Genomic DNA, 112208 nt, shown 5'->3' on the forward strand with positions numbered 1-112208 from the left:
CAATCAAACTCGGAAATAGCTGGTTCTCCGCGAAATCTATTTAGGTAGAGCGTCGACCGAATACCCCAGGGGGTAGAGCACTGGATGGGCTAGGGGTCCTCACCGGATTACCAAACCTAACCAAACTCCGAATACCTGGGAGTAATAGTCGGCAGACACACGGCGGGTGCTAACGTCCGTCGTGAAAAGGGAAACAACCCTGACCTACAGCTAAGGTCCCCAAGTTATGGCTAAGTGGGAAAGGATGTGAGGATCCCAAAACAACCAGGATGTTGGCTTAGAAGCAGCCATCATTTAAAGAAAGCGTAACAGCTCACTGGTCTAAATAAGGGTCTTTGCGCCGAAAATGTAACGGGGCTAAAGCCATACACCGAAGCTTAGGGTTTGCAGCAATGCAAGCGGTAGCGGAGCGTTCTGTAAGCTGATGAAGCCATACCCGTGAGGGGTGGTGGAGGTATCAGAAGTGCGAATGCTGACATGAGTAACGTAAGGGGAGTGAGAGACTCCCCCGCCGAAAGTCCAAGGGTTCCTGCTTAAAGCTAATCTGAGCAGGGTTAGCCGGCCCCTAAGTCGAGGCAGAAATGCGTAGACGATGGGAACCACGTTAATATTCGTGGGCCTGGAGGAAGTGACGGATCATTGAGGTAGTCCAATCTTATCGGATTGAAAGGGCTGCTGCGTGGTTCCAGGAAATAGCTCCTCCTTATAGACCGTACCCGAAACCGACACTGGTGGACTGGTAGAGTATACCAAGGCGCTTGAGAGAACTATGCTGAAGGAACTCGGCAAATTGCACGCGTAACTTCGGAAGAAGCGTGACCCTTTCATGCGCAAGCATGGGAGGGTGGCACAGACCAGGGGGTAGCGACTGTTTATCAAAAACACAGGGCTCTGCGAAGTCGCAAGACGACGTATAGGGTCTGACGCCTGCCCGGTGCTGGAAGGTTAAGAGGAGGGGTGCAAGCTCTGAATCGAAGCCCCAGTAAACGGCGGCCGTAACTATAACGGTCCTAAGGTAGCGAAATTCCTTGTCGGGTAAGTTCCGACCTGCACGAATGGCGTAACGACTTCCCCGCTGTCTCCAGCATAGACTCAGTGAAATTGAATTCCCCGTGAAGATGCGGGGTTCCTGCGGTTAGACGGAAAGACCCCGTGCACCTTTACTATAGCTTTACATTGGCATTCGTAGTGGCATGTGTAGGATAGGTGGTAGGCTTTGAAACCTGGGCGCCAGCTCAGGTGGAGCCACCCTTGAAATACCACCCTTATCACTATGGATGTCTAACCGCGGCCCGTTATCCGGGTCCGGGACAATGTATGGTGGGTAGTTTGACTGGGGCGGTCGCCTCCTAAAGAGTAACGGAGGCGCGCGATGGTGGGCTCAGAACGGTCGGAAATCGTTCGCTGAGTGCAATGGCATAAGCCTGCCTGACTGCGAGACTGACAAGTCGAGCAGAGACGAAAGTCGGTCATAGTGATCCGGTGGTCCCGCGTGGAAGGGCCATCGCTCAACGGATAAAAGGTACGCCGGGGATAACAGGCTGATGACCCCCAAGAGTCCATATCGACGGGGTTGTTTGGCACCTCGATGTCGACTCATCGCATCCTGGGGCTGGAGCAGGTCCCAAGGGTATGGCTGTTCGCCATTTAAAGCGGTACGTGAGTTGGGTTCAGAACGTCGTGAGACAGTTCGGTCCCTATCTGCCGTGGGTGTAGGAATATTGAAAGGATCTGTCCCTAGTACGAGAGGACCGGGATGGACGGATCTCTGGTGGACCTGTTGTGGCGCCAGCCGCATAGCAGGGTAGCTATATCCGGACGGGATAACCGCTGAAGGCATCTAAGCGGGAAACCCACCTTAAAACGAGTATTCCCTGAGAACCGTGGAAGACGACCACGTTGATAGGCCGGGTGTGGAAGAGCGGCAACGCTTGAAGCTTACCGGTACTAATAGTTCGATCGGCTTGATCGTTCTCATTCCTAATGCCCATCGTGAACACGATGGATGGCACCGAAAGCAGCTTCTCGAGCAACGTGCGTTTTGCCGACCTGGTGGTTATGGCGGAGCGGCTGCACCCGATCCCATTCCGAACTCGGCCGTGAAACGCTCCAGCGCTGATGGTACTTCGTCTCAAGACGCGGGAGAGTAGGTCGCTGCCAGGTCTGCCAAGCGCACGTTGTTTAATCTTCTCCTTACGAACAGGCCCGCCAACGGGACTCCGGGCCGCGCAAGCGGCCCTTTCATTTGGCGGAAGCTTGAATTCGGTGAGCCAAGGCTTACCTTTAGGGTTGACGCGGGGTGGAGCAGCCCGGTAGCTCGTCAGGCTCATAACCTGAAGGTCACAGGTTCAAATCCTGTCCCCGCAACCAAAAACGAAAACGGCCCGCCTTGTGCGGGCCGTTTTCGTTTTGATACCACCCCTGCACAAAATGCATCGAACCCCGGTAGCCCTACGGCGCCGGGTTTTTGTTTTGGGGCGTGCTGCCAAACACCGGAGAGCACCGCGGGCGGGACGGAGTTTCACGTCCTCGCCGGCACCCGAATGTGCTGCATGGATACAGCTCTCTTCTCGTCGATCCATCCTGATTTTGCAGACGCACACGAGGCCGCCAACCGATGGACCTATCCTTTTGCGTGCTGCAAGGGCGATCCTGAGGATGGAGACCGCCAAAGAATTCCTTACGCTGCAGTGAAGACTCGACCGAACGGCTTCGTGGTAACTCTCTACCCCGGCGACCACCACCGGATCACCACGGAGGAAGACGTGAACTGCTTTTTCGCTCCTCCTGAAGGAGTTTGATTTCTAAAGCGGAAGGTCCGGAAGGGGTCGATAGTGTTGAAACCCCATCGGTTATCCGCCAATAACGGACAGAATCGAGTTCGCGCCAAAAGCTCAAGAGCCACGCGGCAACGAACTATTCCGGCGGCTTGATGCGGAAGATCGAGTTGCCGGAGATCCATAGCGAACCATCTCCATAACGGATACCGTCGCCTAGGTACACTCCGAATGGGCGCTTGAACTTGCCACTGAACGAGTTCGTATTCGGGTCAATGCGAATGACCGGGACGAGTATCGTTGATACCCAGACAAAGCCGCCTCCGGCTGCTATATCTCCGCCCTTTCCGGCGGCGTCAGCCTCGATGGTGGCGAGAAGCTCACCGGTTTTGCCATCGATCCGCTGGACGGTTCCGTCGCCCTGATTGAGGACCCAGATCGATCCTTCGCCGGACGTCAGGAACCGCGGCTCTGGGTTGAGAGCAGTTGTCGTAACGATCTGATTCGTTTTCGGATCGACACGGTACAATTCACTGTTCGCAGTTCCTGTAACCCAGACGGACCCGAAGTCTGCGACTACGCCGGAGCTGGCAGATGGCAGCGGTACCTTCGCGACCTCGTTCCCAGTCTGAGCATCATAGCGAGCCAGGATCTGGCCATTGCTACCGGTGACGGCCCATACGGCACCTTCACCGACTCCGATGCTACCTTCGCTGTCGAATAGGAGGGACGGTATTTGCAGGACGATTTTGTTTGCGTGCGGGTCTACCTTGTAGATTGTCTTGCTGCCGACATCCGGCACCCAGACGGCGCCCTCGCCGACGGAAATCCCGCGGTAACTGCCGACAGCCCCCTCAATGGGAATGTCGGCAACAGAGTTGTCGTCTGGATTGATCCGAACAAGCTTACGGCCACTCATCATCCAGAGAGAGTCAAAACCGAAGGCTAAGAAATCGCTGCCACGCTCTATTGTCGCTTCTATGAGCACCTCAGGGGTTTTTCGGGAGCTGCCGGAGTTGCCCAAGCCGAAGCTGCTATCGAAAAAGCGATTGCGTATGTTGCTGTTTGGATTCCCATTTGCCCCTCCATCAGGGGAATTCCACCTCGCCGTACTGGCTCTGGTCATTCCAAGTGGCGGCCAACCGCAAGCCCCCCTGGCATCACGGCTACGATGGTTGTGTTCAAGCGTCTTTCGCTTGGTGCGGCCGGCTAGCTAGATCATATACTTTGGACGGCAGCACCGGAAGCCGAAACGCTCCGAGGCCTTGCGGAGGGATCCGACAGCATCCAGCTCTCAGGCGCCAGGAGTTTCGAACTCTTTCGGTTTGGAAAGACGCTCCTTCTTGGAAATGAGCATACGTCGCACGCCCTTAGCCAGGCCACTCGGCGGCTGGTTCATAGTACACGTACCGACATCGCCGCTGCTGAAATGAGTGTAAGAAGTACGCGAGAGAGAAGCTCAGCATTTCTTGTCGGTATCTCTTCAGCCGCGCAGTTCCCGATGAGGATCATGGCGCCGATCGCTACCGTGCTTTCAGCCCGGCTTAACGGGCTTACCAAAGGCAGGCCCTCCTTGCTTCTTCTCGCCACCGCTCATCCCTTCCTTTTGAGAGCGAGCGGTGGCTCCAGACGAAGCAGGCGGTGAAGAATTCGGGAGACTTCCGAACGGCGGGAGGAGGGGACTTGTAAACTTCTTTAGGAATCAAGTGGTTACATGGTATAAGAAAACGTGCGTTGGCCACGAATCAGGCGCACAAACTCGCACAAATCTTCGCACAAATATTATGACTACCGATCTTTTGATTTAAATTTCAATTACTTAAGTAATTGGCTGTCCGACTCATAACCTGAAGGTCACGGGTTCAAATCCTGTCCCCGCAACCAAATACGAAAACGGCCCGCCTTGTGCGGGCCGTTTTCGTTTTGATATCGAACCCCGGTAGCCCTACGGCGCCGGGGTTTTTGTTTTGGGGCGTGCTGCCAAACACCGGAGCAGCGCGCGCGGGGACGGAATTCCACAATCTCGCCGACACCTGAATGTGCTGCATGGATGCGGCTCTAGCCGGCATCCCGGTTGGTCAAGGCGATGTGGCAGCAACCGGAACCGTGGCCCGGCGTCCAGGTGACGTTGTCGAAGCGCACTCCGGTGGCCTCGAACAGGCCACGGTCGAAGGCGCCGGCGATGCGGCAGAGCGTGGCGAGCTTCTCGTTGCCGACGCCGGCTTCGACCCAAGCGTCCTTCAGCGGACAGCGCCTGACCTTGAAGGCGATGCGGTCCGGACCGCGTTCGACGTCGGTCGGATAGATGCGGCCGCCATCCGGGCTGACGGCGAGGAACGCCTCGCCGATTGCCGGCGCGTCGTTCGGACCGAAATCGGCGAAGGCCGCCGCCGCAACCTCCTTGCCGCGCCGATCGATGGTGCGGATCATGATCGCCTCAGCCCTTTCCGCGCCAACTTCCGCGGTTAGCTCGTCGAGCAACAGACGATAGAGATCGGCGCGGTTGCGGAAGGCGGAATCGAGTTCGCGCGACAGTTTTTCGGCTCGGGCTTCGGCGTGGGTCATGATGCGTCCTGTTCGATCCTTGACAGTCTCGGCGCTGCCGCCACCAGCGCCTTGCCGACCGCGGATTGCGGCGCGTCGATGACGGTGCGGGCATCGCCGCTCTCGGCAATCCGCCCGGCGTCCAGAATGGCGATGCGGTGGGCGATGGCACGGACGACACCGAGATCGTGCGAAATGAACAGATAGGCGATGCGCTCCTCGCGTTGAAGGTCGAGCAGCAGCCGCAGGATCTGCGCGCGCACCGAAACGTCGAGCGCCGACACGGCCTCGTCGAGCACGACCAGCGACGGTTTCGTGGCGATGGCGCGGGCGATTGCAACGCGCTGGCGCTGACCGCCGGAGATTTCGTGAATGGCGCGGCCGGCGAGACCGGTGCTGAGGCCGACGCGTTCCAGCAGAGCTGCAATACGGCGCGGGCGCTCGGCACGAGAGGCGATATGATGAATGCGCAAGGGGTCGTCGAGCACACGCGCCACCGTGGCGCGCGGGTTCAAGGCGGCGAGCGGATCCTGAAACACCATCTGCAGACGAGCGCGCCGGTCGCGCAAGGCAGCGCCGTTCAGCGACAGGAGGTCGCTGCCTTCAAATTCGACCTGGCCAGCGTCGGCTTCGATGAGCCGCAGTATGAGCCGAGCTATCGTCGACTTGCCGCTGCCGGAAGGTCCGGCCAGCGCCAGCGTCTCGCCGGGTTCGATGTGGAAGGAAACGTCGTCGACCGCGGCGATGGTCTTGCCGCCGCGACCGTATCGTTTGGTCAGGCCGGAAACGGCCAGCAGAGGACTGGTCATGTTCGCTGCAGCAGCGGCTCGGCGTCTAGGCCGAGATTGGCGTCGAGCAGCGCCCTTGTGTATGCGTGACGCGGCGCACTGACGATTTGGGCGGTCGAACCGAGCTCGAGCAGCTCGCCGTGCCGGAACACCGCGATGCGCTCTGCAAGCTCGGCGGCCAGCGCGATGTCGTGGCTGACGAACAGCAGCGTCATGCCGTCCTCGGACACTAGTCGCCGGATCAACCCGACGATCTCGGCCTGCACGATGGTGTCCAGCGCGCTGGTCGCCTCGTCGGCGATCAGCAGTTTCGGCCCGGCCGCAATCGCGGCGGCGATCGCCACGCGCTGCTTCTGGCCGCCGGAGAGCTTATGTGGGTAGGCCCTCAGGGCGGCATCGGGATCGGGCAGACGGACGCGTTCGAGCAGGGTTTTCGCCCTGGCGTAGGATTGCGACCAGCCGAGGCCGAGATGCGTGTAGGCGACCTCAGCGATCTGCATGCCGATTGGCATCACCGGGTCGAGGCTGGCGGATGGATCCTGGAAGATGAAGCCGACGTCACGGCCGCCGATTGGAGCATGGTCGCGAAGACTTGCAGGTTGACGCAAGAGCCAATCGATGCGGCCTTCGATCCTGGCGGTGGCCGGCAGCAGCCCGGCAATGGCCAGCGCCAGCGTGCTCTTGCCCGAACCGCTTTCACCGATGATGGCAAAGCGCTCGCCGGCCGTGATGTCGAAGCCGACATTCTTCAGCGTCGCCACCTCGGCGCCGTCGCGGCGATAGGTCACCGTCAGATTGCGGATCGAAGCAAGCGCCGTCACGACAGGCTCCTCCTCATCGCCGTGGTCTCGACGACGCCTTCGCCGGCGAGATAGACGCCGAGCACGGTTAGCACGAGCGCTACGCCCGGAATGATCGACAGGAAGGGCGCGGTGCGCAGCACGGCGCGGCCTTCGGCGATCATGCCGCCCCAGGTAACGCGGTTGGGGTCGCCGAGGCCGAGAAAGGACAATGCCGCTTCGGTGAGAATCGCCGCGGCGACGATCACCGACGACAAAGCCAATACCGGCGGCAATGCGTTGGGCAGCACCTCGCGAAAGGCGATCTCCAGCGGATGCATGCCGATGACGCGGGCGCCGGCAACAAAATCGCGCTCGCGGATCGACAGCACTTCGGCCCGCGCCACGCGTGCCGGTCCGGTCCAGGCGCCCAGTGCGATCGCCGCGACGACGACGCCGAGCGACGGCCCGACGATGCTGACGAAAGCCAAAGCCAGCAGGAAGGCTGGGACGGTCTGGAAAGCGTCGGTGATGCGCATCAGCACCTCGTCGACAAGGCCGCCGGCAAAGCCGGCCACCGTGCCGATCACGGCGCCCACGGCAAGGGCGGCGGCGGCTGTTGCCAGCCCGACCGCCAGCGAGGTGCGGGCGCCGTGGAAAAGCTCGGCAAGTACGTCACGGCCGAGGCGGTCGGTGCCCAGTGGCAGCGACCAGTCCTGGAATGGCGGCAGCAATGCCGGCCCGGCAATCGCCTGCGGATCGCCGGGAAAGAGCAAGGGCGCGGCGAGCGCCACGGCGAACAGCGCCACCAGAATGACCGCCCCGGCGACTGCTTCCGGGGTCCGGAGAAAGCGGCGAAGCGGGCTCACGCGCCGGCCTCACTGGCCCCGACGCGCGGATCGAGGAAGGCGTAGGCGATGTCGACGAGAAGGTTGATGATGACGACCAGAACGGCGCTGACGAGAATGATGCCGAGCAGCAACGGCGTGTCGCGCGCGGCCACCGCTTCCTGCGCCAGCCGGCCAAGGCCTGGCACGGAAAAGACGCTTTCGATGACGACGCTGCCGCCCAGCATTTGCGCGGACTGCAGGCCGAGCATGGTGACCAGCGGCAACAGCGCGTTACGGGCGATGTGAGCGAGCACGATGCGGCGACGGGAAAGTCCCCTGGCGCGGGCGGCCAGCACAAAATCCTGTCGCCACACCTCGGCCATACCGGCGCGCATCATGCGCAGATAGAGCGCGAGATAAATGAAGCCGAGCGCCGAAACCGGCAGGACGAGGTGGCGGGCGATATCGGCGGCGCGATCGAGGCCGGTCCTGGCCGAGGCGATACTCTCGATGCCGCCGATCGGCAACCAGCGCAGGTCGACGGCAAAGACGACGATCAACACAAGCCCCAGCCAGAAACCCGGCACGGCATAGAGCGCCAGCGAACCTACGGACAGGAAGCGGTCGCGAAAGCTGCCGGGCCTGGCGCCGGCATAGATGCCGAGCACCGAGCCGAGACCGAAGGAGAGCGCGGTGGCGCTGCCCATCAACAGCAGCGTGTTGGGCAGGCGCTCGAGCATGATATCGCGGATCGGCCGCGAAAAGGTGACCGATTGGCCGAGATCGAGATGCAGCAGCGCCCAGAGGTAGTTGGCCAGTCGCGTCAGCTCGGATTGGTCGAGGCCCCAGCGATGGCGCAGCAGTTCGATCATGCCGGCGTCGCCGCCGGTCGACACGATATAGGCATCGACCGCGTCGCCGGGAGCGGCTTCGAGCAACAGGAAGGTGCCGATGACGACAATCAGCAGCACGAAGATGCTGCCGACGAGACGGCGGCGAAGGAGGATGAGAGCGCGGCTCATGGCGGCGCCGGGTGCTTGGCGATGCGCCGATCAAGAGAAATGCCGCGCCTGAGCACCTCCCTCTGTCCTGCCCTCTTTGCCACAACTTGGCATCTCCCCCTCAAGGGGGGAGATCGGTAGTCACTCGCCGTGGCGCCAATCGCAAACATCGTTGACGGAAGGGCCAGCGTCAAAGCAAACCAATCTCCCCCCTTGAGGGGGAGATGTCCGGCAGGACAGAGGGGGGTATCGTCGAGCACGGACATTACCAACTTCACCTATTGGCGAAGGTCAATCTCAATCTACCCGCAGCTTACCCCTCCAGCCAGGTGTCCGCCCAGTTCGATACCGCCCAGCGCGGGTTGTTGGCGATGTTCTTGACCGTGTCACGTGCGACGCTGATGAAGCTCCATTCGGCGACGTTGATCAGTGGCAGGTCGGCGGCGACTTTTCTTTGGAACTCCTTGTAGAGTTCGGTGCGGGCGGCGGTGTCGAGCGTCTCCGATGCCTTGGCGATCAGGGCGTCGAGATCGACGTTCTTGTAGCCACCCTGGTTGGAGAAGGGCACGCCGTCGGGAATGCCGCTCTGCACCAGGATGGTGGTCGAGATCGCCGGATCGCCGCGGAACACCGGCGGCCCGACCGCAAGGTCGAAGGCGTGGTCGGTGTAAACAGCCTTGATATGCGCGGCCGAGTCGTTGTTGACCAGCTGGGCGTCGATGCCGATGGCGGCGAGCGCCTGGCGCAGATAGTCGCCGAACTGCTTGGTCTCGTTGAAATAGGGCGCCGGCAGCAGTTTCAGCGAAAAGCGCTTGCCGTCATCGCCTCGGCTGTAGCCGGCCTCGTCAAGCAAGGCGTTGGCCTTGGCGACGTCGAAGGCGTAGGTCGGCACGTCGGCGGTGTAGAACTGCGGGTCGTTTTTCGGCACCGGGCCAGTGGCGGTCGCGGCATAGCCAAGGAATACCGTCTTGACGACGAAATCCTTGTCGATGGCGTGAGCGATCGCCTGGCGTACTTTCAGGTCGGCCAGCTCCTTGCGGCGATGATTGATCTCGACGACGAGCTGATAGGTCAGCCCTTCATAACCCTTGGTGATCACCTTGAGACCGGGCACTTTGGAGATGCGGTCGAGATCGGCCAGGGGCACGGCGGAGAAGGCGGCGAGCTGGATCTCTTCGGCTTCCAGGGCGCTGGCCGCCGACGTGCGGTCCGGCAGCACCTGATAGATGATCTCGTCGAGATAGGGCTCGTCCTTGCCCCAATAGTCGGTGTTCTTCTCCAGCCGGTAATATTCGCCGGGCTTGTATTCGGCAAATTTGAACGGTCCGGTGCCGACCGGGGCGTTGTTGGCCGGGTTGTCCTCGATCTTTCCGGTCTCGTAGATGTGCTTGGGCACCACGCTGCTCAGCGCCGGCAAGGCGTTGCGGATCAGCTGGAACGGGGTCGGCTTGGCGAATTTGAACACGGCGGTGACTTCGTCCGGCGTGTCGACTGCCTCCAGATCCTTGAACACGGTGCGGCCGAGATTCTGCAGCGGCTTCCAGACCTGCAGCGCCGAGAAGGCGACATCGGCTGAGGTGAAGGGCTTGCCGTCATGCCATTTGACGCCCTCGCGCAGTTTGAACGTCACCGACAGGCCGTCGGCGGCACCTTCCCAGCTGAGCGCCAGCCGTGGCTCGAGCCCGTCCTTGCCGCCGAAGGAGGCCTCGGCCAAGGTTTCCACGATCTTGCTCGAAATGAAGAAGACGCCGTTCGAGGCGACAATCGCCGGATTGAGATTGCGCGGCTCGGAATCAGCGGCGACAACCAGTCGTCCGCCCTTTCTCGGCGTCTGCGCCGAGCCGATCGTCGGCATGGCGGTAGAGGCCAGCAGCAATGCCGAACCGGCCAGCATCGTACGTCTGGAAATGGTGAACTCTGGCATGATCGAACTCCGTCCTCTCCGCGGACCCGGCCGGGTCCGCCGTACCCCTCGGACGCTCGTAAGCATCCTGCAAAGCTGATTATGGGCCTTGTCCGGGGTTTCGCCAGAGACGGAATTGGCGCATCCCCACGTGGCTTTGAAATTTCCGTCCGCTGGACCAGTTATACAGAAACGGTTCGATGCGCGGTTCTGGCAAGACCAGACTGGAGTAAAGTGCAGCAGGTGGAGCAGCTTTTGGGGCTGGTTCGCCCGTTCTGGCTGGACCAGATCGGGCAAAATGATGCAGATTTAAGCATAGCCGAGGATCAGAGCCGGAAAAGCCGGTGCCGGCGAGCGGCCGGCTAAGGGATTTCAGGGAGAGAGACATGAACATTGCCCCAGGCAAGAATGCCGTCGGCAGCGTGCCGTTCGACCAGGCCAGGGTGGACGGGCTGATGGAGGAAGCCGGCATCGACGTGCTGCTCGCCACCTCCAAGCACAACACGCAATATCTGCTTGGCGGCTACAAGTTCATCTTCTTCGCCGCCATGGATGCAATCGGCCACAGCCGTTATCTGCCTGTCGTCGTCTATGAGAAAGGCGGGCCGGAGCATGCCGCCTATATCGGCAACCGCATGGAGGGCGGCGAGCACCAGAACCATCCGTTCTGGACGCCGACACTGCATGCCGCCTGCTGGGGTACGCTCGATGCCGCCAATCTGGCGGTCGAGCATTTGCGAAAGATCGGCAAAGACAATGCCCGCATCGGCATCGAGCCCGCCTTCTTGCCGTCCGACGCCTATATGCTGATCCGCAAGGCGCTGCCGGATGCCAAGCTGATCGACGCGACTGATATGCTGGAGCGCATGCGGGCAATCAAAACCGAGGCGGAGCTGGAGAAGCTGCGCATCGCCTCCGAGCTGATCACCGATTCTATGCTGGCGACCATTGGCTGGGCACGCGAAGGCACGACGAAGAGCGAGATCATCGAACAGCTTAGGCGCGAGGAAACCAATCGCGGCGCGCATTTCGAATATTGCCTGCTGACGCTAGGCTCCAGTCACAACCGTGCCGCCTCGCCGCAGGCGTGGAAGAAGGGCGAGGTGATGTCGATCGACTCCGGCGGCAACTACCACGGCTATATCGGCGACCTCTGCCGCATGGGCGTGCTGGGTGAGCCTGACGCCGAACTCGAGGATCTACTAGCCGAGATCGAGACAGTGCAGCAGGCGGCCTTCTCCAAGGTCAAGGCGGGCACGCTGGGCGGTGACATGATTTCTCATGCCGAAGGCGTGCTGAAGAAATCCAAGGTTGCGGCCTACACTGATTTCTTCGCGCATGGCATGGGGCTGATCACGCATGAAGCGCCGTTCCTGATGACCAACCATCCGGTGACCTATGAAGGCACCTATGCCGCAAAGCCGCTGGAGAAAAACATGGTGCTTTCGGTTGAGACGACCATGCTCCACCCGACGCGCGGCTTCATCAAGCTGGAGGATACGGTGGCGGTGATCGATGCCGGTTACGTCATGTTCGGCGATCGGGGCAGGAGCTGGAACAGGGGCGGGGGTTAGGCGCTTCTATCTCACTTCCCGCCCGGCGGGATCAACCCGAAATCCGGCAACTCCCGCAAGGCCAGCTCCGGCCCGGCCGGCGAGTAAACGACGAAAAGCTGCATCGGCCCGTCGCCGGTATTGAGCGTCGAATGGAAGCGGCTTTCCGGCACATAGATGGTGCAGCCGGGGCCGACCTTCTCGACGACCGGGTTGCCCTTCTCGTCTTCAACCATCTGCTCGCCATTGCCTGAGATGACAAAGATGATCTCCTCGGCACCCGGATGGTTATGACGCGTATGGCCCTTGCCTGACGGCAGGTCGACGACACCACCGGAAAATCGCTTTGCGCCGTTCACTTCGGGAGCGACCGTCAGCGACAGCCTGCCCCAGTCGAAGCCGAAGGCGCTGACATCTTTTGGGTATACGAATACCTTGCTGTTGTCGGTCATCGTCCCACCCTTCTTTTTGCTGGTCTCTACGCAGCGCCGAACGTGACGGCCTTGAAATCCGCCGTCTGCCTGGCGATCGAGGCTTCCGCCGGCAGCCGCTCCATCGAACTGGCGCCATAGAACCCGTGCAGGCCCTTGCAGCGCTCCAGAATATATCTGGCGTCGTCCGGCATCGAGATCGGCCCGCCATGGCAAAGCAGGATTATATCCTCGCGCACTGAGCGTGCCGCTTTGGCGATGGCGTCGATCTCGCTGACACAGTCGTCCAGCGATTTAGCCGATGTCGCGCCGATCGAGCCGCCGGTGGTCACCCCCATATGGGCGACGACGATGTCGGCGCCGGCTTTTGTCATGGCGCGCGCCTCATCGGGGTTGAAGACATAGGGCGTGGTCAACAGGTCGAGTTTGTGCGCTTCGGCAATCATGTCGACCTCGAGCCCGAAGCCCATGCCGGTTTCTTCAAAACTCTGCCGCATCTGGCCGTCGAACAGTCCGATGGTCGGAAAGTTCTGCACGCCGGAAAAGCCCATCGTCTTCAACTCGGCCAAAAGCAGCGGCATGATGACGAAGGGATCGGTGCCGTTGACGCCGGCCAGCACCGGCGTCTTCTTCACTACCGGCAGCACTTCGTAGGCCATTTCCTTGACGATCTCGTTGGCGTTGCCATAGGCGAGCAGGCCGGCGGCCGAGCCGCGCCCGGCCATGCGGTAGCGGCCGGAATTGTAGATGATGATCAGGTCGATGCCGCCGGCTTCCTCTGCCTTGGCCGACAGGCCGGTGCCGGCACCGCCGCCGACGATCGGAACGCCGTCCGCGATCATCTTACGGAATTTCTCCAGGATTTTCTTGCGCGGTATGGCGGTCATGTCTTGGTGTCTCACTGTCTGGCGATGTCGAGGAAGGCCGTTGTGGCAGCCCAGGCGAATTCGGGGTCGTTGATGTGCAGCGGCAGGCGCAGCACGCTCCGCGTTTTGGCGGGTTTGATGGTACGCTCGATCGCCTCGAACAAAGCTGCATCGGCTTCAGGGTCGAAGAAGGCGCCGCCTTCGATGTCGAGCGCCGACACGCCTTTCTCCGGAATGAGGAAACGGACCGGACCCTGGCAGAGGCTCAGCCTTGTACCGATCCATTCGCCGATCGTTCTGCTTTCGTCGGCAGTGGTGCGCATCAGTGTGACGTTTGGATTGTGCTCATAGAACAGCCGGCCGCGATAGCGTTCCGGAATTGTCGGCGGCGCCCAGAAATTGACCATGTCGAGCGCGCCGACCGAGCCGACATAAGGCAGCCCGGTGCGGGCGATGGCACCAAATCGATCTTCGGTCGCCGGCAGCACGCCGCCAAACAGCAAGTCGCAGACTTCGGTCGTTGTGATGTCGATGACGCCGGACAACAGGCCGCTGTCGGCCAATTTTTCCATGGTGCGGCCGCCGGTTCCGGTGGCATGAAAGACCATGCAGTCATAGGTGGAACGAAGCTCATCGGCGATCGCGGTCACGCATGGCGTGGTGACGCCGAACATGGTCAGGCCGATCGAGGGTCTGCCGTCGGCCGGCGGCGCCGGCTTTGCCGCCATGCCTGATATCGCCTGGGCGGCATTGTGCAGCACGACACGCGAAAGCCGGTTGAGGCCGGCCATGTCGGTCACCGACGGCATCATGACGATGTCGGAGACGTCGACGTAAGGCGCGGTGTCGCCGGAGGCCAAGGTCGAAACCATGATCTTGGGCAGACCGAGCGGCAGCGTGCGCATGCCTGCAGTGATGATCGAGGTGCCGCCGCCGCCGCCGATGCCGATAATCCCGGCAATATCGCCGCGCGATTGAACAAACCGGGCAAAGGCGGTGGTCATCGCCGCCACCGCGGTGCCGCGATCGTCGATGCCGAGCACGGCACCGCGACCCTCGGGATGGTGGCTGGCGACCTCGCCTGCCGAAACATCGACCGGCACGGTCGCGCCGCGTGTTCCGATGTCGACGCGGACAATCGAAGCGCCGGTAGCCGCGACCGCATCGGACAGAAATGCGAGTTCCTCACCCTTGGTGTCGGCGGTGCCCACCACATAGATGCGCTTCATCGCGTTTCCCCGGTCTTGGGCGTGCTCGGCGCTGCCGCCCCTTTGCCCGGCCGTTCGACGGGCGAAGGGCCATTGCAATTTTTTGAGACGCGCGTATCGTATTGACATGGATGTCTCACGTCAACAAGCGACAGTGAACGACGACGCCGGCCAAGGGCCGAACCCGCGGGTAGAGCGCGGGGCCCGCGCGCGCACCAGGCGTCTCATGCTGGAGACGGCGACAAAGCTGATGCAGGCGGGCGCCACGCCCTCCGTCAGCGAGGTGGCGGAGGCAGCGGAAGTCTCCCGCGCCACCGCCTATCGGTATTTTCCGAGCCAGGCGGCGCTGGTGCAGGCGGTGGTCGATGAGGGGCTTGGGCCGATCCTTACCTGGAAATCGAGCTCTGCCGATCCCGAGCGCCGGGTCGCCGAGCTGTTCGAGACCGCCATGCCGCGCATCGAGGTCTTCGAAGCGACGTTCAAGGCGGCGCTCAAACTGTCGCTCGACCAGTGGGCGCAGCGACAGGCAGGCACGCTTGACGGCGAACCTGCCTTCACGCGCGGCCATCGCGTCGATCTTTTGAAAGATGCGATCGCGCCACTCAAAGGCCGGTTGCCGCCGCGCGAATTCAAGCGGCTCGCGCAGGCGCTGTCATTGATCTTCGGTGTTGAGATGCTGATCGTATTGAAGGATATATGGGGATTGGATAGCCGCAGTATGATGTCGGTTGCGCAATGGGCGGCCGGCGCTCTGGTGCGCGCGGCTATGACCGAATCGATGATTGAAGGAGATGGGATCGCGCCGACGTCGGCCGCTAGATAACGCCAATCTGGTTCGACCAGATTTTCAACCTGACTATTCATACTACTAGCGATGCAGCGGCCCAAGCAAGGCATTCATGTATCAAGGAGTAGGAAAATTCAGAGAAAACAGGCAGATATCGCAGAAACCAACTTGTCTGCGTGTCCGCCACCGTCCAAGAAAGGGCTTGACGTTCGTCTGAAATTGGTAATACCAGATCAGGGCAAATAAAGCGGATCAAAGGGTGAAGGCTAAGATCCGTTTCGGTCGAACGAGGAGGCTCAAAAACCGGAACGGTGCCGTCACGGGAGGACTACCAGGGCCGGCCTCGCCGCCGGCTCGCATGACGCGGTAGAATGCGCACAAGGGAGGAAATCATTATGCGCAAGACAATGACCAGCTTGCTTGCTGGTATCGGCCTAGTGCTCGCCTGCGGAACGTCCGTCTACGCGCAGGAAAAGGAACTTACAATCTTCTGGGCGGAATGGGATCCGGCCAATTACCTGCAGGAACTCGGCAACGAGTACGAGAAGGAAACCGGCGTCAAGATCACGGTGGAAACCACACCGTGGCCCGACTTCCAGACCAAGGCCTTCACCGAGTTCAACGCCCATGGCGACGCCTATGATATGGTCGTCGGCGACTCGCAATGGCTCGGTGCCGGCTCGACCGGTGGCCACTATGTCGACCTGACCGACTTCTTCAATAAGCACAAGGTCGGCGACGTGATGGCACCGGCGACGGTGAAGTACTACGCCGAATATCCGGGCGGCAGCAGCAAGTACTGGGCCATTCCACTTGAAGGCGACGCCGTCGGCTGGTCCTACCGCAAGGACTGGTTCGAGGATCCGAAGGAAAAGGAAGCCTTCAAGGCCAAGTATGGCTACGATCTCGACGTGCCGAAGGATTTCAAGGCGCTGCGCGACATCGCCGAGTTCTTCTACCGGCCGGACCAGAAAAAATACGGCATCGCCATCTACACCGACAATTCGTATGACGCGATGGCGATGGGCTTCGAAAACGCGCTGTTTTCCTTTGGCGGCGAGCTGGGTGATTATAAGACCTACAAGGTCGACGGCTTCATCAACTCCGACAAGGCGATCGCGGCGCTCGACGCCTACAAGGAACTCTACAAGTTCACGCCTCCGGGCTGGGCCAAGTCGTTCTTCGTCGAGGACAACCAGGCGATCACTGAAAACCTGGCCGCGATGAGCATGAACTACTTCGCGTTCTTCCCCTCGCTGATCAACGAGGCGTCGAACCCGAATGCCAAGAACACCGGTTTCTTCGCCAATCCTCCCGGCCCGAACGGCGACCAGTTCGCCGCACTCGGCGGTCAGGGCATCTCCATCGTTTCATACTCGCAGAAGCAGGAAGAGGCGACGAAGTTCCTGGAATGGTTCATCAAGGACGAGACCCAGAAGAAATGGGCAGCGCTTGGCGGCTACACCTGCAGTGCCGCCGTGCTCAAGTCGCCCGAATTCCAGAACGCCACGCCCTACAACAAGGCGTTCTACGAGACCATGTTCAAGGTCAAGGACTTCTGGGCGGTTCCGGAATATGCGGAACTGCTGCAGCAGCTCAACCAGCGCATCTATCCCTACATGATCGGCGGCGAAGGCACCGCCAAGGAGACGCTGGACGCACTGGCAGCCGACTGGAACGCGACCTTCAAGAAATACGGCCGCGGCCAATAAGTTTGAAGTTTCACGGAGGGGGCGTTCGTGCCTCCTCCGTTTCTTTTTCTGATTTTTGAACCGGGAGCAGGGTCTTGGCGACCACGATGATCACCACGCTGGACAGGTCTTCGCGGGCCGCCGCTCGCGGTCTAAGCGACATTTCGATCCGCAATCTCTTCATCATCCCGACGATCCTGTTTCTGATCGTCTTCAACATCTTCCCGCTGATCTATTCGCTGGGCTATTCGTTCACCGATTTCCGCGCCTCGACCAGCGCGGCGGCGAATTTCGTCGGGCTGCAAAACTATCGCGACCTGCTCAGCGATCCCTATGTCTGGTCCAACTTCGCCATCACCGCAAAATACGTCATCATCTCGGTCGCCGGCCAGCTGCTCGTCGGCTTCGGCGTGGCCATGCTGCTCAACCGCGACATTCCGCTCAAGGGCCTGCTGACGACGCTCCTGTTGTTGCCGATGATGCTGTCGATGGCCGTCGTCGGCCTGTTCTGGAAGCTGCTCTACGATCCGTCCTTCGGCATCATCAATTATGCGCTGGGCCTCGGCACCTTCGAATGGCTGTCGGATCCGAAAATGGCGCTCTATGCGGTCGCGCTGACCGACATCTGGATGTGGTCGCCCTTCGTCATGCTGTTGTCGCTGGCCGGCCTGTCGGCCGTGCCCAAGCATCTCTACGAGGCAGCCGCGATCGACAGGGCCGGGCCGTTCTACACCTTCTTCCGCATAACGCTGCCGCTGGTTGCGCCGATCCTGATGATCGCGGTCATCTTCCGCACCATGGAGGCGTTCAAGACCTTCGACCTCGCCTACATCCTGACCAGCCAGCCGACGGCCGAGCTGATCTCGATCCGGCTCTACAAGATGGCGTTCCAGGAATGGCAGACCGGGCGTTCCTGCGCGCTCGCCTACATCGTGCTGATCATGGTGCTGGCGATCACCAACATCTATGTCAAATACCTCAACAAGGTGAAGGAGCGCTGAGATGGCCGCAGTCCGCACTTCTTCCGAAATCAGCTTCAACCGGGTCGCTATCGTCGCTGTTCTGCTGGTGACGATCATCTTCCTGGCGCCGATCTACTGGATCGCCTCGACGGCGTTCAAGCCGCGCAACCTCGCCACCACCATTCCGCCGACGGTGGTTTTCCAGCCGGAGATATCGCCCTTCGTCAAGTTGTTCACCAAGCGTTCGCAGCTGCGCAGTCCGCCGTCGCCGGAGGAGTACGCGGCCGCGCCGTGGTGGGAGCGCGTCGTCTTCAATGGCGGCGAAAAGATCGTGCGCGACGGCAAGGGCCAGGTGCAGTGGTCGGGCTATCCGAGCCGTTTCATGAACTCGCTGATCGTTGCCATAACCTCGACCGTCCTGGCCGTCGGCATGGGCACCTTCACCGCCTATGGGTTCTCGCGCTTCAAGGTAAAAGGCGAGGCGGACCTACTGTTCTTCATCCTGTCGACACGCATGCTGCCGCCGGTGGTCGTCGCCATTCCGATGTTCCTGATGTACCGGGCGGTCGGCCTCAACGATTCCCATATCGGCCTGATCATCCTTTACACTGCCTTCAACCTGTCCTTCTCGGTGTGGCTGATGAAAGGCTTCATGGACGAGATCCCCAAGGAGTATGAGGAGGCGGCCCTCGTCGACGGCTATACGCGCATGGAGGCCTTCTTCAAGATCGTGCTGCCCGAGGCCGCCACCGGCATCGCCGCCACCGCCGTGTTCTGCTTTATCACGGCGTGGAACGAATATGCCTTCGCACTGATCATGACCAGCCGCCGTGCCCAGACAGCACCGCCCTTCATCCCCAGCCAGGTCGGTTCCGGCCTGCCGGACTGGACGGTGATTGCCGCCGGAACCTTCCTGTTCCTGCTGCCGGTGGCGATCTTCACCTTCCTGCTCCGCAACCATCTGCTGCGCGGCATGTCGTTTGGAGCGATCCGCAAATGAGCTTTCGTGCCATCAACCAGAAATATCTCGAACCAGGCTCTCAAGTGCTGATGGTGCTCGGTATCATCGCGCTCTGCCAGCCGTGGAACATGCTGCTGCACAGCTATGGCGTGACCATCATCCTGATCGGCCTGATCGGCTTCAACATCACCTCCAAGATCGCGCCGGAGGAGAAGGCCAGCACCGGGCAAGGGGCAAATCCGGGGGCACAGCATTGACCCAGATCGAGCTTCGCGGCGTCCAGAAATATTTCGGCGCCGTCCAGGTCATCAAGGACCTCAACCTGAAGATCGACGATAACGAGTTCATCGTGCTGCTCGGCCAGTCGGGCTGCGGCAAGACGACGACGCTCAGGGCGATTGCCGGGCTGGAGACGATCGACGGCGGCGACATCCTCATCGACGGCAAGCCGGTCCAGCACCTCAAGGCCGCCGACCGTGACATCGCCATGGTCTTCCAGTCGTTCTCGCTCTATCCGCATATGAGCGTCTATGAGAACATCGCCTTTCCGCTGAGAGCGACGCGCAAGAGCAAGGCCGAGATCGACAGCGAGGTGCGCTCGGTCGCCAAGACGCTGCAGATCAGCGATCTCCTCGCCAAGAAGCCGTCGGCGCTGTCGGGCGGCGACATGCAGCGCGTGGCGATCGGCCGAGCCTTGGTGCGGCGGCCGAAGGCGATGCTGATGGACGAGCCGATCGGGGCGCTCGATGCCAAGCTGCGCGAGGAGATGCGGGCCGAGATCAAGCGGCTGCACATCAAGCAGGGCTCGACCAGCATCTACGTTACCCACGACCAGATCGAGGCGATGAGCCTCGCCGACCGCATCGTCATCATGCATGAAGGTGTGCTGCAGCAGGTCGGCTCGCCGGACGAGGTCTATTCGCATCCAGCGAATCTTTTCGTCGCGCAGTTTGTCGGCAGCCCGGTGATGAACGTCGCCGACGCTTCGGTGACCGAGAAAGCCTCATCGGCCTCGGTCACGGTCGGCGATGCGGCCGCCGGTTTCGAATTCCCGCGCGCCTTGCTGTCGAAGCTCAACGGCCATGCCGGCAGCCAACTCGCGCTCGGCATCCGGCCGGAAGGCGTCCTCGTCCGCCGCGAAGCCGCCGAGGGATTCTTGCCGGTGGAGACGCAGATCGTCGAGCCGCTCGGGTCCTTCGACATCGTCGACCTCAAGGTCGGCTCCAAGATGCTGCGTGCGCGCACCAAGAGCGGCTTTATCGGCGGCCCCGGCGAAAGGGTCTTCGTCAGAATCGATCCCAGCCAGGCGCATTTCTTCGACACGGCGAGCGGCAAATCGCTGGGAGTGAGACTCTGATGGCCCACATCCAGCTCAAGAACATCTCGAAGAAGTTCGGCAACCACACCGCCTTGACCGGGCTTGATCTCGACATCGCCGATGGCGAGTTCTTCGTCCTGCTTGGCGAGACCGGCGCCGGCAAGACGACGACGCTGCGCATGATTGCCGGCCTGGAAAAACCGAGCGAAGGTCAGGTCTTCATCGACGGCGTCGATGTCGCAGACTGGGGTGCGGCCGAGCGCGACGTGGCGCTGGTGTTGCAGCAATATTCGCTTTATCCGCGCTATACGGTGCGCGAAAACCTCGAATTTCCGCTGAAGCCGAAGATCCGCCGGCTGCCCGATGCCGAGATCAAGGATCGTGTCGACCGCGCCGCCAGGACGCTGCGGATCGAGCATCTGCTCGACCGCAAGACCGACAGGCTTTCAGGCGGCGAGATGCAGCGCGTCTCGATCGGTCGCGCCATCGTGCGCAAGCCGCGGGTATTCCTGATGGACGAGCCGTTGTCGGCGCTCGACGCCAAGTTGCGCGAGGCGCTACGCACCGAATTGAAGAACCTGCAGATGCAGCTTGGCGCCACCTTCCTGTTCGTGACGCACGATCAGATCGAGGCGATGTCGATGGGGGACAAGGTCGGCGTGCTCAACCATGGCCGCATCGTCCAGACCGGCACGCCGTACGAGATCTACAACAATCCGCGCGACACCTACGTGGCGAGCTTCGTCGGCTCGCCGCCGATGAATCTCATCGACGGCAAGCTTGTCAACGGACGTGCGGTGATGGCGCCGCTCAATTTCGAATTGCCGTTTGCGGGGGGTGCCAAGACTCCGGGGGGTGCCAAGACGGGCGCGGCGACCGACGGTCGCCCGCTCGTCTTCGGTATTCGTCCCGAGGACGTCTATCTCGAGACCGGCGCGCCGGTCGAGGCGCGGGTCCATGACGTCGAGAACCATGGCGTCGAGAAGATCCTGACGCTGCGGGTCGGCGACGCCATGCTGCGCGCCACCGTGCCGGCCAGGACCGACGTCCAGATAGAGCAGCCGGTGCGCTTTGCCTGGAACCCGGACAAGGTGGTGCTGTTCGACAAGGGCAGCGGAATAAGCCTGCGTCACGCCAGCTAAATGCCCTGGGCCATCCGCATCCCCCGTACGGGGGATGCGGATGCTCCGATTTGTCGAGTAGGCTGATCCTTCGGTCCCAAAAAGGGATTTGCACGCCCAATTTGGAGACCCAAATACGGAGGGTTGGCTATGGGAAATCTGTTACGCAGTTTTGCGACGATCCTGCTTGTCGCCGGTATGGGATTGTCGGCCGCGCATCTGGGCGAGGCGCAGGCAGCCAAGAAAGTTGTCGCCGGCGCGCAGGTCGACGCCAAGAAGATCAAGGACCTCAGCGGCGCGGTCAATCTGTCCACCAGTGACTGCAAACTGTTGTTGAGCGGTACCGTCGTCGAAGTCTCGGATGGCAGGTGCGGGGCTTCCGGCAAATATTGCAAGAGTAGCGCCGGCTCGGCCTGCATCACCGAGCAATAACCCGGCCAATGTTTAGCCGGCCTGGCGGATCTCCGCCTGTTCCTCGGCCCGAAAATGGCTGGGCGGCGATCCGATGACCCGCTTGAAGGCGCGGCTGAAGGAGGCGTCGGATTCGTAGCCGAGGCGCGCCGCGACGACGGAAATCTTGAGCCGGTCACGGACCAGCCATTGCCTCGCCTGGTGCATCCGCACCTGCGTGACGTACTTTGCCGGTGTTTCGCCGACAATGGTCGCGAAGCGCTCGGCGAAACCTGATCGCGAGGCACCCATCATCTTCGCCAGAGCCTCCACCGTCCAGTCGCGGTTCGGTTCGAGATGGATTGCGGCCAGCACCCGGCCGATCTCGCGGTCCCTGACCGCCGCGATCCATCCGGAAGAGTCGCCGCAGCCGCGCTCGACCCATGAGCGGATGACGGTTGCGGCAAGCACATCGGCCAGCCGCGCCAGGATGCCGCCGGAGCCGACGCGTTCCATCGTCACCTCGCGGGCCATCGCCTCCAGCAAATGCGGGATACCTGGCTCATAGACCTCCAACTCATGTGCGCGCATCACGTCCGGCATCATGCCGAGCAAGGGGTGCAAGCCATCGAGATTGAAATACATGCTGCCGAAAAACAGCAAGGTGCCCGGACGGCAGCCGGGCACGCCGTCATTCGACATGCAATAGACATCCTTGCAGATTTCCTCGACCTCATAGCCGTGGATCGGCGCCGCCTCGATACCCGGCTCACTCGCCAGCGTGTGGGCTGAACCGCGTGGCAACAAGGCAGCGTCGCCCGCCTTGAGTTCCACCCATTCGCCGGACGGTTGCAGCAACCAGCAGCCTTTGCGGCCGATGAAATGAAACCGTGCCGCCGCCTGAGCCGGAAAATGGATGCCCCAAGGTTCCTTCATCTCGCAACGGCCGTAATCGACACCTTCGAGACGCAATCCGCGCAATATGTCCGTCAGCGGATCGCCGGTGAGGGGAATTTTGGACGAACTGTCAAACATAATGGTGTTTCTAGCATGGAAACTCCAGCTAGTCACTCCCTATGTTGCATTGCAGCTAGATGCTGCGCTGCAACAGACCGGAGATCCCTCATGACCGAACCCGCGACAGGCGTCATGGACGCCGTTCTCGACCCATCGGAAACCGGCGAACGGTCCGAACCGGCATGGGGGGCGGTGGTCTCCCTGGCGCTCGGAGTCTTCGGCCTGGTGACCGCGGAATTCCTGCCCGCCAGCCTGCTGACGCCGCTTGCGCAGGATCTCGGCATCACCGAAGGCGCCGCCGGGCAGGCGGTAACGGCCACCGCCGTCATTGGCGCGATCGCGGCGCCGACCATGGCCATTGTCACCAAGCGGCTGGACCGCAGGCTGGTCATGTGGGCGCTGACGGTGCTGCTTGTGCTGTCAAACCTGGTGGCCGCGTTTGCATCGTCGCTTCCCGTTCTTCTGATCGCCCGCATCATGCTCGGGATCAGTCTTGGCGGCTTCTGGTCGATGTCGGCAGCCATGGCGATGCGGCTCGTTCCGATGCGGCTGATGCCGCGTGCCATGTCGATCATCCTCACCGGCGTCTCGGTGGCGACGGTCTGTGCGGCTCCGGTCGGCGCCCATGTCGGCGACATCTGGGGATGGCGGACAGCGTTCATGATCGCTGCCGTGGTCGGCGCGCTGGCGCTGCTGGTGCAGGTGGCTACCATTCCGAAGCTGCCGCCGGCAGGTACGGCAGGTTTTCGCACGCTGCTGGAGGTGATGAAGCGGCCGATGATCAGGGTGGCACTGCTGGTGGTGTTGCTGGTCGCCTCGGGACACTTTGCCGGCTTCACTTATGTCCGCCCGTTTCTCGAGAAGGTGCCCACGCTGGACATCGAGACGATCTCGCTTGTGCTGCTCGCCTACGGCATTGGTGGCTTTTTCGGCAATTTCGCCGGCGGCTTTATCGCCGAACGCAGCCTCAAGGCAGCCGTCAGCCTGGCGCCTCTGCTGATCGCGTTTTCGGCGGTGTTGCTGCTGGTGGTCGGAGCCTCACCCGTGGTGGCTGCAATAGCAGTGGCCAGCTGGGGCTTTGCCTTCGGCGCGGTGCCGGTCGGGCTGCAGACCTGGCTGGTGCGGGCCGCCCCCGATCAGGCGGAAAGCGCCGGCGGGCTGATGGTTATGACATTTCAGGTCGCCATCGCGTTGGGCGCCGTCTTCGGCGGCCTGCTGGTCGACAATGCCGGCGTTGCCAGCGCCTTCGCCTATTGCGCGGCGGCGACGTTGCTTGCCGCCCTGGCGGCGTTCTTCCTTGGCCCGAAGCCGATCGACGATCCCAAGGCCTAAACTGAACGGCCGTCGAAGTCGAAGACCGGCACGGCGGCGACGTCCAACGCCTCGATGCAATGAATATTGATATAGGCACTTCGCCCGCTCCCTTCGCCGACATCCTCGGCGAAGGGGTGAATGCCGCAGCTGCGGCAGAAGCGGTGGGCGATGACATGGTTGCCGAAGCTGTAGCGGCCGAGATCATCGCCCCAGGCAAGTACCCGCATGCTCTCATGCGGCACTGCCCATAGCAGTGCACTCTTGCGCGAGCAGATCGAGCAATTGCACCGAACGGCTCCGGTCAACTCGCCTTCGACCTCGAACGCGACCTTGCCGCAGTGGCAGCTGCCTTGGTAGAGCATCGGGCCTTCCTCCTTCGGTTCGACAGGTGCAAATCCGACCGTGCCGGGCTATGTCTCCTGCGGCCAGCTAGTGGCTGCTACCTTAAGACGTTGCAAGTGGGCGGAGTCCGACACCGAAAAATGCAATCAGCCCGTGATCGCCTCGAAGCAATTCTTTCGCGTCTTGCCGCTCGCGTGGGCGATGAGAGCGTTTTCGTAAAGCTCTACCCGGAAGCCGCACGGGCGGCGGCGGACGCCGCCGATGCGCGGCGAAAAGCCGGCGTCACACTCGGGCTGCTCGATGGGGCGACCGTCTCGATCAAGGATCTGTTCGATGTCGCCGGCGAGCCGACCACGGCGGGCTCTCTGCTGCTCGCCACCGCAGCGCCGGCGCTGCGGGATGCCATTGTCGTGCGACGGCTGCGCCAGGCCGGTGCAGTCATCCTCGGCAAGACCAACATGACCGAGTTCGCCTTCACTGCGATCGGCGTCAACCCACATTACGGTACGCCCGGCAATGCAAGCGATGCCAGCCGTATCCCGGGCGGCTCGTCCTCAGGCGCCGCGGTTTCGGTCGGCGAAGGTACCAGCGAAATCTCCATCGGTTCCGATACCGGCGGTTCGGTACGCATTCCGGCATCGTTGAATGGCGTCGTCGGTTTCAAGCCGACGGCGCGGCGCGTGCCGCTCGCGGGTGCGTTTCCGCTGTCGGCCACGCTGGACTCGATCGGTCCGCTGGCCCGCACCGTCGCCGAATGTGCGGCGGCCGATGCAGTGATGTCGGGCGAAAACCTGGCGGCATTGTTGCCGCTGCCGCTGGACGGCCTGCGCATCGGTATTGCGCGCGGCGTGCTGTTCGATGATACGCAGGAAGAGGTCGCGACGACGTTCGACCGGTGTCTGCGCAAGATGGAGCTTAGCGGCGCACGGCTTGCGGAACTGTCGATCGACGACCTGCTTGCCGATCTGCGCGCGGCAACCAAGCGCGCGTCGATCGCGGCGATGGAAGGGGCGGAGATCCATGCCGACCGGCTGGCGACCGGAGTGGCGACGCCGGTCGACCCGCGGGTAAGCGGACCATTGTCGCGCGCCGCCGCCATTCCGGCCACGGTCTATATCAGGGCAATGCGCTGCCGCACGGCGCTGGCCGCCGCAATGGACGACCGACTGGCAGCGGTCGACGCGCTGGCCCTGCCGACCACGCCGGTGACGGCGCCGACGATCGTCTCGATGACCGACGACGAGGCTCTGTGGAACAGGACGGAAGGCCTTCTGCTGCGCAACACGCAGGTCGCCAACCAGTTCGATCTGTCAGCCATCTCGCTGCCGATGCCGGGAATGACGCGCCCGGCCGGGCTGATGCTGGTGGCGCGCAATGGCCATGACCACCACCTGCTGCGCATCGCAGCGGGCGTGGAGGCGCTGCTTGCAAATTGATCCGATAGCGCGTGTCAGCGCGACGAGCAGTGGCCGCGTTCGCTGTCCTTGGCGGCGCGTTCGATGCTGGTGGCAATCAGCCAAGGCAGGGTGTACCGCTTGCCGTTAAAGGTCCGGGTGCGGTTCTCGATCGATCCGACAACAACGACCTTGCCGGCATAGAGTTTGTCCGAAAGATCCAGCGCCTTGTCTCGCTGCGGTAGGCGATCGATGTCGATCGAAACACCTTTGATAAGCTTACCAGTAGCGAGGTCGAGTGCGCTGTTCGATGGACAGGGTGCCGCCACGCAGCGCAAGCCGTTGTCGCAGAACACGTAGCTGCCCTGTCCGTTGGCGAAGGCTTGCGCCGTCGCCACGCAGAAGCCGGCGGTCAGCAGGAATTTTGTGACGTGTGCCATGCCGGTACCGTCGCCGGCGAATTCGGGAAAATTAGGGCGCTCTCAGAAATCGGCAGGGAACCGCCGCCGGTAGTGCTCGACCACTTCGGGGTTGCGCAGATTGACCGGCAATCTGTTGGCCAGCACCAGCAAGGCTTCGCCAGCCGCGCCGACGCCCATGCGCATCATCGACTGTTCGGTGATCCCGGCCATGTGCGGGGTGACGATGACATTGTCGAAGCCGAAATAAGGATGGTTGGGCGGCAGCGGTTGTGTTGCAAAAACATCGAGCGCAGCGCCGCCGATGCGGCCCTTCTGCAAGGCCTCGATCAGCGCGTCGTCATCGATCACCGGCCCGCGCGAAACATTGATCAGCAGCGCATCCGGCTTCATCCGGTCAATGCGCTCGCGGCTGATGAGCCCCCGTGTTTCGGGCGTCAGCGGGCAGCACAGAACGATGATGTCGCTCTGCTCGATCAGCGCATCGATCGACAGGAAGCCGACCTTGTCCGGCGCCGGCCGCATGCTGCGCGTCGTCGCCACCACATTCAGATCGAACCCATGGGCCGCGATATGGCCAACCGCCTGGCCGATCGCGCCGAGGCCGACAATGCCGATCGTCTTGCCCGCTAGCTCACTGGCCACGACGGTGTGTTCGCGGCCGGCCAGCCAACCCTTCGCGCGCAAGTCGCGGTCCAACACACGAAAGCGCCTAAGCAGTGCCAGCGCCGCGAACATTACATATTCGGCGACGGATCGCGCGTTCACCCCCGGCACGTTCGCCACCAACACGCCGGCCGCATTGGCCGCTTCCATCGGTACCATGTCCAGCCCGGCGCCGTGGCGGATCGCGGCCCTGAGCTTCAACGCGCCTTCGAAAAGCGCCGCAGGCAAGGGAGCGCGAACGATGATGACATCGGCGTCCCTTGCCTCGGCGGCCAGCGTGTGCGCGTCGAGGGCGGAAGCAACGACGAGTTCGCCGGCCCCTGTCAGCATGGAAGAGGCACGGGGGTGCAGTCTGTGTGTCGACAGGATCTTGGGCATTTCAGGCCTTTTCGAGCGCTGGGCTTTCGGGTTCCGCCCCACGCCCCTCGATCAGCCCCTTCCAGTAGCTTTCCGCGCCTTGCAGGTGGGCGCTCATCAGCGCCTGGGCGAGATTGCCGTCGCGGCGCAGCAGCGCCTCGTAGATCTGGATATGCTCGGCATGGGAGCGCACGCTGCGTTCGGGATCGTTGAAATAGATCGGCAGGCGCAGCTCACCCATCATGTAGTAGACGCTGCAGATATTGTGGAAGACGCTGTTCTTGGTCGCCCGCACGATCTCGAGGTGGAACTCGCGGTCTTCCCGGGCAAGGCCTTCACCGGCGGCGATGCGATCCTCGGAGGCCTTCAGGATCTCGCGCAGCCGCTCGAAATTCTCCTCGGTGGCGCGTGAACAGGCAAGTTCGGCGGCCTTGATCTCGTGGATCTTGCGCAACTCGACCGTCTCGTAGATCTGGATGGGATCGAGCGGCAGGCCGGCGCGGGCGAACAGCGCCATCGCCTCGACGCTCGCCTGCTTCGTATCGATGTAGATGCCGGATTTCGCCCGTCGCTCGACGATGCGCATGGCCTCGAGAATGGCCAGCGCCTCGCGGATCTGGCCGCGGCTGACGCTGAAATGCTCTGCCAGTTCGCGCTCCGACGGCGTGCGGCCCGTCTCCTTGTCCGAATGGGAGAACAGATAGGCGGCGAGTTCCGCGAGAAGGTTCTTTTCTTTCATGTCAGCCGTGTTGCGCGTGCGCCTCCAGGAACCGCTCCGAAATGGTGAATCCCAGCCCGGGTCTATCAGGGATCGCTACCATACCGTCCTTTGCTTCGACAGTCTCTTCGATCAGATCGTGGATCATCGGATTGGCGCCGAGCGAATATTCGACGGTGAAGCTCGCCGGCGAAGCAGCGCAGACATGCAGCCCGGCAAAGAAGCAGGGCGCACCCGCCCAAAGGTGCGGCGCAAAGCGCAGATTAAAGGCGCTGGCGATGGTGCCGATCTTCATCGCCTCGCTGATTCCACCGCAAAAGGCCGGATCCGGCTGGAAGATATCGGCGGATTTGAGTACGGCGAGGTCGCGGAAGGCATAGCGCGTCGCCTCGCTTTCGCCGGTGGCGATCGGGATCGAGCCGCAGGCGCGCACCTCGGCCATGCCGGGCTTGTCGTCGGCGATCACCGGCTCCTCGAACCAGGCGAGATCGAGGTCGCCGGCGAGATGGATGAAGCGCTTGGCTTCGGCCACCGTGTAAGTGCCGTGCGCGTCGACCATCAGGTCGATATCGGGACCGAGCGCCTGTCTTGCGGCGCGAACGCGAGCGGCCGAGATATGTGGGGCGCCGTCCATGGCGCCGACGCGCATCTTCAGCGCCTTGAAGCCGCCGTTGGCGATGTAGGACTGCAGCTGGTCGCCGATGGCTTCCGCAGTGGCCCAGCCGCCGGAAGCATAGGCCGGCATGCGGTCCAGCTTGCGGCCGCCGAGCAGCCGCCAGACCGGAACGCCGAGCGACTTGCCAAGAATGTCCCACAATGCGATGTCGACGGCGCTGATGGCGGCGATGCTCATGCCCCGTCGTGCCAATTGCGGCATGGCATGGCCGGCGCGAGCGGCGCTGTCGTGGCGCGTGCCATTATAGAGCATCTCCCATATGACGCCGATGTCGGCCGGGTCGCGGCCAACCAGCTGCGGGCCGACCTCGTAGTTTAGCAAATGGACGAGAGCGCCGTAGCTGCCGGCGCTGCCGGCGGCATTCTTGCCTTCGCCCCAGCCGACCAGACCGTCGTCGGTTTCGATGCGCAGGATGGCGGCGTCGAATGTCGCCACCTGACCGAAGTCGCTGCGGTGTTGCTTCGCGGCTTCGATCGGTATGCGAACCCACCAGGCTTGGACCGTCTTGATGCGCATGTTCATCCTCGGCCCGGCCGCGGTGAGGCGGAAGGGCTTTTTCCAAACGGCTCAGCTACTTGATCAGCGGCAGCAGCGTTTCCGCATTGATGCGCATCTGGTCGGTGTAGAATTTTTCCGTAAGCACGCTGGAGCCGTGGTCCTGAATGAATTTCAACTGCTCCGGCGAGATGTCGACGGGGTTGCGTTCGACCATGTCGGGATAGGGGGCAGCCGGCGTGCGGTCGACGGGGGCGACGAATTCATTGGTCAGCGCGCCGTCATAGCCGATCTCCTTCAGCGTGCCGACGATCTTCGGCCAGTCGATCTGCCCGAGGCCGGCGGCGAAGCGGTTGTTGTCGGCGACATGGAAGTCGTATAGGCGCTTGCCGACCTGCCGGATGGCGTCATAGACGTTAAATTCTTCCATGTGGATGTGGTAGGCGTCGAGGCAGACGCCGCATTCGGGGCTGACCGCATCGGCCAGCGCCAGTGCCTGGGCGCCGCGGTTGAACAGATAGGTTTCAAAGCGGTTGAGCGGCTCGACCGCGATCTTGACGCCGACCTTCTTGGCGTGGGTGAAGCATTCCCGGGTGGCGTCGACCACCCATTTCCATTCCTCTTCCTCGGTGCCGTCCGGCACCACCTTGCCGACGGTGGCGGGAACCAGCGTGATGATCTCGCCATCAAGTTCGCTGACCATGGTCAGCACGTCCTTGACGTATTGCACGGAGCGCTCGCGCTGGCCCTGGTTCTTGGCGGCGAGATTGCGCTCGCCCAGCATCAGCGTCACCGCTCCCCAGCAGCGAATGCCGTGCTCCTTCAACAGCGCGCGCGTCTCCTTGGGCTTGTATTGTTCGGGTTCGCCGGAAATCTCGATCGACTCATAGCCGAATTTCTTGATGCGCTTGAGCGTCGTTTCCAGCGGCTCCGCCCGCATCCAATTGTGTGTCGAAAGATGCATGGTCTATCCTTCCCAGAATCGCCTGTACCAGTCGCCTGCGGCGCACTCTGCCGAAGCCTGCCGCATGATTCCTCCCCAAGGCGTCCCAGCATTTTTAGCAAACTGGTTCGACCAATTGGGCTTAATGGGAGGTCTACAGTAATTTCATCTGGACGGCAAGAAGTGCTGCCATCAAGCGTTGGCTCATGACTATGCTATTGATTATACTTAAACATGTGGCTTAACTCGGCATGGTTGCAGGGCTGCGGCAGCGCGTCAAACGGCTTGACCAGATTTCGGCATTTGGTAATACCAGAATAGCGGCGCCGAGCGCGCTGTGCAAAGAGACCAAAGAAGCTGGCCCTGTTTTCAATCGGCGCTATGCTTGGTCGTGAAACATAGGGAGATGCCGATGCCGACGACGATGAAGGGGCCTGGTCTGTTCCTGGCGCAGTTTGCGGGCGACGCCGCTCCGTTCAATTCGCTGGCCTCGATCACCGAATGGGCGGCTGGTCTGGGCTACAAGGGCGTGCAGATCCCGACATGGGACGCCCGACTGTTCGATCTCGAGAAGGCAGCCTCCTCCAAGGCCTATTGCGACGAGGTGAAGGGCGTCTGCGCCGATGCCGGCGTCGAGATCACCGAATTGTCGACGCATCTGCAGGGGCAGCTGGTGGCGGTGCATCCGGCCTACGATGCACAGTTCGACGGCTTCGCGCCGGCTGCGGTGCACAACAATCCAAAGGCCAGGCAGCAATGGGCGGTCGAACAGATGAAGTTCGCCGCCAAGGCGTCGAAGAATCTCGGGCTCAAGGCGTCGGTGTCGTTTTGCGGCGCCCTGGCCTTCCCATACCTCTACCCCTGGCCGCAGCGGCCGGCGGGATTGATCGAGGAAGCGTTTGCCGAACTCGGCAAACGCTGGAAGCCGATCCTCGACGTCTATGACGAGAACGGCGTCGATATCGGCTACGAAATCCATCCGGGCGAGGACGTGTTCGACGGCGCGACGTTCGAAATGTTCCTCGATGCGGTCGGCGGCCACAAGGGCTGCAACATCAACTACGACCCGTCGCACTTCCTGCTGCAGCAGCTCGATTATCTCGAATTCATCGACATCTACCACGAGCGGATCAAGGCGTTCCACGTCAAGGACGCCGAATTCAATCCGACCGGGCGGCAAGGCGTCTATTCCGGCTACCAGAGCTGGACCAACCGCGCCGGGCGTTTCCGCTCGCTCGGCGACGGGCAGGTGGATTTCGGCGGCATCTTCTCCAAGCTCACCCAATACAATTACGATTCATGGGCGGTGCTGGAATGGGAATGCTGCCTCAAGCACCCGGAGGATGGTGCGGCCGAAGGCGCTCCCTTCATCCAGCACCACATCATCAGGGTTACGGAAAAAGCGTTCGACGATTTCGCCGGCGGCACGACCGATAAAAAGGTGCTGCGCGGGATGATGGGGATCTAGCACAGATATCCCTCCCCCTCGAGGGGAGGGTGGCCCGGAGGGCCGGATGGGGTCGGTCCATGCCGAGCTTCATGCCCGGCGACCCCACCCCGACGCTACGCGTCGACCCTCCCCTCAAGGGGGAGGGGTATCTCAGATAACGAGGGAGAAAATCATGGTTGGTGCATCGAAGGCGGAAACGGGGGGCGGTCCGATCCGCTACGGCATGGTCGGCGGCGGACAAGGCGCCTTTATCGGCGCGGTGCACCGCATCGCAGCGCGCATGGATAACGAGTTCGTGCTGGTCGCCGGCGCCTTGTCGTCGGATCCGGAGCGCGCTAAGGCCTCGGCCGCCGAGCTTGGGCTCGATCCCGCACGCAGCTACGGCTCTTATGCCGAGATGGCCAAGGCGGAGGCCAAGCGGCCGGACGGCATCGAGGCGGTGGCCATCGTCACGCCGAACAATGTGCACGTGCCGGCTGCCAAGGCTTTTCTCGAGGCCGGCATCCACGTCATCTGCGACAAGCCGCTGGCGACGACGCTGGCCGAGGCAAAGAAGCTGGCGGCGCTGGTCGAAAAGACCGGCAAGGTGTTCGTGCTGACGCATAACTACACCGCCTATCCGATGGTGCGGCAGGCACGCGAGATGGTGGCCAAGGGACAGCTCGGCGATATCCGCATCGTGCAGTCGGAATATCCGCAGGACTGGCTGACCGAAGATCTGGCCGCCACCGGCCAGAAGCAGGCTGCGTGGCGCTCAGACCCCAAGCAGGCCGGTGCCGGCGGCGCGCTGGGCGACATTGGCACGCACGCCTACAACCTTGCCCGTTTCGTATCCGGGCTGGAGCTCGATTCGTTGTCGGCCGATCTCGATGCCTTCGTGCCGGGGAGGCTGCTCGACGACAACATCAATGTGCTGCTGCGCTTTAGGCCGGTCGGCGGGTCGCACCCCGCCAAGGGCATGATCTGGGCAAGCCAAGTGGCGCCCGGCCACGAGAACGGGCTGAAATTGCGCATCTACGGCTCGAAGGGCGGGCTCGAATGGGTGCAGGCCGACCCGAACTATCTCTGGTACACGCCGTTCGGCCAGCCGAAGCAGTTGATCACCCGAAACGGCGCCGGCGCGCTCCCCGTCGCCGGGCGCGTCAGCCGCGTTCCGCCAGGGCATCCGGAAGGCTATCTCGAAGGCTTTGCCAATATCTACCAGGAAGCCGCGCGGGCTATTCGTGCGGCGCGCCAGAAGGGCGGCAAGCCGGCCAAGGATGTCGTCTTCCCGACCGTGGAGGACGGCGTCGAGGGCATGGCCTTCATTGAGGCCTGCGTGAAGTCGTCGAAGAAGAATGGGGCGTGGACGAAACTTTAATCGCTGCGTCCGGTTAACGGGAAGCCCCCCTCACCCGGATTGCCAGCCGAATTGCAAGGGCAATTCGGGGCAATCCGACCTCTCCCCGAGGGGAGAGGAGATCGCCAGCGTTGGCGTCTGCTTCTTCTCCCCAGCGGGGAGAAGGTGGCCGCGAAGCGGCCGGATGAGGGGGCTTGTGGCGAAGTCGCCAGAGGAGCAAGCCCGGCCGTCAAAGGGAGGGGGCGTCGATGAAAATCGGCATGTGCATGTTGTTGTGGACGACCAGTGTCTCGAAAAAACACGAGCCGCTACTCAGGGACATCAAGGCGACCGGCTTCGACGGCGTCGAAATACCGGTCTTCTCCGGCACGCCGGACGACTACAGGAAACTCGGCGAGCTGCTCGACCGTATCGGGCTGCAACGCACCGCCGTCTCGGCGATGGGCGATCCGGCGATGAACCTGATCTCGCCGGATGCCTCGACGCGCAAGGCCGGCATCGACTACATGAAGTCGGCGATCGACTGCGCTCAGGCGCTTGGCGCGAACACGTTGAGCGGCCCGCTGCATTCGACACTCGGGGCCTTCTCCGGCAGCGGGCCGACGGCGGCCGAGAAAAAACGTTCGATCGCTTCGCAGCGCGCCATCGGTGACCATGCCGGCAACAAGGGTGTCACCATCGGGCTGGAGGCGCTCAACCGCTTCGAATGCTATCTGCTCAACACGATGGACGATTTGTCGGAGCATATCGACGCGATCGACCGGCCGCACATCAAGGCGATGTACGACACCTTCCATGCCAACATCGAAGAGGCCGACCCGATCGGCGCCTATTCGCGCAACCGCAAGAACGTCGTCCATATCCATATTTCGGAGAATGATCGCGGCGTGCCGGGCCGCGGCCACATCCCCTGGAAGGAGACTTTCTCAGCCATTCGCAACAGCGGCTATGACGATTGGCTGACAATCGAGGCGTTCGGCCGCTCGCTGAAGGATTTGGCCGCGGCCACCAAGGTGTGGCGCGACTTTTCCGAAAGCCCGGAAGCCGTCTACCGCGACGGCTACAAGCATATCAGGAATGGATGGAGGAAGGCGCCCTAACCGCACGCCTGCGCAACGCCCCCGTTAATCCTGGCCGGCCTGGATCCGGTTGTAGTCGTGGATCGTCCTGCTCAAGCGGCGGCGCAGGAAATTGGAAATGTTGTCGAAGATGAAAACGACGAGCAGGACCAAGAGCACCATGTAGAAGACATTGGCCCAGTTGGAATTGGTGCGCATCGCCTCCCAGAGCTTCAGGCCGATGCCACCGGCACCGACGGCGCCGATGATCGTCGCGCCCCTGGTGTTGGATTCCCACTGATAGAGTGTCTGGCTGATGAAGACCGGGATCACTTCCGGCAGCACGCCATAGCGCTGCACCAGCAAGCCGTTGGCGCCGGTCGACTGGATGCCCTCGCGTGGCTTGTCGTCGATGTTCTCGAGGCCTTCCGAATAGACTTTGCCGAGCGTGCCGATCTCGGTGAAGAAAATCGCGGCGCTGCCGGCAAGCGGACCCGGGCCGAAGGCGCGGGTGAAGAACAGCGCCCAGATCAGCATGTCGACCGAACGCATGAAATCGAAGAACCGCTTGAGCACCTGGCTAAGCAGGCCGCTCGGGGTGATGTTGCGTGCGGCGAAGAAGGCAAGCGGGAAGGCAACGATGCCGCCGAGCAAGGTGCCGAGAAACGCCATGACGATGGTCTGGAACAGCTTCGTCCAGACATCGCCATGCTGCCACTGGGCGTTGTTCCAGATGTTGTCGCCGGCCAGTGCCAGATTGGATGTGCCCGGCTTGAGCTGGGGTCCGGACATCAGCAACGAGACCACGTCGCCGGGTGACTTGCCGAAGAAGGGCGAGCGTGTGTCGAAGACGAAATTCGCCCAGCCAAGGAAGCGCTTGCGGACCTTGACGCGATCGACGGTCATACGGACCTCGCCGGCAAAGCCCATCCTGGCGACGATTTCGTCGTCATGCACGGTGATCCACTCCGGCACCGGGCCGGATATTACCGGTTTGCCGCTGGCCAACGACACCGGCACCGTCCGGCCAAAGGCGACAAGCGTCGCCTCGGCCTTGTCGAAGGTGACGGATTTGGCTCGGCCGTCGATCAGGATGGTGTAGGAGCCGTTGGCATTGGTGATGACCCAATCGGGATGCGGGTCTTCGCCAAGCGCCGAAAAACGCGGGTATCTGGGTGTGATCTGAGGCTGGTCGAGACGGAATTCCGGCTGCAGATCGTAGCTGATCCATTGCGTCAGGAAGAGCGGCAGGCGCTCCCAGTGCGATTCCCTCAGCACTTGCGGCAGGCTGAAGAACCACAAGGCGTAGAGGAGGTAGAGCAGGATGCCGGTGAACAGGACCAGCGGGCCGAAGCGTTTGTACAGGGGCCGCCGGAACACTTGGGGAAAGCGCTCCTCGATCGACTGCATCTCATCGGCGGTCATTGCGGCCATGGGCAGTCTTCTTGTTGATTTGCCATGATCTTTTCCAAAAACCGGAATCCACTTTTTGGGATCATGGTCAGGCGCCCATCATGAATGCCTGCTCACCGACGAGCTTGCGGCGTAGCCAGGCGGAAAACTGGTCGACGAGGAAGATCGTCGTGAACAGCAGCAGCACCAATGCCAGCGTCTTGGCGCCGAAACCGCGCGAGATGGAGAGCTTCAGTTCCTCGCCGATGCCGCCACCACCGACCGCGCCGATAATGGTCGAGATACGCACATTGATCTCGATCCTGAGCAGCGTGTAGGACATGAAATTGGGCAGCACTTGCGGCAGGCCGGCAAAGCGCACGCGCTCGAACCAGTTGGCGCCGACCGCGCGCAGGCCTTCTTCGGCGCGCATGTCGATGTTTTCATTGATCTCGTAGAAGAGCTTGCCGAGGGCGCCGATCGAATGCAGGCCGATGGCGATGATGGCCGCGACCGGGCCGGTCGAGAGGATGGCTGCGAACAGGCCGGCAATGACGATCTCCGGGAAGGCGCGAAGCAGTTCCATGAAGCGCTTGACGACGAGCCTGAGCACCGGACTGGGCGTCAAGTTGCGCGCGGCGATGAAGGAAAAGGGCACCGCAAAGACAAAGCCGATGAAAGTGGAAACCAGCGCCACGTTAAGCGTGGTGAGCATCAGCTCGAAATATTCGGGTAGATAAAAGCCGCCCCAGAGATAGACGCGACCAAGCGGGAAATTGAACTCCTGGCTGCCCTTGTCGTGCGGCGATGCGATGTCGAACAGCGCCCGCCAGACGTCGTTCCAGTCCTTGGGAACAAGCCAACTAAGGAAATCCAGTATGTGCGGTAGCCGATCGAAGAAATGCCCCGCATTGGCCTCGTCGGCGAACCACATGGCTGTGCACATGGCGACAAGCAGTAAGCCGATGCCGAGCGCCGTGTAGAACCGGCGCAAGGACGTCTGGCGTCGCCAGGCGTCTGCTGCCTGCCGGACCGCGTCTGAACGAATTGTAGCGGCGAAGGTCATACGGGGTCACGAGCGGACACGCAAAAAGGGCGGCGACCGCATCGGCCCGAAAGTCGAAGTTCGACTTTCGGAAAGCACGATGCGGCATCTAAGTGTTAGAGCGTACTTTGTGCGTCCAAGTGGACGCACGTCGCTCTAATGGACGCCGCCCTTTCCGCAATTGTCGTCAGCCGCCGATCGCGGCTTTGCGGGCTTCGACGATGACGCTGTAGAAGTCCGGCTTCACCGGAACGTAGCCGGTGAAATCGCCGCCTTCGATGGCCTCGAAGCAGGGCTTGTCCTTGGCCGGCAGGCTGGTGAAGAAGTTGGCGAGCTTGGCGGTCATATCGCCGCCGAGCGCGGTGCGCACGACCAGCGGGCCGTTCGGGATCAGGCCAGAACGCCAGACTTCGACGAAGTCGTTGGGGTCGACGGCGCCCTTGGCGACTTCCTTGTGGAAGGTGCCGGACGTGTAACCGTTCTTGAAGTCGCCGATGCCGGAAGAATCGTCAACCGCCACGTCGACCTTGCCGTCGCGGACGGCGAGAACGTTGTTCTCGTGACCGCCATTGAACTGCGTCGAGGCGAAGAAGGTTTCGTTCGAAGCGCCGGTGTCCTTCGGGATCTGGGTCAGCGGGATCAGATAGCCGGAGGTCGAATCCGGGTCGGCATAGCCGAGCTTCTTGCCCTTTGCCGACTTGATGTCGGTGATGCCGGACGACTTCAGCGCCAGGCCAATCGAATAATAACCGGTCGCGCCGTCGGTCTGCTGGGTGGTGAGGATCGGGGTGACGGCGTTCGGATCCTTGAGATAGACGCTGGCATAGCCTGACGCGCCAAGCTCGGCGAAATCGAGCGTGCCGCCGAGCAGGCCCTGGATGACGCCATCATAGTCGGCAGCCGGGAACAGCGAGACCTTTTCGAAACCGAATTCGGTCTTCAGATGATCGGCGAGGCACTGAAAGTTGCGCAGCCGGTCCGCTTCGTTCTCGCCGCCGAGAATGCCGACGCGGAATTCCTTGATATCCTGGGCGTGAGCAGCACTTGCTGCGATGGCGAGCAATGAAACCGCACCGAAAACCATCTTCCTGAACATTATCTCTCTCCTGTTGGTCCCGGCCTCGCGCCGGTAGCGTTCGAATTTTTGACGGGTGCCTTTGACGCGGGCGAGCGATCAGGCCGTTCTCAGCAACCAGGAAACGCTGGCTCGAGCGGTCCGGCGGATGCAGCGATCTTCTGTTTGACGGCGACACTGGTCGAGGTGATGGCCTCGGAGATTTCGGCGCCATTGCTGTCGGCGCCGTAGACCATGCGCACGGCCTCGCGGTTGAGGTCTTCGGGCGGGCCGTCGAAGACCACCTTGCCGGCGGCCATGCCGACGATGCGGTTGCAATAGTTGCGGGCCGTATCAAGCGTATGGAGATTTGTGATGACGGTGATGCCTTCGCGCAAATTGATGTCCTGCAGCGAATCCATCACCACCTTGGCGTTGAGCGGGTCGAGCGAGGCGATCGGCTCGTCGGCGAGCAACACCTTCGGCTGTTGCATCATGGCACGCGCAATCGCAACGCGCTGCTGCTGGCCGCCGGAAAGGGTGCCAGCAGGCTGCAGCGCGGTGCGGGCGATGTCGAGGCGCTCGAGAGCTGCAACCGCCTCGGCGCATTCGCCGCGGGAAAACATGCCGAACAGGTTGGACAGGGTCGAACGGTGGTTGAGCCGGCCGAGCAGCACATTGGTCAGCACGTCGAGGCGCGGCACCAGGTTGAATTGCTGGAAGATCATGGCGCAGTCGCGCTGCCAGCGCCGGAGCGGCGAGCCGCGCAACCCGGAGACCTCGACGCCGTCGAACAGGATGGATCCCTGGCTCGGATCGATGAGGCGGTTGATCATGCGCAGAAGCGTCGATTTGCCGGCGCCGGAGCGGCCGATGATGCCGACCATCTGGCCTTGCGGAATGGAGATGTGAACATTGCTGACGGCGGTGTTCTTGCCGAACCGTCGGGTGACGCCGCGGATTTCGAGCGTAGCTGACATGGTGCAGGCTCCAGTCCAGTCGCAATTGAAGGTCTGTTAACTCTCGCTAGCGCAGCCGCATGAACCTGCGGTGTCGGATTGATGTCAGTTTTGTTACCGCCCACAGCCTCGCAGCGCGATCAACCCAGCACAACAAGCTCCTCGAAATGCTTCATGTCGCTGAAGCTGCAGAAAGCCGGTGGTCGCAGCTCGATCACCGGTGCCTGATGCGCAAGGAGCGACAGGCAGTCATCGAACAGATCCTGCCATGCGGATGCCCGGTCGTCGTCCAGGCGCCGAATCGGGTAGGCGAAGGTGATGTGGAACACATAGTTGTCGTGGTCGGGATGCCGGTATCCGAACGGCACCGACAGGGCATCGCGCCAGGAACGCATAACGCGCCGGTCCTCGGTGGAAGCGCCGGCGACGGTCAGGCCAGTCGGTACGATTTCAACGACCCTGACGTTGAAAGCACCGCAGCCTTTGAAGCCGTTCAGGCGTTCCAGATAGAGGCGGGTCATGGCGTCGATGCTGGTGTCGAGGGGCACGTCCTGCGGCCAGTAGGGAAGGCGGCGGCGATGTTCGATGATGCCCTGGAAGAGCGTCATGTGCAGGCTGGAGACCGGCGTGAAGGCCAGCCGGTCGGCATCGGGCATCGCGCGCATCCGCTCACGCACCTCGATGACCCCCGCTTCTGAAGCCGAGCCATTGACGAGATGGCAGACGACCGTGTTGCCGGGCTCGTTGAGAAAATTACCAGAGGTGTCGTAGCGCCTGCCGAGATGCAGCGGAGGGGTCGGGTTGGTGCCGGCAAAGAATCCGGCGAGCGAAGGTTTGACTGAAACAGGCATTGCGATCTCCAGAGGAAAGGCCGCGTCCTGCCCCGACGATGTGTCAGGGACATGAAAACCGTGCCAAGAAGTAGAATATCAAAGGCAGGATTCGCCAAGCGATTCTGCCGGGGTTGCACATCATCAAGATTGAAATAAAGATTCAAATCCGTATCAAAGAGAGGCTTCCTAATTGCTACGTTGGCGCCAGTGGTTGCGGCTGTATGCTGCAGGGGTAGTCGCTGCGATAAGTTTCACAGTGGCCCTGGTTTTGATGTCCGTATATCGGGTTGGTAGCTTGAACCATCCAATATCGGGATACTTGTACAATTATGGAAATGGGCGCGACGCGGCCATTATTCTAATGATTCTCATTTTTTTAATCGCGTTAGTTACGATAAATTTCGCAAATAAGATTGAAGAAAAACAAAAATCACTTGTAGATATTGGTTATGACAAAAAATTTATAGAACTTATCAGGTTAAATCAGACTGGTGTTGCTATTCTAATCACGTTAGGATTTCTTTCTATTATTTTGGACATTTGCCTGAGCGGCTGACTTATTCGGGGCGTCAACCCCCATGCTTCTCCAAAAACTGATTGGCCGACAGTTCCCGAAAATCGTCGAGCGTGGCGCGCAGCCGGGCGTGATCCCAGTCCCACCAGGCGAGCGCCTGGTAGCGTTCCGCAGTGCGGCGGTCGAAGCGTTCGCGGATCGGCTTGGCCGGTACGCCGCCGACAATGGTGTAGGGGGCCACATCCTTCGAGACGACCGCCCCGGCACCGACCGCCGCGCCATCGCCGACGGTGACGCCGGGCAGGATGGTCGAGCCGTGACCGAGCCAGGTGTCGTGGCCGATGGTGACGCGTTTGGCGCGGCGCTGAGCGAAGAATTCGCTCTCGTGCTCGGCGTCGTCCCAATAGTCGGAGGCGCGATAGGTGAAATGGTGTAGCGTCGGCCGCCAGGTCGGATGATTGGTGGCATTGATGCGCACGCTAGCGGCGATGTTGGCGAATTTGCCAATCGTCGCGCACCAGACGGCGCAGTCCTGCATCATGTAGGAATAGTCGCCGAGAATGCTCTCGGAGACCCGGCTGCGTTCGGCGATCTCGGTCCAGCGGCCAAGCGTCGAGCTCTCGATCTCCGCCGTCTCGTGGACCAGCGGCGCCTCCGACAATTTCCTCGTCATGCCGCGATTTTCCCCGCGGCGAAGGCGGTCACGTCGATGATGCGATCGGCCACAGCCTCGCGCACGTCGTGATCGTGGAAGATGCCGAGCAAAGCGACGCCCGCCGCCTTCTTCGCGGCGATCAGGGAAATCACCACGTCGCGGTTCCTGGCATCGAGCGAGGCGGTCGGCTCGTCGAGCAGCAGGATCGGGTGCTCGGTGATGAAGCCGCGCGCGATGTTGACGCGCTGCTGTTCGCCCCCGGAGAACGTCGCCGGCGGCAGCGCCCAGAGCTTCTCCGGCAGGTTCAACTGCGCCAGCAAGGCGCGCGCCTTACCGCGCGCTACTTCGCGCTCTTCGCCGCGCTCGACCAGCGGTTCGGCCACGACATCGAGCGCCGAGACGCGCGGTACAGTGCGCAGGAACTGGCTGACATAACCGATCGTGAGCCGGCGCACAGCTAGCACGGTGCGCGGGCTGGCCGAAGCCAGGTCAATCAGCCCGTCCTCGTGCTGGACGATGATCTGGCCTGCGTCGACGGCATAATTGCCGTAGAGCATTTTCAGGATCGAGCTCTTGCCGGCGCCGGACGGGCCGCCGAGCACGGAGCATTCGCCGGCCCTGATCGCGAACGAGACACCGGCGACCACCGGCAGTTTGATGCCGTCGCGCAGATGCATGGTGAAGCTCTTGGCGACATCGGAGACAACGAGCGGGGTCGGCATCAGAAGGTTCTCCAATCGTCGTTCGTTTGCGGGCCAGCACCCCCCTCTGCCTTGCCAGGCATCTCCCCCTCAAGGGGGGAGATCGGCAGCCTTTTCGTTGCGCCTGTTCTGCAACGTTGAAGAGTGGCGAAACCGAGAGCGACAGCCAATCTCCCCCCTTGAGGGGGAGATGGCCGGCAGGCCAGAGGGGGGTACGGCGGAGCAATCATCTTCAGACCTGTAGAATCGAGGAAACAAGCAATTGCGTGTAGGGCGCGCGCGGATCGTCGAGGACGCGGTCGGTGAGGCCACTTTCGACGACGCGGCCGTCCTTCATCACCATCATGCGCTGCGACAACAGCCGCGCCACCGCGAGGTCGTGGGTGACGACGATGGCTGCCAGGCCAAGGTCGGTGACCAGCCCGCGCAACAGATCGAGCAGGCGCGCCTGCACCGAGACGTCGAGGCCGCCGGTCGGCTCGTCCATGAACACCAGCCGTGGGCCGGTAACGAGGTTGCGGGCGATCTGCAGGCGCTGGCGCATGCCGCCGGAAAAGGCGCGCGGCTCGTCGTCGATGCGGTCTTCGTCGATCTCGACACGCGACAACCAGTCGACCGCCGTCGCACGGATTCTGCCATAGTGACGGTCGCCGACCGCCATCAGCCGCTCGCCGACATTGGCGCCGGCCGACACCGTCATGCGCAGCCCGTCGGCGGGGTTCTGATGGACAAAGCCCCAATCGGTGCGCATCAGGAAGCGGCGTTCGGCCTCGCTCATGCGATAGAGTTCGCGGAACTGGCCGTCGCGCATCCGATAGCTGGCGGCGCCTGAAGAGGGCAGCAGCCGCGTCGACAGGCAGTTGAGCAGCGTCGTCTTGCCGGAACCGGATTCGCCGACCACCGCCAGCACCTCGCCCGGCCACAAATCGAAGGTGACGTTTTCACAGCCGACGCGCGAGCCGTAGAATTTGGACAGCGCCGAGACGCGCAGCAGCGGTTCGTCGGTCATTGCGCCGGCTCCGTTTTTTCCAGGGCAAGAGGGGTTTCAGGCGCAAGGTGGCCGCGATGGCCTTGTTCGCGCCGCTTCTCGCAATGATCGGTATCGGAGCAGACGAACATGTGGCCGCCATGGTCGTCGAGGATGACCTCGTCGAGATAAACGTTCTCGGCCCCGCACAGTGCGCAGGGCTGGTCGAAGGTCTGTACCTCGAACGGATGATCCTCGAAGTCGAGACTGACCACATCGGTGAAGGGCGGCAGTGCATAGATGCGCTTTTCGCGGCCGGCGCCGAACAATTGCAAAGCCGGCGAACGGTGCATCTTCGGATTGTCGAACTTCGGTGTCGGCGAGGGATCCATCACATAGCGGCCCTCGACCTTGACCGGATAGGCATAGGTCGTGGCGATGCGGCCGTGCCTGGCGATATCCTCGTAGAGTTTTACATGCATCAGACCATACTCCTCCAGCGCATGCATTTTGCGCGTCTCCGTCTCGCGTGGCTCGAGGAAGCGCAGCGGTTCGGGGATCGGCACCTGGTAGACCAGCACCTGACCGGCCGCCAAAGGGTGTTCGGGGATACGGTGGCGGGTCTGGATGACGGTCGCCTTGGCCGTCTCGGTGGTGACGGCGACATTGGCGACCTTCTTGAAGAAGGCGCGGATCGAAACCGCATTGGTGGTGTCGTCGGCGCCCTGGTCGATGACCTTGAGCACATCATCCGGGCCGATGATCGAAGCGGTGACCTGGACGCCGCCGGTGCCCCAGCCATAGGGCATCGGCATTTCGCGCGAGGCGAACGGCACCTGATAGCCAGGAATGGCGATGCCCTTGAGGATGGCGCGGCGGATCATCCGCTTGGTCTGCTCGTCGAGATAGGCGAAGTTGTAGGTGGCTATATCCGCTGGTTGTGCACTCATTCCGCTGCCTCCCTCTTCTCTTCGCCCTTGCCGGCGTTTTCGCGGGCATCATGCTCGGCGCGCATGCGGCGCACGAGGTCGAGCTCGGCCTGGAAGTCGACATAGTGCGGCAGCTTCAGATGCTCGACGAAGCCGGTCGCCTGGACATTGTCGGAATGCGAGATGACGAACTCCTCGTCCTGCGCGGCGGAGACGACGTCCTCGCCGAGTTCCGAGGCGCGTAGAGCGCGGTCACATAGCGCCATGGCCATCGCCTTGCGCTCGCTCTGGCCGAAGACGAGGCCGTAGCCGCGGGTGAATTGCGGCGGCGCCTTGGCCGAGCCCTTGAACTGGTTGACCATCTGGCATTCGGTGACGCGGATGCTGCCGAGCGGCACGGCAAAGGGCAGTTCCGGCACGTCCAGTTCCAGTTCGACCTCGCCGATGCGAACCTCGCCGACGAAGGGATGGTTGCGCGCGTAGCCGCGCTGGGTGGAATAGCCGAGCGCCAGCAGAAACCCCTCGTCGCCGCGCGACAACGCCTGCAGGCGGATGTCACGCGCCATCGGGAATTCGAGCGGCTCGCGGGTGATGTCGCCGGGGACATGATCCCCAGGCATGTCGCCGTCGGGCTCGATCAGGCCTTCGCGGGCGAGGATGGCCGAGACGCGCGGCATCGCCTCCGCTTCGCCTGCACGCTGTTCCGGTTCGGCGACATCGCCGCCGGCGGCAAGCTCGGGATCGAGCAGCCGGTGGGTGTAGTCGAAGGTCGGGCCGAGCAGCTGGCCGCCGGGCAGGTCCTTGTAGGTCGCCGACACGCGCCGCTCGACCAGCATCGTGCCGGTGTCGATCGCCCTGGTGTAGCCGAAACGCGGCAGCGTGGTGCGATAGGCGCGAACCAGGAAGATCGCCTCGATCATGTCGCCGCGCGCCTGGACGATGGCGAGTGCCGCCAGTTCGCGATCATAAAGCGAACCTTCGCTTATCACTCGGTCGACGCCGAGCGCCAGCTGCTCGACGATCTGGTCGAGCCGAAGTGCGGGCACCGAACGATCGCCGCGCCGGCGGTCGGCGAGCAGTTTGTGAGCATTGCGAATGGCCGCTTCGCCACCCTTTACCGCGACGTACATGCTACGCCTCCATGATCTTGATGCGCGTCGTACGCGGCAGGCAGGCAATTGCGTCGGTGGTGGCGAGGATGACGTCGACGCCACGCGGAAAGCGCTGGTTGTTCTGCTTCCATTGCTCGACGAAATGACGCGGCATTTGCGCCGGCGCGATCGTCGCCGTCGTCTCGATGCCGGGGCCTTCGAGCAGCAGCGGAGCGCCGGAGACGAGATCGCCGACCTCGAGGATCAGCGTCGTGGAGCGATCGGGATAATCCTGGGTGCCTTGCGAAAAGCCGTCGAGCGCCATCATCTCGGCCGGCGTGGCGATCAGCGCGAAATGCGCGTCGGCCGGGGTGTTGGCCAGCGGCGCGCCGGTATGGAAGCCAAGCCAGGATTTCATCGCCGCCGACCCCTGCAAAACCAGGTCGAGCCAGAGCGGCGTGTCGTTGTCGCACAGCGCCAGCGCAATGGCGCCGGCGGTGACCGATAGCGGCGCCGGCGGCTGGGCGAGGGCCGGCAGCGGCTGCACGCTGCCCGGGCGCACCATCGCGTCCATGACGACACGGAATACGGTCTGGGCGTTGAACACCGGGTCGGCAAAGCCGCCTTCGATCGATTGCACAGCAGCGTCCATCAGTCTTCTCCGCGCACCATGGTGAAGAAATCGACCTTGGTCGCCGCCGTCTCGGCGCGGCGCTGGTCACGCGCCTTGGCCAGTGCCGCTTGCAAGGGCGCGACGATCCTGGTCTCGACCTCGTTGCGGTAGGCAGGATCCTGCCAGAGCGCGTCGGCGATTGCCGCCAGCCTTGCCTTCTGCTTGTCGCGGCCGAGCGCATAGCAGTGGCCGACATGGCCGGACGCAAGCCGCACCGTGGCGCGGGTGACCGTCGCCTCGCCAACATTGAAGGGCGCGCCGCCGCCGCCAATGCTGCCACGCACGGTAACCAAGCCGGTTTCGGGGCCACGCAGAAGTTCCGCCTCAGAAGGCAGGCCCGCTTCGTCCCAGAGGCGGACGATATCGTCGCCGGCCGATTGGGCCAGCGTCGCCATCAAGGCCTTGCGCTCGGCCTGCTCTCGCACTTCCCGTCCTCGCATGGCCGGTGCTCCTCGTCTGCGTTCATTTGTCTATTGATATAGACAATTATACAAATTATATCTATTTTCTAATGCGTGTCCATGACGAGTGCATGACACGAGGAAAATGTCTGGGGCAAAAAGATCGGGGGCGGAAATGATCGGGCAGCCCAGCAGCATCGAGCGGCGCAGCGGTGTCGCGCTGTGGCGGCAGATCGCCGACCAGATCCTGCATTCGATCGCCGTCGGCGATTTTCCCGAGAATGCCGCGCTGCCGCCCGAGATCGCGTTGGCCGAACGCTATGGCGTCAACCGCCATACGGTGCGCAGCGCCATCGCAGCGCTGGTGCAGGAGGGTGTGCTCAGGGCGGAGCAGGGGCGCGGCACCTTCGTGCTTTCGCGCAGGCGGCTGTCCTATCCGATCGGCGCGCGCACCCGCTTTTCGGAGGGATTGCAAGGACAGGCGTCCGAGCGGCATATCACCTTGCTCGCGTCATCGGTCGAGCCGGCCAACCGTCGTGTCGCAGAGGGCTTAGGCCTTGCGAAGGGGGCCGATGTGATACGCCTGGAAACGCGCGGCGAAGCCGATGGAATGCCGGTGTCCCGCGCTGCCGGCTGGTTCGATGCCAGGCGCTTTGCCGGCATCGATGCCGCCATGGCGGAAACCGGTTCGATCACGGCATCGCTGGCACGTTTCGGCATCGACGACTATCTCCGGCAATCGACAGTGCTGTCGGCGCGCCATGCGGATGCCGCCGACCTTGCCGACCTCGAGCTGCAGCCCGGCGCCATCGTGCTGGTGACGGTCGCCGTCAACGTCACGCCCGACGGTCAGCCGATACAGTTTTCGGAGTCGCGCTTCCCGGCCGAGCGGATCGAGCTCAAACTGTCGGCGCTCTGAGATGCGCCAGCCCTGGCATCATCCGACCTGAATGACAGCCTTGATCAGGCCGGACTTCTCATGCGCCCAGCGGGCGAGGTCACGCGGCGTCTCGCCAAGCGTGGTGCGGTGGGTGACCAGCTTTGCCAGCGGCACCGCGCCGTTGCGGATCGAGGCGGCGACATGGTCGAAATCGGCACGCAGGGCGTTGCGGCTGCCGATCAGCATCATCTCGCGCTTGTGGAATTCGGGATCGGAAAAGGCGATGTCGTCCTTGACGACGCTGACCAGGACCAGCGCCCCGCCATGCGCGACATGGGCGAAGGCCGACTGCACCGACCGGGTGCTGCCGGTGGCGTCGAAGACCACATCGAAGCCGTCGCCGCCGGTTGCTTCCCGCACCAGGTCGGCAGCGGTGCCTCGCGAGCCGTCGAGGGTCGCGAAGCCGAGTTCGCTTTCGGCGAAACCCAGCCTCTCCGCACTCATGTCGAGCAGCGTCACGTCGAGCCCGGCGATGCGGGCGAACAGCGCCGTGCCGAGCCCGATCGGGCCGGCGCCGATGACCAGCGTGCGCGCACCTGGATCAACCAGCGAGCGCCGCACGGCATGGGCGCCGATCGCCAGGAATTCGACGGCGGCGGCATCGGCCAGCGACAGGCCGTTTGCCGGATAAAGATTTTGCGCCGGCACCAGGAGCTGCTCGCACATGGCGCCGTCGCGGTGGACGCCGAGCACCTCGATCCTGACGCAGCAATTGGGCTTGCCTTGCCGGCAGGCGATGCATTTGCCGCAGGCGAGATAGGGATTGACGATCACCGCTTCGCCGACGGCGAGATCGACGTCCTCGCCAACCTCGATCACGGTGCCGGAAACCTCGTGGCCCATGATGCGGGGATAGGCGAGGAACGGGTGCTTGCCTTCGAAGATGTGATAGTCGGTGCCGCAGATGCCGACATGGCTGACGGCGACCAGCGCCCAGCCGGCGGGCGACGCGCCAGGCGCCGGGCGATCTTCGAGGACAAGTTCGCCGGGCGAGCGGCAGACGACGGCTTTCATGCTTCAATCCAGTCGGTTCATGGCACCGCCGGCTCTGCTGTCGCGAGGCCGGCTGTTGGGAGGCGATCTATTTGCCGCGGCGGCGCAGCCCGTCGAAATAGACTATGACGATGATCAGCACGCCGGTGATGATGCGCTGCCAGAAGGCGTTGACGTTAAGCAGATTGGCGCCGTTGTTGATGGTGGCAAGGATGAAGGCGCCGAGCAGCGGCCCGTGCACGGAGCCGACAGCGCCGAACAACGAGGTGCCGCCGATCACCGAGGAGGCGATCGCCTGCAATTCCCAGCCCTCGGCCTGCGTCGGATTGCCGATGCCGATGCGCGAGGCAAGCAGCACGCCGACGAAGGCCGCGCACAGCCCGGACAGCGTGTAGGCCATGTAGATGGTGCGCTGGACGTTGACGCCCGACAGACGCGACGCCTCGGCGTTGGAGCCGACCGAGAACAGATAGCGGCCCCAGCGGCTGTGGTGCAGGAAGATGTAGGCCGGGATGCCGACCAGGATCACCATCCAGAACAGATTGGGGACGCCGACGAAGGAACTGCGCGAGAACGTCTGGAAGGCGTCGTTGTTGATCGAGATCGAGTTGCCGTTGGTCATCAACAGGCCGATGCCGCGCAGCGAGGTCAGCGTTGCCAGGGTGATGATGAAGGGCGGCAGGCCCATCTTGACGATGCCGAAGCCATGGAACATGCCGATGGCGACGCCGACCAGCAAGGTGATCAGGATGGCGAGGAAAACCGGTGTGCCGGCGTTGATCAGCATCGCGACGATGACGGTGGCGAAGCCGACCACGGCGCCGACGGAAAGGTCGATGCCGCCGGTGATGATGACGAAGGTCTGGCCGACCGCCAGGATGGCGATCATCGACCCTTGCCGCAACAGGTTGGAGATGTTGTTGGCGGAGGCGAAGCTCGGCGTCGCCACCGACAGGATGACCCACAAAAGAACCAGCAGCGCCAGCAGTGTCAGCCCGAACAGGGCGTTGTAATTGCGTTTCGGCCTTTCGACAGCGATCGCCTCGGTGCTCATATCCGTCCTCCCGGTTTTTCTTGTTTCTCGGCCAGCGCCTGGGTGAGGATCTCCTCGTGGTCAGCGGTACGAAACCCATGCGTGGCCACCAGCTTGCCGCGCCGGAACACGTGCAGCGTGTCGGCGAGCTCATAGACCTCCGGCAGGTAGGACGAGATCAGGATGATGCCGGCTCCCTTGGACAGCAGCGCGCCAAACAGGCGGTAGATCTCGGCCTTGGTGCCGACATCGACGCCGACAGTCGGCTCGTCGAAGATGAACAGCTTGGCGCCATGGGCGAGCCATTTGCCGATGACGATCTTCTGCTGGTTGCCGCCGGACAGGCTGGAGGCCAGCGCGCCGCGCGTCGGCGTCTTGATGCGCAGGTCGGCGATCTGGCGATCGGCTTGCGCCTTTTCCTGCGCGCGGGAGATCAGCAGATTATTCGAGATGCGCTTGTAAATCGGCAGATTGAGGTTGAGCCCGACCGGCAGGTTGAGGCAGAGGCCCTGGTCGCGGCGGCTTTCCGGGGCCAGCGCCATGCCGAGCCTGATCGCGTCATGTTCGGAATTGACCTTGACCTCCTTGCCCTCCCACAGGATCTGGCCGGCCGATTTGCGGTGCCGGCCATAGAGCGTGGTGACGAACTCGCTGCGGCCGGCGCCGATCAGGCCGTAGAGGCCGACGATCTCGCCGGCGCGGACGGACATCGAGACATTTTCGAAACCCTTGCCGGACAGGTTCCTGGTTTCTACAAGCATCGCGCCGGGGGTGAAATGCTCCTTGTGGTAGACCTGCTCGATCGAGCGGTTGATCATCATCTTGACCAGCTCGGCGTCATTGGTCTCGGCGATATTCCTGGTGCCGACCAGCGTGCCGTCGCGCAGCACCGAGACGCGGTCGGCGAGCTCGAACACTTCTTCCATGCGATGGCTGATGTAGATGATGGTGACGCCTTCGCCCTTCAGCCGGCGGATCAGCGTGAACAGCTGGTCGGCCTCCTTGCGGGTGAGGTAGGCGGTCGGTTCGTCGAAGATCAGGAATTTGGTGCCGCGCACGGTGGCGCGGGCGGCGGCGATCAGTTGCTGCTGGCCGATGGTCAGGTCACCCAGCATGACATGCGCCGGCAGGTCGAAGCCGAGATCGTCGATGATCTTCTGCGCCTGCCTGACCATCGCCCGCTGCTGCAGGATGCCGAAACGTGCATCCTCCTCGCCGAGGAACATGTTGGCGGCGACGGTGAGATGGCGGCACAGGACGACTTCCTGATGCACGGCATTGATGCCGAGCGCCATCGCCTCATGCGGCGTTGCCAATGCGGCAGGCTTGCCCTCCCAGATGACGTCGCCGGAGGTGCGCGGCATGACGCCGGTGAGAAGCTTGATCAGGGTGGATTTGCCGGCGCCGTTCTCGCCGACGATGGCGTGGATCTCGCCGGCCTTGAAGGCGAGGTCGACAGGCTTCAGCGCGTGGGTGCCGGGATAGCGCTTTTCCAGCCCTTGCAGTTCGAGAATGGTCCTGCCCGGTTCCAGCGTTGGGGCCGGATGGAGTTCCTGCGCCGTCGACATCATGACAATCCTCCCAGATTGGCCCCCAAAGATTGGCCTCGCGATTGGCACGAGTGGGATGTTTCCGGGGCGAAAAGGCCCCGGAAACAGTTCACTTGCGGCGATCCTCAGTCGAGCTTCGGATTGAGCAGCGCGTCGATCTTCGGATCCTTCATGTTGGCCTTGGTGACCAAATTGGCGCCGGTGTCGACATTGGCCTCGACCTTCTCGCCTTTCGAGGCGGCGAGCGCCGTCTTGATGCCGTCATAGCCCATCCGGTACGGATCCTGGACGACGAGAGCCGAAATGACGCCGTCGTTGAGGAATTTGATCAGCTTCTCGTCGCTGTCGAAGCCGACCAGCCCGACCTTGCCTGCGAGGCTGTTCTCGGCGATCGCCTGACCGACGCCCTGCGCCATGATCAGGTTGGAGGCGAAAATGCCCTTGAGGTTGGGGTTGGCGGTGATCAGGTCGGTGGCGATGTTGAGGCCGGTGGTGGCCTGGCCGTCGGCGTATTTGTCGGCGACCAGCTTGAGGCCCGGATATTTGGCGGCGAGCTGTTCCTTGAAGCCCTGGGCGCGCTGTTCGAGCGAGCCGGCGCCCGGAAGCGCGGTGATCAGGGCGACGTCGCCCTCAATCTTGCCGCCATTGGCTTCGCCGATGGCTGCGGCAAGGCCGTCAGCGGCGACGCGGCCGCCCTGGATGTTGTCGGTGGTCAGGAACGAGGTGAAGGCCTTGGAGTCGGCGCCGGAGTCGATACCGATGATCTTGACCTTGGTGGCGGCCTCGTCGATCGGCTTGCCGAGCGCCTTGGCTTCGGTCGGCGCGATGACGACGGCGGCCGGGTTGCCGGCGACGGCATTTTCGAGGATCGAAATCTGGCCGTTGACGTCGGTCTCGGCCTGGGCGCCGAGTTCCGGCACGTTGACGCCGAGATCCTTGCCGGCCTTACGGGCGCCGGCCAGAACGATCTGCCAGTAGAAGGACGTAGTATCCTTGACGATGATCGGAATGGTCGCGTCAGCCGCGGATGCCGGTGCCGAATGCATCACGCCGGCAAGCATCGAGGCGGCCGTGAGTGCCACGAAGGCGCGGCGATTGAGAATGCTGGTCACGAATTTCATTAGGAGTCCTCCCTAAGTCGCCCGGTGAATGTTACGGAAGCTCCATTCGGATGGCGCGGCCCAAACGGAACTTTATCAATAAAAAACATTTACCGCATTTTGATAGTGCATCATCTCGGTCGGCGCAAGCGATGTTTGATGGCCGCTTCGAATGGCTCGGCGGGAAAGCTTGCTCTGTCGGAACTCCGCTGCCAATCTCCTCCAATATGCTGCATGGAATATTAATTCCATCACTCAGTCAATATGGAATGTTCATTCTTTTTTGGGGTGTACGAACTGTGACACCTGGCGATCACGTCAGGTGTCTGCGACTGGCTTAGAGCGTCGCTCCGAGGTGCCACGGCACGAACTCGTTGTCGCCGTAGCCGAACTCCTCGCTCTTGGTCTTGCGGCCCGAAGCCGTCTCGACGATCAGCTCGAAGATCTCGCGGCCCATGCCGGCGATGGTCTTTTCGCCCGAGGCGATGACTCCGCAATTCACGTCCATGTCCTCTTCCATGGTGTGGTACATGGTCGAGTTGCTGGCGACCTTGATCGACGGCGTCGGCCGGCAGCCGAAGCAGGAGCCGCGGCCGGTGGTGAAGACGATGACATTGGCGCCGCCCGCCACCTGGCCGGTGGCCGAGACCGGGTCGTAGCCGGGCGTGTCCATGAACACCAGCCCGTGCCCGGTGACCTTTTCGGCATAGCCGAAGACGCCGTTGAGCGGCGTCTGGCCGCCCTTGGCGACCGCGCCGAGCGACTTCTCCAGGATGGTGGTCAGGCCGCCGCGCTTGTTGCCCGGTGAGGGATTGTTGTCGATGGATGCGCCATGCTTGGCGACGTGGTCTTCCCACCATTTCACGTAGCCGTCGAGCTTGGCGGCGATCTCGGGTGTTGCGGCGCGATAGGCAAGCAGGTGCTCGGCGCCGTAGATCTCCGTCGTCTCGGAAAGGATGCCGATGCCGCCGACGCCGGCCAGGATGTCGACCGCGGCACCCAGCGCCGGATTGGCGGTGATGCCGGACATACCGTCGGAGCCGCCGCATTGCAGGCCGACGACGATCTCGCTGACCGGGATCGGCTCACGCTGAAGCTTGCCGACCTCTTCGGCAATCTCGGCCAGCACGACCAACGCCTTCTCGACCGATTTGCGCGAGCCGCCGGCTTCCTGGATGTTGAAATGGCGTTTTCCCGCGGCAACGCCCTTCTGGCCATAGAGGGTGAGCTGGTTGACCTCGCAGCCGAGCCCGACCATCAGCACACCGCCAAAATTCGGATGACGGGCGTAGCCGGCCAGCGTGCGGTGCAGCACCATCATGCCGTCGCCGGTGGCGCTCATGCCGCAGCCCTGGCCGTGGACGATCGGGACGAAGCCGTCGATGCCGGGATATTGCGGCAGAAGCGTGCGGTTCGCCGCGTCAGCGATGGCGTGGCAGACGGTGGCCGAGCAATTGACGCTGGCGAGAATGCCGACGAAGTTGCGCGTGCCGGCGCGGCCGTCGGCGCGGCGGTAGCCCATGAAGGTGCGGGCGCGGTCGGCCTCGGTCGCATGCACCGCTTCGCTCGGCGGCACCACGGGCAAACGGCCGCTTTCGAAAACCAGATTGTGCGAATGGACATGCTCGCCGGGCGCGATGTCCTGCGTGGCGCGGCCGATCGCCTGGGCGTATTTGACCACGGCCTCGCCGGCCGCAATCGGCTTGATTGCCACTTTGTGGCCCGGCTCGATCACTGCGGCGGCGACGGCGCCGCCCGGCAGCACGGTGCCGATCTCGATGCGGCCATTGGCGACCGCGACATTGTCGGCGGGAGACAGAAGAATGCTGTTTGCGGCGTTCACGGGAGCTTCCTGGGTGTGTTCCTGGGTGCGCGAGCGGATTGACACGCGGCTCTTAACATATAATGTCTTTTATCGTGAAAAAACATTTTTGCGTCAATTGTTTTTTCGCCAGAGCGCGACGCGTCTTTTGGATGCGTGAAGTAGGCTCTACAGCCAAAACTAGCGTTGCGCATGATGTTTTCCGAAGCGGTACCGGTTTCATGCACGAGAAACGCTTCACGTCGGACGCAAACGGCGGCGCGCCACGGGGCAGGGGATGTCGAAGAGCAACAACGTTTACAAGGATGCCTATAATCGCGGTCTGAGGCTGCTCGACGAAACCAGGAGCCTGCCTTCGGAGCCGGAGCTGGGCACGCTGCTCGGCGTCAGCCGCACGACGGTCCGCACCATCCTTGCGCGCATGGAAGAAACCGGGCTGATCGACTGGAACAAGCGCAGCAAGACGGTTCTGCGCGAACCGCGGCCGGACGATTTCTTCCCTGAGGAAGAAACCGACACGCTGGCCGAGATCATCGAGCGCTCCTTCATGCGGCGGCTGCTTGCCAGCGGTGCCGAAGCCGGCATGCAGATCAACGAGCTCGAACTGGCGCGCGAGATCGGCGTCGGCACCACCAGCGTGCGCGAATTCCTGATCCGCTTCTCGCGCTTTGGGCTGATCGAGAAGCGCCGCAACAGCCACTGGGTGCTGAAAGGCTTTACCCGCGCCTTCGCGCTGGAGCTGACCGAAATCCGCGAGATGTTCGAACTGCGCTCGGCCGCAGCCTTTGCCGCTCTGCCCGAGGATAGCCCGGTGTGGGCCGACCTCGACCGCCTGGAAGACGAGCATCACCGGCTGGCACGGGAGATTGCCGTGCGTTTCAACGAATTCTCCGAGCTTGACGAGCGCTTTCACCGGCTGATCCACCGGGCGTCGCACAACCGCTTCATCGTCGATTTCTACGATGTCATCGCCATGATCTTCCACTACCACTACCAGTGGAACAAGGCGCAGGAGCGTGAGCGCAACGAAGTCGCGGTCCAGGAGCATCTCGCCTATATCGCTGCGCTCAAGTCGCGCGATCTCGCCAAGGTCGACGCCGCCTGCCGCAAGCACCTGAAATCGGCCCGCCACACGCTGCTAACGTCGATCCCGGAGGGCAGGCAGCCGCTGCGCGCGTGATTGTGTTGCGTTGCCGCAGCAACGTTTTGGCGATTTTCCGGCCGCCGGCTCCGTGCTAGAGAGCTGACGTTGCTGCGTGAAGAGGCTGGTTCTTGACCATACGCCGGAGACGATGGAGCATGCCGGTCGCATTCGCCGCGGCGTGGCTTTTCGTGCTCCAGTCGATGTTCGGCGCGTTTGCTTCCGGCGTCGAGCCGAACGCCTCGCAATTCGATGCTTTCGGCAACACGATCTGCACCCATGACGGCGCGGCGCAACTCCCCGCCGGCGATCCGCATCAGCAGCACATGCCGGCTTGCTGCATGCTTGGTTGCAACCTCGTCTCGGCGATCTACGCGCCGCCCGGTGCCGCCGGGAGCCTGGCTCGCAGCCTTTCCGTCGAAACCATCGCCTTTGTCCTGCCGGCCTTCCGGCATCGCGATTTCGCCCGCGCCCGCACTCCGTCCAATCCGCGCGCACCACCGGCGACGGCCTGATCCGTTCTGGTTGGCGCCGCGCAACGCTTTGCCGGCGCGTTTATCGACATCGTTCGCGACCGGCCATCGGCGCGATCCCCCATTAAAGTCCACGGAGCAATCATGTCTCACTCTTTTCGCGCTGCCGCATCCAGCCGCAGGCGCTTCGCACTGGGTGGTTTCGAGCAGCGTCTCGGCGTCGCCCTTTGCGTTATTGCCCTCCTGTTCGCCAGCGCCCAGACGGTGTTGGCACATGAGTTCAAGCTTGGCGATCTCGAGATCGGGCACCCCTGGTCGCGCGCCACACCAGCCGGTGCCAAGGTAGCCGGCGGCTACTTCACCATCACCAACACCGGCAGTGCGCCGGATCGCCTGCTGTCGATCACCTCCGACATCTCGGCCAAGGCCGAACTGCACGAGATGGGCGTCAGCAATGGCGTCATGACCATGCGGCCGGTCACCGGCGGCCTCGAAATCCCGGCCGGCGGCAAGGTCGCATTGGCGCCCAACGGCTATCATTTGATGTTCAGGGATTTGAAGCGGCAGCCCAAGGAGGGCGAAATGTTCTCCGCCACGCTGACCTTCGAAAAAGCCGGGCCCGTGCAGATTGAATTCGCCGTGCAAGGCATCGGCAGCGCGGCGCCCCAGGACGACGACTGACTTGGCCGCTTCGAGAGGTAGCATCATGAAGAAATCGCTTTTGCCCGGCTGCGTGCTTCTTGTCCTTGGGACCAGCGCGGCCTTTGCCCACATCACGCTCGAAACGCCGGAGGCGGCGGTGGGCTCGACCTACAAGGCGGTTCTTCGGGTGCCGCATGGCTGCGAGGGCAAGGCAACGACCGCCTTGCGCGTGCAGATCCCGGAAGGGGTGCTTTCGGTCAAACCGATGCCGAAGCCAGGCTGGACGCTGCAGGTCAAGAACGGCAAATACGAGAAGTCCTACCAGCTCTACGGCCAGGCAGTGACCAGCGGCGTTAAGGAGATCGACTGGAGCGCCGGCAGCCTGCCGGACGAGTTCTACGACGAATTCGTCTTTCGCGCGACGCTGGCGTCCGACCTGCCGGCAGGCCAGACGCTGCATTTCCCGGTGGTGCAGGAATGTGACGGCGTTGCCGATCGCTGGATCGAGATCCCGGCGGCCGGGCAGGCTGAGGACGCGCTGGAATTTCCGGCGCCCGGCCTCAAGCTGCTGCCGAAGAAGTGAGCTCCGGCGGCGCGCTTTGGCGGATGAGCGCGCCGCTGCTCTTGGCGGTGAGATGAGCGCGGCATCCTTCCTGCGGCAAGCTTGCATGGCCGGCAACTATTCTGGCCGGCTTGTGGCTGGCCTGCTTGCCGCCATCGTGCTGCTCGCCGTAATTGCCATGCCTGGTCCGGCCTTCGCCCATGCGGCGCTGATCAAGGCCGAGCCGGCTGATGGTGCGGTGCTGGCGCAGAGCCCGTCGCAGATGTCGCTGACCTTCAGCGAACCGGTTTCGCCGCTGGTGCTGACGCTGGTGCGGCCCGACGGCACGTCGATCCCGCTGACCTCCTTCCGGCTCAGCGGCCAGACCGTCGAGATCGACAATCCGCAGGCGCTGAAATCCGGCACGCATGTGCTGAGCTGGCGGGTGATTTCCGCCGACGGGCATCCGGTCGGCGGCTCGGTGCTGTTCTCGGTCGGTGCACCGAGTGCCGCGCCGGCCGCCTCCGAAGCCGTCGACCGGACGCTTCGAACCGCGATCTGGATCGGCAAGGTCTTTCTGTATATCGGCCTGTTTTTCGGCGTCGGCGGTGCCTTTGCGCTGGCCTGGCTGGCGCAAGGCGGGCGACCCGGCCAGCGCCTGATCGTCGCTGCGATCCTGTGCGGGCTGGCCGCCGCACCCCTGTCGCTCGGTTTCCAGGGGCTGGATGCACTCGGTGCGCCGCTTGCCCGGCTGGCGCAGCCGATCATCTGGCAGACCGGGCTCGGCACCAGCTTCGGCTGGACGGTGCTGATCGCGCTGATGGCGCTCGGCCTTGGCCTGTTATCGCTGGTGGTGCCGCACGCCGACGCAAAGCCGCTGGCCTTGGCCGGACTGGTTGGCGTCGGCGCAGCACTTGCCGCCAGCGGCCATGCCAGTGCCGCCGAGCCGCAATGGCTGACCCGGCCGATGGTGTTTCTGCATGCCACTGGTATCGCGATCTGGGCCGGGGCGCTGGCGCCGCTCGGTCTTGCCTTGAAACGGCAGCCGCACAAAGCCGGGCCGTTGCTGCGCCGGTTTTCGCGAGCGATCCTGTTCGTCGTGGCCGTGCTTGCGGCAGCCGGCATCGTGCTCGCCGTCATCCAGGTGCAAACGCCGTCGGCGCTTGTCCATACCGCTTACGGCCGGCTGCTGCTGCTCAAGCTGGTGCTGCTCGTCTTCCTGTTCACGCTCGCCGCCGTCAATCGCCTCAAGCTTACGGCCCCGGCTGAGGCGGGCGAAACGGAAGTCCAGCGGCGGCTGGCCCGCTCGATCGCCATCGAGGTGCTGATCGTGCTGGCGATCTTCGGCGTTGCCGCCGGATGGCGCTTCACGCCGCCGCCGCGCGCGCTGGCGATCGCCGCGGCACAGCCGGCATCGGTGCATATCCACACGCTGCAGGCGATGGCCGACCTCAGCATTGTGCCCGGCCATGCCGGGCCTGTTGCCGCTTCGATCTTCATCATGACCGGCGATTTCGGCCCGCTCGACGCAAAGCAGGTGACGCTGGTGCTATCAAAGCCCGATTCCGGCATCGAACCCATCAAGCGCCCGGCGACGAGGCTTGGCGACGGCACCTGGCGCGTCGACGATCTCGTCATTCCGGTCGCCGGCCGGTGGACGGCGCGGCTCGATATCCTGGTCTCGGATTTCGAGATGGTGAAGATAGAGGCGCCGATCGACATCAGGCCGTGACGAGAGCGCCGGTCCACGCAACACAATTCGGCGAGGCGGTTGACGCGGCATTGAAGGCCCGTCAATCATCGTCATCAATCGCGGCTCAAAGCAACAAGATCCGAAAGCAGGGAAGAAACAATGGAAAAAGCCGAAATCGGCCTGATCGGCCTTGGCACGATGGGCTCCAACCTGGCGCTCAATATCGCCGAGAAGGGGCACCGCATCGCCGTCTTCAATCGCACCGCGGCGCGCACCGATGCCTTTGTCGAAAATGCCGGCGCGCTCAGGGATAGGGTGGTGCCTTGCTATAGCCTCGAGGAACTGGCCGCCGCGATCCGGCCGCCGCGGCCGATCATCATCATGGTGCTGGCCGGCAAGCCGGTCGACGAGCAGATCGCGGCATTGCGCGGCGTGCTGTCGGCCAACGACATCGTCATCGACGCCGGCAATGCCAATTTCCGCGACACGATGCGGCGCTTCTCGGAGCTTACCGATTCGGGCCTGACCTTCATCGGCATGGGCGTGTCCGGCGGCGAGGAGGGCGCCCGCCACGGTCCCTCGATCATGGTCGGCGGCACCGAAGAGTCCTGGAAGCGCGTCGAAAAGGTGCTGACCGCGATCTCGGCCAAGTTCAAGGGCGAGCCTTGCGCGGCGTGGCTTGGCACCGACGGCGCCGGCCATTTCGTGAAGACCATCCACAACGGCATCGAATATGCCGACATGCAGATGATCGCCGAGATCTACGGCATCTTGCGCGACGGGCTAGGCACGGGGCCGAAAGAAATCGCCGAGGTGTTTTCGCAGTGGAACACGGGCCGGCTCAATTCGTACCTGATCGAGATCACCGCCAAGGTGCTGGCTGCCGACGATCCCAAGACCGGCAAACCGGTGGTCGACATCATCCTCGACCGCGCCGGCCAGAAAGGCACCGGCAAATGGTCGGTGATCGAGGCGCAGCAGCTCGGCATCCCGGCCACCGCGATCGAAGCGGCTGTGGCGGCACGCGTGCTATCGTCGATCAAGGACGAGCGGCTTGCCGCCGAAAAGGTTTATGGCGGCGGCGTGAGCAAGATTTCCGGAGATAGGGACGCCCTGCTCGGCGATCTCGAACTGGCGCTGTTTGCCGGCAAGATCGCCGCCTACGCGCAAGGCTTCGCGGTGATGAGCGGCGCATCGCAGGAATTCAAGTGGAACCTGCCGATGCCGGTCATCGCCAAGATCTGGCGGGCCGGCTGCATCATCCGCTCGCAATTGCTCGATACGATGGCGGAGGCCTTCGGCGCCGGCGGCGCAGCCACCAACCTGCTGATGGCGCCGGCTTTCGTCTCGTTGATGCAGGAGGCACATCCGTCGCTTCGCCGTGTCGTGGCAAGGGCGGCCGAAGCCGGCTCGCCGGTGCCGGCCCTGTCATCTGCGCTTGCCTATTTCGACAGTTACCGGCAGGGCCGCGGCACTTCGAACCTGATCCAGGCGCAGCGCGATTTCTTCGGCGCGCACGGCTTCGAGCGCATCGATGGGCAGGGCGCTTTCCATGGGCCCTGGGGGAATGGGGCGGCGGGGTAGCGCCTGAACTTGGACGCAGAGCCCAATTTTGCGGTTGCCAGAAAGCAGATATCTCCAGCGACCAACTGGGTGTCGGGTCGCGCCAGGAACCTGCTATGCCGGTAGAGACGATTGACGGTCTCATCGGCATCGGCGGAGCCGCGAATCTGTGGTAAGCCGCCGCTCAACCAACCAAAGGACGACACCTGTGAGCGAACCGACCGTGGCCCAGGCGACCGAAAGTATCTATGCCTCCCTCCGGGCGGACAATGCCGACATCGACGCACATATCGCGACGCTTAAAGCAGCGCTGACACGAGAAGGGATAAAACAGGCGGTGTTCGATCCGACCAAGTTGGCGCAGAACAACCGCTCGGGGCGCAAGTTGATGCAGGCCTATTTTCGGCAGCGCGGCGTGAGCGTGAGGTTTTCGGACTAGTAGAGCCGCGCTCGGGTGATCTCAAGCGCGCCGTTGGGAGTTCTCGGGCCGGTCCGGCGGTTCGCCATCTGGACATCGGGACTGCGCCTCATGTCGGCCATTGAGGTGACTGTTGCCACTGCCTGAGAGCAGACATTGTTGGCGACCATTTTGGAGGTCGCGGTTGCGCCATCTGCGGAAGTTCGAGGCATCGCCGATGAACGGCAGCCGTCGGCCCCGTTCCAGAAGTTGGGGTGCGAGCGCACCTCCAATATTCTTGCGAAGGATGATCCTGCTTTGAGGGCAACCAGCGCCCACAACACAAAGGCTTCAACGGTTTTTTGCGGCCAATTGGCTTCTGCCGGGCCGCATACGGTCAGCCGTCACTCCGGCAAGCCCGCGAACCGCATGTGTCCGATCCAGCGCTCGAGGGGTCCGGGGGCGGTCCAGTTCTTCTCCCACTGCTTGCGTTGTTTGCTGATGGAGTCGCCGGGCGAGTCTTTGAGGAAAACCGCAAGCGCTTCCTTTGCCTCCCGCTGGTTTCCCAGACAAGCGTAGATCCCCGCAAGCATTCGGTGTGCGCCGATCGGGATTGGGGACATTTTCCGCATCGCCGTTAGCGCAGCCCCGCAATCGTTCTTTTCATAGAGCGCCCAGCCCATGTCCCAGTTGTACCAGTCGGGGTAGAAGGGATCGATGCCTTTGGCCTGCTCGATCCGATCGATCGCTTCGTCGGTGCGGCCGGCAAAGAGCAGCGGGGCCGCACTGCCCTCGAGGATATTCGAGGCGCTGGGGTTCAGGGCGATCGCCTGATCGAACTGCGCAATGGCCTGCTCGATCTCGCCGGCTTCACTATGGATTTGGGCGCGGATTTGATGCGCGTTGGCATCGTCCGGAGCGAGCAGGATGGCCTTGTCGGCGTACTCTGCGGCCCGCTTTAACGCCTCGTCGGGGTTGTTTTCCTGCTTGTGCCAGAATACCGAGTCAAAGCGATAGGACCAGGCCAGCCCGATATAGCCGAATTGGGAGTTCGGATCCGCTTCAATCGCCTTGAGGCTGAGCTGCCGCAGCAGTTCGTTCCCCGCGGCAGAAAAATCCTTTTTGTTCGCGGCAGACCCCATCATGAGATAACTGAGCGCGCTAACCCGGGCGGCGTCGCTCTGTGGCAAGGGTCGCTCGATCCTTTGCCCGACCCGAGCCGCAAGCGTGCGGATGATCTCCTCCTGGACGACGAAAAGATCGCCGATCTCCCGGTTGTAGGTGTTGGCCCAGACATGCGATCCGTCATGCGCATTCAGCAACTGGGCGGTCACTTTCAGCCGGTCTCCGGCCTTCTGCTGGCTGCCTTCGAGCAGGTAGTCGACGCCGAGTTCATCTCCGATCTGCCTGGTGTCGATGGGCTTATCGCGGTACCTGAAGCTCGAGTTCCGCGCGATGACGGCATAAGTCTTGCTCCGCGCCAGCTCGGTGATGATCCCCTCGGCAACGGCATCGCTGAGATATCCCTTATCCGCACCGGCACTCATGTCGTCGAAGGGAAGGACCGCAATCCTGGGCATGTCGCTCGAACGAACGGGAGCGGCTCGCCATACTTCCGCGCCGTAGTATGCGCCGATCGCCGCCGCAACGAGAGCGAGTGCAGCAAGAATGAAGCCGCGCTGCGAGAATCGTGTCTTGGCACGTTCCATGCCGGCTGCGGCGTTTGGGTCCGCCGCGTCCGACGGATCGGCATTCAGTCGGTAGCCTCTCCGAGGCACGGTTTCCACGATCACGTGCGCGTCGTCCGCCAATGCGCGGCGAATATCGGCAATGCATTGAGTGAGGCTGTCTTCGGTCACGAAGGTATCGGGCCAAACCGCCTGCATCATCGCATCCTTGGACACGATTTCGCCTGGTCGCGCCGCGAGCACGGAGAGCACTTCGACGGACTGGCTGCGAAGATTGACCGCTTTGCCTTCCACGGTTCGGAGTTCGTTGCTGTTCGCAAGAAAAACAAAACCGCGGAACGTGACCGTTTCAGCAGATTTCAGGTCAATTTCAGGGGCCGTTCGGGACATTTCACCCTCTTGGCGCGCCTCCTAGCATAGCCCATTCGGCCGTCGCCTCCAAGCGATCCTGGCGGCACCGGATGAAACGGAGGACGACATGAATCGCACCAAGCTCATCATCGCTCTGGCTCTTTTCTTGACAGTGTCAACGGCTGCGAAAGCAGAGCCTCAATCTCTAAATGCAACCGCGCATATAATTTCTCTTGTATTTGTCGATGGCCGCATCGATGAACGCCGAGAACAAAAATCTTTCGACACGATCAAAATCTGCTTCGCATGGAAGCACCAGGGGGAATTTCTTCCGCCGCAACCGGGTTCTTTTGCTTCTTCCACGTTCTGTGAGCTGACTAACTTTGATCCTACTCCGACGGCTAGTATCTCCCAAGTTGCCCAGGAGGGTCAGTGAGGGCGATCCTCGATCGCCCCTCGACAGCTTCATCTCGCATGCGACCGACCACGGTCCGTATTGAAGACTTGCAGTCTTAACCTGCAGGTCCGCTCTCGGCGCCAAGGCTGACTGTCAGCAACGGGCCGCCAAATCGACCGTTCACCTACGAACCCTTGCCGCGTGAAAGCCGACATCCCTGTTGAGGACGTTAGGCGTTCCGGAACTACGGCAAGAGATCCGTCACAGCGCGCCCACTTCCGTCCATTGCCATAGGGAAGCTGGCATGTTCGTGGATGATTTTCCAAGAACCGCCGATGCGCCTTAGCACGATGGTTCGCCGGCTCCAGGAGTCGACCTTTGTGCCATCGGTCTTAATGCCAGTCATGCGCGACAGCCCGAAGGCCACTGCAAGATCGCCGTCGATCATGAGCTGCGGGTCAGCCATGTGAACGGTGACGCCGTTGCGCCAAGTTGCAAACCAAGCATCTATCCCTTCGATGTCGCGCGCCTGTTCGCCTCGAAAGGCAAGCGGCGGCGGCAGATCGAAAACCACGACATCCGGGTCCATGGCATCGACGTTGGCGCGGGCGTCCCCCTTGGCAGTTGCGTCTTCCTGGCCCCGGATGACAGACAAGATTTCCTTTTCAGACATATCGTTGCTCCTTCATTTTCTGGAACGACGAGACGGGGGCGATCAATCCGACATCGACACCATTCGTAACAAATATGGCCGGTCCTAGCTGCTGTTGCATCGTGGTATCAAGAGTGATGAGCCCCTTAATCCCGAAACGTGACTGCCGCGTGCTCCTACGGCCGCTTTATGGTGATCTCGTCCCCATATCGGACGGACAGCTTTCGGCCCCAAGCTGCCAGTCAGCAGCGCGCATTTTGCAGCCAAGTGGAACCATTTGGCGTCGCAGAAATGTGGCTAAGACAGTTAGATGGAGCCGGATGCCAGTTCAATTTGAACATACCCCGCTTTAGTCGGGGCGGCGATAGGCCTGCACTTCGCCCGGCTCGCTCAGGCTTTGCAGGGTGCCGGGTGCGGCGCCGCCGATCCAGCCCAGCACCGAGCGGGCGAGCTCGGCGCCGGCCAGCCGGAAGTTCTCGTTGACGACCAGCAATTCGCTGCGAAACAGGTGCAGAAGCTCCGACGATTGTTTGGATACCACATCGACATCGCGGCCAAGCTTGAGGCCGGCGTCTTCGATGCCGGCGACGATGGCGAGCGTCGCGGCGGCGGCGCTGCTGATGAAACCGTCCGGCCTGACATCGCGGCGCATCAGCTGCGCGGTCCGCATTCTGATCTGCTCGATCGAATGATCGATCGAAACGGTGTTGAACGGGATCTCGCTGGCGCCGACCTCGCTCAGCGCATCGGCAAAGCCGGCGAGCGTGTGGCCGTGATAGGTCAGCTCGACAGGCGGCGCCAGCAGAGCCAGCCGGCGGCGGCCGAGGCCGGCCAGATGGCGCACTGCCTCGGCTGCGAAAGCGTAATTGTCGAAATCATGATAAGGATGGATCAGCCCCATATCGGTGCGACCGTGCGTGGCAAAGGGGATGCCGCGCTCCAGCATATAACGGGCCCTCGGATCGTTTGGCTGTGTGCGCGAAATGATGACGCCGTCGGCTGACCCGGTTTCCACGAGGTAGCGGATCGGGTCGAGCGGATCCTGCGAGCGCGAATAGGGCGTCACGATCAAATGATAGGGCGTGTCGGCAATGACTTCGGAAACGCCGTAGATGATATCCGAGACAAAGCTCATGATCTCGTGCTCGGTGTTGAGCACCAGGCTGATGACATTGGTCTTGCCGGTGCGCAGGCGTACGCCGGCACGGTTGGGCCGATAACCGATCTGCTTGGCGACAAGCTGGACACGCCGCCTGGTCTCGGCGCCGATCTCGGGCGCGTCCTTCAGCGCACGCGACACAGTGGTGACGCCCAGCCCGGTCATGAAGGCGAGCGTCTTCAGTGTCGGCCGGCCCTGGCCCGACGCTTCGTCGGCCTTCTCTTTTTGATGCCTGTTCATTCATCCCGCCCCGTCAGGCGCATACCAGTTGCCGGACAGGCCGGCAATCGGCCGGCCGCGGGTTCGCCGCGGGCCTTCACCGAATGAAACCGCTATATACTGAAACGTTACAGATTGTCACGACCATCGCCATATCACTGGCGACAGATGCAGAACGAGCGGTGCTGCAATCGGTGCAAAACCGTGATTGGAACGGGCTTTTTCCGATTTTTTGGCATCGCAGCATTCCATTTTGCAGTGCAACCCCTCTTGTTGCGATGCGGTAGGCCGGCGAGCCGCGCGATTTTATTCGTGCTTCGAAAAAACTTGATGCCACCTTCGCCTGAGGGGTTGCGCGCCTCAAGCAATTGCCGTATCGAAAATCTGTAACGTTTCAGATTCTGGGAGGAACGAAATGCGATACCAACTCATGACTGCTGCGCTGGCTGCGACGGTCGCGCTGCAATTCGCCGGCCCGGCGGCCGCGACGGATCTGGAAGTCACCCATTGGTGGACCTCCGGCGGCGAGGCGGCAGCGGTCGCCGAACTCGCCAAGGCTTTCGACGCAACCGGCAATCATTGGGTGGACGGCGCTATCGCCGGTTCCGGCGGCACGGCGCGGCCGATCATGATCAGCCGCATCACCGGCGGCGATCCGATGGGCGCGACCCAGTTCAATCACGGCCGGCAGGCGGAAGAATTGGTGCAGGCCGGGCTGATGCGCGACCTCACCGATCTCGCCACCAAGGAAAAGTGGACGGAAATCGTGCAGCCGAAGAGCCTGCTCGACGGCTGTACCCTCGATGGCAAGATCTATTGCGTGCCGGTCAATATCCACTCCTGGCAGTGGCTGTGGCTGTCGAACGCCGCCTTCGAAAAAGCCGGCGTGCCGGTGCCGAAGAACTGGAACGAATATGTCGCTGCGGCGCCCGCTCTTGAAAAAGCAGGCATCCAGCCGCTCGCGGTCGGCGGCCAGCCCTGGCAAGCCTCGGGCGCTTTCGACGTGCTGCTTGCGGCGGTCGGCGGCACCGACGCCTTCCTCAAGGTCTACAAGGACAAGGACGCGGAATTCGCCGCCGGGCCCGAGGTCGCCAAGGTCTTCAAGGCCGCGGACGACGCTCGCAAGATGGCGAAGAACACCAATGTGCAGGACTGGAACCAGGCCACCAATCTGGTCATCACCGGCAAGGCGGGCGGCCAGATCATGGGTGACTGGGCGCAGGGCGAGTTCCAGGTTGCCGGCCAGACCGCCGGCAAGGACTATACTTGCCTTCCGGGCCTCGGTCTCAACGAGGTCATCGCCACCGGCGGCGACGCTTTCTACTTCCCGCTGCTGAAGGATCCCGAAAAATCGAAGGCACAGGAAGTGCTGGCCCACACGCTGCTCGATCCCAAGACGCAGGTCGCCTTCAATCTCAAGAAAGGTTCGCTGCCGGTGCGCGGCGACGTCGACCTCAAGGCGGCGAACGACTGCATGAAGAAGGGCCTCGAAATTCTCGCCAAGGGCAATGTCATGCCCTGGACCGACCAGCTGCTTTCGCAGGATACGCAGAAGCAGAAGGAGGATCTGTTCTCCGAGTTCTTCGCCAAGCAGGACATGACCGTGGAAGATGCGCAGAAGCGCTTCGCCGCTATCGTGGGTTCGGCCGATTGAGCGATCGACCAACCGTGTCTCACTCCCGCCCCCGCAAACGCAGGGTCGGGAGCTCGGGTCAAGACCTCTTGACCCTCCGGCCCTTACCCGATCCAGCGCGGCTGTGCAGATGAGCAAGAGCGAACGCCCTAGCCAACTCTTTCGCAACCTCAATGCGAAAATTGCCTCGATCCCAATGATCTTCACCGCGCTGGTGATTTTTGTCGGCGGCACTGTCTGGACGGTGCTGTATTCCTTCACAAATTCCAAGCTGCTGCCGCGGCTGCACTTCGTCGGGCTCGACCAGTACTACCGGCTGTGGGCAACCCCGCGCTGGCTGATCTCGATCGAGAACCTGCTGATCTACGGCGTGCTGTCGCTGGTGTTCTCGCTGGTCATCGGCTTCCTGCTTGCTGCCCTGCTCGACCAGAAGATACGGTTCGAGGACACGTTCCGGACCATTTTCCTCTATCCCTTCGCCCTGTCCTTCATCGTCACCGGTCTCGTCTGGCAGTGGCTGCTCAACCCGGAATTCGGTGTCCAGGGAGTGGTGCGCAGCCTCGGCTGGACGAGCTTCAGCTTCAATCCGCTCTATGATTCCAGCATCGTCATCTACGGTATATTGATCGCCGCTCTCTGGCAGGGCACCGGGCTCATCATGTGCCTGATGCTTGCCGGCCTGCGCGGCATCGACGAGGATATCTGGAAGGCTGCGCGGGTCGACGGGATACCGACCTGGAAGACCTATCTGTTCATCATCATACCGATGATGCGGCCGGTCTTCATCACCACGCTGGTCATCGTCGCCTCCAACATCGTTCGCGTCTACGACCTTGTCGTCGCCCAGACCAGCGGCGGGCCCGGCATCGCCTCCGAAGTCCCGGCCAAATATGTCTATGATTATATGTTCTTCGCCCAGAACCTCGGTCAGGGGTTCGCCGCCTCGACGATGATGCTGCTGTCGGTGATCATCGTCATCGTGCCGTGGGCCTATCTCGAGTTCGGAGGCAAGAAGCGTGTCTGACCATACCGTTTCATTGCCTGCCATTGCCGGCCCCGGCGGGCTCGAAGCCTACGGGCCGAGCGGGCCGAAGCCGCGCCACACATTCTCGCGCCGCAACATCTTCCTCTACGGCACGCTGATCGTGGTGGCGCTTTACTATCTTTTGCCGCTCTACGTGATGGTGGTGACATCGCTCAAAGGCATGCCCGAGATACGTCTCGGCAACATCTTCTCGCCGCCGATGGAGATCACCTTCGAGCCGTGGGTCAAGGCCTGGTCGAGCGCCTGCACCGGGCTCAACTGCGACGGGCTGTCGCGTGGTTTCTGGAATTCGGTGCGCATCACCATCCCGTCGGTGATCCTGTCGATCGCGCTCGCCTCGGTGAACGGCTATGCGCTTGCCAACTGGCGCTTCAAAGGCGCCGACACTTTCTTCATCATCCTGATCGTCGGCGCCTTCATCCCTTATCAGGTGATGATCTATCCGATCGTCATCATCCTGCGCGAGGTCGGCCTTTACGGCAGCCTCAGCGGCCTGGTGATCGTCCATTCAATCTTCGGCATGCCGATCCTCACACTCTTGTTCCGCAACTACTTTACTTCCATGCCGGAGGAGCTGTTCCGGGCAGCGCGTGTCGATGGCGCCGGCTTCTGGGGCATTTATTTCCGCATCATGCTGCCGATGTCGCTGCCGATCTTCGTCGTCGCCATCATCCTGCAGGTGACCGGCATCTGGAACGACTTCCTGTTCGGCGTCGTCTACACCCGCCCCGACACCTATCCGATGACGGTGCAGCTCAACAACATCGTCAACTCGGTGCAAGGCGTGAAGGAATACAACGTCAACATGGCAGCCACCATCCTGACCGGCCTCGTGCCGCTGATCGTCTATTTCCTGTCCGGAAAATTGTTTGTGCGCGGCATCGCCGCCGGCGCCGTGAAAGGATGATGGCGATGAACGCAAACGGCAGCATTGAGGTAAACGGCAGCAAGGGGGCAAACGGCACCAGTGTCTCGATCCAGAACCTGTCGCTGAATTTCGGCGCGATATCGGTGCTGCAGACGCTCAATCTCGATGTCGCCGAAGGCGAGTTCATCGTGCTGCTCGGCCCGTCCGGCTGCGGCAAGTCGACCTTGCTCAACTGCATTGCCGGGCTGCTCGACGTTTCCGAAGGCCGCATCTTCATCAAGGGCAAGAACGTCACCTGGGAAGAGCCCAAGGATCGCGGCATCGGCATGGTGTTCCAGTCCTACGCGCTCTATCCGCAGATGACGGTGGAGAAGAACCTGTCGTTCGGGCTGCGCGTTGCCGGCCTCGCCAAGGACGAGATCGCCAAGCGCATCGCCCGGGCCGCCGAGATCCTGCAGATCGAACCGCTTTTGCATCGCAAGCCGGCGGCCCTGTCCGGCGGCCAGCGCCAGCGCGTGGCGATCGGGCGCGCACTTGTCCGTGACGTCGATGTCTTTCTGTTCGACGAGCCGCTCTCCAACCTCGACGCCAAGCTGCGCGCAGAATTGCGCGTCGAGATCAAGCTGCTGCATCGCAAGCTTGAGAACACCATGATCTACGTCACTCACGACCAGATCGAGGCGATGACGCTGGCCGACCGCATCGCGGTGATGAAGGGCGGCGTCATCCAGCAGCTCGATGCACCGCAGACCATCTATAACCGGCCGGTCAACCGGTTTGTCGCCGGCTTCCTCGGCTCGCCGGCAATGAACTTTCTCGACGGCAGACTGGAGCAGGCGTCAGGCGACTGGCATTTTGTCGCCGAGGATGTGCGGATCCCGCTTGCCACCTATGCTTTCGAGAAGGACCCGGTGCCGGGGCCGGCCGTGTTCGGCATCCGCCCCGAGCATGTGGCGTTCAACAGCGGCACGGGACGGCCGTTCGCAGCCACGGCAAATGTCGAAGTCGTCGAGCCCATGGGTTCCGACACGCTGGTCTGGCTGAAGCTCGGTGGCCAGAATTTCACGGTACGGGTGACAGCCGAGCGCACGCCAAACAACGCGGAGGCCGTTGGCATCGGTTTTGATCCGATGCGCGCTTCGCTGTTCGACGCCGCCACCGGCAGCCGCCTCTAGAGCATGATTTAGCCCCCCAAGATTCTTCCATTTCCCCCCAAGATCCCATCCCCCAAGACTAACCATCCACAAGAAAACGGACAGAGACGATGAACTGGTCATTCCAACTTTACAGCGCTCGCAATTTCCAGCCCTGGGAGGGTGTGCTCAAAATGCTGGGCGAGCTTGGTTACAGCCAAGTCGAAGGATTCGGCGGCGTCTATGACGATCCCAAGGCGTTCCGTGTCGAGCTCGGCAAGAACGGCCTTGCCATGCCGACCGGGCACTTCTCGATCGACGCGCTCGAGAAGGATTTCGACGGCGTGCGCAGGACGGCCGATGCGCTCGACATCACGCTGCTCATCTGCCCCTTCCTGAACGCCGAGTTCAGGCCGGCCGACGCGGCCGGCTGGCGCGGCTTCGGCGAACGCCTGGCCAAGGTCGGCGAGACGGCCAAGAAAGCCGGCTATGGCTTTGCCTGGCACAACCATGATTTCGAGTTCAAGGCGCTTGCCGACGGCTCGGTGCCGCAGGACCATATCCTGTCCTCGGCGCCCGACATCGGCTGGGAGATGGACGTCGCCTGGGTGGTGCGCGGCGGCGTCGATCCGCTGCCCTGGATCGAGAAGCACGGCAAGCGCATCGTCGCTGTCCACGTCAAGGACATGGCCAAGCCGGGCGAGGGCCTCGACGAGGACGGCTGGTCTGACGTCGGCCACGGCACCATCGACTGGCCCGGCCTGATCAAGGCGCTGCGCGCCAAAAGCGCCGCAAAATACTACGTCATGGAACAGGACAACCCCAACGACATCGAGCGCTTCGCCCGCCGCTCGATCGCAGCTGCCAAGACCTATTAGGAGCACACCAGCATGGCAACAAAACTTGGCATCGGCGTCATCGGCTGCGGCAACATCTCGAAGGCGTATTTCTCGCTGGCGCCGCTGTTTCGCGGCATCGAGATGCGCGCCTGCGCCGACATCAACATGGAAGCGGCGAAAGCGCGGGCAAAAGAGTTCAAACTGCGCGCCGAAACCGTCGAGGGGCTGCTCAAGGCCGACGATATCGACATCATCGTCAACCTGACCATTCCGGCGGTGCATTACGAGGTGTCGAAGCAGATCCTCGACGCCGGCAAGCACGTCTATTCGGAGAAGCCCTTCGTGCTGTCGGTCAAGGAAGGGCTCGACCTGAAGAAACGGGCGGAAAACAAGGGGCTGCGCATCGGCTCTGCCCCCGACACCTTCCTCGGCGGCGCGCACCAGCTTGTCCGCGACCTGATCGACACCGGCAGGCTCGGCAGGATCACCAGCGGCACCTGTCATGTGATGAGCCATGGCATGGAGCACTGGCACCCCAATCCGGACTTCTTCTTCCAGCCGGGCGCCGGGCCGGTGCTCGACATCGGACCCTATTACATCACCAACTTGATCCAGCTGATCGGGCCGGTGAAGCAGGTCGCGGCTTTTGCTTCGATCCCGATGACGGAACGCATCATCAGCTCGAAGCCGCGTGCCGGCGAAAAGATCCCGGTCTCCACGCCGACGACGATCCATGGCGTGCTGGAATTCGAGAACGGCGCCGTGGTGACGCTCAACACCAGCTGGGATGTCTGGAGCCACGGCCACGCGCCGATGGAACTCTATGGCGAGGCAGGCACGGTGTTCGTGCCGGATCCGAACTTCTTCGGCGGCGAGGTGCGCTACACCGAAGCCGCCAAGCCGGTGAAGAAGCTGCCGAAATGGCGGCATCCGTTCGGCGTGCCCAACGAGATGCATTCGCACGGCATGATGGCCAACTACCGCACCGCCGGCCTTGCCGACATGGCGATCGCGATCAGGGAAGGCCGGCCGCATCGCTGCTCGATGGAACTGGCGCTGCATGCCGTCGACGTCATGACCGGCCTGTTGCGCTCGGGCGAGACCGGAAAGTTCGTTGTCATGCAGACCAGCTGCGAGCGGCCCGCAGCACTCGGCGTCAAGGCAGCGAAGGAGCTGCTGGCGAAGAAGAAAACGAAGTAGGCGGCGCACCTCCCAAGCACCGCAAAAGCCTCTCCCCGTTTGCGCGGGGAGAGGCTAAGGGTGGGGCCGAAGTCGACTTGCCCGTCATCGCGGCGGCAGCCGTCGGGCTCGTTTCGATATGAGGATTTTCCATGCCCTATGTTCCCGCCGAAAACCGCTACGAAAAGATGGTCTACAATCGCTGCGGGCGCTCCGGCCTGAAGCTGCCGGCGATCTCGCTTGGGCTGTGGCACAATTTCGGCGACGACACGCCGCATAGAACCAAGCAGGCGATCACGCGCAGGGCGTTTGATCTCGGTATCACGCATTTCGACCTCGCCAACAATTACGGCCCGCCGCCCGGCTCGGCGGAGCGGGCCTTCGGCGAAATCCTGCGGACGGACCTTGCCGGCTATCGCGACGAGCTGATCATCTCGACCAAGGCCGGCTACGAAATGTGGGCAGGACCTTATGGCGAATGGGGCGGCCGCAAATATGTGCTGGCCAGCCTCGACCAGAGCCTGAAGCGGATGCGCCTCGACTATGTCGACATCTTCTATTCGCACCGCTTCGACCCCGACACCCCGTTGGAAGAAACGATGGGCGCGCTCGATCACGCGGTGCGCTCGGGCAAGGCACTTTATGCCGGCATTTCCTCCTATAATTCGCAGAGAACCCGCGAAGCCGCCGACATATTGAAGCAGCTCGGCACGCCTTGCGTGATCCATCAGCCGAGCTATTCGATGCTCAACCGCTGGGTCGAGGACGACGGCCTGCTCGACACGCTGGAGGGACTTGGCGTCGGCTCGATCGTGTTCTCGCCGCTGGCGCAAGGCATGCTGACCGATAAATATCTCGGCGGCATCCCCGATGGCAGCCGCGCCAGCCAGGGCAAGTCGCTGCGCCCGGCATTCATCAACGACAAATCGATCGCCAATATCGAGGCGCTGAACGTCATCGCCCGTCGCCGCGGCCAGACGCTGGCGCAGATGGCGCTGGCCTGGGTGCTGCGCAGGGGCAGGGTCACATCGGCGCTGATCGGCGCCAGCCGGCCGGAACAGGTCGAGGATTGCGTCGGCGCGCTTGAAGCGCTCGACTTCAGCGATGCCGAGCTCGCCGAGATCGACACCTTTGCCCGCGAGTCGGATATCAACCTCTGGGCGGCGTCGGCCGAGCGTAAGGGGCCGCCACGGAAGTAGGCGACGACGGTCTGCGGTCCGTTTTCATCGAAAAGAGCCGGCAGCGCAAATTGGTAGCTGTCTTCGACACGGTGGCCAGCGGCTAACTTTCGGCTGCCTTGAGGTTCCGCGCGGCTTCCTCGAGCGTCGCTCTGTCGTTGCCAAGCCTGTCGATCAGCTCTTGCGCCTGATCACCGGTTATCCCGGTGCGCATCGCCAGCGCCTCGACGGTCAGAACGTCGGAACTGGCGATCGTTCCAGTGGGACCGCGGTCTGTCGCGCCATCTGCCGGCACGGTTGTCGCGTCGTCGAGGTCCAGCTCATGTTTCGCCTGCTGCCAATGACGCTCATGTGCGCCGTGCGGGCGGCCCTCGCGCACCCAGATCTCATAGGCTCGCTGCCGAATTTTTTCATGCAGATCGTCATCCATGGCGGTTCCTCCCTTGTGGCGTTTTCACCAACGCGGGGAGCGCCGGAACGATCCGATGTTCAAGCCGATTTCGTAGGCAAAGCCGCGCTTTCAACGAACAAACACCGGACAGACGCGTTTTGCGGAGGAACCTAGATAGCGGGCCGGCCGTTGAGCCGAACCTGAGCAAAGGAGATTACCATGGCCGACGAACCGAACGAATCCGCAACACCGAAGATGACTCAACGTGAAGCTCAGGAAGCCCTGGAGAAGCAGGTCGCGCAGCTGAGGCGCGAGATCAGCAAGATCAATCGGACCTTGGCCGAACGCGCGGAAGAGGCGATCGAAGACGCCGGCGGCTGGTATGACAACGCTGCTGAGCGCGCCTCCCGGACGGCACAAGCCCTCCGCAACAGGGCGCAGACGGTGTCCGGGGTCGTCCAGGAGAATCCTGGCACAATATCGTCCGCATTCATACTCGGAGCGGCAGTAGGGGCGCTACTGGGCCTCACCTTGGCCGCCACAGACCAGCGCCGCGATCGCTGGTTCTGATGCATGTCGCGCAAAAGTGTGCAGCGGTTTTGCGATAACGACATGCATTGAAACAAGAACCTAAAGTGCGTCGCATGAGGCCGGTCGGACGCGACGCGCTTTAGCCCCGACCAAAAGTTTCCGGGCAGAAACGGCGGGATTGCTCCCGCCGTACATTCAGCAGGCGGAAGCGGTCAGGGCGTGGCCGGCTTCTGAGCCGTGCCGAGGGCTTTGGGCGCTGCGGCTACGGGCGCTGCCGTCTTCATCTTCTCCTCGATCCAGCCGGTGTAATTGGCCAGCCGCGTGTAGATGCCGTAGGCGTTCTTGTGGCCGCAGGCGGTGCTGCCGTCGGCCGGCCCTTCGCCCCAGCTGACGACGCCGACCTGCACCGGACCATCGGCGCCGGTCATGAACAGCGGTCCGCCGCTGTCGCCATTGCAGGCGTCGCGCTCGCCGCTTGCGGTGCCGGCGCAGATCATGTTGCCGGTCAGCGGATCGGCCATGTCGGCTGCAATCGCGTTGGCGGCCGCCTCGATGCCCCTTTCCGAATAACGCATGCGGCGGGCGAGCTCGCCGAGCGCTGCCTTCAAATCATGCGCATAAATCGCCTTGATGCCGCTGTTGCAGGTTGCGTTCGGCTGGAGGTCCAGGTCGGCGACCATCAGCGCGGTGGGAAATGTTCCGTCCTGCATCTTGCCCCAACCGGTGACCATCGTTTTGCCAGCGTCGGGGGTCGGCTCACGGGCAATTTTGATGGTCGGGGCATCGGCCGGCTCGGCCAGCCGGATCAAGCCGAGATCGTTGTCCAGCGTCTGCTCGCTATAGCCCTCGTTGACGATGATCTCCACCGCCTTGTAGCGCTTGCCCTCGCTGAGATCGGTGGCGCCGGTGAGCACGGTGACTACATCAGGCGGAATCGGCTCGCCGTCGTCATTGAGGCAGTGCGCCGCCGTCAGCACCCATTGCGGCGCGATCAGGCTGCCGCCGCAGAACTGCGCATTCGCCTGCGAGGCCGGGCTTTTGTCCAGTTTGCCGGTGGTCAGCAACGCCACCTGGAACGGGTAAGCGCCCTTCTCGGCCTCTTTGCCGCCGTAGACGCGATCGGCGCCGTCGGGGTTCTCCGCCCTGGCCTTTGCCCTGGCCTCGGCCACGCGTTTCATCGGCGAGATCGCCGCCTCCGGCCGGGCGGCCGTGTTCCCGGCATGAACGGAATTGACGACCGGCACGGCCGCCGCGATGCCAAGCAGCGCGGCGGCGGCAATCGGTCTGAATCTATGGATGATCTTCACCTCGAACCCCCTGAGACGATGTTCCCGACAGGTTAGTCGCCGACGCATGATCCACTGAAATGGAACCGGCCGGTGAGATCATGCTCCACGGCGAAGCACGATCCGTCACAAAGCCGAGCACCATTTCTGCTAATCGTGCTGTCGAGCCAAACCCGCCCAAAATCCTATAGCCCCCCACGGGCTATGTGGAAGCAATTTGTCGTTGCCAATGTTGGATTATTTTAGGCAGTATACCGTTGCAGGCATTTTTGGCGGGGACCTAAACTGGCTGCACTGAATAATGGCCCGGTAAAGGCACCGGTAACCAATTTCATTTTTCTGCGCCACCACGATCTCGACAATATTTCTGTATCTTGATCCAGTCCTTGCTGACTTTTGGGAGAGTCTCACCATGACAAAACTGACACATAGCATTATTGCGTCCGCGTTGCTTTCCACCGCAATGTGGGCGGTTCCTGCCTTGGCTGCCGATCCAGGTTCCGCCAATGCCGGCAACGGCGAAAGCATGCGGGACGTGACATCGGGCGATTACAAGCCCGGCCGGGCGAAGCCGATCGCCCCGCCGAAATTGACCGACGATGAGGCCAACCGCGCCGCGCCGCTCACCGACGAAGCAACGGCCGTCAAATCCTACGGCATCGTCGGCCGCTCCGCCGATGGCAAGGACATCAAGATCGACCCGAACGAGACGCTGAAGGACCTTGTCATCAAGGAAATGAACGCGCCCGCCGACGGGCAGAAGTCCGATAATTCCGGACTGAGCGGAGGCGAAGAGGCCGGCCGCCAGGTGTTCGGGACGGACGACCGCGAGCAGATCAAGAATACCAAAACCTACCCGTTCACCGCGATAGGCTATCTCGAAGGCAAATCGAAGAGCGGCAGCTACGGCAGCTGCTCGGCGACGCTGATCGGCCCGCGCACGGTGCTCACCGCGGCGCACTGCCTCTACAGCCACGAGGACAAGGCCTGGCTGGATGACATCCTGTTCGTGCCGGCCCTCAATGGCAAGACCGCCGACGACGCACCGTTCGGCGCCTTCACCTATGAAAGCGCCTATATCGTCCAGGGCTTCATCGACAATTATCAGGGCTTTTACGGCTCGGTCGTGCCGTGGGATCTCGGCATCGTCACCCTGAAACAGGATGTCGGCACCAATCTCGGCTGGCTGGGCTATGCCAATTACGTGGATCTCGGCGATTTCACCGCCAACATCATCGGCTATCCCGGCGACAAGCCGATGGGCACGATGTGGAAAGCGACCTGCGAAGTGCAGGCCGAAAACATCGCCACCGAGTATTTCCAGTACGACTGCGACACGTATCCAGGATCGAGCGGCAGCTCGGTCTATGCCTATGACAATGGCTCCAAGCAGCGCGTCATCACCGGCGTCAACGTGGCCGAGAGCCCGGATGCCAATACCGCCGTGCGTCTGAACGCCATCAACGTCCAGTGGATCAACAGCCTGTACAAATAGGCGTGCAGAATTTCGGCCGCGATCATCGCGGAAAACCAGCCGGCGGCGGAGCATTTCCGTCGCCGGCTTTCGCATTTTGGGGAATTATCTGGACTGGGCCGAGGGTGGCGCCTGGCGCACATAGTTCTCGATCGGCAGGGCAAAAGTCGGCGAGCCGGCCTTGCGCTCCTTGTCGACATAGCCGGCAAAATAGCTCCAGAAGGAAGCGGCATAGTCGCGGAAATAGGAGTCGGCGACCTGACGCGAGCACAGCCTGCCTTCGACGCAGAAGGAAAGGCGGTTGAGGAAATAGACGATGCGGCGAAATTATCGCTGAACTCGGCAAGCGGCATGTCGCCGCCGGTAGCGCTCATCGCTTCGATGCCGATGCGCTGTCTGAACACCTGTTCCTCGGTCGGCGTCGGATTGGCGCTGAGCAGATTGCCGTATTTGGCGTTGAGCGCCGCCAGGCGTTGCTTGAGGGCCCGTTGCGCCTGCTGGTAATCCTTGCTTTCCCAGAGCTCGACCAGCGACATCGTCTGTTCGACACGCTTCTGCTCCTGGTTTGCCAGGAACTGGTAGACCGAAAAGATCAAGGTGAAGATGATCGCCAGGCGTACCAGCAATCCGGACCAGGCATAGACGAGCATGCGCCAGTCGCGGTCGGTGAACGGGTTCGCCTCCTTCTTGACCTCGTGATTGCTCACCCACGGCAGGCCTTCGACGGTTTTCCGGCAGGGACACCGGCTTCTTTTGCGGTACCGGCGCCGTCACTGCCTGCTGCGTTGCGTTGCCCCCCGCTTTCGTCATCCGCAGCTGTCCAGTTCTATGGTGGCGGACGGGTCGAGCACGATGCCCGGCGTCTCCAGCTTCTTCTTCAGGCAATCCAGCTGCGGGCGCGAAACGATGAACTGCACGTCAGGCGCAACCTGCGCCTTGCCCGGCGACGGCAACGGTTCGACCACGCCGCGTGAGGTGCAGCTGCTGAGATCGACCACGACGGCGGCGTTGCCGGTCTTGGCGATCTGGTCGTACTGGTCGAGAAAGCAGCTCGCCAGTTCGGAGTTGATGACGACCTCCTTGGCGCAGAGGCCGCAAGCCTCGTCCGCCGAAGCATTGGCGGCCAGCAACAGCCCGGCGACAAGGCCGACGATTGTTGCGCGCCACGAAAATACGATCCTGTTCACGAACGCCCTCATCCGTTCCGTTCGGCCGCCGACAGCGGCGGTCGAAGAATGTTCATTATCAGCCGATCAGGCAAGAGGCCCGGCCGGGCACTTGATCCCGCTTCAGGCGCGCGGCACCGTCTCCATCGGGAAGATCATCACGGCGCCGTTCGACCCCTTGTCGTCGGTGAGCCGCATGGCCGATCGCGTCGCCGGCGCCATGCCGATATCGGCCAGCATATCGGAGAAGCTTGGCTGTCCAAGTCCGCGCGTTACCGAGACAACCCCGTCTTGCGCCAGGAAACTCAGATCCTGCTTCTCGCTCTGCGGCGGCGCCTCGGTCAAGACGGCGATCATCCGCTCCATGCCGAAGCTGGTGTCGGTGAATTTGAACAAGCCTTCCTCGAGCACGGCGCCCTCGGTCAGGCGCTCGGCAAGAAAATGCTGGATGGAATAGTCGGAGCCGACATAGAGCACGTTGATGTCGACCAGGTTGGTCGAGCCGTTCCTGGCCAGCACGTGCACCTGATCATCGGGCGAAACACGCGGCACCGTCGACGGTTCGATCGGCTGCAGCGTGTCACTGTCAAAACGCTTGATCCGGAACTCGACACTGACCTCTTCCGGCCGATAATCGGAAGCGGCGGCCAGCCTCGACAGGCCGATGGCGCGGAAGATTTTCGTCAGGTTCCTGGCCGCGGTGTCGATCAACTTTTCGCGGCCATCCGGATGAATGACGATCATCGGCGGCTTGTTGCCGTCGTCCTTTAGCGTCATGTCGCCCGAAGCCGGAAGGAACCACAGCGCAGGCGCGTCGGTGGTATCTTCTGCGGCGCCAGCAATGGCGTTCTCGCGCAGCACGGCGAGACGCAGATCTGCGCTCTTGCCCGGCTCGACCAGCGCGATGTGGAACCCTGAGTTCTCCCTGGCCGCCAGATCGTCGAGAACCGAGTTCGCCAGCGCAGCCTCGTTCTCGAGGCCTTTGGACGCCGCCGGCCGCGCAACCACGAGCTTGTAGTCGACGGCGAGCTCGGCGAGCCGCGCATAGGCATTGGCGGGGATGTCGGCCAGCTTGAGCGCTGGCTTGCCGCCGAACTCGACCGGCTTGACCCGGCTTTCCAGGTTTTTCGCCGACTGAACCTGGAGATAGCCAAGCGCCTCGGACAGCGGCGACAGCGCCGACGGCAATATTGCGAGCCTGCTGCCGGGGGTGAGGCGATGCAGCAGTCCGGCGCCGATCGTGGCTTTGTCGCTCTCGATGACGATCGGCCATTGCATGACCGCGTCTGTCTTGTCGGTGCCGAAGACGCGCGCGTCGAGTTCTCCCTCGAACAGCGGCGTCGGCCGGGTGCGGCCGTCCGCCGAATATTGCTGCAGCACGGCCTGGCCGAGCTGGCGGTAGGTGATGTTGGGATTCTCGGCCAGTTTCGACAGGATGGTGAAGGTGAACAGCCCGAAACGCGGCGCATCGGCCGTGCCCTTGGGCAGCGGCATCTCAGGTGTCGTCTCCACCGTCTGCGCCGCGTAGAAGGCGACCAATTTACCCTTGGTGGTCGGCTCGGCGCCGGTCGGCGTCAGCTTGAAAGCCGGCTTGCGCTGCCCGTCCTCGTCAAAGCCGCGCGGCGCGGCCGACGCAATCCCGTCATAGGCTTTCACCGCAGCCGCCCTGGCAGCGTCGTCGCCGCCGACCAGATCGGCGAACTCGACCTTGCGTTCCAGCTCGTCGTCGACCTCGGCGGCGCGCGTCGCCGTGCCGGAATGGCAGCAGTCGAACACGGCCCAGATAAAAGCACCGTTGTCGCGGATGGCGTCGAGCGCGGCGCCGATCTCGTTGTCGACCAGCGCATTGGGCACGCCCTGTTCGCGGTTGACCCATTTGTCGATGTCGGACGGCAAGAAAATCTCGTCGAGGCCGTCGGTCTCGTCGCCCTTGTTCGCCGCCGGCTGTTGCGCGCCATGACCGGACAAATGCAGGTAGACGAAATCGTCGCGCTGGACCTTGGCGGCAAGGTCGGCCAACGCCGCCTTGATCGCCGCATGTGTCGGCGGTCCGTTGGCGCCTTCGACATCCTTGGCGAGCAGCGTGACGTTTTCGGCTGAAAACTTCACCGGCGCGGGCGTGTTCCTCAGGAGGTAATCGCGCACCAGGCCGGCGTCGTTCTTCGGTCCGATCAGCCAGTTCTTCCGCGGCAGGTTCGGATAATCGGTGCAAGCAACGAGCAGCGCGTGATAGGTGCGCGCCGCTGCGAATGCCCGAAACGGCACCAGGCCGGCAACGGCCAGCGCGGACGTGCCGGCAAGCAGCGTCCGCCGCGTCACTTTGATCATGATTGCTTCCCCAAGCCCGATCGAATTTCCAAGCACGGCCAGCCTGGCCGAGGATTTTGTCAGTATTTTGAATATGGCGACGCCGGCCAGCCGACCACCGGCTGCGAATAGAAACAGTAGCAAAAATGGCAGTTCGTCGCTATCTCAAGCGAAGAAGCCGGATTGCATGCGAACTGGCAGTGATCGGCACGGAGCGGCTTGGAACAGGATCATGGCGGCAAGGGATGTACTGACGAAGAACCAGCTTTGCGTGCTCGAGAAACTCGAGGCCGCCAGCGGACCGCTCAGCGCCTATACGTTACTCGACCAATTGCGCGAGCGCGGTTTTCGCGCGCCGCTGCAGGTCTACCGGGCGCTCGACACGCTGGTGAAGTCCGGCTTCGTGCACAGGCTCGAAAGCCTCAATTCCTTCGTCGCCTGTGCCGAGCCGCACGACCACAGCCATTCGATGACGGCGTTTGCCATCTGCGACACCTGCGGCCAGGTGACCGAGTTCTCCGACCACGATGTCGGCCACCGGCTCGACGAATGGGTGCGCTCGACCGGCTTCGCCGCCAAGAAGGCGGTGATCGAATTCCGCGGGACTTGTGCGAAGTGTTTGGCCGAGGCGGCTTAGCAAGCCCGAAGGCAACACTTCGAAGGCGGCGGAGCAGTATTCACGCCTCGCCGGTGGGCTCACGATGGTTCCTATGCCTTGGCGATAGCCTCCATGAGGCGGAAGCCGCCAGTCGACAAACGACCCGTTGCAGACATTCGGCTATGAAAGTGCAGTCCAAACTACCCTCTCAAGATCGGGAGAGTAGCGTGCGATGATAGCCTCTTGATCATTTTCCTGCGTGAGAATTATCTGCTTCCCAGTAGCGTCACCGAGCAATCGCATAAAGCGGTCAAGGTGCTCAACCTCGGTTTTTCCTCTGACTTGCCTTGGATCGAAGTCGAACTCAATTTCGACAGCGCTGAAGAAGTGACATGCAAGCTGAATTGGCCCGACGTTAAAAGACAGTAAGCTGCCTGTTTCGCTTTCCAGGGCCGCTTCGACGCCCAATGGCATCGACTCGATCTTGCCGGAGACACTGAAACTAGCAGGCGGGGTCCATTCGAGGAGGATGTTCCAGACGCTCTGCCAATCTGCCTCAGACGTGTTCAGAACGTAGATGTCTCGCCAGTAGCCGTCCCAAGCGAAATCCGATGCTATCTGTTCCCAATTCATGCATGAACCATTCTCGATGACTGCGGTTCTAGCATGACATACGCCATGAGTGCTTTCCACAAATCCCCAAGTCCGCTTTCCACCTAGTTTACGGCCTAGCCAACCGGCTTCTTTGAGGTATGCCGGATGTGCAGGATTTCGATTGCATCGGAACGGGCACGATAGAAAACCTTGTAGGGATAGCGACCTATGAAGAGCACGCGAACGCCAGGAATATCGGTCGCGTGGCCACTTTCTGGAAATTCGGCAAGTCTCGAAATCCCAGCTTGGATCCGAGAAACAACTGAAAGGGCGCCCTGAGGCGCCCGCTCTTCGAGGTAGTTGAAAATCGCCTCGCGTTCGGCAAAAGCCTGCCGCGTTAATCGGACCTTCATAATCTGCGGCGGGTGTCGGCCGCGCGAACGGTATCCTCATCTACGAAAGTGCCGTGATCGGCCTCTGCCAGCCCCGCTATGATCGCGCTGCGCTCTGATTCCGATGTGGCATACACTCCGGTTCGGCGCGCCTCGATGACGCGGGCATAGTCGGCAAGCTCCTCCTGGTCTTCGCGAGGCCAAGCTTCCGCGTGCTTTACCAAATTCTCGAGTGTCTTCGTGATCATGGGGGCAGTATACCACACCGCTGCTTTTCGTGAACCTTGAGCCGAAAGATGGCTCAACGGGCGCGTAGGCTGATGAGGTAGGCCACATCAGGATATTGAGGCTCCTCAACAGGAAGTCGATATCGGCCCGCCTTAATGCGCCTCTTCCCAGTTGTTGGCGGCGCGGGCGTCGACGTGCAGCGGCACCGACATCGATACCGCCGGCATGGCAGCGTTCTCCATGACATGGCAGACGATGGGGATCGTCGCCTCGACCTCGGCTTCGACCGTCTCGAAAACCAGCTCATCGTGCACCTGCAGCAACATGCGGGCGGAAAGCCTGGCCTTTTCCAGCGCCTCGTCCATGCGGATCATGGCGCGGCGGATGATGTCGGCTGCCGTGCCCTGCAGGCGTGCGTTGATCGAGGCGCGCTCGTTGAACGCGCGGACCGACGGGTTTGACGATCTGATCTCCGGATAGTGGATGCGGCGGCCGAAAATGGTCTCGACGAAGCCGTGCTCGCGGGCATAGGCCTTGGTCGCATCGATATAGTCGCGGATGCCGGGGAAACGCTCGAAATATTTCTTGATGTAGTCGCCGGCTTCCTCGCGCGCGATCGACAGCTGGTTGGCGAGGCCAAAGGCCGAAATGCCGTAGATGATGCCGAAATTGATCGCCTTGGCGCGGCGGCGCACTTCCGATGGCATGCCCTCTACCGGCACGTTGAACATTTCAGACGCGGTGATGGCGTGGATGTCGGCGCCGTCGGCGAAGGCCTGCTTGAGCTGCGGGATTTCGGCGACGTGGGCCAGCACGCGCAATTCGATCTGGCTGTAGTCGGCGGATACCAGCTTGTTGCCCTTGTCGGCGATGAAGGCCGTCCTGATCTTTCGCCCCTCCACCGTGCGCACCGGAATGTTCTGCAGATTGGGGTCCGAGGACGACAGCCGGCCGGTCGTCGTCGCGGCAAGCGCGTAGGAGGTGTGGACGCGCTTGGTGTCGGGATGGATGAAGCCGGGCAGCGCATCGGTATAGGTCGATTTCAGCTTGGTCAGCTGGCGCCAGTCGACGATCTTGCGCGGCAATTCGTGGCCTTCGGCGGCGAGGTCTTCGAGAAGCTGCGCCGAAGTCGACCACTGGCCGGTCTTGGTTTTAGAACCGCCGGGCAGGCCCATCCTGCCGAACAGGATGTCGCCGAGCTGTTTTGGCGAGCCGATGTTGATGCGTTCGCCGACCAGCTGGTAGATCTCGTCCTCGAGCCGTGCGGCACCCTGTGCCAGTTCGCCGGAGAGCCGCGACAGGATCTGCCGGTCGATAGAGATGCCGCGCTGTTCCATCCGTGCCAGCACCGGCACCAGCGGCCGTTCCAGCCGTTCATAGACCGAGACCAGGCCCTTGGCGGCAAGCCGTGGCTTCAGCACCTGCCAGAGCCTGAGCGCGACGTCGGCGTGCTCGGCGCCGTAAGCCGTCGCCTTGCCGAGGTCGGCCTGATCGAGGCCGACGAAGCTTCTTCCCGAACCGGCCAGTTCCTTCAGCGGAATGGTCGCGTGGCCGAGCCATTTATCGGCCAGCGCCTCCAGGCCATGGCCACCGTGGGTTCCGGCCTCGAGCACGTAGGAGATCAGCATGGTGTCGTCATAGGGTCCGATCTCGATGCCGTGACGGCTCATGACGACAAGGCGGTATTTCATGTCGTGCACGATCTTGAGGACGGATTTGTCCTCGAGCAGCGGCTTGAGCAACGCCAGAGCGTCGCGGATCGGGATCTGGTTTTCGACCGCGCCGCCGCCGAGCAGGTCGCCATTGCCGTTCTTATGGGCAAGCGGCACATAGGCGGCATGGCCGGGCGCGACGGCCATGGCAAGGCCGATCAGTTCGGCCCGCATCGGATCGGGCGAGGAGGTCTTAACGTCGAAGGCGACGATGCCTCTCTCCATCGCCTCGGCGATCCAGACCTTCAGCGTGGCGGCGTCGCGGATGCAGGCGTAAGCGCTGGTGTCGATCTTGCGGGCGGTGGCAGCCTCCAGGCGAAGCGCCGAAAGCAGGGATGGGGTGTCGCCTTGCCTGGCTGCGGCCGGGGCTTCGAGTGCCGCTTCGTCCGACGGCGGTGCGCTCTCGGCGGCCGCGGGCACGCCAAAACCCATATCGGGGCCATGCGCGGTATCGGCACGCTCTATCGTGACGGGAGTGGCCGCAACGTCGCCCGCGTCCGTTCCGGTCGCTTCGGCCACGCGGCGGGTCAGCGTCGAGAATTCCATGGTCTTGAGAAAGCCGATCAGCCTGGGGCCGTCCGGCTCGTGCAACACGAACTCGTCGAGCCCCTCGGTCACCGGCACGTCGTTCTTCAGCGTCACCAGGTCACGCGAGATGCGCGCCTTGTCGGCATTGGCGATGATCGATTCGCGCCGCTTGTCCTGCTTGATCTCGCCGGCGCGGGCGAGCAGCGTATCGAGGTCGCCGAACTGTTCGAGCAATTGCGCCGCCGTCTTCGGCCCGATGCCGGGCACGCCCGGCACATTGTCGACCGAATCGCCGGTCAGCGCCTGCAGGTCGATCATTTTCTGCGGCGGCACGCCCCATTTGTCGATCACCTCGGGAACGCCGATCTGGCGGTCCTTCATCGGGTCGTACATGGCAACCGTTGGGCCGACCAGTTGCATCAGATCCTTGTCGGAAGAGATGATGGTGGTGTCGGCGCCGGCTTCGCAGGCAAGCCGGCAATAGGTGGCGATCAAATCGTCGGCCTCGTAGCCTTCCGTCTCAAGGCATGGCAGGTTGAAGGCCCTGGTCGCCTGGCGGATCAGGCCGAATTGTGGGATCAAATCTTCCGGCGGCGCCGAGCGGTTGGCCTTGTATTCGGGGTAGAGGTCGTTGCGGAAGGTTTTCGACGAATAGTCGAAAATCACGGCGAAATGCGTCGGCACGATGCCGACATCGGTATTGCGGGCGTCCTGCGTCAGCTTCCAGACCATGTTGCAGAAGCCGAGCACGGCACTGGTCGGCAGCCCGTCGGACTTGCGGGACAGCGGCGGGAGCGCGTGATAGGCACGGAAGATGTAGCCGGAGCCGTCGACAAGGAAGAGATGATCGCCTTTTTTCATGGCACGAGGGATAGCGCGGCGCAGCGCCGCGGTCCATGCCAAAGGCGGCTTGCGCCAAGGGTTCCGGCAACACCCTGACAAATGGCGTGCGGGCCTGGCCGGCCATGGCGGCTTGCTCGGAGCTTTGTACGCTCACGCCTATGTTACAAAAGTGTAATTTTTGTGCCCTTGAATCGCCACGTTCGCAGACACAGATAAACACCATCGGCGGTTTTCGCCGAAGTCCGGAGCAAGGCCCGTCCCCCGCCTATCCCGGACACTTGCGGCAGCCTATCCCCCCTCTCCGGGCTGCCGCATCGTTTCGAGTAAGGCCGCCGTGGTTCCCCTCCACCACGGCGGCATTTTTTTGCCTTTCGACAGGGAGCTGTGGCCCAACGGTCGCGGGCTTTCCGTTTCGCCGCATGGGCTCTAGATTCGCCGCCAGAATCGAAAGGCCCGCCTGATGTCCGCAGTTTCCCCTGTTCTCGACCGCCTCGACAAGAACTTCGACCAGAGCCTCGAACGCCTGTTCGGCCTGCTCGGCATCAAGTCGATCTCCACCGATCCGGACTACGCCGCCGACTGCCGCAAGGCCGCCGAATGGCTGGTTGCCGAGCTCAAGCTGATCGGCTTCGACGCCAGCGTGCGCGACACGCCGGGGCATCCGATGGTGGTCGCGCATCACGACGGGCCGGCGAGAGCGCCGCATCTGTTGTTTTACGGCCATTACGACGTCCAGCCGGTCGATCCGATCGAGCTGTGGGAAAGCGACCCGTTCGCGCCGGCGGTCAAGGAGATCGAGCCCGGCCACAAGGTGATCACCGGCCGCGGCGCGGCCGACGACAAGGGCCAGCTGATGACCTTCGTCGAGGCCTGCCGCGCGTGGAAGCAGGTGCATGGCGGATTGCCGTGCCGCATCACGATCCTGTTCGAGGGCGAGGAGGAGTCCGGATCACCGTCGCTAAAGCCGTTTCTCGAGGCGAATGCGGAAGAGCTCAAGGCCGATTTCGCGCTGGTCTGCGACACGGGCATGTGGGACCGCGATACGCCGTCGATCTGCGTCTCGCTGCGCGGGCTGGTCGGCGAGGAGATCACGGTGACGGCCGCCGACCGCGACCTGCATTCCGGGCTCTATGGCGGTGCGGCCGCCAATCCCATCCGCATCCTGGCAAAAATCCTGGCCGACATCCACGATGCGGAGGGCCACGTCACCATTCCGGGTTTCTATGACGGTGTCGAGGAAACGCCGTCGCAGATATTGCAGTCGTGGCTGTCGCTCGGCGAGACCGCCGAGACCTTCCTCGGCCCGATCGGCCTGTCGATTCCGTCCGGCGAAAAGGGCCGCTCGGTGCTCGAACTGACGTGGGCGCGGCCGACGGCCGAGTTCAACGGCATTATCGGCGGCTATACCGGCAAGGGCTTCAAGACGGTGATCGCCGCGCAGGCCTCGGCGAAAGTGTCCTTCCGCCTCGTTCACAAACAGGATCCGGAAAAAATCCGCGCCGCCTTCCAGGCATTCGTCAGGCAACGCGTTCCGGCCGACTGCTCGGTCGAATTCCACCCGCATGGCGGCTCGCCAGCGATCCAGCTTTCCTACGACTCGCCCTTCCTCGCCAAGGCCAAGCAAGCGCTATCCGACGAATGGCCGAAACCGGCAGTGGTGACCGGCAGTGGCGGCTCGATCCCGGTGGTCGGCGATTTCCAGACCTATCTCGGCATGGAATCGCTGCTGGTCGGTTTCGGCCTCGACGACGACCGCATCCACTCGCCGAACGAGAAGTACGAGATGAACTCCTTCCACAAGGGCCAGCGCTCCTGGGCGCGCATTCTCGAGGCGCTGACACGCTGAAATTGCGCCAGACTCAAGTTTTTGTTGATTTTTCGCCGGATCGCGGCAAGGACGGGCAAGGTCCGTCGCGCATCGCTGCACGGGGCCGCGACCGGAGAAGACGATGAGCGACATACGTTTCCATAAAAACGATCTGCCCGGCCTGCTGCATTACGATGTCGGGGCGGTCGCCATCGACACCGAGACGCTGGGGCTGAACCCGCATCGCGACCGGCTCTGCGTCGTGCAGATCTCGCCGGGCGACGGCTCGGCCGACGTCATTCAGATCGCGCCGGGTCAGAAGAAGGCGCCGAACCTCGTCAGCCTGCTCAAGAACCGCAGCATCACCAAGCTGTTCCATTACGGCCGCTTCGACCTGGCCGTGCTCTACAACGCGTTTGGCGTCATGCCGGAGCCGGTGTTCTGCACCAAGATCGCGTCGCGGCTGACGCGCACCTACACCGACCGGCACGGGCTGAAGGACATCTGCTTCGAGCTTCTCGGCGTCGGCCTGTCGAAGGCGCAGCAATCGTCCGACTGGGCGGCCGAGACGCTGTCGCCCGAGCAGCTCGAATATGCCGCCTCCGACGTGCTCTATTTGCACCGGCTGCGCGACGTGCTGAGCGCGCGGCTGGCGCGCGACAACCGGACGAGGGAGGCCGATGCCTGCTTCCGCTTCCTGCCGACGCGTGCGAAACTCGACCTGATGGGCTGGGATGAAGAGGATATCTTCGCCCACAGCTAATGGCCTTCTGGCACTAACGCCGTCGGCCGGGAGGAATTGAAATGGCTGCGCGAAAACCAATCGAAACGGCACCGAAGGACGGTTCCAAGGTCACCGTCTACTGGCAGGACAACGACGGCGTGATGAACGAGAGCATCGCGCAATACCGTTCGCTCGACCGGCTGAAGGCGGCCGGCGGCGACTGGGACGAAAGTGATGCGGGCTGGTGGGCCTATACGGACGGCCATACGCAAAAGAAGATCGAGCCAATCAGCTGGCGGCCGGCTTCCGACGATCCGGACGCCGACGACTGAGGGCTGTCGCAACCGCCGACCTGAAGTGATTATTCTGAGGCGAAGCGTATTTTGTTCTTGCTTTGTGCCGGCAGCTATGCTACTAATCTCGCTATGGTGCTCATTGGCCCCAACGACCCGCCCGCTGAGGCGGGTTTTTCATTTTCGGCTTGAGGCTGCCGCGGGCCGCGCGTGCTCGGCAAGCGATTGAATACACTTTACTTCGATTTTTCCCGACTTAACCCGCCCTTAAATCGCCGCATCTAGTCTTCAACCCGAACGCCATAGGCATGGGGAAGACAGCAGAGCGCATGGCGAACCGGAAAGACAGCCGCATCGAGCCCAGCTTCGAGGCATCGCCGGGGGCGAGATCCTCGGCCGGTTTTTCGGTGAGCGAGGAGGACCGCGTCGTGCCGAGCAACCGAAAAGCCGCTGCAAAGCGCAAATCATCCAAGGCCAAGCCGTCACGCGGCGGGCGCGGCAAAAGCCGGCTCGGCGTGCTTGGCCGGCTGTTCTACTGGTGCTTCGTGCTGGCCATCTGGGGTGGCATCGCCACTGGCGGCATCGTCGTCTATTACGGCGCGAAAATGCCGGCGGCCACCACCTGGGCCATTCCCGACCGCGCCCCCAACATCAAGATCGTCTCGGTCGACGGCCAGCTGCTTGGCAATCGCGGCATGAGCGGCGGCGAAGCCGTCGGCCTGCACGAAATGTCGCCTTACATCCCCGAGGCCGTCATCGCCATCGAAGACCGCCGCTTCTATTCGCATTTCGGCATCGATCCGATCGGCCTTTCCCGGGCCATGGTGACCAATGTTCTGGGCGGGCATTTTTCGCAGGGCGGCTCGACGCTGACCCAGCAGCTGGCCAAGAACCTGTTCCTGACGCCGGACCGCACGCTGGAACGCAAGGTGCAGGAAGTGCTCTTGGCGCTGTGGCTGGAGCACAAGCATACGAAGGACCAGATCCTCGAAATGTACCTCAACCGGGTTTATTTCGGCTCCGGCGCCTATGGCGTCGAAGCGGCCTCGCGCCGCTATTTCGGCAAGAGCGCGCGCGACGTCACGCTGTCGGAGGCCGCACTTCTCGCCGGCCTGCTCAAGGCGCCGTCGCGGCTGTCGCCGGCGCGCGACCCGAAGGCGGCCGAACAGCGTTCGCAGCTGGTGCTTGCCGCGATGCGCGACGAGGGCAAGATCAGCGTCAAGGAGATGACCACGGCGATGAGCGCGCCGGCGACGCGCGCGCCGTCCTACTGGACCGGCTCGGAAAACTATGTCGCCGATACGATTATGGAAGAGCTGCCCGACCTGATCGGCGACGTGCGCCGCGACATCGTCGTCGACACGACTGTCGACCTGACGCTGCAGAAGCTCGCCGAGGAATCGATCCGGAGGCTGATCGACCAGAGCGGCAAGAAGCTCAATGTCAGCCAGGGCGCGCTTGTGTCGATCGACAATTCCGGCGCGGTGCGCGCCATGGTCGGCGGTTATGATTATTCGACCAGCCAGTTCGACCGCGCCTCGGAAGCGCGCCGCCAGCCGGGCTCGGCATTCAAGCCGTTCGTCTATATGGCGGCGCTGGAATCCGGCCGTACGCCGGACAGCGTGCGCAACGACGCGCCGATCAAGATCGGCAACTGGACGCCCGACAATTACGGCGGCAAATATTTTGGCAAGGTGACACTGGCGACGGCGCTGGCGAAATCGCTGAACTCGGTGGCCGCGCAGCTGACCATGGAAGTCGGACCGAATGCGGTGGTCGAGGCGGCGCACCGCATGGGCATCCAGTCCGAGCTGACGGCCAACACTTCGATCGCGCTGGGCACCTCGGAAGTGACGCCGCTGGAACTGACCTCGGCCTATGTACCCTTCGCCAATGGCGGCTACAAGCCGGACATCCATTTCATCCGCCGCGTCACGACGAGCGACGGCAAGGTGCTCTACGAAAATAATGGCGGCGGTGCGCCGCGCGTCGTCAAGCCCGATGTCGTCGGCATGATGAACTCGATGATGACCGGCACGGTCGAGATCGGCACGGCCAGGAAGGCGGCGTTCGCGTGGCCGGCCGCCGGCAAGACCGGCACCAGCCAGAACTCGCGCGACGCCTGGTTCATCGGCTATACCGCCAACCTCACCACCGGCGTCTGGTTCGGCAATGATGACGGCAGCGCGATGAAGAAGGTCACCGGCGGCGCGCTGCCGGCGCAGGCCTGGCACGAATTCATGGTCGCCGCCCATGAGGGCGTGCCGGTGCGGCCGCTGCCCGGAACCTGGAAGTCGACGCCGCCCGACACCATCGTCCCAGACGACATACCGTCCGACACGGCGCCGCCGGTCGCTTCCGTCGGCCAATCGGCGCCGCCTGCGGCAGCTACCCAGCCGGCTTCGCGTCCCGCGCGCCCTGCCGAGACGGTCGATGCCGGCGGCCTGGCCATGCCGGGCGTCGACAGCGCCACCGGATCGATCAAGCATCCGGTGCCGCCCGGCAATGTCGGCGGCCCGGTCAAGAAGCGGCAGACCTCGATTCTTGACATCCTGACCGGCGGCTGAGCGGCGATCCCCCTCGCAACCGCGACGATGTTCCGCTACATGTCCGCCTGGAGACAAGCGACATGGCTGAACTCGACACCAGAAAGACGATCGTGCTGACCGGCGCCAGCCGTGGCATCGGCCATGCCACGGTCAAGCGCTTTTCACGCGAAGGCTGGCGCGTCATCACCTGCTCGCGCCAGGCCTTTGCCGAGGACTGCCCGTGGCCGGCCGGCCCGGAAGACCACATCAAGGTCGACCTCGCCGACCAGGAGGACGTCGGCATCGCCATCTCCGAGATCCGCCACCGGCTGGAGGCGCATGGCGGGCAGCTGCATGCGCTGGTCAACAATGCCGGCATCTCGCCGAAGCTCAAGGACGGCAACAGCCGCATGAACTCGATCGACACGCCGATGCATGTCTGGCGCGACGTCTTCCAGGTGAATTTCTTCGCCCCGATCATGCTGGCGCGCGGACTGTTCAAGGAGCTGGCATCGGCCAAGGGCTCGATCGTCAACGTCACCTCGATCGCCGGCACCCGCGTGCACCCCTTCGCCGGTACCGCTTATGCGACGTCGAAGGCGGCACTCGGCTCGCTGACACGCGAGATGGCGCATGATTTCGGCCCGCACGGCATTCGCGTCAACGCCATTGCGCCGGGCGAGATCGACACCGCGATCCTGTCGCCGGGCACCGAAAAAATCGTCGAGACAATTCCGCTGAGAAGGCTGGGCACCACGGCGGAAGTTGCCGACATCATCTTCTTCCTGTGCTCGCAGCAGGCGTCCTACGTGACCGGTTCGGAAATCCACATCAATGGCGGCCAGCACGTTTGAGCGGTGAGCTTACGCGGTCGACTTCTCAGCTGTCTCTAACGGTACCGCCGGTGCCGTCGCATGTCCGATCACTACTTCGACGATCCCGCGGGCGATCTCCCGTTCGCCCATGATGACGGTGTCGGCACCAAGGCCCTTGAGGTGCTCGACCTCGGCATCGGAATGGGCGCGGGCGATGATCTCGATTGTCGGATTGGCGGCGCGGGCGCGCAGCACGACCTGCCCGGCCTCGAAGGCGTTGGGAATGGCCAGGATCAGCCGCTTCGCGCCCTCGGGGTTCGATGCGGCGAACACGTCGCCATTCGCCGCGTTGCCGGCCACGGTTTCGATGCCGTCGGCCTTGAGCTTCGCCAACGTCTTGTCGGCATCCTCGATGACGAGGAAGGGCAGGGCGGCCTGCCTCAGCGCCGTGCCGACGAGGCTGCCGACGCGGCCGTAGCCGATCAGGATGGTGTGGCCGGTCAGCCTCGTCCTGGGCGGTGGGCCATCCTCCTTCGCAGGCGCCGCGACCGAAGCCACCTGGCCGGGCTAGGTCGCCGGGCCGATCGGCCTTGCTTCGCCGGGCGCCGCCGTCCCGCCGGCGCGTGCTTCCAGCCAGGGTTTCATCCGGTCGACGGCAAGAAACATCAGCGGATTGAGGACGATCGACAGGATGGCGCCGGCGAGGATGAGGTCGCGGCCTTGTTCGGGCAGCAGCTTCAGCCCGACACCGAGTTCGGCAATGAACGAGAATTCGCCGATCTGGGCAAGGCTTGCCGAAATCATCAACGCGGTTGCGATCGGATAGCGGAAAACGACGACGATGACGAAGGCTGCCAGCGACTTGCCGATAACGATGATGGCCAGCGTCGCCAGGATCGGCCAGCCATTGCTGATCAGGCTGAACGGGTCGAACAACATGCCGACCGAGACGAAGAACAGCACGGAAAAAGCGTCGCGCAGCGGCAGCGATTCCTCGGCCGCGCGGTGGCTGAGCTCGGATTCGCTCATGATCATGCCTGCGAAGAAAGCGCCGAGAGCCAGCGACACGCCGAACAGCTTGGCCGCGCCGAAGGCGACGCCAAGCGCAATCGCAATCACCGCCAGCCGGAACAGTTCGCGCGATCCGGTATGGGCGACGTAGTGCAGGATCCAGGGGATAAGCCGGCGGCCGACCACCAGCATGACCACGACAAAGGCCGCGACCTTGGCCAGTGTGATGCCGACGACGCCCCAGACGCCGTAGCTCGTCGGCAGCGACAGCAGACCGCTGGAGTGTACATCCACCTGCTCTTGGCCGCCGAGCACGCCGGCCAATGCCGGCAAAAGCACCAGCGCCAGCACCATGGCGAGATCCTCGACGATCAGCCACCCGACGGCGATGCGGCCGCGCTCGGTCTCGATCAGCCGCCGCTCCTGCAGGGCGCGCAACAGCACCACCGTCGAGGCCACGGAAAGCGCCAGGCCGAAGACCAGCCCCGCGCCCATCGACCAGCCGAGCATCCAGGCAAGGCCGGCGCCAAGGGCTGTCGCGAAGCCGATCTGCACAATGGCGCCGGGCACGGCGATGGCGCGGACCGACAACAGGTCCTTCAGCGAGAAATGCAGGCCGACGCCGAACATCAGCAGGATGACGCCGATCTCGGCCAGTTCATTGGCAAGGCCGGCATCGGCCACGAAACCCGGCGTGTTCGGTCCAACCAGAACGCCGGCGACGAGATAGCCTACCAGCGGCGGGACACGGAAGCGGTTGGCAAGTGCGCCGAAGATGAAAGCCAGCCCCAGACCGGCGACGATGGTGGCGATAAGGGGCGTGTCATGCGGCATTGTCTATGGAGCGCCTTCAGGAATTGCCATGTCGGATGTGCGCCGCCCAAAAGCCGCCGCCTTGGCAGTATGGAGGCTGGGACAGTCGCGAGACAACCCCGCATTCCCCATGAAATCGATGACAAGGCAGCAAAAGGCGGAGAGCCGGCAAGCGTTGCCAGCCGGCGGCCTGCTCCAGGCAGGCGACGGAAACGAAAGTTGCGCGCCGCCGATGCCCCGATCAGGTTGCCTGCAGCAGGCTCTCGATATCGGGTATGCTGTGGTTGGTCAGCGTCTTTGGAATTTCGGCCGTTATCTTGTCGGTGACCTCCTTGTGCAGCTTCCTGCGCATGTCGCCCAGCACCGCCGGCGGCGCGATCAGCACGATCTCCTTGAACGTGCCGCGATGCGCGAGCTTGTAGAGCCTGTCGGCAATCTCTTCGGCAAAACGCTCCTTGCCGAGACGGTGCCAGTCGGTGTCCTCGACCGCACTGCGGTGGACGGAAGGGCCGTCGCTGTAGCGGCCGGGGCGGTCCGTGCCTTGTTCTCGGGTTGCCGGATTTTCCTGCTCCATCTCGTGCACGACCTGAAGGTCGGGATATTGGACGTCTCCACGATTCTCGAGGAACAGCGCCTTTTCGCCATCTGCCACCACGATCCACAGTCCGCGTTTCAGTCTGACGTTGCTCATGGGGCGCTCCTTTTTTGATTTTTCGAGCCCATCGCCAAGCCTTTGCCGCAGGGGCATGACCGGGCCTGGGCCCAAAGGGCAAACGCGTGCCGAGGCGGGAATGTTCCGGTACTCGGACCCGGTATTCCGACAAGGGCCGGCGAGAGCGCCGGGCTGCCTTTGATGACTCGGTTGGCATCCGGCGGCTTTAATCTACTAAATTGGTAGAATTTAGAAAAATCTGTTTTGTGGCCGGCTCTGCCAGCCGCTACAAAGGCAGCGGATCAAGGGCCGCAACAGCAGCTTCAATCCCCTCCGCATTTGAATGTGGAATATTTTTCTCTTGGCCTTCATGCTTGCAGAAAAGAGATTGCCTGCTACGAAGCGATGCGCGAGTGGGTGCCTTCTGGTTTTTCGCGCCCCCGCGTAGAACTGGCAAACGGTTCCAAGGATTCCGCTCGTCATGCCGCAAGCCACGCCCAAGCTCAATGCCTTTCCCGTCTTCATGCGGGTCGAGGGCGAAGCCGTAGCCATCGTCGGCAGCGGCGAGGAGGCGCTGGCCAAGGCGCGGCTGCTCGCTCAGTCGAGCGCTGTGCTGCGCATCGTAAGCGATGCCGCAAGCGCCGATCTGCTGGCCTTTATCGCCGAGACGGGGGCCACCTACATTGCCGACGCCTACGATGCAGCACATCTCGCCGGTGCGGTGATGGTGTTTGCCGCCAGCGGCAATGAGGCGCTCGACCGCCGCGTTGCCGGGGATGCGCGCCGGCTGGGCATTCCGGTCAATGCCGTCGACCGGCCGGACCTTTGCGATTTCTTCACGCCGGCGCTGGTCAACCGCGCGCCGGTCGCCATCGCCATCGGCACCGAAGGCGCCGGCCCGGTGCTGGCGCAGATGCTGCGCAGCCGCATCGACCGCATGCTGTCGCCCTCGCTCGGGCCGCTCGCAGCCCTTGCCGCATCGTTTCGCGGCGCCGCCGAAAAACTGCTGCCGAAAGGCAATGCCCGCCGCCGCTTCTGGAGCGATTTCTTTGGCGGCGCGCCGGCCCGTGCCGTGGAGGCCGGCGAGCTTTCGCAGGCGCATGATGCCGCCGTCGGCCTGCTGCTTTCGAACGAACCGGCATCGGGCCATATCGCGCTTGTAGGCGCCGGTCCCGGCGCCGAGGACCTTTTGACGCTGCGCGCCCATCGCCTGCTGATGGAAGCCGACGTGATCGTCCATGACGCGCTGGTGCCGGAGGCGATCGTCGCCATGGGCCGCCGCGATGCCGAGCGCCTGCCGGTCGGCAAGCGCAAGGGCTGCCATTCCAAGAGCCAGGCCGAGATCAATACGCTGCTGGTCGAGCTTGGCCACGCCGGCAAGCGCGTCGTGCGGCTGAAGTCCGGCGACCCGCTGGTGTTCGGACGGGCCGGCGAGGAGATGGCGGCACTTCGCGATGCCGGCGTCGCCTACGAAGTGGTTCCGGGCGTCACCGCGGCCTTCGCCGCCGCCGCCGATTTCGAACTGCCGCTGACGCTGCGCGGCGTGTCGTCGTCGATGGTGTTCACCACTGGCCACGACCTCAAGGGAAATTCGCTGCCCGACTGGGCAAAGCTCGCCATTTCCGGCGCGACGGTCGCCGTCTATATGGGGCGCTCGGTCGCCGCCGAGGTCGCCGGCCGGCTGATCGAAGCCGGCCTGTCGCCGGATACCGCCGTCGCCGTGGTCGAGAATGCCAGCCTTGCCAACCGCCGCCGTTTTCATGGCACGCTGGCCGACCTGCCGTCGCTGGAGGCGCGCGCCGACCTCAGCGGCCCGGTGATGACCATCATCGGCGACGCGGTCGCCGGCGCCAATTTCGAACGGTCCGAGCCGCTGGCGGCACACAGGCAGGAAAGCGTGGCCCGTGCTGCCGCGCAAGGAGTGAACCAATGAAAGTCCTGACCGCGAACCGCCTCGCCGACGGCATAGCCGTCTGGTACGCCAATGGCGGCTGGGCCGAGACCATCGACCATGCCGACATCGCCCATGACAAGGCGGCCGAGGACCGGCTGGAGGCGATCGGCGCCAAGGCCTCCGCCGACAACGAGGTGGTCGACGTCAATCTGATCGACGTGACCGTGGTCAACGGCACGGTCGAGGCGGTCCGGCTGCGTGAAAAGATCCGTGCCGCCGGCCCGACCACCCGCAACGATCTGGGCAAGCAGGCCCGTCCGCAGGCCGCACGCGCGGCATAGATGACACAAGCATGATCCCGATCATGCTCGAACGAAGAAAATAACGGGCGGACGCGCCCGGAAAGACCTGGATATGTACCGTTACGATGAGTTCGACCACGATTTCGTCAAGGCCCGCGTCGCCGAGTTCAGCGACCAGGTCGCACGGCGGCTTGCCGGCGAGATCACCGAGGACCAGTTCCGGCCGCTTCGGCTGATGAATGGCGTCTATCTGCAGCTGCATGCCTATATGCTGCGCATCGCGGTGCCCTACGGCACGCTCAACAGCAAGCAGCTGCGCATGCTCGGCCACATCGCCCGCAAATACGACAAGGGTTATGGGCATTTCACGACGCGCCAGAACATCCAGTTCAACTGGCCGGCGCTGTCGGACATTCCGGCGATCCTGGCGGATCTGGCAAGCGTCGAGATGCACGCCATCCAGACCAGCGGCAACTGCATTCGCAACGTCACCGCCGACCACTTCGCCGGCGCCGCCGCCGACGAGGTTGCCGATCCGCGCCCCTATGCCGAAATCCTGCGACAATGGTCGTCGGTGCATCCGGAATTCTCGTTCCTGCCGCGAAAGTTCAAGATCGCGGTGACCGGCGCCGAGCGCGACCGCGCCGCCATCCAGACGCACGACATCGGCCTGCACCTGAAGAAGAACGCTGCCGGCGAGCTCGGTTTCGCCGTCTATGTCGGCGGCGGCCAGGGCCGCACGCCGATGGTCGCCAAGAAGATCCGCGACTTCCTGCCCGAAGCGGATCTGTTGTCCTATTGCACAGCGATCCTGCGCGTTTACAACCTCTACGGCCGTCGCGACAACAAATTCAAGGCGCGCATCAAGATCCTGGTCCATGAGACCGGCGTCGAGGAGATCACCCGCCAGGTCGAGGCCGAATGGCAGGAGTTGAAGGACGCCGAGCTGAGGCTGCCGGAAGCCGACATCCGCGCCATCGACGCCTATTTCGCGCCGCCGGCGCTTGTCGACCGGCCGGAAGGCGACGAGGCGGTCAAGCTTGCCCGGCTCGACTCCAAGAGCTTTTCCGAATGGCTGGACCAGAATGTGGTCACCCATCGCCATCCCGACTACGCGGCGGTGACCATCTCGCTCAAGGGCATCGGCGAGACGCCGGGCGACGCCTCCGACAGCCAGATGGAAGCGGTCGCCGACATTGCCGAAAAATATTCCTTCGACGAGCTGCGCGTCAGCCACGAGCAGAACCTGATCCTGCCGCATGTCGCGCGTGCCGACCTCAAGGCGGTCTACGACGCGCTTGTCGATATCGGGCTGGCGACGGCCAATTCCAACCTGATCAGCGACATCATCTCCTGTCCCGGCCTCGATTATTGCGCGCTGGCGACGGCGCGCTCGATTCCCGTGGCGCAGGAAATCTCGCGGCGCTTCGCCTCGCTGGAGCGCCAGCGCGAGATCGGCGAATTGAAGCTGAAGATCTCCGGCTGCATCAATGCCTGCGGCCATCACCATGTCGGCCATATCGGCATCCTCGGCGTCGAGAAGAAAGGCGCCGAGCTCTACCAGGTGACGCTCGGCGGCTCGGCCGACGAGAACACTTCGGTCGGCGAGATCATCGGCCGCGGCTTCAGTTCGGAAGAGATCACCGATGCCATCGAGCAGATCGTCGAGACCTATCTCGGGCTTCGACTGGACAGAAACGAAAGATTCATCGACGCCTACCGCCGAGTCGGTCCCGCGCCGTTCAAGGAGGCGCTCTATGCTGGCGAAACCAAGGCCGCTTGACCGGATCGTCGACGTCGAGGCCGGCATCGCCGCGGAAGCGGCGGGCCTCGACGCGCTCTATGGCCACCTGAAGCCGCTGGAGATCATCGAGCGATCGGCCCGGGAATTCTTTCACGGCGAAATCGCCGCCGTCTCGTCCTTCGGCGCGGATTCGGCGGTGCTGCTGCACATGATCGCCGAGATCGACCGCACGCTGCCGGTGATCTTTCTCGACACCGGCAAGCATTTCGAGGAAACGCTCGGCTATCGTGACGCGCTGGTCGCCGATTTCGGGCTGACCGATATCCGGGTGATCAGGCCCGACGATGCGGCGCTGGCAAGGATCGACCCGACCGGCAATCTGAATGAGACCGACACCGACGCCTGCTGTGACGTGCGCAAGGTCGAGCCGCTGGCGCGCGGCGTCGAGCCGTTCCGCGCCTGGTTCACCGGACGCAAGCGCTTCCAGGCGGCGACTCGGGCAGCGCTCCCGGTGTTCGAGGCGGTCGGTTCGCGCATCCGCATCAATCCGCTGGCGCACTGGACGACATCAGACCAGGCCGGCTACATGCGCGCGCATGCGCTGCGTGAAAACCCGCTGGTCGCCTATGGCTATCTGTCGATCGGCTGCTTCCCATGCACGCAGCCGGTGCAGCCGGGCGACGACGCGCGCAGCGGCCGCTGGGCCGGGCACGCCAAGACCGAATGCGGCATTCATTTGTCGGGGCTGGAAAGGTCGCTGACCGACGCCTCGCTTTAGGGTATGTTGATATTCAGGTGATGCCGGCGTGCAAACGGCGGCTTCCTGCGCTTCCGGCCTTCGCCGGCCGAAGCATTCATGATAGTGACGAAGGAGTTAAGGCTACGGCCGGCATAGGCCGGTGCTCACGTACCAAAAGTACGCTCCGCTCCGGTTCTCGGAAGCCACCATTTTCGGCTCGGCCTGACCTGAATCTCAACACACCCTGAGGTGTTTTGCACTTTAGAATCTTTGGACTTGGGAATTTCTTGATGAGCGACTTGATAGCCGAAAACGCCACGCGGCTGTGGACACCGAATGGGTTCCGCGAGGACGAGTGGGTTCATGCCGAAAGCGCCGAGGCGCTGGTCGGCAACGGCCGCTTCATCCTGCCGCTGCAGGCGTTTCTCAGCCTCGATCCGGAGGTGCGGCGGTCGGCGAAGGAACGCATCGGCGTGCTGCTGCAGCCTGGCGACCAGCTCGAAAAGATCGCAGGTCTGCTCGATCAGCTGTCGCTGGTGGCGCTGGCCTTCCCGGCGTTCAATGACGGCCGCTCGTTCTCCAAGGGCGAATTGTTGCGCAACCGTTACCACTTCACCGGCGCCATGCGCGCCACCGGGCAGGTGCTGGTCGACCAGCTGCCGCATATGCTGCGCCTCGGCTTCGACGAATTCGAGATCTCGCACCCGGTGCTGCTGAAGCGGCTCGAGCAAGGCCGCACCGGCGGACTGCCGCTGTTCTACCAGCCGGCGGTGAAGCCGGAGGCCAAAGGCCCGAAATATTCCTGGCGGCGGGTGCGCGCCGGCTGATCCGCTCCAGGGGGCCAGAAGCCCTATCTGGTCGGACCACATTCCCGATTCAGCCTTTTATTTTGCGCCTCTCCGCCTTAGGATAGGCCCATTATTTCGCGATCCGAATAAATGTGGCCACAAGGGAGGAACCGGGTATGGCTGGCAAGAAGATATTGATGCTCGTTGGCGAGTTCAGCGAGGAATACGAGATTTTCGTCTTTGAACAGGCCATGCATGCGGTGGGCCACACCGTCCACGTCGTCTGTCCGGACAAGAAGGCCGGCGATGTCCTGAAGACCTCGCTGCACGACTTCGAAGGACACCAGACCTATACGGAAAAGCTCGGCCATGACTACATCCTCAACAAGACGTTTTCCGAGGTCAATCCTGCCGAATACGACGCCGTCTACGCAGCGGGCGGGCGCGGGCCGGAATATATCCGTATCGACAAGCGCGTGCAGGCGCTGGTGCGGCATTTCCATGAGACGGGAAAACCGATCTTCACCATCTGCCACGGCGTGCAGATCCTGATCGCGGTCGACGGCGTGGTGCGCGGCCGCGAGGTTGCGGCGCTGCAATATTGCGAGCCGGAAGTCACGCTGGCCGGCGGCATCTATATCGATGTTGCGCCGACCGGCGCCCATGTCGACGGCAATCTTGTGTCGGCCAAGGGCTGGCCGGGCCTTGCAGCGTTCATGCGCGAATGCCTGAAAGTGCTGGGCACCGAGATCCGCCAGGGCGAGATCCTGATGCGCGACCAACGCCGGGCGGCTTGAGCTGGAATTTTGGAGCCCGCCGCACCCCTAATGCATGTCGCGCAAAAGTGTTCAGCGGTTTTGCGATAACGGCATGCATAAACAAGAACCTAAAGCGCGTCGCATGAGGCCGGTCGAGCGCGACGCGCTTTAGGTGCGGCGGTGCGTCTACACGCCCATCCGCGCTTCGCGGAATGACACCAGCTTGCTGCGGCTCTCGTCCCACAGCGCCAGCTTGACGCAGCGCAGGCTGTCGAGAAGCGTGACGCGGCCGATCTCACGCAGTTCCGGATAGTCCCTCAGCACTTCCGGAAGCCGGTAGCATGGCACCTTGGCCGAGAGGTGGTGCACGTGGTGGACGCCGATATTGCCGGTAATCCAGTTCAGCACCGGCGGCAGGTCGTAATAGGACGAGCCGTGCAGGGCTGCGTGCTGGAATTCCCACTCGGAGTCCTTTGTCCACTCCGTCTCCTCGAACTGGTGCTGGACATAAAACAGCCAGATGCCGGCCGATCCGGCGAGGATGACGATCGGCAAATGCACGACAAGGAACGCGCCAGGGCCAACGAACCAGATGAGCAGCGCGGCGATGACCGCGATAGCGAGATTGGTCGACATCGACGACACCCAGGGGGTGAGGCCGCCCCGCATCATGCCCAACGGCAGTCTCTGCTCGAAAATGAAGATCCATATCGGGCCAAGGCCAAACATCACCAGCGGATGGCGATAGAGGCGATAGGCGAGTCGGCCCCGCCACGACAGTTGCCGGTATTCGGCGACGGTCAGTGTCTTGATGTCGCCGGTGCCGCGCTCGTCGAGATTGCCGGCGCTGGCGTGATGGGTTGCGTGGGCGCGGCGCCAGCAATCGTAGGGCGTCAGTGTCAGCACGCCAAGCACGCGGCCGATCCAATCGTCGGCATAGCGGTTGGCAAAGAAGGACCCGTGGCCGCAATCGTGCTGGATCATGAATATCCGCACCAGAAAGCCGGCTGCCGGCAGGATGAGGACCAGACCCCACCAATGGCCATAGGCATAGGCGGCCGAGGACAGTGCCCACAGCGTGGCGAAGGGGATGAGGGTGATGGCGAGTTCGACGGCGCTGCGACGCCTGTCGGGCTTTTTATAGCGCGACAGGATTTTCAACCAGGCGCGCTTGCTGTTTGCCACAGCTTCGGGGGAAATCATGTTCATCATGAAACATAGGCGGAGCGGGGCGCTGCCGCAAGGCGGAGATCACGCAAAGTTACTGCGCGTAAATGTCGCGCGATGGCAAGGAATGCCGGCCACAATCGCCGGGCGCGGCGCCGGCGACGGTGTCTACCGACGGCGCCCGCCTGCGGCCACCTTGGCTTCCACGCCGTCCAGGCGGTCGAGCAATTCCTTCAGACGGTCGGGAATATCGGACTCCGTGCGGAAAGCCGGCAAGGTGCGCAGAAAGCGCTTGGTCGCCTCAGTGCCGAGCTGGCGCCGGATATCGGCAGCGAGCCCGTCGCGTTTTTCGCCGTTCCTGCGGGGCATCATCTCAAAATCCTGTGTCGGCTTCGAAACTCTTCCAAGGGAGGAATGGTTCCCGCATTGTAGTAGCCTGGCAAGCAAAGCCGTCGGGTACGGTAAAGTTTGAATTAAAATCGAAAGGTTTGCGCCGTCGGCCATCAAGCCACGACAGCGGCTACAGTATCGCTTGCCCCTTGATTTTTGGCCGCTAAACCTCGATATCGGGCGCAAATCCACACCATTCGAAAATGACGGGAAACGGCGATGAGCGACCAGGCAAAAGACGAACGCGTGCCCGATGAAGCCGAGAAGACCGAGGCTGCCGCGGAGCCAAGGGAAGGTGGCGTCGACAGCGACTATGAAGCGCTTGTGCGGCTTCTGAAGGAAAACGAAGAGCTGAAGGATCGCGCGTTGCGCGTCGCGGCCGACATGGAGAATTTGCGCCGCCGCACGGCCCGAGACGTCCACGATGCGCGCGCCTACGCGGTTGCCAACTTTGCACGCGACATGCTGTCGGTATCAGACAATCTGCGCCGTGCGCTGGATGCCATCCCGGAGGAGGCCAAGGCGTCCGGCGATGCCGGGTTCAAAGCGCTGATCGACGGCGTCGAGATCACCGAGCGCGCCATGCTGTCGGCGCTGGAACGTCACGGCGTGAAGAAGCTCGAACCCGAGGGCGAGAAATTCGATCCGAATTTCCACCAGGCGATGTTCGAGGTGCCCAATCCCGACGTACCGGCCAACACGGTCGTGCAGGTCGTGCAGCCCGGCTATTCGATCGGCGAGCGTGTGCTGCGGCCGGCCATGGTCGGCGTCGCCAAGGGCGGCCCCAAGCATGTAGCAAGCGAAGCGCCGGTCGAGCCGGGGCCGGTCAACGAGCAGGCTGAGAAGGATGCGTAAGTTAGGGGAGTAGGGGAATAGGGCAATACGGGAGTAGGGAATAACGCTACGTAAGGTAAGGTAGAGCAATTGCCTACTCCGGCCGTTGCCTTCTCTCCGCCTACTCCCCTATTCCCCTACTGCCCTACTCAGGCCGCAAACCGCTGCGCTTCCCCGCCATAATAATTGACGTAGCGGGCGCCGATCTCCTTGACTGGCATCACCACGAACACGTCGACCGTCGAGAATTCACGGTCGATGACGCAGCCGTCGCCAATGCGCGCGCCGACGCGCAGATAGCCCTTGACCAGCGGCGGCATCGCGGCGATCGCTGCCTTGGCATTGACGGCCTCGATCGGCATCAGATCCATGGAACAATAGCGCCCGGCGACGGCACGCACGTCCCACGATGAATTCGTCCGGCAGTGGTGGGCAAGATAGGTCAGCGCCTCGGCATGTGCGGCCGGCACGGTGCCGTGGAACGACGCGCAGCCGGTCATCACGCCGATGCCGTAATGGTTGATATAGGCCCAGATGCCTTGCCACAGCGCCTCGATGGTGCGCTTCGAGCGGTATTCCGGCAGAACGCAGGAGCGGCCGAGCTCAAGGAAGCGCTGGCCTGGATGCCGCGCGATCAGCTTGGTCAGCTCGAATTCGCCTTCGGAATAGAAGCCGCCGGCGGCCGCGGCAATCTCCTGCCGCAGCAGGCGGTAGGTGCCGACGATGCGGCGGTGCTCGGGGCCGGAAAGCGAAGTGTCGAAGACCAGCAGATGGTCGCAGAGGGGATCGAAGCGATCGGCATCGCGGCGGTCCTGCATCTGGAACAGGTCCTTCCTGGCACCAAGCTCGTCGTAGAACACCCGGTAGCGCACTTCCTGCGCGGCAGCGATCTCGGCCTCGTTGCGGGCGAGCCGCACTTCGAGATTGCCGATGCGGCCGAGCGATGCGCCTTTTATGACGGCATCGGCGTTCCGGCCGACGAGCAAAGGCCCGCTGGCGTTCGGCCGAGCATCACATTCCGGCATGACTGTATGCACGAGTGATTCTCCTTCGAGCCATCCCTCTTGGCACGGGGATACGTTGTAGGTGCAACAGGATTGTGACAGTACCGTGATACGGCTCTGCGGGCAATACTTCGTCGGCTGGGTAATCTATCAACCGTCTATGTTGTGCCTCAGGCGGCCACTTGGCCCTCGACCGCATGAACCAGGGCATCGGGGTCGAGCGGCTTGGTGACGAAGCCGCTGGCACCGTGAGCGAGCACGGCGTGGCGGGTCTTTTCCTGGCTGTCGGCCGACAGCACCATGATAGGCACCGGCGGCACCGCGGTCTCCTCCTCATGGCGGCGGATGGCGGCGATGGCGTCCAGACCGTCCATGACAGGCATGTGCAAGTCCATCAGCACCACGTCGTAGCGGTGCTTGTGGCCGGTGCTGATGACCGCCTCGACCGCGGCTTTGCCGTTGCCGACCACTTTCACGCGATGCCCGGCCTTCAGCAGCGTGGCGCGAGCCAGCATGGCGTTGATGTCGTTGTCCTCGGCGATCAGCACTGACAGGCCCTGCTGGCGGCCGCCAATGGCGTGCCCAGCCTGCGCGCCGCGCTTTTGCGGTTGTGGCTCTGCGATGACCGGCGCATGGCTGGTCAAAAGCACGCGCAGCAATGTCTCGCCGCGCACCGGCCTCGCCAGGAAGGTGGCGTAACCGTTGGCACGGAATTCGCCAAGCATGCCGCGGTCGGTCGGCGCGATCAGCGTCACCGCCTCGCAATCGGCAAATCCGCCCTGGCGCAGGCGCCTGAGCAGCCTGCCGTCGCTTTGCTCCATGGCAGCATCGATCAGCAGCACGTCGCAGCCCTCGGCGAAAGGGGTGGCCTGGGCGGCGGTGGTGGCCAGATCGACCGTGCCGCCATTGGCGCGAATGGTGCGGGCGATGGCTTCGGCCTCGACCAGGTTCTTCGACACGATCACCGCATGCCGGCCCGACAGCGGGTCCTGGCGGATCTGCGGCGCCTCGACGGCGGAAATAGCGGGAATATCGAAGACGAATTCGGACCCCTGGCCAAGCCGGCTCGACACAGAGATGGTGCCGCCCATGGCGGTCACCAGGCGCTTGGAAATGGCGAGACCGAGCCCGGCACCGCCATGCGCACGGGTCGAGGTGCCGTCAGCCTGTTCGAAGTCCTCGAAGATGCGCTCCATGTCCTCCTCGCGCAGACCGGGGCCGGTGTCGGTGATAGTGAAGCGGATGCGGTTGGTGGTTTCGGTGCGGACGCGGGCGATGCTCGCCAGGACGCCGCCGCTGTCGGTGAACTTGACGGCGTTGCCGATGAGGTTCAGCAGCACCTGCCTGACCCTGCCGGGGTCGGCGGTGATCAGCTGCGGCACGTCGGGTTCGACATGACAGCCGAGGCCGATATCCTTGGCAAAAGCCCGCGCCGCCAAAAGCTCGATGACATTGTCGGCGATCTCGCGCACCGACATCGGCTGCGGTTCGGGATCGAAGCGGCCGGCCTCGATCTTGGAATAGTCGAGCAGGTCCTCGATCAGCGCCAGCAGCGCGCTGGCCGAGGTCGAGATGGCGCCGACATAGGTCCGCTGCTCGGCCGAAAGGCTGGTGTCGGCGAGAAGCCGGGCCATGCCCATGATGCCGTTCATCGGCGTGCGGATCTCGTGGCTGACGGTGGCGAGGAAGCGCGATTTGGCCTGGCTCGCATGTTCGGCTCGCTCGCGGGCGGTGATCAGCGAGGATTCGGCGCGTTTGCGGGCAGTGATGTCACGGGCGATGGCGCGATGCGAAACGGCGCCGCTGTCCTTGTCGCGCACCGACAGCTCGATCCAAGAGAACCAGCGTGGGCCGTCCGGCGTGCGAATGGCGACATCGGTGGAACTCAGGCATTCATGGTCGGAAAAGGCGGCGTCGGGGACGATGCCGACATCGATGCCTAGTTCGGCCAGGGTCTTGCCGGCAAGGTCGCGCTGGTCGGTTTCGACAAGGTCGGCGAAAACCTTATTGGCGTAGACAATGTGGCCGTCGCGGTCACGATGGACGACGAGATCGCCGAGTGCATCGATCAGACCGCGAAAGCGCTCCTCGCTCTCCTGCATCTCCCACATGCGGTCGGCCAGCGTCTCGATCTCGGCGCGGCTGCGGGCGGTCGTGGCATCGAGAAGGGCCACCGCGCGGCGCTCGGTGCGCCTGTTGCGCAGATGCATGGCGAGCCCGGCGATGGCTGTCGCCCAAAGGCCGATGGTGATGAAGATCGGCGCTCCGGTCAGATGCGACAGGCCCGCCAGCACGACGATGGCGACGAGCGTCAGGAAGGGCAGGCCTTCGCGATTGGCGGCCGGCAGTTCCGGCGCCAGCGGCGGCGCGGCGACAAGCTGCCGTCCTGGCGCCTCGGGAGCCGTCCCGTCGGCCCGTTCGGCTGGTTCCGCCTCTCTGATGCCGGGTTCCGCAATCATACGGAACTCCTGCCAGACAGAGCTTATCGAAGGTTGTGGTTGATCGTTCGAATTTTAGCGGTCGCGCTCTTTTTTGTCCCTTTGGGGGCTCACATATCCACCACCACGCGGCCGCGGATCTTGCCCTCGACGATGTCATGCGCGGCGCCGATGATGCCGTCGAAGCCGATGCTCGTCGAGAGGCTGGCAAGCTTTGCGTGATCGAGATCGGCGCCGATGCGGCGCCAGGCCTCGAGGCGGACCGCCTTGGGCGCCATCACCGAATCGATGCCGAGCAGCGAGACGCCGCGCAGGATGAAGGGGGCGACGCTTGCCGGCAGATCCATGCCGCCGGCAAGGCCGCAAGCGGCGACGGCGCCGCCATAGGAGGTCATCGACAGGACGTTGGCCAGCGTGTAACTGCCGACCGCATCGACGCCGCCGGCCCAGCGTTCCTTGGCGAGCGGTTTTGCCGGCTGGACAAGCTCGTCGCGTGAAATCACTTCCGCGGCGCCGAGGTCGATCAGATAGGGGCTTTCGGCAGCGCGGCCGGTCGAGGCGATGACGTGATATCCCAGGCTGGACAGGATCGAGACCGCGACCGAGCCGACGCCACCGGCAGCGCCGGTCACCACCACCGGGCCGCGATCGGGCACGATGCTGTGGCGCTCCAGCGCGATGACGCAAAGCATGGCGGTGTAGCCCGCGGTGCCGACCGCCATCGCATCATGCGGGCTCATTCCGTCCGGCAGCGGCACCAGCCAGTCGCCCTTGACGCGGGCGCGTCCGGCAAAGGCGCCGAAATGCGTCTCGCCGACGCCCCATCCGTTCAATATGACCTTGTCACCCTTGCGCCAGTCGGGATTGGAAGACGAGATGACGGTGCCGGCGAAATCGATGCCCGGCACCAGCGGCCAGCGGCGGATCACCGGCGCCTTGCCGGTAATCGCAAGACCGTCCTTGTAGTTCACCGTCGTCGCCTCGACCGTGACGGTGACGTCGCCCTCCATCAGGTCTGCCTCGATAAGCTCGGTCACCGCGACCGACTGGTTTTTCTCGGCGTCGCGCGAAACGAGGATGGCTTTGAAGGTTTCGGGCATTTTTTCTCCTCGGGCTTGCAGATCAGAATGTGCGGCGCCAGGCGAGTGAGGTCAATCGCTCGACGTACCGCGCCGCCAACCAATGAGCTCATCGAAGACGACCAGCACGGCACCGACCGAAATGAAGGCGTCGGCGAGGTTGAAGACGGCGAAGGACCAGACCGGCGTATGGAACAGGACATAGTCGATGACATGCCCATAGGCAGCGCGGTCGATCAGGTTGCCGAGCGCGCCGCCGACGATCAGTGCGAAGCCGATGCGGGCAAGCAGGTGGCCGGGCGGCGTGCGGGCCGCAAGATAGAGCACGAAAGCGACCACCAGAACCGCGACGACCACCAGGCCGGTGTCGCCGAAGGACGAAAACAGCGAGAACGCGATGCCGGTGTTGTAGGTGCGGTACAGCGCCAGGAACGGCAGCAGGTCGAGCCGTTCCTGAAAGGCAAGGCCGGTTTCGACCAGATATTTCAGCCACTGGTCGAGCGCTATCGCGGCGACGACCAGAAGAGCATACGGCCTCCAGGACTTCATGGTTTGCAGTTTCACGGTTTGAGATGTCACGATCTGGCGTCCTCCGGGCCGAGCTTCAGCGCGCCGCGCCGGATCTCGAACAGCATGACGCCGGTGGCCACCGCAAGGTTGAGCGAATCGGCGCGGCCGGCCTGCGGTATCCGCAGCAGCTTGTCGCAGCTTGCGGCAAGCTCGTCAGGCAGGCCTTGCTGCTCGTTGCCCATCATCAAAAGCACCGGGCCTTTTGAAAAATCGACCGAGCGGTAGTCGACCGCACCCTTCAGATGGGTGCCGGCGACAAGGCCGGGAAAGCTCTTTTGCCAGGCGAGGAAAGCCTCGGGCGTCGCCTTGGCGACCGGCACGGCGAAAATCGAGCCCATGGTGGCGCGCACCGTCTCGACCGAAAAGGGATCGGTGGTCTCGCCGACCAGTATGACGCCTCTGGCGCCGACGGCGTCGACCGTGCGGATGACGGTGCCGAGATTGCCGGGGTCGCGCACCCGGTCGAGCGCCACCCAGAGGTCGCCGTCACGGGCGCGGATGTCTTTCAGCGGCAGGAATTTCTGCGAGAACACGCCGACGACCATTTGCGGATTGTCGCGGCGGGTGATGGCAATCAGCACTTTTTCCGAAACTTCGAGCACGGTGCCGCCGGCGGCAACCGTGCGCGCCGCGACTTTTTCGACCGCCGCATTGCCGCGCCCGGCCTTGGCGAAGACCAATGTCCTGATCGACCAGCCGAGATCGAGCGCGTCGATGACCAGCTTCAGGCCTTCGGCCATGAAGGCATTCTGCTGGTCACGGAATTTCTTCAGCGCGAGTGCCTTGATGTCCTTGACCAGCGGATTGGCGAGGCTGGTGACTTCCTTCACCTGCCCTGGCGCTCCTGCGTGCCGTTCGTACGCACTCATTCAGGCCACCCAGCGTGAGAACAGCGAGGTCGACAGCGCCCGACCGGCAGATTTCTCGCGGATGATCAATTCGCCCGATTCGACCGTGCCGCCCATGCCGGCGAAGGTGTCGCGCATCAGGGCATGGATGGCGAAAAAAGAGGCGCGGATCGAATAGGCGGTCAGTACCACGGCGAGCGGCTTCGGCGTCAGGATCGCGCGGCAGATATCGGTCAGCGCCGGCAGGTCCTCGAACAGCTGCCAGACCTCGCCTTTCGGTCCGCGGCCATAGGCGGGCGGGTCGAACAGGATGATGTCGTAGCGGCTGCCGCGGCGCTCCTCGCGTTCGGCGAATTTCACGGCATCGTCGACGATCCAGCGGATCGGCTTTTGCGACAGGCCCGCCATCTCCTGGTTTTCGCGCGCCCAGCCGATCGCCTTCTTGGAAGCATCGACATGCGTGACCTCTGCGCCGGCACGCGCCGCCACCAGCGAGGCAAGGCCGGTGTAACCGAACAGGTTCAGCACCTTCACAGGCCGTTTTGCCGCCGCGATCAGTCCGGCCATGTGGTCCCAGTGCGAGGCCTGCTCGGGAAAGACGCCGACATGGCGAAACGACGTGAAGCGGCCGAGATAGTCGATGCCGTCGTGCTTCATCGGCCAGGTCTCGCCGAGCGGCGTCTTGGGGAAGCGCCAGCGGCCGATACCTTCCTCGTCGGTATCGCCGGTGAAAATGGCATCGGCGCGCTCCCAGTCCCTGGCCGGCAAAGCCTTTTGCCAGATCGCCTGGCCCTCCGGCCGAACGATGCGGTAGGGGCCGTATTGCTCGAGTTTTTCTCCGGCGCCGCTGTCGAGCAGCGCGTAGTCCTGATTGGGGCCGACCTCGAGGATCAGCGGCAGATGTTCGGCAGGCAGCGCGCCATCGCGGCGCGAGAGCAGGCGTGGCGCGGCTTTCGGCTCGGACCGGTCCTGCAGTTTAGGCTCCGAACCGGCGGTCAGGCCGGTGTCGCGCCGCCGCGGCTGCTCCGCCCCGCCCTTCGCGGACGGGCGGCTGTCGCGGCGTTTGTCGCGAAAAGGTTTCAAGAAGGCGCATCTCCGGAAGGCGGCTTGGCCGCTTCTGCCACAGCACATTGACCGGCGCAACAAAAGGGCTGCCGACGTGTGCAACCTGATCAGCCGCGCCTGATCTACAGCAGGCCGATTGCGAGCGCTATGAAACCAACGGCCTTGAAGCCGGTGACGACCATATGGCCGGTTTCCCAGCGGCTCCGGATAGTTTCGAAATTGTCCGGGATCGGTCCAGGCACCCAAGTGGCCAGGACATCGTTTGCCGGTTTGACCAGCGCAAACCACGCCACAAGCGCCATCAGATAAAGTACGGTGGCGGCCAAAACCCACCAGAATGCCGGGCGGTCGCTGCGCAGCATCCAGGCGAGAAGGCCCGGACAGACGATCGCCGCCACGTCCAGCGGTGCGCCGACAATCGCGAAGAATTGGAACTGAGCGTTGAAGACAGTGGTTTCACGCCAGAGCGAAGGCGACCATCTGGTCAGCCGCGGCACCGATTCCAGCACATGGGCGAAGGACGGCCCAAGGCTGAGCGCAGCGACGATGGCGGTCAAAACCGACCAGAACAACAGAAAACCGCGTATATCCATAATGGCCAGACAACGGCGTCAGACCGCAGACGTTCCGGTCGGCGATCATCTCGCTTGCCGCCGAAACCGCAGGCGCACTATCGTCCATTCAAATTGGGCATCCATCCAACCGGGTTGCGATCCATGTCCCGCGCCGAACGCCTGCTCGACCTGATCCAAATCCTGCGCCGGCATCGCCGGCCGGTCAGCGGCCGCAGCCTTGCGGGCGAAATGGGTGTGTCGATCCGCACGCTTTATCGCGACATCGCCACGCTGCAGGGGCAGGGCGCGCCGATCGAGGGCGAGGCGGGGCTGGGTTACGTGCTCAGGCCAGGCTTCATGCTGCCGCCCTTGATGTTCACCGATGAGGAGATCGAGGCGATCGTGCTTGGTTCGCGCTGGGTGGCCAAGCAGCCGGACTGGCGGCTTGCGAACGCCGCCACCGACGCGCTGGCCAAGATCGCCGCGGTGCTGCCGGACGATTTGCGCGAAGAGCTCGATGCCTCGACGCTGCTGGTCGGGTCGCGCACCCCGGTCACCGAAGGCATCGATCTCGGCGTGGTGCGGCAGGCCATCCGCGAGGAGCGCAAGCTGAGCTTTGTCTATCGCGACGCCGGCGGCGCTGCCTCCGAGCGCACCGTCTGGCCATTCGCACTCGGCTTCTTCGACAAGGTGCGCGTCGTCGCGGCCTGGTGCGAGATGCGCCAGGATTTCAGGCACTTTCGCGCCGATCGGATATCCGGCCTCAACGCCACCGAGATGCGCTATCCGCGCCGCCGTCAGGTGCTGCTCAAAGAATGGCGGGCGACGCTCGACACGCCAAGCTAAGGCTGCTGCTCAGTTAAGACTGCTGCCAGAATCTGGCAGTGGCGTACGCTATGCTCCTCCAGTCGAAACCATCTGGAGAGCAATTCATGACACCGCCCAATTTCGTCATCCTCTATGTCGACAAGCCTGAGCAAAGCGGCGCCTTCTACAGCGCGCTGCTTGGGCGGCAGCCGGTCGAGACCTCGCCGACCTTCGTGCTGTTCGTGCTCGACAACGGCTTCAAGCTCGGCCTCTGGTCGCGTCACACCGTGGAGCCGGCCGCCGCCGCAGCAGGCGGCGGCGCCGAGATCGTCTTTGCACTGGACACGCCGGATGCCGTCGACGCCACCCATGCCGAGTGGGCCGGCCGCGGGCTGAAAATTCTGCAGACGCCGACCGACATGGATTTCGGCCGCACCTTCGTCGCGCTTGATCCCGACAGCCACCGGCTGCGGGTCTATTGGCAAAGGGAGTAAGGGAGGAGGGCAGTAGGGGAGTAGGGGAGTAGGGCAGTAAGGCAGTAAGGCAGTAAGTGAGTACATAACAGGAAATATAGCTGGCGCGGCGCCGCACGATCAGTACGGTTTCCTACTCCCCTACTCCCCTACTCCCCTACTCCCCTACTCCCCTACTCCCCTACTCCCCTACTCTTGCCCGATACACGGCAATGCCGGCGGCGAGGTCCTCGAGGGCTGCGCCGACCGACTTGAACAGCGTGATCTCGTCGTCGTTCTGCCGGCCTTTTTTCTGGCCGCGCGCCAGTTCATAGAGGTCGGCGACGATGGCTTCCGGCTTCAGAACGCCGGAGGCCAGCGGCTGGACGATATCGCCGGCTTCCTTGGTGGCGCCGGCGCGGGTGTCGACATAGACGCGGGCGCGTACGATCGCGTCGTCGTCGCTTTCGCGCATCGCCGGTGTGAAGCCGCCGACCAGATCGACATGGGCGCCGGGCTTCAAGAGTGCCCCCGTGATCAGGGGCGTGGTGGTGATGGTCGCCGACGATACGATATCGGCCTTTCCGAGTTCGGCGTCGAGATCGCCTGCTGCTTCGGCCGAAAAACCCTCGGCACGCAATTTTGCCGCGACCTTTTCGGCATTGGCCGGCGTGCGGTTCCAGATGCGGATGTTCTTGATCGGACGCACCGTCGAATGCGCCTTTGCAAGGAATGGCGACAGCGCGCCGGCGCCGACCACCAGCAGCCGCGATGCGTCCTTGCGGGCCAGATAGGAGGCGGCCAGCGCCGAGGCGCAGGCCGTGCGCCACTGCGTCAGCCTCTGGCCATCGATCAACGCCTGCGGCTCGCCGGTGGCGCCGTCGAGCAACAGGTAAAGCCCCATCACCGCGGGCTTGCCGATGGCATTGTTGTCGGGCGACACCGTGACGATCTTGACGCCGATATGGCCATCGGCCGAGGTGCCGGCTGCGTTGAAGTCGGTCCAGGCCGGCATCAAAAGCAGCGTCGAGGCGGCGCCATCGGGCCGCTCGACCGTGTGATGGTGCCTGACCGGCTGCACGGCGCCGTCGCGAAAAGCGGCGCGCAACGTCTCGACCAGCCCGGAAAAGGTCAGCGCGCGGTCGACCTCGGCGGCGGAAATCGTCAGCATGAAAGGCTCCGTAGAGAAATAGGCCAGCTGCGCTTCAGGGAGCCGCGGCTCAGTTCATCGGCTTCGGCAAGGCCGGGCCCTGCGACGCGGTGGGCGCACGGCTGACCGCCTGACGCAGGTTCTCGGCCTCGGCGCCGCGCTGGCGCGCCAGCTTGCGGTAGCGGCCCTGCTTGATCCAGGTCGCCAGGCTGCCGACGATCATACCGATGGCCAGCGCCAGGAACAGGAAAATGAAGAGCGGCACGGTCAGCGTCAGCGCCGGATTGCCGGGATTGAACGGATCGAGTGTGAAGGCCACCGGTTCGCGGTTGGCGACGGCCAACGCAATCAGGATGACGGCCAGCGGCACGAAAACCACGATGAGGAGAAAGCGATTGAACATGTTTTTCCGTTCGGAAGAAAAGGCAGGAGCGGTGGCGGGTGCCGCGCCTATTTGCCTCCGTTCAGCCTTTCACGCAATTCCTTGCCGGTCTTGAAGAACGGTACCCATTTCTCCTCGACCTCTACGGATTCGCCGGTGCGCGGGTTGCGGCCTGTGCGGGCAGGGCGGTTTTTCACCGAAAACGCGCCGAAGCCGCGCAACTCGACCCGGTTGCCCTCGGCAAGCGCGTCGGTGATTTCATCGAAGATGGCGCTGACAATGTTTTCGACGTCGCGCAGGAAAAGATGCGGATTGCGCGTGGCGATGATCTGCACAAGTTCGGATTTGATCATGAAAAGGCTCCCCGTGAAAGCAGTGCCGCCGAAATTATCAGAATGATTTTATTTGCTTTTTCACTCGTCCCAAGCGGTTCCTCAAGGGTGCCAGACGGAAACGAGACCGTCAAGAAACAAGCGGTCCACTCCAATTTCGTGAAGGACGTCGCCGCCATGGCCGGGCAGGCCAAGCGCAGCGCCGACGGTCTGCGCCATCGCCTTGGAGAACAGAAAACCACCACGTTTTTCCGTGTCCTTCCATTCCACCACCTTGAGCTTGGCATCGACACCCTTGCCTGCAAGCCAGTCGATCGCTTCGGCCTCGCCGCCGACCGCGTCGATCAATTTGTTGGTGACCGCCTGCCGGCCGGTGAAGATCGACCCGTCTGCGAGCGCCAGCGCCTCCGGCTTGGTCATGTTGCGGCGCTCGGCGACGATGCCGACGAACCAGTCGTAGCTGTCGAGGATGAGCTTGCGGACCATGGCGCGCTCATCGTCATTGGTCGGCTTGAAGGGAGAAGGCGAGGCCTTCAAGGGCGAAGATTTCACCTCCTCCAGCTTGACGCCGAGCTTGTCCATGAGGCCGCTGACGTCCGGGTACTGGATCAGCACGCCGATCGACCCGACGATCGAGGATTTGCGTGCGACAATATGGTCGGCCGCAGTGGCGATCA

107 protein-coding genes, 1 tRNA gene, 2 rRNA genes and 1 pseudogene (2 of these 111 running past the window's edge) are annotated in these 112208 nt (G+C 63.0%); 51 read left to right on the forward strand and 60 right to left on the reverse strand.

All coding sequences use genetic code 11. From position 1 onward, the window contains the following. From NKH13_RS02740 to NKH13_RS02755, 4 genes are all read left to right on the forward strand, one after another. Positions 1-1972: ribosomal RNA gene (locus NKH13_RS02740) — 23S ribosomal RNA — on the forward strand; it begins 827 nt to the left of the window's first position. A 76-nt stretch (positions 1973-2048) separates the two neighbouring features. Beyond that, positions 2049-2163, forward strand: a 5S ribosomal RNA gene (gene rrf, locus NKH13_RS02745). 130 nt (positions 2164-2293) lie between these two features. Further along, positions 2294-2370 (forward strand) — tRNA-Met (locus tag NKH13_RS02750). Between the two features lie 182 nt (positions 2371-2552). Beyond that, positions 2553-2801 (forward strand): hypothetical protein, encoded by a 249-nt coding sequence (locus NKH13_RS02755; RefSeq protein ID WP_352910492.1) that lies wholly within the window; start codon positions 2553-2555, stop codon positions 2799-2801. A 115-nt stretch (positions 2802-2916) separates the two neighbouring features. Here NKH13_RS02755 and NKH13_RS02760 read toward each other — a convergent pair whose 3' ends face one another. The 7 genes from NKH13_RS02760 to NKH13_RS02790 all read right to left on the reverse strand — a co-directional run bounded on the left by NKH13_RS02760 (position 2917) and on the right by NKH13_RS02790 (position 10643). Beyond that, positions 2917-3801 carry a Vgb family protein gene (locus NKH13_RS02760; protein ID WP_352910494.1) on the reverse strand — a complete coding sequence of 295 codons (885 nt, stop codon included), beginning with the start codon at positions 3799-3801 and terminating at the stop codon, positions 2917-2919. Positions 3802-4835: 1034 nt separating this feature from the next. Next, a complete protein-coding gene (locus tag NKH13_RS02765; RefSeq protein ID WP_352910496.1) occupies positions 4836-5342 on the reverse strand; it encodes an L-2-amino-thiazoline-4-carboxylic acid hydrolase in 507 nt (168 codons plus the stop codon). Continuing rightward, complete coding sequence (locus NKH13_RS02770; protein WP_352910497.1) at positions 5339-6130, reverse strand: ATP-binding cassette domain-containing protein; 792 nt, start codon at positions 6128-6130, stop codon at positions 5339-5341. The genes NKH13_RS02765 and NKH13_RS02770 overlap by 4 nt, the downstream gene beginning before the upstream one ends. After that, complete coding sequence (locus tag NKH13_RS02775) at positions 6127-6930, reverse strand: ABC transporter ATP-binding protein (protein ID WP_352910499.1); 804 nt, start codon at positions 6928-6930, stop codon at positions 6127-6129. Before NKH13_RS02775 ends, NKH13_RS02770 begins: the two co-directional genes overlap by 4 nt. Then, the gene (locus tag NKH13_RS02780) at positions 6927-7757 is read right to left on the reverse strand and encodes an ABC transporter permease (protein WP_352910502.1); all 831 of its coding nucleotides are present in this window, start codon (positions 7755-7757) and stop codon (positions 6927-6929) included. The genes NKH13_RS02775 and NKH13_RS02780 overlap by 4 nt, the downstream gene beginning before the upstream one ends. Then, a complete protein-coding gene (locus NKH13_RS02785) occupies positions 7754-8740 on the reverse strand; it encodes an ABC transporter permease (RefSeq protein WP_352910504.1) in 987 nt (328 codons plus the stop codon). Before NKH13_RS02785 ends, NKH13_RS02780 begins: the two co-directional genes overlap by 4 nt. A 292-nt stretch (positions 8741-9032) precedes the next feature. Further along, a complete protein-coding gene (locus NKH13_RS02790; protein ID WP_352910506.1) occupies positions 9033-10643 on the reverse strand; it encodes an ABC transporter substrate-binding protein in 1611 nt (536 codons plus the stop codon). 365 nt (positions 10644-11008) lie between these two features. Between NKH13_RS02790 and NKH13_RS02795 the strand changes: the two genes are divergently transcribed. Continuing rightward, positions 11009-12196, forward strand: a complete 1188-nt coding sequence (locus tag NKH13_RS02795; protein WP_352714077.1) for a M24 family metallopeptidase — start codon at positions 11009-11011, stop codon at positions 12194-12196. Between the two features lie 11 nt (positions 12197-12207). On the opposite strand, the gene NKH13_RS02800 is transcribed toward NKH13_RS02795, so the two are convergent. From NKH13_RS02800 to NKH13_RS02810, 3 genes are read right to left on the reverse strand one after another with little or no spacing between them, the layout of a single operon-like run. Then, positions 12208-12627, reverse strand: a complete 420-nt coding sequence (locus NKH13_RS02800; RefSeq protein ID WP_352714076.1) for a cupin domain-containing protein — start codon at positions 12625-12627, stop codon at positions 12208-12210. A gap of 26 nt (positions 12628-12653) precedes the next feature. Further along, on the reverse strand, positions 12654-13493 hold the full coding sequence (locus tag NKH13_RS02805; RefSeq protein WP_352714075.1) for a phosphoenolpyruvate hydrolase family protein: 840 nt from the start codon (positions 13491-13493) through the stop codon (positions 12654-12656). Between the two features lie 11 nt (positions 13494-13504). Continuing rightward, positions 13505-14701, reverse strand: a complete 1197-nt coding sequence (locus NKH13_RS02810; RefSeq protein ID WP_352714073.1) for a Tm-1-like ATP-binding domain-containing protein — start codon at positions 14699-14701, stop codon at positions 13505-13507. A gap of 106 nt (positions 14702-14807) precedes the next feature. On the opposite strand from NKH13_RS02810, the gene NKH13_RS02815 reads away from it, so the two are divergent. From NKH13_RS02815 to NKH13_RS02850, 8 genes are all read left to right on the forward strand, one after another. Beyond that, positions 14808-15503 (forward strand): TetR/AcrR family transcriptional regulator, encoded by a 696-nt coding sequence (locus NKH13_RS02815; protein ID WP_352714071.1) that lies wholly within the window; start codon positions 14808-14810, stop codon positions 15501-15503. 359 nt (positions 15504-15862) lie between these two features. Continuing rightward, positions 15863-17179, forward strand: a complete 1317-nt coding sequence (locus NKH13_RS02820) for an ABC transporter substrate-binding protein (RefSeq protein WP_023722314.1) — start codon at positions 15863-15865, stop codon at positions 17177-17179. Between the two features lie 74 nt (positions 17180-17253). Then, complete coding sequence (locus tag NKH13_RS02825) at positions 17254-18159, forward strand: carbohydrate ABC transporter permease (RefSeq protein ID WP_023722315.1); 906 nt, start codon at positions 17254-17256, stop codon at positions 18157-18159. A 1-nt stretch (position 18160) separates the two neighbouring features. Further along, positions 18161-19120: a carbohydrate ABC transporter permease gene (locus NKH13_RS02830; protein ID WP_352714069.1), complete on the forward strand. Its 960-nt coding sequence runs from the start codon at positions 18161-18163 to the stop codon at positions 19118-19120. Then, the gene (locus NKH13_RS02835) at positions 19117-19338 is read left to right on the forward strand and encodes a hypothetical protein (RefSeq protein WP_352714068.1); all 222 of its coding nucleotides are present in this window, start codon (positions 19117-19119) and stop codon (positions 19336-19338) included. Before NKH13_RS02830 ends, NKH13_RS02835 begins: the two co-directional genes overlap by 4 nt. After that, positions 19335-20438, forward strand: coding sequence for an ABC transporter ATP-binding protein (locus tag NKH13_RS02840; protein ID WP_352714066.1), 1104 nt, complete (start codon positions 19335-19337; stop codon positions 20436-20438). The genes NKH13_RS02835 and NKH13_RS02840 overlap by 4 nt, the downstream gene beginning before the upstream one ends. After that, a complete protein-coding gene (locus NKH13_RS02845; RefSeq protein WP_352714064.1) occupies positions 20438-21541 on the forward strand; it encodes an ABC transporter ATP-binding protein in 1104 nt (367 codons plus the stop codon). Before NKH13_RS02840 ends, NKH13_RS02845 begins: the two co-directional genes overlap by 1 nt. A gap of 129 nt (positions 21542-21670) precedes the next feature. After that, entirely contained in the window at positions 21671-21952 is a 282-nt protein-coding gene (locus NKH13_RS02850; RefSeq protein ID WP_352714061.1) for a hypothetical protein, read from the forward strand. Positions 21953-21964: 12 nt separating this feature from the next. Here NKH13_RS02850 and NKH13_RS02855 read toward each other — a convergent pair whose 3' ends face one another. After that, positions 21965-22945, reverse strand: a complete 981-nt coding sequence (locus NKH13_RS02855; RefSeq protein WP_352518055.1) for an AraC family transcriptional regulator — start codon at positions 22943-22945, stop codon at positions 21965-21967. A 90-nt stretch (positions 22946-23035) separates the two neighbouring features. Between NKH13_RS02855 and NKH13_RS02860 the strand changes: the two genes are divergently transcribed. Next, complete coding sequence (locus NKH13_RS02860) at positions 23036-24259, forward strand: MFS transporter (RefSeq protein WP_352910512.1); 1224 nt, start codon at positions 23036-23038, stop codon at positions 24257-24259. On the opposite strand, the gene NKH13_RS02865 is transcribed toward NKH13_RS02860, so the two are convergent. Next, positions 24256-24603: a GFA family protein gene (locus NKH13_RS02865; protein WP_352714055.1), complete on the reverse strand. Its 348-nt coding sequence runs from the start codon at positions 24601-24603 to the stop codon at positions 24256-24258. The genes NKH13_RS02860 and NKH13_RS02865 overlap by 4 nt on opposite strands. A gap of 120 nt (positions 24604-24723) precedes the next feature. Here NKH13_RS02865 and NKH13_RS02870 point away from each other — a divergent pair, with 120 nt between their 5' ends. Further along, positions 24724-26019 carry an amidase gene (locus NKH13_RS02870; RefSeq protein WP_352714050.1) on the forward strand — a complete coding sequence of 432 codons (1296 nt, stop codon included), beginning with the start codon at positions 24724-24726 and terminating at the stop codon, positions 26017-26019. 14 nt (positions 26020-26033) lie between these two features. On the opposite strand, the gene NKH13_RS02875 is transcribed toward NKH13_RS02870, so the two are convergent. From NKH13_RS02875 to NKH13_RS02895, 5 genes are read right to left on the reverse strand one after another with little or no spacing between them, the layout of a single operon-like run. Beyond that, on the reverse strand, positions 26034-26417 hold the full coding sequence (locus NKH13_RS02875; RefSeq protein WP_352714048.1) for a hypothetical protein: 384 nt from the start codon (positions 26415-26417) through the stop codon (positions 26034-26036). A gap of 42 nt (positions 26418-26459) precedes the next feature. Next, positions 26460-27440 carry a hydroxyacid dehydrogenase gene (locus NKH13_RS02880; protein WP_352910517.1) on the reverse strand — a complete coding sequence of 327 codons (981 nt, stop codon included), beginning with the start codon at positions 27438-27440 and terminating at the stop codon, positions 26460-26462. 1 nt (position 27441) lies between these two features. Further along, positions 27442-28158 carry a FadR/GntR family transcriptional regulator gene (locus tag NKH13_RS02885; RefSeq protein WP_352714040.1) on the reverse strand — a complete coding sequence of 239 codons (717 nt, stop codon included), beginning with the start codon at positions 28156-28158 and terminating at the stop codon, positions 27442-27444. Between the two features lies 1 nt (position 28159). Continuing rightward, complete coding sequence (locus NKH13_RS02890) at positions 28160-29329, reverse strand: mandelate racemase/muconate lactonizing enzyme family protein (protein WP_352714036.1); 1170 nt, start codon at positions 29327-29329, stop codon at positions 28160-28162. A 55-nt stretch (positions 29330-29384) separates the two neighbouring features. Next, positions 29385-30272: a sugar phosphate isomerase/epimerase family protein gene (locus tag NKH13_RS02895; protein ID WP_352469252.1), complete on the reverse strand. Its 888-nt coding sequence runs from the start codon at positions 30270-30272 to the stop codon at positions 29385-29387. A gap of 391 nt (positions 30273-30663) precedes the next feature. Between NKH13_RS02895 and NKH13_RS02900 the strand changes: the two genes are divergently transcribed. The 3 genes from NKH13_RS02900 (at position 30664) to NKH13_RS02910 (ending at position 34140) form a co-directional block, all read left to right on the forward strand. Continuing rightward, complete coding sequence (locus tag NKH13_RS02900; protein ID WP_352910521.1) at positions 30664-31719, forward strand: sugar phosphate isomerase/epimerase family protein; 1056 nt, start codon at positions 30664-30666, stop codon at positions 31717-31719. Between the two features lie 154 nt (positions 31720-31873). After that, entirely contained in the window at positions 31874-33061 is a 1188-nt protein-coding gene (locus NKH13_RS02905) for a Gfo/Idh/MocA family protein (protein ID WP_352714026.1), read from the forward strand. Positions 33062-33288: 227 nt separating this feature from the next. Continuing rightward, a complete protein-coding gene (locus NKH13_RS02910; protein ID WP_352910524.1) occupies positions 33289-34140 on the forward strand; it encodes a sugar phosphate isomerase/epimerase family protein in 852 nt (283 codons plus the stop codon). Between the two features lie 24 nt (positions 34141-34164). On the opposite strand, the gene phnE (NKH13_RS02915) is transcribed toward NKH13_RS02910, so the two are convergent. The 12 genes from phnE (NKH13_RS02915) to phnG form a co-directional block, all read right to left on the reverse strand. Then, positions 34165-35532: a phosphonate ABC transporter, permease protein PhnE gene (phnE, locus tag NKH13_RS02915; RefSeq protein ID WP_352714019.1), complete on the reverse strand. Its 1368-nt coding sequence runs from the start codon at positions 35530-35532 to the stop codon at positions 34165-34167. A gap of 67 nt (positions 35533-35599) precedes the next feature. After that, a complete protein-coding gene (gene phnE, locus NKH13_RS02920; RefSeq protein WP_352714016.1) occupies positions 35600-36556 on the reverse strand; it encodes a phosphonate ABC transporter, permease protein PhnE in 957 nt (318 codons plus the stop codon). A 166-nt stretch (positions 36557-36722) separates the two neighbouring features. Next, positions 36723-37631, reverse strand: coding sequence for a phosphonate ABC transporter substrate-binding protein (gene phnD, locus NKH13_RS02925; protein ID WP_352714014.1), 909 nt, complete (start codon positions 37629-37631; stop codon positions 36723-36725). An 89-nt stretch (positions 37632-37720) separates the two neighbouring features. Next, a complete protein-coding gene (gene phnC / locus NKH13_RS02930; RefSeq protein ID WP_352910528.1) occupies positions 37721-38569 on the reverse strand; it encodes a phosphonate ABC transporter ATP-binding protein in 849 nt (282 codons plus the stop codon). A gap of 119 nt (positions 38570-38688) precedes the next feature. Further along, positions 38689-39399, reverse strand: a complete 711-nt coding sequence (locus tag NKH13_RS02935; RefSeq protein WP_352910531.1) for a DUF1868 domain-containing protein — start codon at positions 39397-39399, stop codon at positions 38689-38691. Positions 39400-39950: 551 nt separating this feature from the next. Then, positions 39951-40568 (reverse strand): DapH/DapD/GlmU-related protein, encoded by a 618-nt coding sequence (locus tag NKH13_RS02940; RefSeq protein ID WP_352714004.1) that lies wholly within the window; start codon positions 40566-40568, stop codon positions 39951-39953. Further along, positions 40565-41272, reverse strand: a complete 708-nt coding sequence (gene phnL / locus NKH13_RS02945; RefSeq protein ID WP_352910534.1) for a phosphonate C-P lyase system protein PhnL — start codon at positions 41270-41272, stop codon at positions 40565-40567. The genes NKH13_RS02940 and phnL overlap by 4 nt, the downstream gene beginning before the upstream one ends. Before the next feature lie 211 nt (positions 41273-41483). Then, complete coding sequence (phnK, locus tag NKH13_RS02950; protein WP_352713996.1) at positions 41484-42260, reverse strand: phosphonate C-P lyase system protein PhnK; 777 nt, start codon at positions 42258-42260, stop codon at positions 41484-41486. Then, complete coding sequence (locus NKH13_RS02955) at positions 42257-43168, reverse strand: alpha-D-ribose 1-methylphosphonate 5-phosphate C-P-lyase PhnJ (protein WP_352713992.1); 912 nt, start codon at positions 43166-43168, stop codon at positions 42257-42259. Before NKH13_RS02955 ends, phnK begins: the two co-directional genes overlap by 4 nt. After that, positions 43165-44277 (reverse strand): carbon-phosphorus lyase complex subunit, encoded by a 1113-nt coding sequence (locus NKH13_RS02960; RefSeq protein ID WP_352910537.1) that lies wholly within the window; start codon positions 44275-44277, stop codon positions 43165-43167. Before NKH13_RS02960 ends, NKH13_RS02955 begins: the two co-directional genes overlap by 4 nt. A gap of 1 nt (position 44278) precedes the next feature. Next, positions 44279-44890: a phosphonate C-P lyase system protein PhnH gene (gene phnH, locus NKH13_RS02965; RefSeq protein ID WP_352713985.1), complete on the reverse strand. Its 612-nt coding sequence runs from the start codon at positions 44888-44890 to the stop codon at positions 44279-44281. Next, positions 44890-45351, reverse strand: a complete 462-nt coding sequence (gene phnG, locus NKH13_RS02970; protein ID WP_352713981.1) for a phosphonate C-P lyase system protein PhnG — start codon at positions 45349-45351, stop codon at positions 44890-44892. Before phnG ends, phnH begins: the two co-directional genes overlap by 1 nt. A gap of 136 nt (positions 45352-45487) precedes the next feature. On the opposite strand from phnG, the gene phnF reads away from it, so the two are divergent. Beyond that, a complete protein-coding gene (phnF, locus tag NKH13_RS02975) occupies positions 45488-46231 on the forward strand; it encodes a phosphonate metabolism transcriptional regulator PhnF (protein ID WP_352713977.1) in 744 nt (247 codons plus the stop codon). Positions 46232-46249: 18 nt separating this feature from the next. Here the strand turns inward: phnF and NKH13_RS02980 are convergent, their stop codons facing one another. From NKH13_RS02980 to NKH13_RS03000, 5 genes are all read right to left on the reverse strand, one after another. Next, positions 46250-47266: a zinc-binding alcohol dehydrogenase family protein gene (locus tag NKH13_RS02980; RefSeq protein ID WP_352910542.1), complete on the reverse strand. Its 1017-nt coding sequence runs from the start codon at positions 47264-47266 to the stop codon at positions 46250-46252. A 67-nt stretch (positions 47267-47333) separates the two neighbouring features. Then, positions 47334-48299 (reverse strand): ABC transporter permease, encoded by a 966-nt coding sequence (locus tag NKH13_RS02985; protein WP_292664616.1) that lies wholly within the window; start codon positions 48297-48299, stop codon positions 47334-47336. Beyond that, positions 48296-49849, reverse strand: coding sequence for a sugar ABC transporter ATP-binding protein (locus tag NKH13_RS02990; RefSeq protein ID WP_292664617.1), 1554 nt, complete (start codon positions 49847-49849; stop codon positions 48296-48298). Before NKH13_RS02990 ends, NKH13_RS02985 begins: the two co-directional genes overlap by 4 nt. 104 nt (positions 49850-49953) lie before the next feature. Next, positions 49954-50949 carry an ABC transporter substrate-binding protein gene (locus NKH13_RS02995; RefSeq protein WP_352713967.1) on the reverse strand — a complete coding sequence of 332 codons (996 nt, stop codon included), beginning with the start codon at positions 50947-50949 and terminating at the stop codon, positions 49954-49956. Positions 50950-51265: 316 nt separating this feature from the next. Beyond that, positions 51266-52771, reverse strand: a complete 1506-nt coding sequence (locus NKH13_RS03000; protein ID WP_352713964.1) for a UxaA family hydrolase — start codon at positions 52769-52771, stop codon at positions 51266-51268. A gap of 256 nt (positions 52772-53027) precedes the next feature. Here NKH13_RS03000 and NKH13_RS03005 point away from each other — a divergent pair, with 256 nt between their 5' ends. From NKH13_RS03005 to NKH13_RS03035, 7 genes are all read left to right on the forward strand, one after another. After that, complete coding sequence (locus NKH13_RS03005) at positions 53028-53930, forward strand: GntR family transcriptional regulator (protein ID WP_352713961.1); 903 nt, start codon at positions 53028-53030, stop codon at positions 53928-53930. Positions 53931-54049: 119 nt separating this feature from the next. Next, positions 54050-54406: a DUF2946 family protein gene (locus NKH13_RS03010; RefSeq protein WP_352713956.1), complete on the forward strand. Its 357-nt coding sequence runs from the start codon at positions 54050-54052 to the stop codon at positions 54404-54406. 102 nt (positions 54407-54508) lie between these two features. Continuing rightward, positions 54509-55045, forward strand: coding sequence for a copper chaperone PCu(A)C (locus NKH13_RS03015; RefSeq protein ID WP_352713952.1), 537 nt, complete (start codon positions 54509-54511; stop codon positions 55043-55045). Positions 55046-55070: 25 nt separating this feature from the next. Continuing rightward, the gene (locus NKH13_RS03020; protein ID WP_352456800.1) at positions 55071-55589 is read left to right on the forward strand and encodes a YcnI family copper-binding membrane protein; all 519 of its coding nucleotides are present in this window, start codon (positions 55071-55073) and stop codon (positions 55587-55589) included. 52 nt (positions 55590-55641) lie between these two features. Next, complete coding sequence (locus NKH13_RS03025; protein WP_352713949.1) at positions 55642-57279, forward strand: copper resistance CopC/CopD family protein; 1638 nt, start codon at positions 55642-55644, stop codon at positions 57277-57279. Between the two features lie 120 nt (positions 57280-57399). Then, a complete protein-coding gene (gnd, locus tag NKH13_RS03030) occupies positions 57400-58824 on the forward strand; it encodes an NADP-dependent phosphogluconate dehydrogenase (RefSeq protein ID WP_352910549.1) in 1425 nt (474 codons plus the stop codon). 187 nt (positions 58825-59011) lie between these two features. Then, positions 59012-59242: a hypothetical protein gene (locus NKH13_RS03035; RefSeq protein WP_095488311.1), complete on the forward strand. Its 231-nt coding sequence runs from the start codon at positions 59012-59014 to the stop codon at positions 59240-59242. A 362-nt stretch (positions 59243-59604) separates the two neighbouring features. Here the strand turns inward: NKH13_RS03035 and NKH13_RS03040 are convergent, their stop codons facing one another. Then, entirely contained in the window at positions 59605-61278 is a 1674-nt protein-coding gene (locus NKH13_RS03040; protein ID WP_352910552.1) for a winged helix-turn-helix domain-containing tetratricopeptide repeat protein, read from the reverse strand. Positions 61279-61366: 88 nt separating this feature from the next. Between NKH13_RS03040 and NKH13_RS03045 the strand changes: the two genes are divergently transcribed. Continuing rightward, a complete protein-coding gene (locus NKH13_RS03045) occupies positions 61367-61675 on the forward strand; it encodes a hypothetical protein (RefSeq protein ID WP_352713936.1) in 309 nt (102 codons plus the stop codon). A 205-nt stretch (positions 61676-61880) separates the two neighbouring features. Here the strand turns inward: NKH13_RS03045 and NKH13_RS03050 are convergent, their stop codons facing one another. Both NKH13_RS03050 and NKH13_RS03055 read right to left on the reverse strand, forming a co-directional pair. Further along, positions 61881-62309 carry a YybH family protein gene (locus tag NKH13_RS03050; RefSeq protein WP_352713935.1) on the reverse strand — a complete coding sequence of 143 codons (429 nt, stop codon included), beginning with the start codon at positions 62307-62309 and terminating at the stop codon, positions 61881-61883. A 328-nt stretch (positions 62310-62637) separates the two neighbouring features. Continuing rightward, entirely contained in the window at positions 62638-63687 is a 1050-nt protein-coding gene (locus NKH13_RS03055) for a LacI family transcriptional regulator (RefSeq protein ID WP_023721952.1), read from the reverse strand. Between the two features lie 394 nt (positions 63688-64081). On the opposite strand from NKH13_RS03055, the gene NKH13_RS03060 reads away from it, so the two are divergent. From NKH13_RS03060 to mgrA, 7 genes are all read left to right on the forward strand, one after another. Beyond that, positions 64082-65320 (forward strand): ABC transporter substrate-binding protein, encoded by a 1239-nt coding sequence (locus NKH13_RS03060; RefSeq protein WP_352456792.1) that lies wholly within the window; start codon positions 64082-64084, stop codon positions 65318-65320. 109 nt (positions 65321-65429) lie between these two features. Then, positions 65430-66323 (forward strand): carbohydrate ABC transporter permease, encoded by an 894-nt coding sequence (locus NKH13_RS03065; RefSeq protein WP_352910556.1) that lies wholly within the window; start codon positions 65430-65432, stop codon positions 66321-66323. Beyond that, positions 66316-67251, forward strand: coding sequence for a carbohydrate ABC transporter permease (locus NKH13_RS03070; RefSeq protein WP_352713926.1), 936 nt, complete (start codon positions 66316-66318; stop codon positions 67249-67251). The genes NKH13_RS03065 and NKH13_RS03070 overlap by 8 nt, the downstream gene beginning before the upstream one ends. Before the next feature lie 5 nt (positions 67252-67256). Further along, positions 67257-68387: an ABC transporter ATP-binding protein gene (locus NKH13_RS03075; RefSeq protein WP_352910559.1), complete on the forward strand. Its 1131-nt coding sequence runs from the start codon at positions 67257-67259 to the stop codon at positions 68385-68387. A gap of 89 nt (positions 68388-68476) precedes the next feature. Beyond that, on the forward strand, positions 68477-69223 hold the full coding sequence (locus NKH13_RS03080) for a sugar phosphate isomerase/epimerase family protein (protein WP_352910561.1): 747 nt from the start codon (positions 68477-68479) through the stop codon (positions 69221-69223). A 12-nt stretch (positions 69224-69235) separates the two neighbouring features. After that, the gene (locus NKH13_RS03085; RefSeq protein WP_352713919.1) at positions 69236-70384 is read left to right on the forward strand and encodes a Gfo/Idh/MocA family protein; all 1149 of its coding nucleotides are present in this window, start codon (positions 69236-69238) and stop codon (positions 70382-70384) included. Positions 70385-70515: 131 nt separating this feature from the next. After that, on the forward strand, positions 70516-71562 hold the full coding sequence (gene mgrA / locus NKH13_RS03090) for an L-glyceraldehyde 3-phosphate reductase (protein WP_352910564.1): 1047 nt from the start codon (positions 70516-70518) through the stop codon (positions 71560-71562). An 82-nt stretch (positions 71563-71644) separates the two neighbouring features. Here the strand turns inward: mgrA and NKH13_RS03095 are convergent, their stop codons facing one another. Then, positions 71645-71971: a DUF2934 domain-containing protein gene (locus tag NKH13_RS03095; protein WP_352713912.1), complete on the reverse strand. Its 327-nt coding sequence runs from the start codon at positions 71969-71971 to the stop codon at positions 71645-71647. A 180-nt stretch (positions 71972-72151) separates the two neighbouring features. Here NKH13_RS03095 and NKH13_RS03100 point away from each other — a divergent pair, with 180 nt between their 5' ends. Then, the gene (locus tag NKH13_RS03100; RefSeq protein WP_352713911.1) at positions 72152-72502 is read left to right on the forward strand and encodes a hypothetical protein; all 351 of its coding nucleotides are present in this window, start codon (positions 72152-72154) and stop codon (positions 72500-72502) included. A gap of 173 nt (positions 72503-72675) precedes the next feature. On the opposite strand, the gene NKH13_RS03105 is transcribed toward NKH13_RS03100, so the two are convergent. Next, positions 72676-73770: a S1 family serine peptidase gene (locus NKH13_RS03105; RefSeq protein WP_352713909.1), complete on the reverse strand. Its 1095-nt coding sequence runs from the start codon at positions 73768-73770 to the stop codon at positions 72676-72678. Between the two features lie 391 nt (positions 73771-74161). On the opposite strand from NKH13_RS03105, the gene NKH13_RS03110 reads away from it, so the two are divergent. Then, positions 74162-75244: a trypsin-like serine peptidase gene (locus NKH13_RS03110; protein ID WP_352910569.1), complete on the forward strand. Its 1083-nt coding sequence runs from the start codon at positions 74162-74164 to the stop codon at positions 75242-75244. 785 nt (positions 75245-76029) lie between these two features. Here the strand turns inward: NKH13_RS03110 and NKH13_RS03115 are convergent. Together NKH13_RS03115 and NKH13_RS03120 are read right to left on the reverse strand one after the other, a co-directional pair. Continuing rightward, positions 76030-76410, reverse strand: a complete 381-nt coding sequence (locus NKH13_RS03115; RefSeq protein ID WP_352910572.1) for a hypothetical protein — start codon at positions 76408-76410, stop codon at positions 76030-76032. Between the two features lie 102 nt (positions 76411-76512). After that, positions 76513-78717, reverse strand: a complete 2205-nt coding sequence (locus NKH13_RS03120; protein WP_352910575.1) for a caspase family protein — start codon at positions 78715-78717, stop codon at positions 76513-76515. 211 nt (positions 78718-78928) lie between these two features. On the opposite strand from NKH13_RS03120, the gene NKH13_RS03125 reads away from it, so the two are divergent. Continuing rightward, positions 78929-79333, forward strand: coding sequence for a Fur family transcriptional regulator (locus tag NKH13_RS03125; RefSeq protein ID WP_023675234.1), 405 nt, complete (start codon positions 78929-78931; stop codon positions 79331-79333). 141 nt (positions 79334-79474) lie between these two features. Here NKH13_RS03125 and NKH13_RS03130 read toward each other — a convergent pair whose 3' ends face one another. From NKH13_RS03130 to polA, 4 genes are all read right to left on the reverse strand, one after another. Further along, positions 79475-79927, reverse strand: a complete 453-nt coding sequence (locus NKH13_RS03130; protein WP_352713892.1) for a hypothetical protein — start codon at positions 79925-79927, stop codon at positions 79475-79477. Between the two features lie 95 nt (positions 79928-80022). Continuing rightward, positions 80023-80301, reverse strand: a complete 279-nt coding sequence (locus NKH13_RS03135; protein WP_352910578.1) for a type II toxin-antitoxin system RelE/ParE family toxin — start codon at positions 80299-80301, stop codon at positions 80023-80025. Then, positions 80298-80528, reverse strand: a complete 231-nt coding sequence (locus tag NKH13_RS03140) for a hypothetical protein (RefSeq protein ID WP_352910579.1) — start codon at positions 80526-80528, stop codon at positions 80298-80300. The genes NKH13_RS03135 and NKH13_RS03140 overlap by 4 nt, the downstream gene beginning before the upstream one ends. A gap of 132 nt (positions 80529-80660) precedes the next feature. After that, positions 80661-83609 (reverse strand): DNA polymerase I, encoded by a 2949-nt coding sequence (gene polA / locus NKH13_RS03145; RefSeq protein ID WP_352910582.1) that lies wholly within the window; start codon positions 83607-83609, stop codon positions 80661-80663. Positions 83610-84051: 442 nt separating this feature from the next. Here polA and NKH13_RS03150 point away from each other — a divergent pair, with 442 nt between their 5' ends. The 5 genes from NKH13_RS03150 to NKH13_RS03170 all read left to right on the forward strand — a co-directional run bounded on the left by NKH13_RS03150 (position 84052) and on the right by NKH13_RS03170 (position 89797). Further along, complete coding sequence (locus NKH13_RS03150; RefSeq protein WP_352910585.1) at positions 84052-85437, forward strand: M20/M25/M40 family metallo-hydrolase; 1386 nt, start codon at positions 84052-84054, stop codon at positions 85435-85437. 103 nt (positions 85438-85540) lie between these two features. Then, positions 85541-86161 carry a ribonuclease D gene (locus tag NKH13_RS03155; RefSeq protein ID WP_023675237.1) on the forward strand — a complete coding sequence of 207 codons (621 nt, stop codon included), beginning with the start codon at positions 85541-85543 and terminating at the stop codon, positions 86159-86161. A gap of 41 nt (positions 86162-86202) precedes the next feature. Further along, complete coding sequence (locus tag NKH13_RS03160) at positions 86203-86454, forward strand: hypothetical protein (protein ID WP_352910587.1); 252 nt, start codon at positions 86203-86205, stop codon at positions 86452-86454. 290 nt (positions 86455-86744) lie between these two features. Then, positions 86745-88982 (forward strand): transglycosylase domain-containing protein, encoded by a 2238-nt coding sequence (locus NKH13_RS03165; RefSeq protein WP_352910589.1) that lies wholly within the window; start codon positions 86745-86747, stop codon positions 88980-88982. 62 nt (positions 88983-89044) lie between these two features. After that, the gene (locus NKH13_RS03170) at positions 89045-89797 is read left to right on the forward strand and encodes an SDR family NAD(P)-dependent oxidoreductase (RefSeq protein ID WP_254816795.1); all 753 of its coding nucleotides are present in this window, start codon (positions 89045-89047) and stop codon (positions 89795-89797) included. Positions 89798-89806: 9 nt separating this feature from the next. On the opposite strand, the pseudogene NKH13_RS03175 reads toward NKH13_RS03170, so the two are convergent. Together NKH13_RS03175 and NKH13_RS03180 are read right to left on the reverse strand one after the other, a co-directional pair. Further along, positions 89807-91603: pseudogene (locus tag NKH13_RS03175) on the reverse strand (cation:proton antiporter domain-containing protein). 220 nt (positions 91604-91823) lie between these two features. Next, entirely contained in the window at positions 91824-92273 is a 450-nt protein-coding gene (locus NKH13_RS03180; RefSeq protein ID WP_352468331.1) for a baeRF12 domain-containing protein, read from the reverse strand. Between the two features lie 442 nt (positions 92274-92715). Between NKH13_RS03180 and cysG the strand changes: the two genes are divergently transcribed. The 6 genes from cysG to NKH13_RS03210 all read left to right on the forward strand — a co-directional run bounded on the left by cysG (position 92716) and on the right by NKH13_RS03210 (position 98498). Continuing rightward, positions 92716-94167, forward strand: a complete 1452-nt coding sequence (gene cysG / locus NKH13_RS03185) for a siroheme synthase CysG (protein WP_352910592.1) — start codon at positions 92716-92718, stop codon at positions 94165-94167. Next, a complete protein-coding gene (locus NKH13_RS03190; protein ID WP_352910594.1) occupies positions 94164-94469 on the forward strand; it encodes a DUF2849 domain-containing protein in 306 nt (101 codons plus the stop codon). The genes cysG and NKH13_RS03190 overlap by 4 nt, the downstream gene beginning before the upstream one ends. A gap of 73 nt (positions 94470-94542) precedes the next feature. Continuing rightward, positions 94543-96213 (forward strand): nitrite/sulfite reductase, encoded by a 1671-nt coding sequence (locus tag NKH13_RS03195; RefSeq protein WP_292664600.1) that lies wholly within the window; start codon positions 94543-94545, stop codon positions 96211-96213. Beyond that, positions 96188-96952, forward strand: coding sequence for a phosphoadenylyl-sulfate reductase (locus tag NKH13_RS03200; RefSeq protein WP_292664601.1), 765 nt, complete (start codon positions 96188-96190; stop codon positions 96950-96952). The genes NKH13_RS03195 and NKH13_RS03200 overlap by 26 nt, the downstream gene beginning before the upstream one ends. A gap of 251 nt (positions 96953-97203) precedes the next feature. Then, on the forward strand, positions 97204-97740 hold the full coding sequence (locus tag NKH13_RS03205; protein WP_352910597.1) for a DUF934 domain-containing protein: 537 nt from the start codon (positions 97204-97206) through the stop codon (positions 97738-97740). A 137-nt stretch (positions 97741-97877) separates the two neighbouring features. Next, positions 97878-98498, forward strand: a complete 621-nt coding sequence (locus NKH13_RS03210; RefSeq protein WP_352713867.1) for a DJ-1/PfpI family protein — start codon at positions 97878-97880, stop codon at positions 98496-98498. Positions 98499-98645: 147 nt separating this feature from the next. Here the strand turns inward: NKH13_RS03210 and NKH13_RS03215 are convergent, their stop codons facing one another. Then, positions 98646-99668 (reverse strand): fatty acid desaturase, encoded by a 1023-nt coding sequence (locus NKH13_RS03215; protein WP_352713863.1) that lies wholly within the window; start codon positions 99666-99668, stop codon positions 98646-98648. Between the two features lie 126 nt (positions 99669-99794). Next, the gene (locus NKH13_RS03220) at positions 99795-99998 is read right to left on the reverse strand and encodes a hypothetical protein (protein ID WP_352910599.1); all 204 of its coding nucleotides are present in this window, start codon (positions 99996-99998) and stop codon (positions 99795-99797) included. A 237-nt stretch (positions 99999-100235) separates the two neighbouring features. On the opposite strand from NKH13_RS03220, the gene grpE reads away from it, so the two are divergent. Beyond that, complete coding sequence (gene grpE / locus NKH13_RS03225) at positions 100236-100871, forward strand: nucleotide exchange factor GrpE (RefSeq protein ID WP_352910601.1); 636 nt, start codon at positions 100236-100238, stop codon at positions 100869-100871. A 128-nt stretch (positions 100872-100999) separates the two neighbouring features. On the opposite strand, the gene olsB is transcribed toward grpE, so the two are convergent. The 7 genes from olsB to NKH13_RS03260 form a co-directional block, all read right to left on the reverse strand. After that, the gene (olsB, locus tag NKH13_RS03230; RefSeq protein ID WP_292664606.1) at positions 101000-101875 is read right to left on the reverse strand and encodes a l-ornithine N(alpha)-acyltransferase; all 876 of its coding nucleotides are present in this window, start codon (positions 101873-101875) and stop codon (positions 101000-101002) included. Positions 101876-102024: 149 nt separating this feature from the next. Next, positions 102025-104313 carry a hybrid sensor histidine kinase/response regulator gene (locus NKH13_RS03235; protein WP_352910603.1) on the reverse strand — a complete coding sequence of 763 codons (2289 nt, stop codon included), beginning with the start codon at positions 104311-104313 and terminating at the stop codon, positions 102025-102027. 89 nt (positions 104314-104402) lie between these two features. Then, positions 104403-105392, reverse strand: coding sequence for an acrylyl-CoA reductase (NADPH) (acuI, locus tag NKH13_RS03240; protein WP_352910605.1), 990 nt, complete (start codon positions 105390-105392; stop codon positions 104403-104405). A 51-nt stretch (positions 105393-105443) separates the two neighbouring features. Further along, entirely contained in the window at positions 105444-105920 is a 477-nt protein-coding gene (gene lspA, locus NKH13_RS03245) for a signal peptidase II (protein ID WP_352910793.1), read from the reverse strand. 26 nt (positions 105921-105946) lie between these two features. After that, the gene (locus NKH13_RS03250; protein WP_352910608.1) at positions 105947-106810 is read right to left on the reverse strand and encodes a TrmH family RNA methyltransferase; all 864 of its coding nucleotides are present in this window, start codon (positions 106808-106810) and stop codon (positions 105947-105949) included. Continuing rightward, entirely contained in the window at positions 106811-107872 is a 1062-nt protein-coding gene (locus tag NKH13_RS03255; RefSeq protein WP_352910610.1) for an RsmD family RNA methyltransferase, read from the reverse strand. A 104-nt stretch (positions 107873-107976) separates the two neighbouring features. Continuing rightward, positions 107977-108447 carry an anthrone oxygenase family protein gene (locus NKH13_RS03260; protein WP_352910612.1) on the reverse strand — a complete coding sequence of 157 codons (471 nt, stop codon included), beginning with the start codon at positions 108445-108447 and terminating at the stop codon, positions 107977-107979. Between the two features lie 123 nt (positions 108448-108570). On the opposite strand from NKH13_RS03260, the gene NKH13_RS03265 reads away from it, so the two are divergent. Both NKH13_RS03265 and NKH13_RS03270 read left to right on the forward strand, forming a co-directional pair. Then, complete coding sequence (locus NKH13_RS03265; protein WP_352910614.1) at positions 108571-109254, forward strand: helix-turn-helix transcriptional regulator; 684 nt, start codon at positions 108571-108573, stop codon at positions 109252-109254. 86 nt (positions 109255-109340) lie between these two features. Beyond that, entirely contained in the window at positions 109341-109709 is a 369-nt protein-coding gene (locus NKH13_RS03270) for a VOC family protein (protein WP_352910617.1), read from the forward strand. A gap of 160 nt (positions 109710-109869) precedes the next feature. On the opposite strand, the gene lhpI is transcribed toward NKH13_RS03270, so the two are convergent. The 4 genes from lhpI to sppA form a co-directional block, all read right to left on the reverse strand. Then, positions 109870-110838 carry a bifunctional Delta(1)-pyrroline-2-carboxylate/Delta(1)-piperideine-2-carboxylate reductase gene (lhpI, locus tag NKH13_RS03275; protein ID WP_352910619.1) on the reverse strand — a complete coding sequence of 323 codons (969 nt, stop codon included), beginning with the start codon at positions 110836-110838 and terminating at the stop codon, positions 109870-109872. Positions 110839-110887: 49 nt separating this feature from the next. Next, entirely contained in the window at positions 110888-111220 is a 333-nt protein-coding gene (locus NKH13_RS03280) for a LapA family protein (RefSeq protein WP_352910620.1), read from the reverse strand. Between the two features lie 47 nt (positions 111221-111267). Further along, positions 111268-111552, reverse strand: a complete 285-nt coding sequence (locus NKH13_RS03285; protein WP_023675261.1) for an integration host factor subunit beta — start codon at positions 111550-111552, stop codon at positions 111268-111270. Between the two features lie 81 nt (positions 111553-111633). Next, a protein-coding gene (gene sppA / locus NKH13_RS03290) for a signal peptide peptidase SppA (RefSeq protein WP_292664965.1) crosses the window boundary here: on the reverse strand, positions 111634-112208 show its 3' portion. Its footprint extends 382 nt past the window's final position; the window shows 575 of its 957 coding nt (coding positions 383-957); the start codon falls outside the window, past its right edge — the gene reads right to left on this strand; it ends in the stop codon at positions 111634-111636.

The organism is Mesorhizobium sp. M1348, from assembly GCF_040317925.1.
Lineage (GTDB): Bacteria > Pseudomonadota > Alphaproteobacteria > Rhizobiales > Rhizobiaceae > Mesorhizobium.

What these genes read in the sequence shown, in the direction of transcription:
- NKH13_RS02755 (WP_352910492.1), top strand. Translation starts at nt 2,553, where the DNA reads ATGGATACAGCTCTCTTCTCGTCGATCCATCCTGATTTTGCAGACGCA.
- NKH13_RS02765 (WP_352910496.1), bottom strand. Translation starts at nt 5,342, where the DNA reads ATGACCCACGCCGAAGCCCGAGCCGAAAAACTGTCGCGCGAACTCGAT.
- NKH13_RS02770 (WP_352910497.1), bottom strand. Translation starts at nt 6,130, where the DNA reads ATGACCAGTCCTCTGCTGGCCGTTTCCGGCCTGACCAAACGATACGGT.
- NKH13_RS02785 (WP_352910504.1), bottom strand. Translation starts at nt 8,740, where the DNA reads ATGAGCCGCGCTCTCATCCTCCTTCGCCGCCGTCTCGTCGGCAGCATC.
- NKH13_RS02790 (WP_352910506.1), bottom strand. Translation starts at nt 10,643, where the DNA reads ATGCCAGAGTTCACCATTTCCAGACGTACGATGCTGGCCGGTTCGGCA.
- NKH13_RS02795 (WP_352714077.1), top strand. Translation starts at nt 11,009, where the DNA reads ATGAACATTGCCCCAGGCAAGAATGCCGTCGGCAGCGTGCCGTTCGAC.
- NKH13_RS02800 (WP_352714076.1), bottom strand. Translation starts at nt 12,627, where the DNA reads ATGACCGACAACAGCAAGGTATTCGTATACCCAAAAGATGTCAGCGCC.
- NKH13_RS02805 (WP_352714075.1), bottom strand. Translation starts at nt 13,493, where the DNA reads ATGACCGCCATACCGCGCAAGAAAATCCTGGAGAAATTCCGTAAGATG.
- NKH13_RS02810 (WP_352714073.1), bottom strand. Translation starts at nt 14,701, where the DNA reads ATGAAGCGCATCTATGTGGTGGGCACCGCCGACACCAAGGGTGAGGAA.
- NKH13_RS02815 (WP_352714071.1), top strand. Translation starts at nt 14,808, where the DNA reads ATGGATGTCTCACGTCAACAAGCGACAGTGAACGACGACGCCGGCCAA.
- NKH13_RS02820 (WP_023722314.1), top strand. Translation starts at nt 15,863, where the DNA reads ATGCGCAAGACAATGACCAGCTTGCTTGCTGGTATCGGCCTAGTGCTC.
- NKH13_RS02830 (WP_352714069.1), top strand. Translation starts at nt 18,161, where the DNA reads ATGGCCGCAGTCCGCACTTCTTCCGAAATCAGCTTCAACCGGGTCGCT.
- NKH13_RS02835 (WP_352714068.1), top strand. Translation starts at nt 19,117, where the DNA reads ATGAGCTTTCGTGCCATCAACCAGAAATATCTCGAACCAGGCTCTCAA.
- NKH13_RS02845 (WP_352714064.1), top strand. Translation starts at nt 20,438, where the DNA reads ATGGCCCACATCCAGCTCAAGAACATCTCGAAGAAGTTCGGCAACCAC.
- NKH13_RS02850 (WP_352714061.1), top strand. Translation starts at nt 21,671, where the DNA reads ATGGGAAATCTGTTACGCAGTTTTGCGACGATCCTGCTTGTCGCCGGT.
- NKH13_RS02855 (WP_352518055.1), bottom strand. Translation starts at nt 22,945, where the DNA reads ATGTTTGACAGTTCGTCCAAAATTCCCCTCACCGGCGATCCGCTGACG.
- NKH13_RS02860 (WP_352910512.1), top strand. Translation starts at nt 23,036, where the DNA reads ATGACCGAACCCGCGACAGGCGTCATGGACGCCGTTCTCGACCCATCG.
- NKH13_RS02865 (WP_352714055.1), bottom strand. Translation starts at nt 24,603, where the DNA reads ATGCTCTACCAAGGCAGCTGCCACTGCGGCAAGGTCGCGTTCGAGGTC.
- NKH13_RS02870 (WP_352714050.1), top strand. Translation starts at nt 24,724, where the DNA reads ATGCAATCAGCCCGTGATCGCCTCGAAGCAATTCTTTCGCGTCTTGCC.
- NKH13_RS02875 (WP_352714048.1), bottom strand. Translation starts at nt 26,417, where the DNA reads ATGGCACACGTCACAAAATTCCTGCTGACCGCCGGCTTCTGCGTGGCG.
- NKH13_RS02880 (WP_352910517.1), bottom strand. Translation starts at nt 27,440, where the DNA reads ATGCCCAAGATCCTGTCGACACACAGACTGCACCCCCGTGCCTCTTCC.
- NKH13_RS02885 (WP_352714040.1), bottom strand. Translation starts at nt 28,158, where the DNA reads ATGAAAGAAAAGAACCTTCTCGCGGAACTCGCCGCCTATCTGTTCTCC.
- NKH13_RS02890 (WP_352714036.1), bottom strand. Translation starts at nt 29,329, where the DNA reads ATGCGCATCAAGACGGTCCAAGCCTGGTGGGTTCGCATACCGATCGAA.
- NKH13_RS02895 (WP_352469252.1), bottom strand. Translation starts at nt 30,272, where the DNA reads ATGCATCTTTCGACACACAATTGGATGCGGGCGGAGCCGCTGGAAACG.
- NKH13_RS02900 (WP_352910521.1), top strand. Translation starts at nt 30,664, where the DNA reads ATGCCGACGACGATGAAGGGGCCTGGTCTGTTCCTGGCGCAGTTTGCG.
- NKH13_RS02905 (WP_352714026.1), top strand. Translation starts at nt 31,874, where the DNA reads ATGGTTGGTGCATCGAAGGCGGAAACGGGGGGCGGTCCGATCCGCTAC.
- NKH13_RS02910 (WP_352910524.1), top strand. Translation starts at nt 33,289, where the DNA reads ATGAAAATCGGCATGTGCATGTTGTTGTGGACGACCAGTGTCTCGAAA.
- phnE (WP_352714019.1), bottom strand. Translation starts at nt 35,532, where the DNA reads ATGGCCGCAATGACCGCCGATGAGATGCAGTCGATCGAGGAGCGCTTT.
- phnE (WP_352714016.1), bottom strand. Translation starts at nt 36,556, where the DNA reads ATGACCTTCGCCGCTACAATTCGTTCAGACGCGGTCCGGCAGGCAGCA.
- phnD (WP_352714014.1), bottom strand. Translation starts at nt 37,631, where the DNA reads ATGTTCAGGAAGATGGTTTTCGGTGCGGTTTCATTGCTCGCCATCGCA.
- phnC (WP_352910528.1), bottom strand. Translation starts at nt 38,569, where the DNA reads ATGTCAGCTACGCTCGAAATCCGCGGCGTCACCCGACGGTTCGGCAAG.
- NKH13_RS02935 (WP_352910531.1), bottom strand. Translation starts at nt 39,399, where the DNA reads ATGCCTGTTTCAGTCAAACCTTCGCTCGCCGGATTCTTTGCCGGCACC.
- NKH13_RS02940 (WP_352714004.1), bottom strand. Translation starts at nt 40,568, where the DNA reads ATGACGAGGAAATTGTCGGAGGCGCCGCTGGTCCACGAGACGGCGGAG.
- phnL (WP_352910534.1), bottom strand. Translation starts at nt 41,272, where the DNA reads ATGCCGACCCCGCTCGTTGTCTCCGATGTCGCCAAGAGCTTCACCATG.
- phnK (WP_352713996.1), bottom strand. Translation starts at nt 42,260, where the DNA reads ATGACCGACGAACCGCTGCTGCGCGTCTCGGCGCTGTCCAAATTCTAC.
- NKH13_RS02955 (WP_352713992.1), bottom strand. Translation starts at nt 43,168, where the DNA reads ATGAGTGCACAACCAGCGGATATAGCCACCTACAACTTCGCCTATCTC.
- NKH13_RS02960 (WP_352910537.1), bottom strand. Translation starts at nt 44,277, where the DNA reads ATGTACGTCGCGGTAAAGGGTGGCGAAGCGGCCATTCGCAATGCTCAC.
- phnH (WP_352713985.1), bottom strand. Translation starts at nt 44,890, where the DNA reads ATGGACGCTGCTGTGCAATCGATCGAAGGCGGCTTTGCCGACCCGGTG.
- phnG (WP_352713981.1), bottom strand. Translation starts at nt 45,351, where the DNA reads ATGCGAGGACGGGAAGTGCGAGAGCAGGCCGAGCGCAAGGCCTTGATG.
- phnF (WP_352713977.1), top strand. Translation starts at nt 45,488, where the DNA reads ATGATCGGGCAGCCCAGCAGCATCGAGCGGCGCAGCGGTGTCGCGCTG.
- NKH13_RS02980 (WP_352910542.1), bottom strand. Translation starts at nt 47,266, where the DNA reads ATGAAAGCCGTCGTCTGCCGCTCGCCCGGCGAACTTGTCCTCGAAGAT.
- NKH13_RS02985 (WP_292664616.1), bottom strand. Translation starts at nt 48,299, where the DNA reads ATGAGCACCGAGGCGATCGCTGTCGAAAGGCCGAAACGCAATTACAAC.
- NKH13_RS02990 (WP_292664617.1), bottom strand. Translation starts at nt 49,849, where the DNA reads ATGATGTCGACGGCGCAGGAACTCCATCCGGCCCCAACGCTGGAACCG.
- NKH13_RS02995 (WP_352713967.1), bottom strand. Translation starts at nt 50,949, where the DNA reads ATGAAATTCGTGACCAGCATTCTCAATCGCCGCGCCTTCGTGGCACTC.
- NKH13_RS03005 (WP_352713961.1), top strand. Translation starts at nt 53,028, where the DNA reads ATGTCGAAGAGCAACAACGTTTACAAGGATGCCTATAATCGCGGTCTG.
- NKH13_RS03010 (WP_352713956.1), top strand. Translation starts at nt 54,050, where the DNA reads ATGCCGGTCGCATTCGCCGCGGCGTGGCTTTTCGTGCTCCAGTCGATG.
- NKH13_RS03015 (WP_352713952.1), top strand. Translation starts at nt 54,509, where the DNA reads ATGTCTCACTCTTTTCGCGCTGCCGCATCCAGCCGCAGGCGCTTCGCA.
- NKH13_RS03020 (WP_352456800.1), top strand. Translation starts at nt 55,071, where the DNA reads ATGAAGAAATCGCTTTTGCCCGGCTGCGTGCTTCTTGTCCTTGGGACC.
- NKH13_RS03025 (WP_352713949.1), top strand. Translation starts at nt 55,642, where the DNA reads ATGAGCGCGGCATCCTTCCTGCGGCAAGCTTGCATGGCCGGCAACTAT.
- gnd (WP_352910549.1), top strand. Translation starts at nt 57,400, where the DNA reads ATGGAAAAAGCCGAAATCGGCCTGATCGGCCTTGGCACGATGGGCTCC.
- NKH13_RS03040 (WP_352910552.1), bottom strand. Translation starts at nt 61,278, where the DNA reads ATGTCCCGAACGGCCCCTGAAATTGACCTGAAATCTGCTGAAACGGTC.
- NKH13_RS03045 (WP_352713936.1), top strand. Translation starts at nt 61,367, where the DNA reads ATGAATCGCACCAAGCTCATCATCGCTCTGGCTCTTTTCTTGACAGTG.
- NKH13_RS03050 (WP_352713935.1), bottom strand. Translation starts at nt 62,309, where the DNA reads ATGTCTGAAAAGGAAATCTTGTCTGTCATCCGGGGCCAGGAAGACGCA.
- NKH13_RS03055 (WP_023721952.1), bottom strand. Translation starts at nt 63,687, where the DNA reads ATGAACAGGCATCAAAAAGAGAAGGCCGACGAAGCGTCGGGCCAGGGC.
- NKH13_RS03060 (WP_352456792.1), top strand. Translation starts at nt 64,082, where the DNA reads ATGCGATACCAACTCATGACTGCTGCGCTGGCTGCGACGGTCGCGCTG.
- NKH13_RS03065 (WP_352910556.1), top strand. Translation starts at nt 65,430, where the DNA reads ATGAGCAAGAGCGAACGCCCTAGCCAACTCTTTCGCAACCTCAATGCG.
- NKH13_RS03075 (WP_352910559.1), top strand. Translation starts at nt 67,257, where the DNA reads ATGAACGCAAACGGCAGCATTGAGGTAAACGGCAGCAAGGGGGCAAAC.
- NKH13_RS03080 (WP_352910561.1), top strand. Translation starts at nt 68,477, where the DNA reads ATGAACTGGTCATTCCAACTTTACAGCGCTCGCAATTTCCAGCCCTGG.
- NKH13_RS03085 (WP_352713919.1), top strand. Translation starts at nt 69,236, where the DNA reads ATGGCAACAAAACTTGGCATCGGCGTCATCGGCTGCGGCAACATCTCG.
- mgrA (WP_352910564.1), top strand. Translation starts at nt 70,516, where the DNA reads ATGCCCTATGTTCCCGCCGAAAACCGCTACGAAAAGATGGTCTACAAT.
- NKH13_RS03095 (WP_352713912.1), bottom strand. Translation starts at nt 71,971, where the DNA reads ATGGATGACGATCTGCATGAAAAAATTCGGCAGCGAGCCTATGAGATC.
- NKH13_RS03100 (WP_352713911.1), top strand. Translation starts at nt 72,152, where the DNA reads ATGGCCGACGAACCGAACGAATCCGCAACACCGAAGATGACTCAACGT.
- NKH13_RS03110 (WP_352910569.1), top strand. Translation starts at nt 74,162, where the DNA reads ATGACAAAACTGACACATAGCATTATTGCGTCCGCGTTGCTTTCCACC.
- NKH13_RS03120 (WP_352910575.1), bottom strand. Translation starts at nt 78,717, where the DNA reads ATGATCAAAGTGACGCGGCGGACGCTGCTTGCCGGCACGTCCGCGCTG.
- NKH13_RS03125 (WP_023675234.1), top strand. Translation starts at nt 78,929, where the DNA reads ATGGCGGCAAGGGATGTACTGACGAAGAACCAGCTTTGCGTGCTCGAG.
- NKH13_RS03130 (WP_352713892.1), bottom strand. Translation starts at nt 79,927, where the DNA reads ATGAATTGGGAACAGATAGCATCGGATTTCGCTTGGGACGGCTACTGG.
- NKH13_RS03135 (WP_352910578.1), bottom strand. Translation starts at nt 80,301, where the DNA reads ATGAAGGTCCGATTAACGCGGCAGGCTTTTGCCGAACGCGAGGCGATT.
- NKH13_RS03140 (WP_352910579.1), bottom strand. Translation starts at nt 80,528, where the DNA reads ATGATCACGAAGACACTCGAGAATTTGGTAAAGCACGCGGAAGCTTGG.
- polA (WP_352910582.1), bottom strand. Translation starts at nt 83,609, where the DNA reads ATGAAAAAAGGCGATCATCTCTTCCTTGTCGACGGCTCCGGCTACATC.
- NKH13_RS03150 (WP_352910585.1), top strand. Translation starts at nt 84,052, where the DNA reads ATGTCCGCAGTTTCCCCTGTTCTCGACCGCCTCGACAAGAACTTCGAC.
- NKH13_RS03155 (WP_023675237.1), top strand. Translation starts at nt 85,541, where the DNA reads ATGAGCGACATACGTTTCCATAAAAACGATCTGCCCGGCCTGCTGCAT.
- NKH13_RS03160 (WP_352910587.1), top strand. Translation starts at nt 86,203, where the DNA reads ATGGCTGCGCGAAAACCAATCGAAACGGCACCGAAGGACGGTTCCAAG.
- NKH13_RS03165 (WP_352910589.1), top strand. Translation starts at nt 86,745, where the DNA reads ATGGCGAACCGGAAAGACAGCCGCATCGAGCCCAGCTTCGAGGCATCG.
- NKH13_RS03170 (WP_254816795.1), top strand. Translation starts at nt 89,045, where the DNA reads ATGGCTGAACTCGACACCAGAAAGACGATCGTGCTGACCGGCGCCAGC.
- NKH13_RS03180 (WP_352468331.1), bottom strand. Translation starts at nt 92,273, where the DNA reads ATGAGCAACGTCAGACTGAAACGCGGACTGTGGATCGTGGTGGCAGAT.
- cysG (WP_352910592.1), top strand. Translation starts at nt 92,716, where the DNA reads ATGCCGCAAGCCACGCCCAAGCTCAATGCCTTTCCCGTCTTCATGCGG.
- NKH13_RS03190 (WP_352910594.1), top strand. Translation starts at nt 94,164, where the DNA reads ATGAAAGTCCTGACCGCGAACCGCCTCGCCGACGGCATAGCCGTCTGG.
- NKH13_RS03195 (WP_292664600.1), top strand. Translation starts at nt 94,543, where the DNA reads ATGTACCGTTACGATGAGTTCGACCACGATTTCGTCAAGGCCCGCGTC.
- NKH13_RS03200 (WP_292664601.1), top strand. Translation starts at nt 96,188, where the DNA reads ATGCTGGCGAAACCAAGGCCGCTTGACCGGATCGTCGACGTCGAGGCC.
- NKH13_RS03205 (WP_352910597.1), top strand. Translation starts at nt 97,204, where the DNA reads ATGAGCGACTTGATAGCCGAAAACGCCACGCGGCTGTGGACACCGAAT.
- NKH13_RS03210 (WP_352713867.1), top strand. Translation starts at nt 97,878, where the DNA reads ATGGCTGGCAAGAAGATATTGATGCTCGTTGGCGAGTTCAGCGAGGAA.
- NKH13_RS03215 (WP_352713863.1), bottom strand. Translation starts at nt 99,668, where the DNA reads ATGAACATGATTTCCCCCGAAGCTGTGGCAAACAGCAAGCGCGCCTGG.
- NKH13_RS03220 (WP_352910599.1), bottom strand. Translation starts at nt 99,998, where the DNA reads ATGATGCCCCGCAGGAACGGCGAAAAACGCGACGGGCTCGCTGCCGAT.
- grpE (WP_352910601.1), top strand. Translation starts at nt 100,236, where the DNA reads ATGAGCGACCAGGCAAAAGACGAACGCGTGCCCGATGAAGCCGAGAAG.
- olsB (WP_292664606.1), bottom strand. Translation starts at nt 101,875, where the DNA reads ATGCCGGAATGTGATGCTCGGCCGAACGCCAGCGGGCCTTTGCTCGTC.
- NKH13_RS03235 (WP_352910603.1), bottom strand. Translation starts at nt 104,313, where the DNA reads ATGATTGCGGAACCCGGCATCAGAGAGGCGGAACCAGCCGAACGGGCC.
- acuI (WP_352910605.1), bottom strand. Translation starts at nt 105,392, where the DNA reads ATGCCCGAAACCTTCAAAGCCATCCTCGTTTCGCGCGACGCCGAGAAA.
- lspA (WP_352910793.1), bottom strand. Translation starts at nt 105,920, where the DNA reads ATGAAGTCCTGGAGGCCGTATGCTCTTCTGGTCGTCGCCGCGATAGCG.
- NKH13_RS03250 (WP_352910608.1), bottom strand. Translation starts at nt 106,810, where the DNA reads ATGAGTGCGTACGAACGGCACGCAGGAGCGCCAGGGCAGGTGAAGGAA.
- NKH13_RS03260 (WP_352910612.1), bottom strand. Translation starts at nt 108,447, where the DNA reads ATGGATATACGCGGTTTTCTGTTGTTCTGGTCGGTTTTGACCGCCATC.
- NKH13_RS03265 (WP_352910614.1), top strand. Translation starts at nt 108,571, where the DNA reads ATGTCCCGCGCCGAACGCCTGCTCGACCTGATCCAAATCCTGCGCCGG.
- NKH13_RS03270 (WP_352910617.1), top strand. Translation starts at nt 109,341, where the DNA reads ATGACACCGCCCAATTTCGTCATCCTCTATGTCGACAAGCCTGAGCAA.
- lhpI (WP_352910619.1), bottom strand. Translation starts at nt 110,838, where the DNA reads ATGCTGACGATTTCCGCCGCCGAGGTCGACCGCGCGCTGACCTTTTCC.
- NKH13_RS03280 (WP_352910620.1), bottom strand. Translation starts at nt 111,220, where the DNA reads ATGTTCAATCGCTTTCTCCTCATCGTGGTTTTCGTGCCGCTGGCCGTC.
- NKH13_RS03285 (WP_023675261.1), bottom strand. Translation starts at nt 111,552, where the DNA reads ATGATCAAATCCGAACTTGTGCAGATCATCGCCACGCGCAATCCGCAT.